This is a genomic window from Psychrobacillus sp. PGGUH221 (assembly GCF_042055255.1).
Taxonomy (GTDB): domain Bacteria; phylum Bacillota; class Bacilli; order Bacillales_A; family Planococcaceae; genus Psychrobacillus.
This window is the reverse complement of record NZ_JAQMHQ010000011.1, coordinates 1-115,343: the sequence shown is the minus strand read 5'-3', so window position 1 is coordinate 115,343 and position 115,343 is coordinate 1. Positions and strand designations below refer to the sequence as shown.

Annotated in this window: 111 protein-coding genes, 1 tRNA gene, 2 pseudogenes and 4 riboswitches (1 of these 118 running past the window's edge); of the genes and pseudogenes, 80 read left to right on the top strand and 34 right to left on the bottom strand. The window is 35.9% G+C overall.

Annotation, left to right across the window (positions count from 1 at the left end):
• Positions 1–398: the 5' end (the start) of an ABC-F family ATP-binding cassette domain-containing protein gene (locus tag PGC35_RS18535; RefSeq protein ID WP_375220181.1), read on the bottom strand. The gene continues 1,537 nt to the left of window position 1, outside the view; only the first 398 of its 1,935 coding nucleotides appear in the window; its start codon is at positions 396–398; its stop codon lies beyond the left edge, outside the window.
• Positions 399–506: 108 nt separating this feature from the next.
• Here PGC35_RS18535 and PGC35_RS18530 point away from each other — a divergent pair, with 108 nt between their 5' ends.
• Positions 507–1,148: a redox-sensing transcriptional repressor Rex gene (locus tag PGC35_RS18530; RefSeq protein WP_375220180.1), complete on the top strand. Its 642-nt coding sequence runs from the start codon at positions 507–509 to the stop codon at positions 1,146–1,148.
• 170 nt (positions 1,149–1,318) lie between these two features.
• On the opposite strand, the gene PGC35_RS18525 is transcribed toward PGC35_RS18530, so the two are convergent.
• Positions 1,319–2,032 (bottom strand): CPBP family intramembrane glutamic endopeptidase, encoded by a 714-nt coding sequence (locus PGC35_RS18525; RefSeq protein ID WP_375220179.1) that lies wholly within the window; start codon positions 2,030–2,032, stop codon positions 1,319–1,321.
• A 186-nt stretch (positions 2,033–2,218) separates the two neighbouring features.
• Here PGC35_RS18525 and groES point away from each other — a divergent pair, with 186 nt between their 5' ends.
• The 5 genes from groES (at position 2,219) to PGC35_RS18500 (ending at position 8,991) form a co-directional block, all read left to right on the top strand.
• Positions 2,219–2,503: a co-chaperone GroES gene (gene groES, locus PGC35_RS18520; protein ID WP_053591782.1), complete on the top strand. Its 285-nt coding sequence runs from the start codon at positions 2,219–2,221 to the stop codon at positions 2,501–2,503.
• Positions 2,504–2,546: 43 nt separating this feature from the next.
• A complete protein-coding gene (gene groL / locus PGC35_RS18515) occupies positions 2,547–4,178 on the top strand; it encodes a chaperonin GroEL (RefSeq protein ID WP_375220178.1) in 1,632 nt (543 codons plus the stop codon).
• Positions 4,179–4,684: 506 nt separating this feature from the next.
• The gene (locus PGC35_RS18510) at positions 4,685–5,254 is read left to right on the top strand and encodes an SF0329 family protein (protein WP_275784011.1); all 570 of its coding nucleotides are present in this window, start codon (positions 4,685–4,687) and stop codon (positions 5,252–5,254) included.
• Between the two features lie 130 nt (positions 5,255–5,384).
• Positions 5,385–6,350 carry an aromatic acid exporter family protein gene (locus tag PGC35_RS18505; protein WP_053591785.1) on the top strand — a complete coding sequence of 322 codons (966 nt, stop codon included), beginning with the start codon at positions 5,385–5,387 and terminating at the stop codon, positions 6,348–6,350.
• Between the two features lie 961 nt (positions 6,351–7,311).
• Complete coding sequence (locus PGC35_RS18500) at positions 7,312–8,991, top strand: hypothetical protein (protein ID WP_375220177.1); 1,680 nt, start codon at positions 7,312–7,314, stop codon at positions 8,989–8,991.
• 338 nt (positions 8,992–9,329) lie between these two features.
• On the opposite strand, the gene PGC35_RS18495 is transcribed toward PGC35_RS18500, so the two are convergent.
• Together PGC35_RS18495 and PGC35_RS18490 are read right to left on the bottom strand one after the other, a co-directional pair.
• The gene (locus tag PGC35_RS18495; RefSeq protein ID WP_056830494.1) at positions 9,330–9,542 is read right to left on the bottom strand and encodes a DUF1540 domain-containing protein; all 213 of its coding nucleotides are present in this window, start codon (positions 9,540–9,542) and stop codon (positions 9,330–9,332) included.
• A gap of 527 nt (positions 9,543–10,069) precedes the next feature.
• A complete protein-coding gene (locus PGC35_RS18490) occupies positions 10,070–10,495 on the bottom strand; it encodes a GNAT family N-acetyltransferase (protein WP_375220176.1) in 426 nt (141 codons plus the stop codon).
• Positions 10,496–10,670: 175 nt separating this feature from the next.
• Between PGC35_RS18490 and PGC35_RS18485 the strand changes: the two genes are divergently transcribed.
• Positions 10,671–11,081, top strand: coding sequence for a DUF2512 family protein (locus PGC35_RS18485; protein WP_375220175.1), 411 nt, complete (start codon positions 10,671–10,673; stop codon positions 11,079–11,081).
• 66 nt (positions 11,082–11,147) lie between these two features.
• Here PGC35_RS18485 and PGC35_RS18480 read toward each other — a convergent pair.
• Both PGC35_RS18480 and PGC35_RS18475 read right to left on the bottom strand, forming a co-directional pair.
• A pseudogene (locus PGC35_RS18480) lies at positions 11,148–11,552 on the bottom strand (IS3 family transposase); the annotation flags it as partial.
• 153 nt (positions 11,553–11,705) lie between these two features.
• On the bottom strand, positions 11,706–12,377 hold the full coding sequence (locus PGC35_RS18475) for a hypothetical protein (protein WP_375220174.1): 672 nt from the start codon (positions 12,375–12,377) through the stop codon (positions 11,706–11,708).
• A gap of 894 nt (positions 12,378–13,271) precedes the next feature.
• Here PGC35_RS18475 and PGC35_RS18470 point away from each other — a divergent pair.
• From PGC35_RS18470 to PGC35_RS18460, 3 genes are all read left to right on the top strand, one after another.
• Positions 13,272–15,179: an endonuclease MutS2 gene (locus PGC35_RS18470; protein ID WP_375220173.1), complete on the top strand. Its 1,908-nt coding sequence runs from the start codon at positions 13,272–13,274 to the stop codon at positions 15,177–15,179.
• Between the two features lie 70 nt (positions 15,180–15,249).
• Positions 15,250–15,429 carry a small acid-soluble spore protein H gene (locus tag PGC35_RS18465; RefSeq protein WP_053591791.1) on the top strand — a complete coding sequence of 60 codons (180 nt, stop codon included), beginning with the start codon at positions 15,250–15,252 and terminating at the stop codon, positions 15,427–15,429.
• 381 nt (positions 15,430–15,810) lie between these two features.
• Positions 15,811–15,895: riboswitch (cyclic di-GMP riboswitch) on the top strand.
• Between the two features lie 84 nt (positions 15,896–15,979).
• The gene (locus PGC35_RS18460; RefSeq protein ID WP_375220172.1) at positions 15,980–17,260 is read left to right on the top strand and encodes a DUF5667 domain-containing protein; all 1,281 of its coding nucleotides are present in this window, start codon (positions 15,980–15,982) and stop codon (positions 17,258–17,260) included.
• Positions 17,261–17,317: 57 nt separating this feature from the next.
• Here PGC35_RS18460 and PGC35_RS18455 read toward each other — a convergent pair whose 3' ends face one another.
• Positions 17,318–19,402 (bottom strand): SA1320 family protein, encoded by a 2,085-nt coding sequence (locus PGC35_RS18455; protein WP_375220171.1) that lies wholly within the window; start codon positions 19,400–19,402, stop codon positions 17,318–17,320.
• 13 nt (positions 19,403–19,415) lie between these two features.
• Entirely contained in the window at positions 19,416–20,291 is an 876-nt protein-coding gene (locus PGC35_RS18450; protein WP_375220170.1) for a DUF1672 family protein, read from the bottom strand.
• Positions 20,292–20,662: 371 nt separating this feature from the next.
• Here PGC35_RS18450 and PGC35_RS18445 point away from each other — a divergent pair, with 371 nt between their 5' ends.
• Positions 20,663–20,965 carry a DUF1292 domain-containing protein gene (locus PGC35_RS18445; RefSeq protein WP_331457270.1) on the top strand — a complete coding sequence of 101 codons (303 nt, stop codon included), beginning with the start codon at positions 20,663–20,665 and terminating at the stop codon, positions 20,963–20,965.
• A 159-nt stretch (positions 20,966–21,124) separates the two neighbouring features.
• Here the strand turns inward: PGC35_RS18445 and PGC35_RS18440 are convergent, their stop codons facing one another.
• Positions 21,125–21,409, bottom strand: a complete 285-nt coding sequence (locus tag PGC35_RS18440; RefSeq protein ID WP_275784043.1) for a hypothetical protein — start codon at positions 21,407–21,409, stop codon at positions 21,125–21,127.
• Positions 21,410–21,524: 115 nt separating this feature from the next.
• Here PGC35_RS18440 and PGC35_RS18435 point away from each other — a divergent pair, with 115 nt between their 5' ends.
• Both PGC35_RS18435 and PGC35_RS18430 read left to right on the top strand, forming a co-directional pair.
• On the top strand, positions 21,525–21,704 hold the full coding sequence (locus PGC35_RS18435) for an H-type small acid-soluble spore protein (protein WP_375220169.1): 180 nt from the start codon (positions 21,525–21,527) through the stop codon (positions 21,702–21,704).
• Positions 21,705–22,120: 416 nt separating this feature from the next.
• Complete coding sequence (locus PGC35_RS18430) at positions 22,121–23,371, top strand: MFS transporter (protein WP_375220168.1); 1,251 nt, start codon at positions 22,121–22,123, stop codon at positions 23,369–23,371.
• A 355-nt stretch (positions 23,372–23,726) separates the two neighbouring features.
• On the opposite strand, the gene PGC35_RS18425 is transcribed toward PGC35_RS18430, so the two are convergent.
• Positions 23,727–23,948 carry a TM2 domain-containing protein gene (locus tag PGC35_RS18425; RefSeq protein WP_053591798.1) on the bottom strand — a complete coding sequence of 74 codons (222 nt, stop codon included), beginning with the start codon at positions 23,946–23,948 and terminating at the stop codon, positions 23,727–23,729.
• Positions 23,949–24,093: 145 nt separating this feature from the next.
• Positions 24,094–24,396: a DUF3915 family protein gene (locus tag PGC35_RS18420; RefSeq protein ID WP_375220167.1), complete on the bottom strand. Its 303-nt coding sequence runs from the start codon at positions 24,394–24,396 to the stop codon at positions 24,094–24,096.
• 262 nt (positions 24,397–24,658) lie between these two features.
• Between PGC35_RS18420 and PGC35_RS18415 the strand changes: the two genes are divergently transcribed.
• The 4 genes from PGC35_RS18415 to PGC35_RS18400 all read left to right on the top strand — a co-directional run bounded on the left by PGC35_RS18415 (position 24,659) and on the right by PGC35_RS18400 (position 27,107).
• Positions 24,659–25,090 (top strand): GNAT family N-acetyltransferase, encoded by a 432-nt coding sequence (locus PGC35_RS18415; protein WP_375220166.1) that lies wholly within the window; start codon positions 24,659–24,661, stop codon positions 25,088–25,090.
• A 62-nt stretch (positions 25,091–25,152) separates the two neighbouring features.
• Positions 25,153–25,434, top strand: coding sequence for a hypothetical protein (locus PGC35_RS18410; RefSeq protein ID WP_375220165.1), 282 nt, complete (start codon positions 25,153–25,155; stop codon positions 25,432–25,434).
• 316 nt (positions 25,435–25,750) lie between these two features.
• Positions 25,751–26,113 (top strand): hypothetical protein, encoded by a 363-nt coding sequence (locus PGC35_RS18405; protein ID WP_375220164.1) that lies wholly within the window; start codon positions 25,751–25,753, stop codon positions 26,111–26,113.
• 178 nt (positions 26,114–26,291) lie between these two features.
• Positions 26,292–27,107 (top strand): undecaprenyl-diphosphate phosphatase, encoded by an 816-nt coding sequence (locus PGC35_RS18400; protein ID WP_275784058.1) that lies wholly within the window; start codon positions 26,292–26,294, stop codon positions 27,105–27,107.
• Between the two features lie 302 nt (positions 27,108–27,409).
• Here the strand turns inward: PGC35_RS18400 and PGC35_RS18395 are convergent, their stop codons facing one another.
• A complete protein-coding gene (locus PGC35_RS18395) occupies positions 27,410–27,550 on the bottom strand; it encodes a hypothetical protein (RefSeq protein WP_172794352.1) in 141 nt (46 codons plus the stop codon).
• A 795-nt stretch (positions 27,551–28,345) separates the two neighbouring features.
• Here PGC35_RS18395 and PGC35_RS18390 point away from each other — a divergent pair.
• The 6 genes from PGC35_RS18390 (at position 28,346) to PGC35_RS18365 (ending at position 35,010) form a co-directional block, all read left to right on the top strand.
• Complete coding sequence (locus tag PGC35_RS18390; RefSeq protein ID WP_375220163.1) at positions 28,346–29,053, top strand: DNA alkylation repair protein; 708 nt, start codon at positions 28,346–28,348, stop codon at positions 29,051–29,053.
• A 184-nt stretch (positions 29,054–29,237) separates the two neighbouring features.
• Entirely contained in the window at positions 29,238–29,681 is a 444-nt protein-coding gene (locus tag PGC35_RS18385) for a cell wall hydrolase (protein ID WP_375220162.1), read from the top strand.
• A gap of 655 nt (positions 29,682–30,336) precedes the next feature.
• Complete coding sequence (locus tag PGC35_RS18380) at positions 30,337–32,358, top strand: right-handed parallel beta-helix repeat-containing protein (RefSeq protein ID WP_375220161.1); 2,022 nt, start codon at positions 30,337–30,339, stop codon at positions 32,356–32,358.
• A 320-nt stretch (positions 32,359–32,678) separates the two neighbouring features.
• A complete protein-coding gene (locus PGC35_RS18375) occupies positions 32,679–33,173 on the top strand; it encodes a DinB family protein (protein WP_375220160.1) in 495 nt (164 codons plus the stop codon).
• 463 nt (positions 33,174–33,636) lie between these two features.
• Positions 33,637–34,416, top strand: coding sequence for a PAS domain S-box protein (locus PGC35_RS18370; protein ID WP_375220159.1), 780 nt, complete (start codon positions 33,637–33,639; stop codon positions 34,414–34,416).
• A gap of 162 nt (positions 34,417–34,578) precedes the next feature.
• Entirely contained in the window at positions 34,579–35,010 is a 432-nt protein-coding gene (locus PGC35_RS18365; RefSeq protein WP_375220158.1) for a hypothetical protein, read from the top strand.
• 324 nt (positions 35,011–35,334) lie between these two features.
• On the opposite strand, the gene PGC35_RS18360 is transcribed toward PGC35_RS18365, so the two are convergent.
• From PGC35_RS18360 to PGC35_RS18350, 3 genes are all read right to left on the bottom strand, one after another.
• Positions 35,335–35,481, bottom strand: a complete 147-nt coding sequence (locus PGC35_RS18360) for a hypothetical protein (RefSeq protein WP_375220157.1) — start codon at positions 35,479–35,481, stop codon at positions 35,335–35,337.
• 117 nt (positions 35,482–35,598) lie between these two features.
• Positions 35,599–36,234, bottom strand: coding sequence for an FMN-dependent NADH-azoreductase (locus PGC35_RS18355; protein ID WP_375220156.1), 636 nt, complete (start codon positions 36,232–36,234; stop codon positions 35,599–35,601).
• Between the two features lie 637 nt (positions 36,235–36,871).
• Entirely contained in the window at positions 36,872–37,762 is an 891-nt protein-coding gene (locus tag PGC35_RS18350; RefSeq protein ID WP_375220155.1) for a LysR family transcriptional regulator, read from the bottom strand.
• Positions 37,763–37,866: 104 nt separating this feature from the next.
• Here PGC35_RS18350 and PGC35_RS18345 point away from each other — a divergent pair, with 104 nt between their 5' ends.
• The 4 genes and pseudogenes from PGC35_RS18345 to PGC35_RS18330 all read left to right on the top strand — a co-directional run bounded on the left by PGC35_RS18345 (position 37,867) and on the right by PGC35_RS18330 (position 42,160).
• Positions 37,867–38,109 carry a hypothetical protein gene (locus PGC35_RS18345; protein ID WP_375220154.1) on the top strand — a complete coding sequence of 81 codons (243 nt, stop codon included), beginning with the start codon at positions 37,867–37,869 and terminating at the stop codon, positions 38,107–38,109.
• On the top strand, positions 38,106–39,629 hold the full coding sequence (locus PGC35_RS18340; RefSeq protein ID WP_375220153.1) for a sodium:solute symporter family protein: 1,524 nt from the start codon (positions 38,106–38,108) through the stop codon (positions 39,627–39,629). The genes PGC35_RS18345 and PGC35_RS18340 overlap by 4 nt, the downstream gene beginning before the upstream one ends.
• A gap of 9 nt (positions 39,630–39,638) precedes the next feature.
• Positions 39,639–40,655 (top strand): carbon-nitrogen hydrolase family protein, encoded by a 1,017-nt coding sequence (locus tag PGC35_RS18335; protein ID WP_375220152.1) that lies wholly within the window; start codon positions 39,639–39,641, stop codon positions 40,653–40,655.
• Between the two features lie 144 nt (positions 40,656–40,799).
• A pseudogene (locus tag PGC35_RS18330) lies at positions 40,800–42,160 on the top strand (IS3 family transposase).
• A gap of 293 nt (positions 42,161–42,453) precedes the next feature.
• Here PGC35_RS18330 and PGC35_RS18325 read toward each other — a convergent pair.
• A tRNA-Val gene (locus PGC35_RS18325) sits at positions 42,454–42,526 on the bottom strand.
• Between the two features lie 464 nt (positions 42,527–42,990).
• Here PGC35_RS18325 and PGC35_RS18320 point away from each other — a divergent pair.
• Entirely contained in the window at positions 42,991–43,713 is a 723-nt protein-coding gene (locus PGC35_RS18320) for an EcsC family protein (RefSeq protein ID WP_375220151.1), read from the top strand.
• A gap of 50 nt (positions 43,714–43,763) precedes the next feature.
• Here PGC35_RS18320 and PGC35_RS18315 read toward each other — a convergent pair whose 3' ends face one another.
• Together PGC35_RS18315 and phaQ are read right to left on the bottom strand one after the other, a co-directional pair.
• A complete protein-coding gene (locus tag PGC35_RS18315) occupies positions 43,764–44,267 on the bottom strand; it encodes a hypothetical protein (RefSeq protein WP_375220150.1) in 504 nt (167 codons plus the stop codon).
• A 72-nt stretch (positions 44,268–44,339) separates the two neighbouring features.
• On the bottom strand, positions 44,340–44,747 hold the full coding sequence (phaQ, locus tag PGC35_RS18310; RefSeq protein ID WP_375220257.1) for a poly-beta-hydroxybutyrate-responsive repressor: 408 nt from the start codon (positions 44,745–44,747) through the stop codon (positions 44,340–44,342).
• A gap of 253 nt (positions 44,748–45,000) precedes the next feature.
• Between phaQ and PGC35_RS18305 the strand changes: the two genes are divergently transcribed.
• The 8 genes from PGC35_RS18305 (at position 45,001) to PGC35_RS18270 (ending at position 49,943) form a co-directional block, all read left to right on the top strand.
• Positions 45,001–45,375, top strand: a complete 375-nt coding sequence (locus PGC35_RS18305; RefSeq protein WP_053591822.1) for a DUF4349 domain-containing protein — start codon at positions 45,001–45,003, stop codon at positions 45,373–45,375.
• A gap of 44 nt (positions 45,376–45,419) precedes the next feature.
• Positions 45,420–46,196 (top strand): 3-oxoacyl-[acyl-carrier-protein] reductase, encoded by a 777-nt coding sequence (fabG, locus tag PGC35_RS18300; protein ID WP_375220256.1) that lies wholly within the window; start codon positions 45,420–45,422, stop codon positions 46,194–46,196.
• Between the two features lie 82 nt (positions 46,197–46,278).
• Positions 46,279–47,352, top strand: coding sequence for a class III poly(R)-hydroxyalkanoic acid synthase subunit PhaC (phaC, locus tag PGC35_RS18295; protein WP_375220255.1), 1,074 nt, complete (start codon positions 46,279–46,281; stop codon positions 47,350–47,352).
• A gap of 150 nt (positions 47,353–47,502) precedes the next feature.
• Positions 47,503–47,670 (top strand): hypothetical protein, encoded by a 168-nt coding sequence (locus PGC35_RS18290; protein WP_375220149.1) that lies wholly within the window; start codon positions 47,503–47,505, stop codon positions 47,668–47,670.
• Between the two features lie 49 nt (positions 47,671–47,719).
• Positions 47,720–47,986: a DUF1292 domain-containing protein gene (locus PGC35_RS18285; protein WP_053591824.1), complete on the top strand. Its 267-nt coding sequence runs from the start codon at positions 47,720–47,722 to the stop codon at positions 47,984–47,986.
• Positions 47,987–48,318: 332 nt separating this feature from the next.
• Positions 48,319–48,594, top strand: a complete 276-nt coding sequence (locus tag PGC35_RS18280; protein ID WP_375220148.1) for a DUF1292 domain-containing protein — start codon at positions 48,319–48,321, stop codon at positions 48,592–48,594.
• A 252-nt stretch (positions 48,595–48,846) separates the two neighbouring features.
• Entirely contained in the window at positions 48,847–49,188 is a 342-nt protein-coding gene (locus PGC35_RS18275; RefSeq protein WP_375220147.1) for an antibiotic biosynthesis monooxygenase family protein, read from the top strand.
• A gap of 233 nt (positions 49,189–49,421) precedes the next feature.
• Positions 49,422–49,943, top strand: a complete 522-nt coding sequence (locus tag PGC35_RS18270; protein WP_375220146.1) for an SRPBCC family protein — start codon at positions 49,422–49,424, stop codon at positions 49,941–49,943.
• Positions 49,944–50,056: 113 nt separating this feature from the next.
• On the opposite strand, the gene PGC35_RS18265 is transcribed toward PGC35_RS18270, so the two are convergent.
• The 3 genes from PGC35_RS18265 to PGC35_RS18255 form a co-directional block, all read right to left on the bottom strand.
• Positions 50,057–51,397: a M28 family peptidase gene (locus PGC35_RS18265; protein ID WP_375220145.1), complete on the bottom strand. Its 1,341-nt coding sequence runs from the start codon at positions 51,395–51,397 to the stop codon at positions 50,057–50,059.
• A 94-nt stretch (positions 51,398–51,491) separates the two neighbouring features.
• On the bottom strand, positions 51,492–52,229 hold the full coding sequence (locus PGC35_RS18260) for a CPBP family intramembrane glutamic endopeptidase (RefSeq protein WP_375220144.1): 738 nt from the start codon (positions 52,227–52,229) through the stop codon (positions 51,492–51,494).
• Positions 52,230–52,540: 311 nt separating this feature from the next.
• Positions 52,541–53,308 carry a protein kinase domain-containing protein gene (locus PGC35_RS18255; RefSeq protein WP_375220143.1) on the bottom strand — a complete coding sequence of 256 codons (768 nt, stop codon included), beginning with the start codon at positions 53,306–53,308 and terminating at the stop codon, positions 52,541–52,543.
• 117 nt (positions 53,309–53,425) lie between these two features.
• Here PGC35_RS18255 and PGC35_RS18250 point away from each other — a divergent pair, with 117 nt between their 5' ends.
• The 3 genes from PGC35_RS18250 (at position 53,426) to PGC35_RS18240 (ending at position 58,065) form a co-directional block, all read left to right on the top strand.
• The gene (locus PGC35_RS18250; protein WP_375220142.1) at positions 53,426–53,929 is read left to right on the top strand and encodes an HXXEE domain-containing protein; all 504 of its coding nucleotides are present in this window, start codon (positions 53,426–53,428) and stop codon (positions 53,927–53,929) included.
• Between the two features lie 142 nt (positions 53,930–54,071).
• Complete coding sequence (locus PGC35_RS18245) at positions 54,072–55,541, top strand: protein adenylyltransferase SelO (RefSeq protein WP_375220141.1); 1,470 nt, start codon at positions 54,072–54,074, stop codon at positions 55,539–55,541.
• A gap of 295 nt (positions 55,542–55,836) precedes the next feature.
• Positions 55,837–58,065 (top strand): S-layer homology domain-containing protein, encoded by a 2,229-nt coding sequence (locus PGC35_RS18240; RefSeq protein ID WP_375220140.1) that lies wholly within the window; start codon positions 55,837–55,839, stop codon positions 58,063–58,065.
• Positions 58,066–58,130: 65 nt separating this feature from the next.
• Here PGC35_RS18240 and PGC35_RS18235 read toward each other — a convergent pair whose 3' ends face one another.
• Both PGC35_RS18235 and PGC35_RS18230 read right to left on the bottom strand, forming a co-directional pair.
• Complete coding sequence (locus PGC35_RS18235; protein WP_056830567.1) at positions 58,131–58,877, bottom strand: hypothetical protein; 747 nt, start codon at positions 58,875–58,877, stop codon at positions 58,131–58,133.
• Positions 58,878–59,062: 185 nt separating this feature from the next.
• A complete protein-coding gene (locus PGC35_RS18230; protein ID WP_375220139.1) occupies positions 59,063–59,251 on the bottom strand; it encodes a sensor histidine kinase in 189 nt (62 codons plus the stop codon).
• Positions 59,252–59,428: 177 nt separating this feature from the next.
• Between PGC35_RS18230 and PGC35_RS18225 the strand changes: the two genes are divergently transcribed.
• The 5 genes from PGC35_RS18225 (at position 59,429) to PGC35_RS18205 (ending at position 63,262) form a co-directional block, all read left to right on the top strand.
• Complete coding sequence (locus PGC35_RS18225) at positions 59,429–59,908, top strand: PTS sugar transporter subunit IIA (RefSeq protein ID WP_375220138.1); 480 nt, start codon at positions 59,429–59,431, stop codon at positions 59,906–59,908.
• Between the two features lie 115 nt (positions 59,909–60,023).
• Positions 60,024–61,466: an N-acetylglucosamine-specific PTS transporter subunit IIBC gene (gene nagE, locus PGC35_RS18220; protein WP_375220137.1), complete on the top strand. Its 1,443-nt coding sequence runs from the start codon at positions 60,024–60,026 to the stop codon at positions 61,464–61,466.
• 110 nt (positions 61,467–61,576) lie between these two features.
• Positions 61,577–62,737, top strand: a complete 1,161-nt coding sequence (gene nagA / locus PGC35_RS18215) for an N-acetylglucosamine-6-phosphate deacetylase (protein WP_375220136.1) — start codon at positions 61,577–61,579, stop codon at positions 62,735–62,737.
• Between the two features lie 3 nt (positions 62,738–62,740).
• Positions 62,741–63,013 (top strand): HPr family phosphocarrier protein, encoded by a 273-nt coding sequence (locus tag PGC35_RS18210; protein ID WP_375220135.1) that lies wholly within the window; start codon positions 62,741–62,743, stop codon positions 63,011–63,013.
• A gap of 108 nt (positions 63,014–63,121) precedes the next feature.
• The gene (locus PGC35_RS18205; protein WP_172794354.1) at positions 63,122–63,262 is read left to right on the top strand and encodes a hypothetical protein; all 141 of its coding nucleotides are present in this window, start codon (positions 63,122–63,124) and stop codon (positions 63,260–63,262) included.
• A gap of 82 nt (positions 63,263–63,344) precedes the next feature.
• Here the strand turns inward: PGC35_RS18205 and PGC35_RS18200 are convergent, their stop codons facing one another.
• Both PGC35_RS18200 and speD read right to left on the bottom strand, forming a co-directional pair.
• Positions 63,345–64,265: an NAD(P)-dependent alcohol dehydrogenase gene (locus PGC35_RS18200; RefSeq protein ID WP_375220134.1), complete on the bottom strand. Its 921-nt coding sequence runs from the start codon at positions 64,263–64,265 to the stop codon at positions 63,345–63,347.
• A gap of 345 nt (positions 64,266–64,610) precedes the next feature.
• Entirely contained in the window at positions 64,611–65,426 is an 816-nt protein-coding gene (speD, locus tag PGC35_RS18195; protein ID WP_053591838.1) for an adenosylmethionine decarboxylase, read from the bottom strand.
• Between the two features lie 283 nt (positions 65,427–65,709).
• On the opposite strand from speD, the gene kynU reads away from it, so the two are divergent.
• The 4 genes from kynU (at position 65,710) to PGC35_RS18175 (ending at position 69,172) form a co-directional block, all read left to right on the top strand.
• A complete protein-coding gene (gene kynU, locus PGC35_RS18190; RefSeq protein ID WP_375220133.1) occupies positions 65,710–66,981 on the top strand; it encodes a kynureninase in 1,272 nt (423 codons plus the stop codon).
• 14 nt (positions 66,982–66,995) lie between these two features.
• A complete protein-coding gene (kynA, locus tag PGC35_RS18185; RefSeq protein ID WP_056830589.1) occupies positions 66,996–67,850 on the top strand; it encodes a tryptophan 2,3-dioxygenase in 855 nt (284 codons plus the stop codon).
• A 12-nt stretch (positions 67,851–67,862) separates the two neighbouring features.
• Complete coding sequence (gene kynB, locus PGC35_RS18180; protein WP_375220132.1) at positions 67,863–68,489, top strand: arylformamidase; 627 nt, start codon at positions 67,863–67,865, stop codon at positions 68,487–68,489.
• A gap of 404 nt (positions 68,490–68,893) precedes the next feature.
• Complete coding sequence (locus PGC35_RS18175; RefSeq protein WP_375220131.1) at positions 68,894–69,172, top strand: DNA-binding protein; 279 nt, start codon at positions 68,894–68,896, stop codon at positions 69,170–69,172.
• Between the two features lie 14 nt (positions 69,173–69,186).
• Here the strand turns inward: PGC35_RS18175 and PGC35_RS18170 are convergent, their stop codons facing one another.
• Positions 69,187–69,924, bottom strand: a complete 738-nt coding sequence (locus tag PGC35_RS18170; protein ID WP_375220130.1) for a class I SAM-dependent methyltransferase — start codon at positions 69,922–69,924, stop codon at positions 69,187–69,189.
• 22 nt (positions 69,925–69,946) lie between these two features.
• Complete coding sequence (gene fabZ, locus PGC35_RS18165) at positions 69,947–70,372, bottom strand: 3-hydroxyacyl-ACP dehydratase FabZ (RefSeq protein WP_375220129.1); 426 nt, start codon at positions 70,370–70,372, stop codon at positions 69,947–69,949.
• 192 nt (positions 70,373–70,564) lie between these two features.
• On the opposite strand from fabZ, the gene PGC35_RS18160 reads away from it, so the two are divergent.
• The 5 genes from PGC35_RS18160 (at position 70,565) to metH (ending at position 78,715) form a co-directional block, all read left to right on the top strand.
• Positions 70,565–71,950 carry a protoporphyrinogen oxidase gene (locus tag PGC35_RS18160; protein WP_375220128.1) on the top strand — a complete coding sequence of 462 codons (1,386 nt, stop codon included), beginning with the start codon at positions 70,565–70,567 and terminating at the stop codon, positions 71,948–71,950.
• 129 nt (positions 71,951–72,079) lie between these two features.
• Positions 72,080–72,634, top strand: a complete 555-nt coding sequence (locus PGC35_RS18155; RefSeq protein ID WP_375220127.1) for a nuclease-related domain-containing protein — start codon at positions 72,080–72,082, stop codon at positions 72,632–72,634.
• 32 nt (positions 72,635–72,666) lie between these two features.
• Positions 72,667–73,038, top strand: coding sequence for a hypothetical protein (locus tag PGC35_RS18150; protein WP_375220126.1), 372 nt, complete (start codon positions 72,667–72,669; stop codon positions 73,036–73,038).
• A 218-nt stretch (positions 73,039–73,256) separates the two neighbouring features.
• A riboswitch (SAM riboswitch) is annotated at positions 73,257–73,361 on the top strand.
• Positions 73,362–73,437: 76 nt separating this feature from the next.
• The gene (locus tag PGC35_RS18145) at positions 73,438–75,297 is read left to right on the top strand and encodes a bifunctional homocysteine S-methyltransferase/methylenetetrahydrofolate reductase (protein WP_375220125.1); all 1,860 of its coding nucleotides are present in this window, start codon (positions 73,438–73,440) and stop codon (positions 75,295–75,297) included.
• Complete coding sequence (gene metH, locus PGC35_RS18140; protein WP_375220124.1) at positions 75,278–78,715, top strand: methionine synthase; 3,438 nt, start codon at positions 75,278–75,280, stop codon at positions 78,713–78,715. The genes PGC35_RS18145 and metH overlap by 20 nt, the downstream gene beginning before the upstream one ends.
• Before the next feature lie 1,105 nt (positions 78,716–79,820).
• Here metH and PGC35_RS18135 read toward each other — a convergent pair.
• On the bottom strand, positions 79,821–80,585 hold the full coding sequence (locus tag PGC35_RS18135; RefSeq protein ID WP_375220123.1) for a DUF817 domain-containing protein: 765 nt from the start codon (positions 80,583–80,585) through the stop codon (positions 79,821–79,823).
• 174 nt (positions 80,586–80,759) lie between these two features.
• Here PGC35_RS18135 and PGC35_RS18130 point away from each other — a divergent pair, with 174 nt between their 5' ends.
• The 10 genes from PGC35_RS18130 to PGC35_RS18085 all read left to right on the top strand — a co-directional run bounded on the left by PGC35_RS18130 (position 80,760) and on the right by PGC35_RS18085 (position 87,148).
• Positions 80,760–80,993, top strand: coding sequence for a hypothetical protein (locus tag PGC35_RS18130; protein ID WP_375220122.1), 234 nt, complete (start codon positions 80,760–80,762; stop codon positions 80,991–80,993).
• Positions 80,994–81,328: 335 nt separating this feature from the next.
• Positions 81,329–82,099: a class I SAM-dependent methyltransferase gene (locus PGC35_RS18125; RefSeq protein WP_375220121.1), complete on the top strand. Its 771-nt coding sequence runs from the start codon at positions 81,329–81,331 to the stop codon at positions 82,097–82,099.
• Between the two features lie 16 nt (positions 82,100–82,115).
• On the top strand, positions 82,116–82,565 hold the full coding sequence (locus PGC35_RS18120; protein ID WP_375220120.1) for an NUDIX hydrolase: 450 nt from the start codon (positions 82,116–82,118) through the stop codon (positions 82,563–82,565).
• Positions 82,566–82,589: 24 nt separating this feature from the next.
• Entirely contained in the window at positions 82,590–83,018 is a 429-nt protein-coding gene (locus PGC35_RS18115; protein WP_375220119.1) for a GNAT family N-acetyltransferase, read from the top strand.
• 45 nt (positions 83,019–83,063) lie between these two features.
• The gene (locus PGC35_RS18110; RefSeq protein WP_375220254.1) at positions 83,064–83,789 is read left to right on the top strand and encodes a class I SAM-dependent methyltransferase; all 726 of its coding nucleotides are present in this window, start codon (positions 83,064–83,066) and stop codon (positions 83,787–83,789) included.
• A gap of 49 nt (positions 83,790–83,838) precedes the next feature.
• The gene (locus PGC35_RS18105; protein ID WP_375220118.1) at positions 83,839–84,036 is read left to right on the top strand and encodes a hypothetical protein; all 198 of its coding nucleotides are present in this window, start codon (positions 83,839–83,841) and stop codon (positions 84,034–84,036) included.
• A gap of 23 nt (positions 84,037–84,059) precedes the next feature.
• Complete coding sequence (locus tag PGC35_RS18100) at positions 84,060–84,449, top strand: nucleoside 2-deoxyribosyltransferase (RefSeq protein WP_375220117.1); 390 nt, start codon at positions 84,060–84,062, stop codon at positions 84,447–84,449.
• 100 nt (positions 84,450–84,549) lie between these two features.
• Positions 84,550–85,788: a M20 family metallo-hydrolase gene (locus PGC35_RS18095; protein ID WP_375220116.1), complete on the top strand. Its 1,239-nt coding sequence runs from the start codon at positions 84,550–84,552 to the stop codon at positions 85,786–85,788.
• Positions 85,789–85,917: 129 nt separating this feature from the next.
• A complete protein-coding gene (locus tag PGC35_RS18090; protein ID WP_375220115.1) occupies positions 85,918–86,514 on the top strand; it encodes a TetR/AcrR family transcriptional regulator in 597 nt (198 codons plus the stop codon).
• Positions 86,515–86,629: 115 nt separating this feature from the next.
• Positions 86,630–87,148 (top strand): GNAT family N-acetyltransferase, encoded by a 519-nt coding sequence (locus tag PGC35_RS18085; protein ID WP_375220114.1) that lies wholly within the window; start codon positions 86,630–86,632, stop codon positions 87,146–87,148.
• Positions 87,149–87,217: 69 nt separating this feature from the next.
• On the opposite strand, the gene PGC35_RS18080 is transcribed toward PGC35_RS18085, so the two are convergent.
• The 4 genes from PGC35_RS18080 to PGC35_RS18065 form a co-directional block, all read right to left on the bottom strand.
• Positions 87,218–87,421 (bottom strand): twin-arginine translocase TatA/TatE family subunit, encoded by a 204-nt coding sequence (locus tag PGC35_RS18080; RefSeq protein ID WP_053591869.1) that lies wholly within the window; start codon positions 87,419–87,421, stop codon positions 87,218–87,220.
• A gap of 162 nt (positions 87,422–87,583) precedes the next feature.
• Positions 87,584–89,308: a GMC family oxidoreductase gene (locus PGC35_RS18075; RefSeq protein ID WP_375220113.1), complete on the bottom strand. Its 1,725-nt coding sequence runs from the start codon at positions 89,306–89,308 to the stop codon at positions 87,584–87,586.
• A 29-nt stretch (positions 89,309–89,337) separates the two neighbouring features.
• Entirely contained in the window at positions 89,338–90,087 is a 750-nt protein-coding gene (locus PGC35_RS18070; RefSeq protein ID WP_275784180.1) for a gluconate 2-dehydrogenase subunit 3 family protein, read from the bottom strand.
• Between the two features lie 31 nt (positions 90,088–90,118).
• On the bottom strand, positions 90,119–90,376 hold the full coding sequence (locus tag PGC35_RS18065; RefSeq protein WP_375220112.1) for a hypothetical protein: 258 nt from the start codon (positions 90,374–90,376) through the stop codon (positions 90,119–90,121).
• A gap of 363 nt (positions 90,377–90,739) precedes the next feature.
• Here PGC35_RS18065 and PGC35_RS18060 point away from each other — a divergent pair, with 363 nt between their 5' ends.
• From PGC35_RS18060 to PGC35_RS17985, 16 genes are all read left to right on the top strand, one after another.
• Positions 90,740–91,330, top strand: a complete 591-nt coding sequence (locus tag PGC35_RS18060) for a hypothetical protein (RefSeq protein ID WP_275784185.1) — start codon at positions 90,740–90,742, stop codon at positions 91,328–91,330.
• An 81-nt stretch (positions 91,331–91,411) separates the two neighbouring features.
• Positions 91,412–93,007, top strand: a complete 1,596-nt coding sequence (locus PGC35_RS18055) for a catalase (RefSeq protein WP_375220111.1) — start codon at positions 91,412–91,414, stop codon at positions 93,005–93,007.
• A gap of 165 nt (positions 93,008–93,172) precedes the next feature.
• The gene (locus tag PGC35_RS18050) at positions 93,173–94,114 is read left to right on the top strand and encodes an ATP-grasp domain-containing protein (RefSeq protein ID WP_375220110.1); all 942 of its coding nucleotides are present in this window, start codon (positions 93,173–93,175) and stop codon (positions 94,112–94,114) included.
• A 534-nt stretch (positions 94,115–94,648) separates the two neighbouring features.
• Entirely contained in the window at positions 94,649–96,010 is a 1,362-nt protein-coding gene (locus PGC35_RS18045) for an FAD-containing oxidoreductase (RefSeq protein ID WP_375220109.1), read from the top strand.
• A gap of 228 nt (positions 96,011–96,238) precedes the next feature.
• The gene (locus tag PGC35_RS18040; RefSeq protein ID WP_375220108.1) at positions 96,239–96,763 is read left to right on the top strand and encodes a Rossmann-fold NAD(P)-binding domain-containing protein; all 525 of its coding nucleotides are present in this window, start codon (positions 96,239–96,241) and stop codon (positions 96,761–96,763) included.
• Between the two features lie 113 nt (positions 96,764–96,876).
• On the top strand, positions 96,877–97,629 hold the full coding sequence (locus PGC35_RS18035) for an exodeoxyribonuclease III (protein ID WP_375220107.1): 753 nt from the start codon (positions 96,877–96,879) through the stop codon (positions 97,627–97,629).
• Positions 97,630–97,729: 100 nt separating this feature from the next.
• On the top strand, positions 97,730–99,010 hold the full coding sequence (locus tag PGC35_RS18030) for an aminotransferase class I/II-fold pyridoxal phosphate-dependent enzyme (RefSeq protein ID WP_375220106.1): 1,281 nt from the start codon (positions 97,730–97,732) through the stop codon (positions 99,008–99,010).
• Positions 99,011–99,149: 139 nt separating this feature from the next.
• Positions 99,150–101,354 (top strand): outer membrane protein assembly factor BamB family protein, encoded by a 2,205-nt coding sequence (locus PGC35_RS18025; RefSeq protein WP_375220105.1) that lies wholly within the window; start codon positions 99,150–99,152, stop codon positions 101,352–101,354.
• A gap of 553 nt (positions 101,355–101,907) precedes the next feature.
• On the top strand, positions 101,908–103,386 hold the full coding sequence (locus PGC35_RS18020) for a nicotinate phosphoribosyltransferase (RefSeq protein WP_053591879.1): 1,479 nt from the start codon (positions 101,908–101,910) through the stop codon (positions 103,384–103,386).
• A 6-nt stretch (positions 103,387–103,392) separates the two neighbouring features.
• On the top strand, positions 103,393–104,220 hold the full coding sequence (gene nadE / locus PGC35_RS18015; protein ID WP_375220104.1) for an ammonia-dependent NAD(+) synthetase: 828 nt from the start codon (positions 103,393–103,395) through the stop codon (positions 104,218–104,220).
• A gap of 487 nt (positions 104,221–104,707) precedes the next feature.
• Positions 104,708–105,658, top strand: a complete 951-nt coding sequence (locus PGC35_RS18010; RefSeq protein ID WP_275784202.1) for an AAA family ATPase — start codon at positions 104,708–104,710, stop codon at positions 105,656–105,658.
• Positions 105,655–106,860 carry a DUF58 domain-containing protein gene (locus tag PGC35_RS18005; protein WP_375220103.1) on the top strand — a complete coding sequence of 402 codons (1,206 nt, stop codon included), beginning with the start codon at positions 105,655–105,657 and terminating at the stop codon, positions 106,858–106,860. Before PGC35_RS18010 ends, PGC35_RS18005 begins: the two co-directional genes overlap by 4 nt.
• Positions 106,857–109,061, top strand: coding sequence for a DUF4129 domain-containing transglutaminase family protein (locus PGC35_RS18000; RefSeq protein WP_375220102.1), 2,205 nt, complete (start codon positions 106,857–106,859; stop codon positions 109,059–109,061). The genes PGC35_RS18005 and PGC35_RS18000 overlap by 4 nt, the downstream gene beginning before the upstream one ends.
• A gap of 34 nt (positions 109,062–109,095) precedes the next feature.
• Positions 109,096–109,197, top strand: a riboswitch (purine riboswitch).
• 155 nt (positions 109,198–109,352) lie between these two features.
• Positions 109,353–110,906: a glutamine-hydrolyzing GMP synthase gene (guaA, locus tag PGC35_RS17995; protein ID WP_375220101.1), complete on the top strand. Its 1,554-nt coding sequence runs from the start codon at positions 109,353–109,355 to the stop codon at positions 110,904–110,906.
• Positions 110,907–111,320: 414 nt separating this feature from the next.
• The gene (locus tag PGC35_RS17990) at positions 111,321–111,455 is read left to right on the top strand and encodes a hypothetical protein (RefSeq protein ID WP_375220266.1); all 135 of its coding nucleotides are present in this window, start codon (positions 111,321–111,323) and stop codon (positions 111,453–111,455) included.
• Positions 111,456–111,751: 296 nt separating this feature from the next.
• Positions 111,752–111,811 (top strand): GMP synthase (glutamine-hydrolyzing), encoded by a 60-nt coding sequence (locus PGC35_RS17985; RefSeq protein WP_375220253.1) that lies wholly within the window; start codon positions 111,752–111,754, stop codon positions 111,809–111,811.
• Between the two features lie 43 nt (positions 111,812–111,854).
• Here the strand turns inward: PGC35_RS17985 and PGC35_RS17980 are convergent, their stop codons facing one another.
• Together PGC35_RS17980 and PGC35_RS17975 are read right to left on the bottom strand one after the other, a co-directional pair.
• Complete coding sequence (locus PGC35_RS17980; RefSeq protein WP_375220100.1) at positions 111,855–112,250, bottom strand: GyrI-like domain-containing protein; 396 nt, start codon at positions 112,248–112,250, stop codon at positions 111,855–111,857.
• Between the two features lie 31 nt (positions 112,251–112,281).
• Positions 112,282–113,205, bottom strand: coding sequence for a helix-turn-helix transcriptional regulator (locus tag PGC35_RS17975; protein WP_375220099.1), 924 nt, complete (start codon positions 113,203–113,205; stop codon positions 112,282–112,284).
• Positions 113,206–113,395: 190 nt separating this feature from the next.
• Positions 113,396–113,497: riboswitch (purine riboswitch) on the top strand.
• 90 nt (positions 113,498–113,587) lie between these two features.
• Between PGC35_RS17975 and PGC35_RS17970 the strand changes: the two genes are divergently transcribed.
• Positions 113,588–114,919 carry an NCS2 family permease gene (locus tag PGC35_RS17970; RefSeq protein ID WP_053591887.1) on the top strand — a complete coding sequence of 444 codons (1,332 nt, stop codon included), beginning with the start codon at positions 113,588–113,590 and terminating at the stop codon, positions 114,917–114,919.
• Positions 114,920–115,343: the final 424 nt, after the last annotated feature.

The window sequence follows — 115,343 nt, the reverse complement described above, 5'->3', positions numbered from 1 at the left end:
GATAGCTGTAGCTCATCATACGCAGCTGTAACTCGTGCATAGTCATCGGAGTCCTCGTATACAGATGGGTCTGCCATTTGCGTTTCTAAGGAACGAAGCTCTTTTTCTGATTCGATGAGATGATTAAAGATGGACTTCATTTCTTCCCATATAGAAAGTTTTGATTCTAGTCCGGCATGTTGCTCTAAGTATCCTAATCGAATGTTCTTAGGCATAATGATATCGCCGGAATCATACGACATTTCTCCAGCTATTATTTTAAGTAAAGTAGATTTTCCTGCACCGTTTCGACCTACAAGGGCTACCCGATCTCGGTCTTGAACCTCTAACTTTACATTAGTTAATATATCTTCTCCGTTAAAGGATTTTGTTACTTGATTGACTTGTAAAACAATCACGATGATTCGCACCTCAATTCTATCTTAAGTGTAATAGATAGGACTTGTCGTTGCAACGCTGTAGCATTATAATGAGGTAATGTTAAGAACGAAATTGGAGGGTTTTTGATGAAACCTGAACTACCGAGAATTCCTCAAGCAACAACAAAGAGGCTTCCATTATATTATAGATTTTTACAAAGTTTTCATAATGCAGGACATAAAAGAGTATCATCACAAGAGTTAAGTGATGCGATGAAAATAGATTCCGCTACTATTCGAAGAGATTTCTCGCACTTTGGAGCACTTGGCAAAAAAGGTTATGGATACGATGTTGCTAACTTACTCCAGTTTTTTAGAAAAACACTCGATCAAGATGAAGCTGCAAATGTGGCACTTATTGGAGTTGGTAGTTTAGGAACAGCTTTTTTAAAATATAACTTTCAAAAAAACCATAATACCAAAATTGTAGTTGCTTTTGATACAAAAGCACCGATAGAGGGAATGTTGGTAAGTGATATTCCTGTCTTTCATCCGAGCGTCATGGAAGAGAAGCTCGAGGAGCATGGTATCGAGTTGGTTATTTGTACTGTTCCAAGTCGCACGGCACAAGAAGTAGCTGATCGATTAGCAAAAACGAATATTAAAGGGATTCTTAACTTTACCCCTGTCCGATTGACGGTACCTGATACGATTCGGGTCCATACAATCGATTTATCGGTTGAAGTACAAACCCTAATTTATTTAATAAGAAATGAACATAACGAATAAATTGAAAGCCTTCTACCCAATACTGATGGGTCGAAGGCTTTTCTTTATGTCCAGCTCCAGCGCCTAGCCCCTCGAGGTCAAATAACCTTCCCCCAACGAAGTCAAAAAACGACTTCTTAGTGGGAAGAACATTTGCTTGTCAGGGCTGACAGAGGCGCTTGCGCTTTTCTTTATGGCATTTGAGAGTAAGTTTCTAAAAACTTTTGTATAGCTTCTCCGTAAAACTGAAAGAGAACGACGAAACCATTTAATAGCATATGGGAGATGATTGATGCCACTATCCGCTTTGTCTTATGGTAAATAAAAGCGAATATAAACCCAGAAACAGCATATAGTAGGATGTGCGTAAAGTCGAAGTGAATGATTGCAAAGACAATAGCACTGACAGATGCGGCTACGAAGAAATTTGTTTTTGGAAATAAAGAGCCGAAAATTATACGGCGGAAAATTAGTTCCTCTAATATAGGAGCGAAAATAACAATTGAAAAGATTGCCCAAGGAACAGCGTGAGCAATTTCTATAAATTGTGCTGTATTTTCGGATCCCGGTTCAACTCCTAATTTAAGTTCAATAGTAGCTGCAACACCTTGGCCTAGGAATACAAGAAAGAAACCGACGACTCCCCAGCCGATAGTTTGCCCAATAGGTGACTGTTTTCCTTTTAAAGGTCGTAAAAAGTTATTATCTTTTCTAATTAAAAGGAGTGTAACCAGTGTAGCAATCCCCATACTTAGGAACACCCACCATCCAGAAGCAACCAATGGAGGATTTTTTACGTCCATAGACTTAAATAGTATAAGTAGAAGTGGTGCAAAGATTGCTCCAGAAAGCTGCATCACGCAGTAAACAATTAATATATACAAGCCTGTTTTTTGTTGTTTCATACAATTTAGTTCCTTTCTAGATAACAATTCTCTTTTTATTGTAAAGGAAAAAAACAATAAAGGAAAAAGTTAACCTTCTCACTTGCAAAATGTTCTGTGATTAATTATTATTATAAGTGTGTTAGCACTCAAAGAGACAGAGTGCTAATAATATTAAATTCTACTATTTTAGGGAGGTAGTTTCACTTGTTAAGACCATTAGGTGATCGTATCGTAATCGAATTAATCGAAGCTGAAGAAAAAACAGCATCTGGCATCGTACTTCCAGACTCTGCTAAAGAGAAGCCACAAGAAGGAAAAGTTGTTGCTGTAGGTACTGGACGAGTACTTGAAAACGGAACTCGCGTTGAGTTAGACGTGAAAGATGGGGACCGTATCATCTTCTCTAAATATGCAGGAACAGAAGTGAAATATGAAAACAACGAATATTTAATATTACGCGAAAGCGATGTACTAGCTGTAATTGGCTAATAAAAACGAGATTATCATTCAATAATTAGGAGGTTATAAAAACATGGCAAAAGAAATTAAGTTCAGTGAAGACGCTCGTAGTGCAATGCTACGTGGAGTAGATAAACTTGCAGATGCTGTAAAAGTAACACTTGGACCAAAAGGACGTAACGTAGTTCTTGAGAAAAAATTCGGTTCACCACTTATTACAAACGATGGTGTAACAATTGCTAAAGATATCGAACTAGAAGATGCATTTGAAAACATGGGTGCTAAATTAGTTGCTGAAGTTGCATCTAAAACAAATGATATTGCTGGTGATGGTACTACAACTGCTACTGTTTTAGCACAATCTATGATTCGTGAAGGATTGAAAAACGTAACAGCTGGAGCTAATCCTGTAGGTATCCGTAAAGGTATCGACCTAGCAGTTGCAGCAGCAATTACTGAATTAAAAGCAATCTCAAAAGAAATCGAAGGCAAAGAGTCTATCGCTCAAGTTGCTGCTATTTCTTCTGGTGATAATGAAGTAGGCGAATTAATCGCTGAAGCTATGGAACGCGTTGGTAACGATGGTGTTATTACAATCGAAGAATCTAAAGGATTCACTACTGAGCTTGACGTGGTAGAAGGTATGCAATTCGATCGCGGATACACTTCTGCGTATATGGCAACAAATACAGATAAAATGGAAGCAGTGCTTGATAATCCATATATCTTAATTACAGATAAAAAAATCTCTAGCATTCAAGAAATTCTTCCAGTACTTGAGCAAGTAGTACAACAAGGTAAACCTCTATTATTAATCTCTGAAGATATTGAGGGAGAAGCTTTGGCTACTCTAGTTGTTAACAAACTTCGTGGAACATTCAATGCTGTAGCTGTAAAAGCTCCAGGGTTTGGTGACCGTCGTAAAGCAATGCTAGAAGATATCGCTATCCTAACTGGTGCTGAAGTTATTACAGAAGACTTAGGATTAGACTTAAAATCAGCTAACATTTCACAACTTGGACGCGCTTCTAAAGTTGTCGTAACAAAAGACAACACAACGATCGTTGAAGGTAACGGGGAATCAGAGCGCATCGCTAGTCGTGTAGCTCAAATCCGTTCACAATTAGAAGAAACAACTTCTGAGTTTGACAAAGAAAAACTACAAGAACGCCTTGCTAAACTTGCTGGTGGTGTAGCGGTTGTTAAAGTTGGAGCAGCAACAGAAACGGAACTAAAAGAACGCAAACTTCGTATTGAAGATGCTCTAAACGCAACTCGTGCAGCTGTAGAAGAAGGTATCGTATCTGGTGGTGGTACTGCACTAGTGAACGTATACAACAAAGTAGCTGAATTAGCAGAAACAAAAGAAGGCGACGTAGCAACTGGACTAAGAATCGTACTACGTGCATTAGAAGAACCAGTTCGTCAAATCGCTAACAACGCTGGTCTGGAAGGATCAATCGTTGTGGATCGTTTAAAACGCGAAGAAATCGGTACTGGTTTCAACGCAGCAACAGGCGAATGGGTAAACATGATGGATGCTGGTATCGTAGATCCAACAAAAGTAACTCGTTCAGCACTTCAAAACGCTGCATCTGTAGCTTCACTATTCTTAACTACAGAAGCAGTAGTAGCAGACATCCCTGAACCGGCAGCTGGTGGAATGGGAATGCCTGATATGGGTGGAATGGGCGGCATGATGTAACTTCCACAGGATGTGGTGGCTTAGGCATTGCAACAGGATGTTGCGGTTTTTGCCTAAGTTCCTTAATCCAGGATGTTGTTCACTCGGACGTTGTGACGCGATGTCGCGCTTTTAGTCCGAGCTACTCTTCCCATCAACCCCTTGATATATAAGGGGTTGTATGTAAGGTGAATGTGAAATGCTAACATTTTGCTAACATATAGGATTATATTAGAGGCTTCTCATTAGTTGTGCAAACTTTTGGGAAGCTTCTTTTTTCATTTCTTTTGTCACGTGGAGATAGACATTCTTTGTGGTAGGGACGATTATTATTGACTGGATATGCTCGATATATTTAAATAATGTTGTTGTCTTAAGCCGAATGACCATATTACTTATAGTTATTGTTTCATCAGTCTGGGAATTTTTCTAGCTCACTATTAAATCGATGTGTTGGTTATTGTATTATAGATATTAGAACGACTGTCTCAATAAATATTTATAAAATAAAAATTAAGGAGAATTACATGGCCTGGAGCAAATTGAAGCAAAATCTGGAGAGCTTTCTCTGTCCTGCATTATATGGAAGAGTTGAATACCTTGCAACCAGCTACCGTTATTTACCTGATAAAGCAGGACTTTGTTATATTGCGGTAGATAAAAAGAATGTACTTAATATGAGTGATAAAACTACCTTAATCAGATGGTATCAGACGGAGCTGGAAATTAAGAATGATTCAGATATCCAAATTCCTATCAACAATGAAGAAATTGAAGCGGTAAGAAAAGAAACCAAGGGGATAGTTCCGGAGGATCGTCTACAAGTAATTGCAAGGAGTAGAAAATTATCAGAATATGCAAAGGCGCTTTTGTCAGCGCAGTCATCATTAAGTAAATCAAATTTTATCGTTGTTGCTAATAAGTTTTTATCCACTTCTATAGAGGAAAGCATAGAGAGCAATGATATCCTATTGAATATTCTAGCTTTGGTGGACAGACGGGTTGGGAAAAAACGAATTTTAAACATGAGTGAGAAGATGAAGTTAAAGCATCCAATTGTGCAGTATTTTTATGAACTACGGCTAAGTACGTTATGATAAATAAAAGTACTAGATGCCAACCGGTTATGGTGTGTATGATTGTACATATATATATGAATTAACACGAATGTTTGTAAACCAGGTAACCTGCAAAGATTTACATAGAAAATAATAGGATGGTGCTTCTATGATTGGTATGGGCTATCGGACGATAAAGACTGCTGTAGGAGCAGGGCTGGCAATTTGGATTGCGAGTTTATTGGATTTGGAATTTGCAACATTTGCAGCAATTATTGTTATTATGTGTATCGAGAAAACGAAGAAAAAGACATTAATTACAATTAAGGATAAATTCTTTGCCTCTCTTTTATCTTTGATTCTTGGTGGTTTGTTCTTTGAAGTATTAGGTTATTATCCCATTGTCTTTTCCTTATTTATTTTATTATTTGTTCCAATCCTCGTAAGAGCTCACATCCAGGGTGGTTTTGTCACAAGTATGGTTGTCGTATTACATGTTTATACGGTAAAGGATGCTAACTGGGCTATGTTTCTGAACGAGCTCTATATTATTTTAATCGGTATGGGAATTGCTCTTCTCGTCAATAGTTTCATGCCAAGTTTCAAGCGGGACATTGAAATCTTTAAGAAGGAGATTGAACAAAAGTTTGAAATTCTTCTCTTTGAACTCTCTGCCCATTTAAGGGATAATATGCGAAGCTGGGATGGGAAAGAAATACTTGAGGTAGAAGATTTGATTAATCAATCCAAAAGCATTGCCATTCAAGATGTAGAAAATCATCTGTTGCGAAAACAAAATATAGATTATTATTATCTGGAAATGCGAGAGGATCAACTGGAACTTCTAAAACATATGATGAAAATCGTTGCTATTTTCTCTTCATCCAGCCTAGACGTCAAACAGAAAGAAATGTTTGCAGAGTTCTTGGAGAATTTAAGTCGGAACGTTCATTCGGGAGATACAACGGACATTTCATTAAATGAGTTAGAGGAATTAAATGCCTTGATCAGCAAGATGGAGTTGCCAAAGACTAGAGAAGAATTTGAAATACGGGCGAATCTATTTTATTTGATTTTTGAAATGAAAAACTACTTAAACATAAAGAAAAAACTTTTTGCCAAAAGAAGTCGATAAGTCGATAGTGGAAGGAGCTTGTGAGAGAGGATATTCAGATGATTCATCACGATTTCATAAAATAAAAATCGGATATCGATTATATAATACTCTGTCGATATCCTTTTGATTTTTAATATATTTTCTGGATTTGGGGTGTGTGAGGAGCAATGGGTTTGAGAAATTCCACTGAACGACATTATTTATATTTAGGAGGATAAAAACTTTCATTTTACATTAATCTAAAGTTGAATTGTGGAATTGATTTTCAGCTAGGTGTTTTGGGCGGGGCAGATTTGCAATCAGTTATCAGAGTATACGGCGAGTTTGATCCTTATACGAAAGTTAACAGCGTTCAAGAGCTTTTAGAATCAATGGCTTCATCATAATGTTGTGAAAGTGTAACTGGCTGTTTCTGAATAAGAGACAATCAGTTTTTTTAGGTTCAACAATAAATGTTTGGGTCTTCAAACAATTATGTGCATTAAAAATGTAGATGAATACACGCACGCAATGTTATTTGTCTACCGTACTAAAGGCACGTTATCAGATGTCTGAATATAAACATTTATCAAACAACTATAATATTGTTTTAATAATATTTACTTTCGGGTTTTATTTGTAAAGTAAAATTGGGCATTTTTATTCAAATTATACGGGGTGGGAAAACACAGAAATATCAGAGAGAACTAATATGAAAGCATAATTATTTTTTTAGAATAGAGTTGTTTGGGCTTTATATAAAATTTCATTTATTGCAAAATTCTATAAACACGTAAGGGAACTGTCATTTTTCTTAAACGGAGTAACACAAAATGGTAACAAAGCTTTGTTATATTCTAGACAGGCAGATGATGGTGCTGCCGGAAAATTTGAGTAATAATCTTACTCGTGCTGATATGAGGTGAAACGATAAATAACGGAATTTATGAAAAATCCATCCTATCAGTAGAAAACAATACGAATTAGGAGAGATCAAGTAATGAATAAAAAACAAATGGATTCTAAGAAAGCAAATAAAAATTTGTCGAAAAAAGTAGCGCCACTAGTAATGTCAACATCAATGATGGCTGCAGCCTTTTTGGCAGCTGGTGCACCTACTTCTGCAGCAGAGCTTGATACAAAGGGTGTTAATCCTGAAGTTATTGAACAAGTGAAAAATCATGGTCAGGAAGTATCTGCATTAGCTAAAAGTCTACCAGGTTCTCCTGAAAAAGGTAAACTAGTTAGCAAACTAGCTCAAGAAAATTCCGGCACAACTAATGATGATCCAGATGATAATATAGATGAAACAAATAATGATAAACCACAAGAAGGCGAAATAAGTGATGATACATCAGCAGCAGAAGAAGAAGGAACAGATGAAGAAACAGAAGCTCCAACAGCTGAAGATGGCCAAGTAGAAGATGGTACAGAAGCAGCTGAAGAAGGTACAGCAGAAGAAACAGAAGCACCAACAACTGAAGATGGCCAAGTAGAAGATGGTACAGAAGCAGTTGAAGAAGACGAAGCAGCTGAAGAAACAGAAGCACCAACAGCTGAAGATGGCCAAGTAGAAGATGGTACAGAAGCAGTTGAAGAAGACGAAGCAGCTGAAGAAACAAAAGCACCAACAACTGAAGATGGCCAAGTAGAAGATGGTACAGAAGCAGCTGAAGAAGACGAAGCAGAAGAAGAAACAGAAGCCCCAGCAGCTGAAGATGGCCAAGTAGAAGATGGTACAGAAGCAGCTGAAGAAGAAGGAACAGAAGAAGAAACAGAAGCACCAACAGCTGAAGATGGCCAAGTAGTAGATGGTACAGAAGCAGTTGAAGAAGACGAAGCAGCTGAAGAAACAGAAGCACCGACAGCTGAAGATGGCCAAGTAGAAGATGGTACAGAAGCAGTTGAAGAAGACGAAGCAGCTGAAGAAACAAAAGCACCAACAACTGAAGATGGCCAAGTAGAAGATGATACAGCAGCAACTGAAGAAGATGGAACAGTTGAAGAAACAGAAGCACCAACAGCTGAAGACGGCCAAGTAGATGGTGATGCAATCGCAGCTGAAGAAGAAGGAAAAGCTGAAGAAACAGGTGCACCAACAGTTGAAGAAGGCCAAGTAGATGGTTCACAAAATCAAGAAGATGACTCTAGTACATGGGTAGATGAAACTTATCAATTTATCGGTGATGGCTATCAAAGTGTTATTGGATACTATCAAACATTTATTGAACAAAAATTAGCTCAAACAAGTGAAGAATCTGAAAACGTTGAAGGAATTGATGTAGCAACCGATATATCTGCTGATGCTGGTGAAACAGATACAACAACTTTAGAGGCAGATACATCCCAAGACGTCTCAGTTGATAACGCTAGTACAGGTCTTACAAATGATACTGACGTTAATCTAGAAAGCCCAGTCGTTGTAGAAAATCAAGATCAACCTTCTGATGTAGAAACACCAGAGCAAGAAACCGTAGAATCAGTGGAAAATACAGTATCAGATCTTGAGGAACCAGTACAACCAGTAAATGAAGAAGTAAGTTTGGCTACTGAAACAGAACAAACGAGTCAAAATGAGGTAGAAAAGGAATCAGACCAAATCTCTTTAAAGGATAAAATGATTGGATACTATCAAGACCTAGCAGCTTCATTCTCTAACCTTATAAACTTCCTAAAATAAGAGGGACTCTCTAGCATAATCGATCGTAGTATAAGAGTATAGTGGCTTTGAACTGAATAAAAAGAGGAAGGGGAATGAATGAAGGAGAATATTCATTTCCCTCTTTTTAAGTATATTGTAAACAAGGCTTCCTCAATTCATGGATTTGAAAAGAGACCCTTTTTATGTGTGAACAACAAAGTGAAATGGCCAACCAGAAATAAGCTGGTTGACCATTCAAAAAAATTAAATTCAATTGGGGAGTCTTTTTATAACAATTTTAGACCTCTTTGCTATCTATTGAGATATCTTATCTTTGACAGATAAATAGATTCCAATAGAATGTGGAAAATAATAAATTATTTGTTTTTTGGTTTAAATGTTTTACAGCAAGTATCTGCAGAATGGATTGCTTCTTCTGTACGGTTGAAAAAGTCGAATTCCTGAGCAAACTCTGAGTCATACTTTGACTGGGAATCAATATCAATTTTGATTTGATCAGCTCCGCAAATATTTCCTTCCGCATGAAATACACAATTTGCTACAGAACAGTTAACTTCTACAATCGGCATCCGTCTACCCCCTAAAGTTGAATTTAAAATTTAGAAGAAATAACCATAAGATTCTTTCTTCAAACTTAGTATGTCCAAATTGGGTAAATAGTATGTATAAAATTATTCGCATTCTAATAAATCATATGGTTTTCGTAGTTTTGTAAAAAAAATACATTGTTTTTAATATTAAAAGGAAAAAAATAATAAATTTTAAGATAATATTTACTAATATTTTATATTTTTTAAGAATTTATTATTTTAGTATGATTCTAATTAATTAATATAATAGATAATATTGCCAGTTAGTATTATGTTTTTTTGGGGTAAAATATAAATATGAGAATCAGTTGATAACTGAAGAAGATCTCCCTTCGTTTTTCTCATGAAATTCCATAGTATTGGAATTGGAGGCCTCACTGTTGAAGAAGTGAGGCTCTTTTTTTGTCAAAAAATTTTTACTCCAAAAACGAAGAGATTATCACTAATTGAATTAGTGATAATCTCTTTTTTCTTTATGAAAAGTAGTATGTAAAGGTTGAATCTGTTTAAATAATTTCTTTTTCCATTACAACATGTGGAATGCCTGCTTCAAAGAAGACGTCCGAAACTGTCTTATACCCTAAATGAATATAAAATTTTTCAGCATGCGTTTGACCATGCAGCATTAATTTATTTATATTTTGTCGTATAGCGTATTCTTCGATTCCTTGCATTATACATTTACCACTACCGCGTTTTCGCTTATCAGATAAAACACAAATTCGTTCCACCTTACCTATACCGTTTACTATACGGAACCGACCAGTTCCTATCGAGTTTTCACCATCGTATAGTAGAAAATGAACTGAATCATTTTCGTACTCATCTATTTCTTCTTCCATCGGTACAAGTTGTTCATGGACAAAAACTTTTATCCGAATATCAAAAACCGTGTCTAGTTCTTCTTTAGTTTGGACAATCTTCACTTTCAAAATTTTTCAACTCTCTTTCTTAAGCACACTTATACTCATCATATAGGAGATTGTAGCTTATGTGAAAATATTCTAGTAAAAAAAAAGTGATTATATTTCTAATGTCTAAATTATTATGATTCATGAAACTAAGTACAGGGTAAAGAATAGGAGAAGATAATAAGGAGGTAGAATAATGGATCATTTAAAAGCACTCGGTATCAAATTTGTTATGATTGCAGCGGTTCTTTTAATTATATTAACCCTGTTATTCGATGTTCCTTTCATGGATACCGTTTGGACTAGTTTAGTTTTAACCATTTTCGCATATGTATTGGGTGATTTTATTCTCTTTAGATTGGCTCCAAAACGATTGCGTAATATTATGGCTACTATTGCTGATTTAATCATAGGCTTCCTTGTCATTTGGTATATGTTAATTGCTCTAACAGATGCTAATGAGAATCTTGCAGTTGGTGCTATCATATCTGCAATTGTTATAGCTTTAGGAGAATGGTTTTTCCATAAATACCTTGATCGCACAGTTTTCGTGGGAAAACAAATATCAAAGTTGGATGAGGTTTCAGGAGTAGCTAAAAAGCATTAGAATGAAAATAAAAGCATCTAAGCGAATATGAAGGCTGATCTGACCCAATAAAGTTAGACAAATAGTTTAAGCAGCTTCTAAGACCTGAGTTCGGTATTCTACTGGACTTAGGTCTTTTAATTTTGCCTTCATTCGTTTATGGTTGTAATACTCGATATATTCATGTAGTTCACGTTCAAAATGTTCCATACTCTCAAACTCTTGTAGATAAAGAAGCTCGGACTTTAATAAGCCAAAGAAGTTCTCAATAACTGCGTTATCTAAACAATTACCCTTACGGGACATACTTTGCTTTATATTGTGTTTCTCTAATGTCTTCTGATACTTCTTCATTTGATAATGCCAGCCTTGATCGGAATGTAGAATGACTTCATTTCCTGGATTTAAATTTCCGATTGCCTCGTCTAACATATCACCTACAAGTTGATAAACTGGACGGTTCATTATCTTGTAAGCAATGATTTCGCCATCCTATTTCCTGATAACTTTCATTGCCTCCTAAATAACGCAATACCATTTTGATTTTTTCTTCGGCTGTAAATCTAGCCATAAAAAACACCCCGCAAATGTTAGTTTAGTGTCTAACATTTACGGGGCAGTTCAGGCTTGGATGCTTTTCTGTTATTAACGAAGGACGATTTCGTGTTCGCCTTCACTATCGATTACAACAAAAACTAGGGAGTTATCTCGCTCGGAAACTGGAAGAGGGACTTGTGAGTATAAGTGGAAGTTTTGCTCTTGTAAGGAGTCGATACTTGCACCTTCCAATTTAGATCCGTCTAATGATTCTGTTGTAGCTAGGAAATCAAATTCATGTTTGTTATCGTAAATTGCCTTAAACTTAACGCTTCCTAATTGATGACCATAACTGAATGAATCTAGTGTGTCATTACTGATAGTCCCTGATAAATGAAGGTAAATTTCTTTATCAGAAATGATACTTCGCTTGTCATCTCCTGTAGAGGATGCAAATTCTTTCGTGAACTCGGCATGATTGATGGTCATGACTATATCTCCGTCCTCATATTCAAATACGATATCCTCTTTTAACAGATTTTCTCCTTGAGGGAGAGCTTTTGTACTAGTACCGTCCGCTTTATCCTCTGATTTATTTTCGGTCTTTTCTGTTTCATCTTTTTGATCACTGTCTTCTGCATTTACTGTTTCAGTTGCTGAAACTTCTGTTGAAACATTTGCATCGGAAACTTCTTTATCTTCCGTTGACTCTTTAGTATCACCGCATGCTGCTAAAATCATGGTTATTGATACCCCTAAAAACAAAAACGCCTTCTTCATTTACCTCATCCCCATATCATTAATTATTTTCATATTATAATTATAGTTACCAAATTTTAAGGCATGCAAGTGAAAATGGGTATAGTTGGTAAAAATAGTACTTTGGAATCTTATTAGATTTGAGTCTAAGATACTAATGTATAAGTATTAAAGACTGTTTATATCGAAAAACACTTCTTTATATCGTTCATAAAGAAGTGTTAATAACAATTAAGATGTTTGCATTGAAAATTGAATGGAGTGGTAAACCTGTTGCCTAATGGATTCTATTGGCTTTCAAAGATGTCTTAAAATTAGATTGGGGATTATAATGTGCCCGATTGACTCTCGTTTTAAATGATGCTATATTGAAAATATTCTTATAAAAGGTGTGGTGAAGTATGTCTGAAGTAGGTATGAACTAATACTGATTTAGTTTAATAAGGCTTTTAAGAACTGGTTATATTCCAGTTTATTTAAGTATGCCTTGTTTCACAGTGTCTATGAGCATTGTGAATACCTACCTTAAAGACTGCTTCCTTTTCCATATATTCGTTTAACATACAAGTATGTTAGATCGAAAAGCATGGCGGGATTTGTCCTGCCATGCTTTTTTTTCTTTCATTGCTTGTTAGTTGATGATTAAATGCCTTGTGCAAATCACTAGGCGAATGCCCGCAGGAGCTTTCTATCCATTTTACGAATTAACGTGAACTTGGAATGGTAGGTGAGATTCTTGCGGGCATTTTTTTATTAATGACAAGCAAGTGTTTTACTCAGAAAATTGTTCAGGCGCTTTCGCCTAAGGTCAAATGCCAATTTGCTCCTGCGCAAAGCTTGTCGCAGAGGAGCGTTTCTGCAGGGGCTAGCAACTAAACGGGAGCTTTCTGTTTTTAAATTTAAGGAGGGTTACACATGAATATGATGACATATGAAAAATTACAATATGACGAATTAAAGGAAATGGTGAAATCACACTGTGTCAGTAGTTTAGGCAAGGAATTACTTGATAAGCTTCAACCAAGCACGAATATTAAGGTGGTACAAAACAGGTTAAATGAAACGACAGAGGCAAGAAAGCTATTGGATGCTGAAAGTCATCTTCCCTTAAAAGGTGTTTCCAATATAAACTTGCAAATGGAAAAGCTTGAAAAGGGAATGATTTTAAGTCCTTCTGAGTTAGTTGCTATATCTGACTTCTTGAGAGGATGTAGAACGATAAAGAAGTTTATGTTGGATAAGGAGTTTTTTGCTCCAGTTCTCCATTCTTATTCTCATTCCATGATGGAATTTAGAGATATCGAAGAAAACATTAATTATTCTATAAAAGGGAATAGAGTAGATTCGGAAGCGAGTAAAGAATTGAAACGAATTCGAAATCAAATAGATAAAGTCGAAGATAAAATTGAAGAAAGGTTAAATAAGTTTTTGAAGAGTAGTACTAATAAAGAGTATATTCAAGAATTTTTTATAAGCAAAAAGGATGATCGTTTTACAATTCCTATAAAAGCTTCCTATAAAAATCAGGTAGCTGGTACAATCGTTGAAATGTCTTCCAAAGGATCTACGGTGTTTATTGAACCTGCTGCAATTTCAAAACTAAATGCAGAATTGGCTGTGCTTAAAGCAGAGGAGTCTATAGAGGAGTACCAAATTTTAGCGACTCTTTCAGGTAGTGTTTTAGAGGAAAATAGACAAATAAACATCAATATTGAACTGATTGGTCAGTATGACATGATTTTTGCGAAGGCGAAGTTTAGTAAAAGAATGGATGGAATCGAGCCGAGGTTAAATAATCATGGATATATTAAACTGACGAATTGTAAGCATCCGCTTTTGTCTGGAAATATTGTGCCGTTAGATTTCGAGATAGGAAAAGGTTATCGTAGCCTAATTATTACAGGACCAAATGCTGGTGGAAAAACTGTCGTTTTGAAAACGATTGGAATATTAACATTAGCTGTCATGTCAGGATTTCATATTTCGGCCGATGAAGGTACAGAAATAGCAGTGTTTGATCATCTTTATGTAGATATTGGTGACAATCAAAGCATTGAAAACTCCCTTAGTACTTTTTCATCTCATATGAAAAATATCTCAGAGATTATGAGTGCGTCCACGAATAACACGCTACTACTTTTTGATGAAATTGGAAGTGGGACCGAACCGAATGAAGGAGCCGCACTAGCCATTGCTATCCTGGAGGAATTTTATCAAATGGGGTGTATTACAGTGGCTACCACTCATTACGGAGAAATAAAACGCTATTCGGAAATTCATAGTGACTTCATAAATGCAGCAATGCAATTTAACAGTGAAGCGTTAGAGCCGATGTATAAGCTTTTAATAGGTAAGTCAGGAGATAGTAACGCGCTTTGGATTTCAAAGAAAATGAATTTACGTGAAAAGGTATTGCAAAAAGCACAGCACTATATTGAAAATAAAAATTATGATTTAGAACGGGTAAGAGACAATAAAGTTAAAAAGCCGGTACAAATCACAACTAGGGAAGAGCACACTTATGAATTTGAAATAGGGGACAGAGTAAAAATAATGGAACAGAACGATTCGGGAATTGTGTATGAGAAAAAGGACAATTTCAATAATGTATTAGTGTTCTATAATAATGAAATTATAAAGGTGAATGCAAAAAGAATAGAGCTTGAAGTAAAAGCTACAGAGCTTTATCCAGAAGGATATGATGTCAGTACTTTATTTATAAGTTACAAAGAACGGAAATTCCAACATGACATGGAAAGAGGATCTAAAAAAGCGTTGAAGAAAGTTTCTAAAGAAATAAAGAAAGGGCAAAGTGAATGCTGATTTGTTAAGTATATATAAGTAAGATCGGGTAAATATAATAACGATTGAATTTTAAAAGGAGGTAGAAGCAATGAATGCACAACGCGCAGAAGAAATTGTTTTTTCGCCTGATATGATTAATGTAACCTATAACGGTGAAAATATTTATATTGAACATGTAGACAAACAAAATGGAAAAGCGACAATCCATTCCCTTGATGAACCAGAAAATAAACAAAGTGTATCTGTCACAAGCTTAATGGAACAGTAACATAGTTGCACTTACGTGTATAAAAAAGCACCCTATGAGGGCAACTGAAAAACTCTTCGAGGTATCTCTTAGCGAGTATGTGAACGAAATCGTTCACATACTCGCTTTTTGTCTGGACACGTTGATTACCTTTCTTCTATCTAACAACATCATTGTTAAAGTAAATGTAGTTAGGTGCTCCCCAACCGAAGAAACCCTCAATTTAAGCCCATATTTGTCATTTACAACGTACCTTTTTTAGTGAACACACAAATAATGGGGGTGCTTTTCTCCTAGCCGAAAGTACGCAGGAAAATTAGTTAAAAATAGATAGATATCTATAATCTAGTAATATATAATTATCCTTGATAGGGACATGCATTATTTAGATGTAGGTACTTATTCCGAAAAAGGCAAATTTGTCGAAAGATGAAGACGCAAAGTTTCAGACCTAACGCCTAACGGCTATGGTGGCTGAACTACCGAAGAATATGGATGAAAACTTGAAATAAAGTTCAATTCACAGTTCTTCCTTGTATTTCTATTTTTAATAGGAGAGAGGAGTTTTTTTATGTCTAATTTTAAAGGGAATTTGCAAAAAACACTGCTTGCATTTATGTTTGTTGCTTTCATTGTGTTTTTTGTAGGTGTTAGTCCTTCATTTGCAGAAACGAATGATTCCACGACAACAGTAGAGAATGACTCAGAAGTGGAATCTGGAGTTACGGATGATACAAATGATACGGAAGAACCTGCATTATTACCCGGTGATTTTTTCTATTTTCTTAAATCATTGCAAGAAAGTGTTCAATTGGCTTTCACATTCGATGACATGAAAGAAGCAGAATTGCTTAGCGCATTAGCGGAAGAGCGAATTCTAGAAGCGACAGCATTATTTGAGCAAGGTGATGAAGAGAAAGCAATTGAAACACTACAACTAGCGATTGACCAACAAGACGAGGCTTTAGCTAAGTATAAAGAAAGTGTAGAACAAGACAATCCGGATGAAGTTGCTAATGAAGATGATCCAGCTGTTGAAGATGATGCAACGGGAGAAGAATCCGAAGTAGATTCGGCTTATGCTGATTTAGAAGCAAAATTCTCTTCAAATCTTCTTGCTTTACAAGCAGCATTAGAAAAAGTAGAAAATACAAAAGCTAAAGAAGCACTTGCTAAAAATGTTGTAAAAGCGGAAGAAAGATTGGCTAAAAAGATAGAGAAAAAACTAGCTAAGCTTGAAAAAGAGAAAGAAGAAACTTCAGAGGAAGAAGCCACTGAATCTGAGGAACCGATAGAAGAAGTAGAATCAGATGATGCTGTTGCGGATGAAAACACAACAGATTCAAAAGAAGAAATACCTCTAGAAGAGGAAAATGAAGTACAAAAAGAATCTACGGAACAACCAGTAACTGCTTCAGCGGTTATGGTACCTAAAGTTACAGATACTAAGACACCAGCTGCACCAAAAGTACAAGATGCATCTTCGAAAGCGGAGGAGAAAAAACAAGAGGCCGCTAAAAAAGTGGAAGAAGCAAAATTAAAAGCTGAAGAATTAGCTAAAAAAGCTGAAGAAGAGAAAGTAAAAGCAGAAGCTAAACAAAAAGAAGCAGTAGCGAAAGTAGAAGCTAAACAAAAAGAAGCAGCAGCAAAAGCAGAAGCTAAACAAAATGAAGCCGCACTTAAAGCTGAAGAAGCGAAAGCAAAAGCTGAGGCTAAACAAAAAGAAGCAGCAGCGAAAGCTGAAGAAGAGGCTACAAAGGCTGCAGCAAAGAAACAAGAAGCCGAGGCTAAACAACAAGGGAATAAAGACAAGGAAAAATCGAATAACGGGAAAAAAGACAAAGAGGAGTAAATCCCCTTTGTCTTTTTCTTTATTAATAATAATATCTAAATTTTCAGTCATTATAATCTATAGTGTTACACGATGTACCTGTTCTTTTAAAATCTGTATATTTCCAAGTACGTTCTGTGAGATTTCTAATGTAGCTTCAATTGCATTAGCTTTTTCGTCAGATAATTGGTAGATAATGTCGTTAAATAGAAGTTCCATCTCATCTAGTATGGCTAAAGCAGAGACATTATATAGTCGTACATTTTCATATTTCCCAGGTTCAAAAATGGCTGTATCGATATATGGTTTAAAATTATTCAGCATTTCAGGAAGATTCGCAATCATTCTACCAAAACCTTTTCGGAGACCTTCCACAGTTACTTCCATCTCCTCAAGAGGTTCTAACGCACTTTGAACAGCTCTTCTAACTCTTTCCTCGTAATTAGTGAACAAACTAATGAGTAAGCTTACAGGGTTTCCATACAAACCGACGTTTAAAGCAGCCTTGACTGCGATAATAATTCCTGACAATGCAGTTTCTATTAAAAATAGCAATGCTTCTAAGCCCAATAGTATTGGAGTTAATATGGATATTCCGATTGCATTCATATGATTATGGGCTAGCTCCACTTGAATCTCTTTTATTTTCATTCCAACTACTACATAGGAAGAAGACTCAATCGTAAAAACTTCTGTATTTTGCACGGAATCTACGCCATCTTCTAAAGTAGAACCTGAATGAATAGAACTTGCCAAATTACGGTCTTTGTTGTGAAAAGAAATTGCTATGTCATGAACCTGAGTCTCGTAAGCATTTAATTGTTTATATACTTTATCCTTATTTTCATTGACGATGTTAGAGTGAGCGTTTAGTTCCCCTACAACCGCATCTACAAAGAGGTCTTTCCCTCCTTCAAATAACTTGGGAATATCATGCTGAACAATGTTCTGTGCGTTTGCCACTAAGTTATCAACATCTACTTTTAACTGATGTAAATATGCTTTTGCAGGAGCGAAGAGGCCTTCAACATCTATATCAATCGAAAAGATAAATTCAATTATTTCTGCTGGCTTTGAGTTTAAAATGCTATTCAGAACTCTACACCTAGCCTCTGCTGAATCTAGAAGTAATATAAGCTCATCTATGCACTCTTTAATAGTCATTCCTGTTTTAGCAATACCATTAAATACCGGATCGCCAGCAAGCTCTTCAAACATATATTGAAAAGTTTCCTGCAGCCTCGTAACTCGTTGATTAAATCGAGCACTTTCATCCGAGACTATGCTTACAGAATTTCCGATATAATCTCTGACATTAGTGATACGGCCTTTTACATGATCCCTGATTCCATCGGAAAGCAACAGCATATTTTCCTTGTTTATTAGAATCTTTTCAGTCTGTCCGCTATACAAAGGAGAACCGGTCCATATACTAGTTACGATATGATCATCAGCTCCTACGTAAATAAATCCATGTCCAGGCTCACCTTTTATGCCTATTTCTATTTTAAAATTTCCTTCTGTATCTGCTTCTACGTAGCCAGTATGATTGGACCCTAGCATTGAGAACATTGGTATTCCATTGTTTATTCCGTATTTATTGCCTGGAATTCGATCTCCCATTCCAATAGACTCTTCTGTACCAGTTAGAAAATCATACTTACTATAGTAATTTGTAATGTTGGTATAATCTTTGGTAGGATCGACCATACCAGATGGAAGTATTGCAGGATTTAACGTCACGGCTTTTACTTGAGGATTTTCGATGGCTACAGCGTTCGTTAAAGCACCAGCAAGTGAATTTCCTGAGACAGAAGAAATGTCCCCATATTTATTGTTCATATGCTGAAAATAAGCTTTTGCATCTTGAATTTGAGCGGGAGGAACGTCGCTTAACAACTTTGTATTAGTCCCAATCCAGTCTTTGTCAAGTTGTTCGCTCCCAACAAATACAACGGATAGCTCTTTCGTTTCAAAATTTTGAATGGTTAATGCATCTAGCCCAGAGGATGTATCGTAAAGTGTATGAATAACATAAAATTCTTTTCCATTAACTTGTAGGATATCATTAACTTCGTATTTTTGGTATGCATGATAGCCTGCTAGCTCCACTAAATCTCTGTCATTCGTATTCGGACGAGTTATATTATTTATAATAGTCATAGGTTATATTCTCCTATTCCTTCATAATTTCATTAATCGTAGTTTCCTCTATACTGTTATCTTTTAAACCATTTCCGTACTTGCTATTAATTAAATTATCGTGTAATAAAAGAGTATAAGCACCCCTTGGCAAACCATTCATACTTTCGATTTCAGATACTATCTGAGAATAGGTAACTTTATCTGGTTCGACATCTTTTTCTTTCATGAATAGATTGATAGTAATTTTTACAGCTTCTGTTTCAAATTTATTTTCATCAAGGAAATTTCTGAGCTCTTCTTTACTTACATTTTGGTTTTCTAAGTACATAGAGTTAAGATGGTCGAAAATGTCAGTAAAAAAACTCATATAGTAATAGGGAGTCGAGTAACCAGAATCCGTTTTTTCTACCGCCTCTTTAGTTTTACCAACAACAGGGTATTCTTTCGTTATTTGGTTCATAAAATTATTTAAGTTGGCTATTTCCTCGTCATAAGCCATTGCAAATAATCCGCCTGATAAGGCATTTTCTATTTGGCCTTCCTGTGACCACACGCTGTCTGTTTTTACTGTTTTATTTTGTACATCTATCGGAACAATAGCAAATGCATGAAAATGTGGTTCTCCCACTGATTCTACGAATACTGAAACACCATCAACCGCACCTACTAAATTATGGACAATTACTTCTGTTTTATATTTTTCACTGAAGAACTTTTTTACTGCTACTTCAATTTCATCGCGATTTGCTTCTGCGATTTTATCTGTTTCCTCGCCATTCCTTAATGCATATTCTTCACCTGAATACTCCTGAACGCTCACTAGGTTTTCTGTCTTTAAAGCAATTCCGTGACCTCCTGTTGCGGCTACTGTTTCTTTTTCAGAGCTTTTTGTATTCTCAGTGTCCATGTTACATCCTCCAATTAAAAAGGTTATGCCTAGTCCGAGTGCTAAGGCTTTTTTGTTACTTCGCATATATACTTACCTCCTAACGTGCAAATCTTTCGTTCCAAATATCCTATTTTTACTAATTGTATAAAAAATTTTAGATAACTGAAAACATAATCCTTATATTTTATTTGAATTTTGAAAAAACAGGTGAAAGGATATGACTTGTAAATAGCTAGTAAGGACTTTTGTTATATAGGTCAGTGGGATAAATATACTTATACTTTTTCTTTCAAAGTGATATTTATAAAATATTAGCCTCTGTTGGGTTAATCAATTATTAACAGGGTACAATAATTGATGAGCTTTAACTATTGTAAGGAGGAATTAGAATGGACGAGAAAATGGGTGGCATTGAAGTTGGAGAAATTCTTACAGTTCTCGATGAAGAAGACCGTGAACAAGAAATTGAAGTGATTGGTATGTTGACTATTGAAGAAAAGGAATATGCGGCAGTTGCATTTGCGGATGATGCCCAAGAAGAAACAGTCGAAGAAGTGGATGTGTTCTTTTTCCAAATTATTGATGGTGAAGAGCTAGCGGAAATAGAGACGGACGCTGAATTTGAGAAAGTATCCGCGGCATTTTTAGAAGCACAAGAAGAAGCAGAAGACTTTGATGAAGAAGATGAATAAACGGTTGTGAAGAGAGGATATACTCCTCTCTTCAGACTCTTGACAAACTCTCGCATGCTTCATTGCTCTTGCGCAAACAAAATTGCTTGCACTTCGTTGTAAGCTCATGAACTTAAGATCTATTCGATTCCGCCTCAGGATTATACGAGAGGATGGTGGCTATAATCCTTCGCGACAACCTGTGTTATCTTGAAACCGATTGTATTTTTTCATCTCATTTATTGTTTCTTCTACTTCCATTAGGTATTGGTCGAATACCGCATTGTTACCTGATTCGCTGAAATTCTGTTTATCAATAGAATTAAGCAACGCAAGGACCCCTTTAAACTTAATGTCATCAAATGAAGGGACCTCAGATTGGCCCTCGATTTCCCCTTTTAGTATGATTTGTCTTTGTTCATTCTCCATGTGAAATATAAACTTCTGTATTTCATTTATTTCCATTAACTATCTCTCCTAAATTTTACTCATTACTTTACATAATATATCCGAAAGTAACGGTATTAACCCCATCAATGGAGGAACACTAGGATTTATAGAAATTAAGGAGGTGACATCCATGAATGCTGAACGAGCTCAAGAAATAGCTTTTTCGAAAAGTATGTCTAATGTAACATTTAATGGAGAAAGGGTTTATATTGAACATGTGGACCGAGATAAGGATTTGGCAACCATTCATTTAACTAATGATCCAAATAAAAAGGAAAGTGTTTCAGTTACGAGCTTAGTTGAACAATAAGAAAATCATTATTGAACTGCACCAAAAAGAAGGTGCAGTTCTTTTCGTGTATATAAAGTAAAACGAAATCGGTACAAATTAGTATTTATTGTATAGTAAGAAAAGCTATGGTAAAATGAAATTCACTTTAAGAAATGGAGGTTTTCCTTTTGACAGCATCTATGAGACTAAGAAACCAAACTTTGAACCGTTAATTGAATATGGTCAAGGGCTCTGCCTAAGTGTGGAGTAAATGGGATTAGTCTGTCTCTTTAGGAAAACTTTATTTTACGTTTAACAAAAAAAGAGAGGGTGAATCTACCCTCTTTTTTTGTTGTCTAAAAATAGTAGTGTATGTAAATATTCGATTTGAGCAAAAAAGACCTTAACCATTTACTTTTCAATGCAGGAAATATATAGAAAAGGTCGTGAATAAGATGAATACGGAATATGAAAATTGGAAAAAGAATATTATTATCTTTTTAAGTAGCCAGACGATATCCCTTTTTGGTTCCTCACTGGTTCAATATGCAATTATGTGGCATATAACACTCACTACACAATCAGGAATGATGATGACACTATTTATATTATGTGGATTCATCCCTACATTTATTTTATCGCCTTTTGCTGGAGTGTGGGCAGATCGATACAATCGGAAGGTACTCATTATCTTATCAGATGGACTGATTGCTATAGCAACTCTAATAATGGCAATTGTCTTCTTAATGGGATATGAGGCTATTTGGCTATTGTTTGCCATGTCAGCTATTAGAGCGGTAGGAACAGGTATTCAAGGTCCAGCAGTAGGGGCTATTTTGCCGCAAATTGTTCCAGAGGATAAGCTGACGAAAGTAAGCGGAACTAACGGAAGTATACAGGCTATTATAATGTTCGTGTCTCCTATGGTGAGTGCGGCATTGCTTACGATGGCTACATTAGAAATCATTTTCTTTATAGATGTGGTAACTGCAGCTATAGCGATTGTAACTTTACTCGTGTTCTTAAAAATTAAGATACATGCAAAGGCATCCGAAGCACAAACGACAAGCTATCTTAGTGATTTTAAAGCAGGTTTAACATATATTAATAAACATGCTTTTTTGAAAAAGTTCTTTTTGTTTTTCGCGTTGTTTTTTGTTTTGATGGCGCCAGCCGCATTTTTAACTCCTTTACAAGTGACTCGAAGCTTTGGTGATGATGTATGGAGATTAACTGCAATCGAAATTGCCTTTTCGGTTGGAATGATGGCAGGCGGAGGTATTATTGCTTCTTGGGGAGGTTTTTCAAACAAGGTGCATACGATGACACTTGCCAGTATTATAATGGGAATTTGTACGATTGCGCTTGGGATTATGCCAATATTTTGGGCATATTTACTCTTCATGGCGATATTCGGGGTCTCAATGCCAGTTTTCAATACACCTACGACTGTACTAATTCAAGAACGAGTTGAGGGTGATTACTTGGGTAGAATATTTGGTGTTTTTGGGATGATTGCTACTTCAATGATGCCAATAGGGATGCTCATATTCGGACCAATGGCAGATATTGTGAGAGTTGAATGGATTCTATTGGGTACGGGAGTGCTAATGTTACTACTTAGCCTATTGTTAGGAAGAGACAAAGTATTATTAAAAGCAGGTGAGCCTGTAGTTGTTCCAGAGTCTTCTGATCTAACTTCATAATTTATAAACACCTTGAGATGGTTAGATCGCCGTTTCAAGGTGTTTTTGCTAGGTTTTTTCCAAAGAGGGAGCTACTCTGAAAAATACTGATATGTATAAGAATAATATTAATGACACGCACCACGGGACTGATAACGCCAAAATTTATCTCTACGTCCCATATTAAGTTTAAACTTCAATTATTGTATACCTTAGAGCGTAATTCTTGACCATTGTATTTTGCTATGTAGGCCGTCGTCTTAGGACATCATTCACTTTAGTAATAAATATTAGTATAATTTCAACTTAGATGTAATGACTATTTAGGTTTAATCTATTATTCTGGAAGTAGAGATATGTATGGCAAATTTCATTATTAGGCTTTAATTAATTTCCCTTTACTATCTGTAAATTTCCCAATAGCAATTATAATAAAATCAATTATTGTCCAAATTCCTAGTCCACCTAGTGTAAGCAACATTAAAATTCCTGTTCCTACTTTACCAGCATAAAACCTATGAACACCTAATGAACCTAAAAAGAAACAAAGTAGTAAAGCTGCTACAAAATTCTTTTCTGAATTCGTGTTTTCTGACATAATATATTCCTCCTTTCACCTGTAATCGAATATTACAGTAACATAGTTTAAAATATATAAATATAAGTAATATTTAACAATTAATTGTACGAGCAAGGCTTAAAGGGACCTCTTTCTTTTCAGATGAGGTCCCTTCCCTTATAACTTAGTTACTTTCTATTCTAATCGCTTGAATGTCTTGGCAGTCTACGATAATTGTTGAATCATTATCAGTAAAGATTGCACAACAAGTATCCCGATCGAAGCTAATAAAATTAACATTATTTAACGTTTGGCCACCTTTTAAGAAAACATCAACCTCTGTGTTAATTCTTAATCGTCTTAATTGGTCACAAACGCAACCTTCGCAGCGATTTCTGTTTCGATCTCTGTTTCGATCTCTGTCACGATCTCTATCACGATCACTTTCATTTTCAGATTCTCTTAATCTTCTACATTCAGAACACATATTCAATCCCTCCCTTCTGGCATTTAAAATCTAGCCTCATTTATAAACTATGATGATCTATAAAAAGAGATTGAACAATTTGTCCTATAATAATAAAATAGTTATCTTTCTGAGTCTTATAAAGATAATATGATGTAGAAGAAAAGCCCTCTACAACCAAAGGGGTAGTTTATTTTTAAAAAAAGATTGTGTTCAAAAAAGGGTTATTTTATATATAATTCCAGTATAAGCATAAAAGAGTATCCAAAAGGAGAAATGAATAATGAGTCTGCATATTACGAAAGAATTTAATAAAAAGGATAAACAATACATTCATGACGAGCTTTATAAGTTTAATTTAAAACATTTTCCAGAAGATTTAGCAGGTAGATACGAAGAAATCAATTTATTTATAAAGGACGAAAACAGCATTGTCCGTGGCGGAATACTTGCTGAATCGTGTTGGAATTGGTTAGAAATTCACACTTTTATGATAGATGAAGATATACGAAAGTCGGGTTTTGGAACTAAATTACTTTTAGAACTTGAGAAGATAGCTTTAGAAAAAGAATGTGACTTTATAAAGGTAGATACTTTGAGTTTTCAAGCATTGGATTTCTACGAAAAGAATGGTTATCAAGTTTACGGGAGCTTAGATAATGTAGGCAGAGACTATAAACATTACTATTTAAAAAAAGACTTAAAGAAATTTTAATGTTATAGACATGATTTATTTTACGTTTTCTTGAATGATTTAAAAGAAGGAAGTGAATATTTATGAAAACATTTAGCATTTGGTCATTTGTTTTTATTGTTATCGGAATATTATGTTACTTAATGAATTGGATGATAGATGGTTACAGTGAACCTTTTATTTTTATAGGATTCATTTTATTGATCATAGGGGCAATAATAGGTTTTACCGCCATAGCTAAAAAGGAAAAAGGTGGTGCTAAATACATTCCACTTGTTACTTTTTTTGTTGTCTTATTTTTAGTCTCTCTGTATGAACCTTTTCAAATTCTTCGTGTGATTACCTGGCTAAAAAATATTACATAACTTATCTAAAGACACTTATTTTGAGGATTAACTTCTTTTTTATTGTTATTCTCTTTAACTAACATAGTTAATTGAAAAGAGGTTTAAAAGTAAATCTTCATCTGCTTAGGAGAGCATTAGTCCAAGAAGGATTACTGCTCTTTTTTGTTGAACTAAAGTGGCAGGAATGTATTTTATCTAGGGAGGGGCTATTGTGAGGAAGTTAGGCTTACAACCGCATTTGATATTAGTTGTATCGATACTTATTATAAGCAGTGCTTTTTTAATGAAGAATATTGAATTGAAAAGGGAGCTAGGTGAGCAATAGCAAAGAGAAATGCTTCAGGCAAGTGGCTATTTAGAGGCTTTATCGAGGATGTCATCTAAAGAGCTACAGGTATTTGGAGAATCTAATCTTTTTCTATATCAGCCTGACTTTTTATCGGATATTTCCTTTACTATTCACCATCAAGAATTAGCTAGTCTATTAAGGGAAAGCAACCATCAATTGTATACGGTAAATTCTCTAAATGAGGAGGAGCTAACAGCATTACATACAGATTTACGGAAGCTAGTCTTTACAGTGAATGACTTAATCGAAGAGGTAGGAGATAAAAGAATGGATTGGTACCAATTTTATCAAAGACCATCTAAAAGTGTGATGGAGCGAATTGATGAACGTCTAGCTTTGGAGTATTAGTAGGAAGGCAAAGAGCTGTTTTGTTATTGGTTTTTACTTTTAATTAAAGACACGGTGACGAAAATGTAACATTAGTACATCAAATTGTTAGATTAATCGATGGTTTATCTGAATTCAGTTTAATATATTTAAAATTAACAGACGTTGTTCTGGAATGAGTGTTTAAAGGGAGGTAAAAATGGGAGAACTAGACATTGTATTAATAACCAAAATGATAATAATTGGCTTAGTTCAAGGCTTTACAGAACCAATACCAGTGTCCTCTAGCGGCCACGTGATGATTGTCAGTGAGATTTTGGGGTTAGGTGAGCAAGGATTTACTTTTGCTATATTAACAAATACGGCGTCACTTTTTTCAATACTTTATATTTATAGACAAGATATCGTCAGGCTTGCAACTAATTCAATTCGTTATTTAATAACGAAAAATCGAAGCTATAAGAGTGACTTTCGGTTTGTTTGCTTTATCGTCATTGGTACTATACCAGCGGGTGTTCTTGGGATTTTTTTAAATGACTATATTGCAGAAAATGTAAGTATGACAACGATCGCGGTGATGCTCTTTATTACAGGGTTTGCCTTGTGGTTAATTCGCAATATTAAAGGTGTAAAAGACGAGCGGGATATTACGATGAAGGATGCGTTCATTGTTGGTTTAGGTCAGGCTGTCGCATTGACTCCAGGAATTAGCCGTTCGGGTGCGACGGTAATTTCAGCAATTGCTATTGGAATGAAACAAGATACAGCACTTCGATTTTCATTTATGTTGTATATTCCTGTAAGCATCGGAGGAGTTATTCTAGGTTTTTCTGATTTTTTGAATGAGCCGAATAAAATAGACTTAGCAATCCCCTATTTAGCTGCATTTATTGCAACTCTATTAATGACCTATTTTGCGATGAAGTGGTTTATGGGAATAATGAAAAATGGTAAGTTGGTTTATTTCACCTATTATTGTTTTATCGTTGGAACATTACTTTTAGTTTTCTTTTAAAGGGCTTTGATAATGTTATAGAGCTAACCAATTCGTTTCTGCATGCCTTTTAGGACATAAGGAATCACTCGGTAAAATGAGAATCGAGCAACATAATACTCAATAAAAATAGTAAGAAAGCGAAAGGCTAACTCAAAAAGGTAGTCATTCCATTTACCTTTGAGTTAGCCTCCTTCATGGTGAACCATTTATTGAGATTGTAAACATTGTACTTAAACTAACGGGTGCTTTAGCAGTAGAACAGCTTTTTTCTTGTTCAACTTTGGGGCAGATTAGTTGAACGAGGTATATTTTTAATGTAATCACTCTTCCTTTTCAACATAGAGAAGGTAAGCTTCTGATAAGAAAATAATGTCACTAATTATTTGTTCTTTTATTTGGAAATTATCACATTTGTAATAATCATCTACCAACCGATAAATTTCATGAACTATCAATTCCATGGGTACCGAACTCCTTCATATAGTTCTAAGATCTTTAATGACACTATAAAATAATAAAGAGGCATACAATATTTGAGTAAAGACGAAAGATTTGCAGTAACAATTATTCTATTAAGATAAAAAAATAGATTTAAGGTAACAGGGGGCAACTGGGAGTAGAGGTTAAATTCTTCTCAGTTTCCCCTTCTATAGTTTATTCAAAATATTAATAGTGTAATAAGCACCTAAAAAAATAAAAAACCAAGATCAGACTTTCCCAACTGATCTTGGTACTGGTTTTACCAGTATAGACAAACTACAAGAAATGATACTATTAAGGGGGTATTCAACCAAAGATTGTCAATGGGAAAGTAACCTAGGGTTGTCTTATATAATATTCAACAAATAGATATGTTGTTAATGTTAACACCCAATATAAGTCTACATTTCGAAATTATTTAAATTAAAAAAGAAGGTGCTTGCTCAACTAATGGGCAGTTTAGTGAGTTTTTATGTCCCATTTGACAACAACTATTAAAGAAATAAGTAATGGGGAAAAAATAAAGGTCATGATGGAATTTCTATTAGAGACAAGCGAGTTATTAAAGATGAATGACGTCAAGTTATTGAAATTGCTTCCAATTTAAAATTAGAGTTTAAAATTACATGTATAAACCACTAGCTCCCCTTGTTCTCTCACAAACATGCTGGACATACCGGCTTTGCTGTGAAAGTTTGTTATAGGATAATTGTGATGGAATGGATAGATAAAATATTTAGGCAGAAAAAACTACAATAAAAAGGAAGTGTTAAACGATGGATTTTCAAATGGTTATGCAGGAACTTGAAGCCCTCGGCAAAGAACGGACCAAAAAAATCTACATATCCAATGGTGCGGAAGAGCCTCTTTTTGGCGTGGCTACAGGTGCTATGAAGCCAATCTCTAAGAAAATAAAAATAAATCAACCTTTAGCTGAACAGCTATACTCTACAGGGAACTACGACGCAATGTACTTTGCAGGCATAATCGCAGACCCAAAAGCAATGACTGAAGCGGATTTTGAGCGCTGGATCGATGGAGCGTATTTTTATATGCTATCCGATTATGTAGTTGCAGTAACATTAGCAGAAGCGGATATTGCACAAGACGTTGCTGATAAATGGATTATAAGTGGGGAAGAATTGAAAATGTCTGCGGGATGGAGTTGCTACTGTTGGCTTTTGGGTAATCGAATGGACGTTGAATTTTCGGAAAGCAAGATAGCCAATATGCTTGAAATTGTGGAAAAAACGATTCATGATTCTCCAGAACGAACTAAATCCGCTATGAATAATTTTATATACACAGTGGGGATTTCATATTTGCCGCTACATGAAAAGGCGGTCGAGACTGCAAAAGCAGTAGGTCCAGTAGAAGTAAAACGGGACAAGAAAAAAAGCAGTTTCCTACTAGCTTCCGAAAATATTCAAAAGGAAGTTGATAAAGGGAGGATAGGTTTCAAACGAAAATATGTAAGATGTTAAACAATCGCCTTATTTCGAGAACAATCTTTTAACATCAGCGGGTTGATTGATAAAGGTATAAAAAGAATGCGATATTTTTTCATCCTACTTAAAAACTGCAAGCATTAAAAACTAAGCATTATATTTTTATTAAGAATGACATCAATAAAGGCATTTTTTCATACTATATATTTGAGGTGAAAAAATGCCAAGAGTAAATTACAAAAGTTCAGACGTGGACTTAATGGCAAGGATGATGAGAGCAGAAGCCGAAGGTGAAGGAAAACAAGGAATGTTATATGTTGGAAATGTAATTGTTAATCGTGCTAAAGCAGATTGTTCAGACTTTAAAGATGTAAGAACAATTGAAGATGTCATATTTCAAATTCAAGGAGGAAATTATTCTTTTGAAGCTGTTCAAAAAGGTAATTTATTTTATCAAAGAGCGAGATCTGCTGAAAAAAGATTAGCAAAACAGGCTTTGGATTATTGGAGAGATCACCCAGGGAAATATGCACTTTGGTATTTTAATCCATATGCTCCATGTCCTCCAACATGGTATGATCAACCTTTAGCTGGGCAATATAAAAATCATTGTTATTATGAACCAGCACCTGGAACATGTGAAAGTGTTTATATTGGTGGTTAGGTTCTAGGAGCTATTATTAATTCTGGAGTGTTATTGCGATTTTTCCTGTTTAGTTGTGCTTTAGTTCGATGTAGATCCAGTAGGTAATGTAATAGTTGTCGGTATAAAAAAATTTCAAAGCACATCCTATTTTTTTAAATATTGTTTCGAATTATTTATATTTCGCAAAAAAAGGGAACTCCTGATGTTAGCAGGTGTTCCCTTTTTTATATATCGAACATTTAGATCATATATAGTTTAAATTTAAAATTAAGAGCAAATGCCATACAAAATTTTGCCCAAATCCACTTCATTGTATTGAGCCTTTCACTTTCAGCTATTGTATTTTAACCAGCGAGTAGTGATGCTCCTTTTCCTCTTGACCCGATTTTCCTTATAGATTTAGCTAACGTAGCATGTAGTTAAAAATTAAGAGGGTCATAAATCCTGTTTTTCGAAAATTGGATAGGGATATACACATGGCATAAGATGGTCTTTTTAACTGTATACAATTTATTCAAAAATTTGTAAAGGAAATGCCCCTCTTCTTATCGAATTAGTTATTATTAATCTGGATGTAGAGGGGGTATTCGTTTTCTAGCATTTATAAAGAGTTAAAAGGTTTTTCGAAAAAGCCTACTGATCTTAGAAAAATTTTGAAGGGGAGATATAAAAAATGACAAATTATACGCCCAAGAAAAAATATTATATTCCAACCAATATCGAGGACAAACTTTCAAAGGATTTCCTGCAGGGGATAACACGTAATTTTGAAATGTTAGATGAAATAGAAGGTGGAACGGCTAAGACTATAAAGGCTGACACAACTGGACAGACTAGAATACAGGATTTTATACAGGCAGCTTTTAATCATGCAAATGATGGTGATACATTAATTTTGCCACCAGGACGTTACTGGCTAGAGAAGAATACAAAGCTAGATGATTTTCCGAACAATGACCAACCTTGTTTGCTCCTGAGAGGGAAGAAGCGAGTTCATTTGATAGGTTATGGAGCTGTTTTGTTCACTCGAACTCATGCTCAGGGAATCTTAGAGCTTCAGCTTTGTGAGGATTGCATTATTGAAGGTATCAAATTTGAAGGGTATGGTGAGTTCCCAGAAATAGATCCCGTAACTGGTTATGGGGAAAAAGGTACCACTGCAGGGGGCTATCCAACATCTGGATTTTGGAATTACCGAAAAAACAATAGCTTCGATACGAGTGCGCGTGCTAGAAATGATGGTAAGCCATTTGGATTATTTGGCGGAGGATTTATAGGAAATGTAGGAAGCGGAGTTTTAGTGCATCGCGCCTGTAAAAATATTATCTTCAGAGCCTGTGAGAGCAGCGGATTTAACTACTCAGGATTTGCAGTAGGGCATTTAGGGGACTATTTACCAACCGATTTACAATACGAAAATAATGCAGACATTACTTTTATAGAATGTAATGCTCATGATAATTACTCTAGCAATTATGTATTTTCGGCAGTAGAAAGACCGAGAGTAATTAATAGCATAAGCGATCGGGCTGGGCATCCACATGCCTCCAAATATCATACTTATGTAGACCCTGGCTACGGGATCAATTCACTGGGAACGTTATTTCCAAAAGCCAATGACCTTTTAATTACCGGGTGCACGCTTAGAGGTAACAAACGTAAAGCTATAGATGGCCACGCAGGGGGTGGTTTAATAGCAACAGATAATTTTATATCTGACTCCATGGTTGGAGGGGTCTTTTATAAATGGACCAATGTAGAGCAATATACAAAAGATTGTATTGTAGCTAACAATAAAATCCTTAATTGTGGATATGCTAAAAATCCGTTGGGAGCAATATACATTGGAGGAGTTCAAAGGCAAACCAAGGTCAATCAAGAGACGAATGCAATAGTGACTAATAATCATGTTAAAAATTGCTTTGGTACAGACGGTGTTATTTTTATCGGTTCATTTGATCGATTGATTGTCGACGGGAATATTATTCACGGCGTTCCAGATGAGCTGGACATTGCTAACACGATTTTTGTGCCATATGTGATCTATGCTGGATATTCCATTCCTACTCAACCGAACTTTAGTGGAAATGTGTCCAATAATATAATAGATGTAGACCATCCAAGAATAGCAGGAGGAATATTAGTCCGTAATTTACAAGATGGAACCGTTCAAGGCAACACGATTAAAACCCCGAACTCTTTAACTTTATACGGTTTGAGATTATGGAATTGTATGGATGTTGGAGCTGTTGGAAATACGATTAAAATGGGAAGCGAAGGAGTACCACTCCATTCAGAAACAACTGGGGCAGTAGCACATAACACATTAGTAGGTGGTAATGCAGTATTCCAGCCTCTTCAGGGTCAACCCATTGTATTCAGCCTAGTAGCAAATAACGGAAATGGAAGCATTCAATTTAAGAGTGGGCAATCCTATGTTTCTTTAATTGAAAGTAATCCAAAAGGGTTAGAGGTCAAGCTTCAAAATGTCTCTCCTGGTATTCATCCAATGGTAAAAGTAACTCAAACAGGGGAAAATGGACTAATAGCAGATGGTCAAACAATAGATTATTTATACAGTCACCAAGTAGCATATGCAAGTGTCATTATAGGTATAAAACTAACAAAAGAATCGGAACATGTTCCCTTTGCGAATATGACTCACGGTGGTTTAGAAATAGAAATTATTATTTAAACACTTGGCAGCTTTAGCATGTTTAAAAACCTTTGAAACAATTGGTCTTTAACAAGCGAATAGCTGCCTATTCTATTTTCTGTTGAGATTACCACAAAGTTGCATTTGCAATGAAATATTTAATTCTAAGAGAATGTGGGTTGTTATTTAGTACTTAGAAAATTAAGCGATTTTTATCTTGTTGATGAAAGTATTTCTGGAGACTTCAAGAGGGAGTTCTTATCAACTAACGGGGCAGTTTAGTTGAACAAAAAGGAGTTTAGATAAGTAAATCGAATTAGTATATTTAAAGGGAGATATTAAATTGGAGGGAATAGAAAATGGATGTAAAGACACTTTTGTTACAACAATGGGCAAGCTGCTTAGATGAAGAAGACTGGTTTCCACCACTTGAAAAAGTGCTAGAGGATATTACTTTTGAACAGGCAATTTGGAAACCAGCTGATGGGACAATGAATTCTATTTGGGAACTAGTTTGTCATTTACTTTTCTATGAAAAGAGATTTCTGATGCGATTTCTTGGTGAAACAGCGAATGAACCACAGGCAGAAAATAATAAATCTACATTTCGATTACCAACTGAGACGTTAGAAAATTGGAATGAAACAAAACTAGAATACTTTTATGTTCATCGTGAACTTGGAAAAATACTAGCAAAATCAGAACATGAAGATTTGTATAGACAGATCCCAGGAGAAGATAATTCATTAGTGCTTGAACTGAAGAGTTTAGCAATGCACGACGCATATCATATTGGGCAAATTGTATTCCTTAGTAAAATGCAAGGAGCTTGGCCAGGGGAACGCAGCTTTTAAAAAAGCTTCCTTAGCTTTATAGTTATTCCATTATAGGGGGCTTTAATGGAATAAGATTGGGAACGTCCAAATCGGACGTTCCCATATTATACCTGAAAAATAACAATACTACTTAACAAAGCCTTTGATTATGAACACGTAATGGGCATCTGAAGAAAATTCATTTCAAATAGATGTTGCTGGAATTACTTGGGCATTTATTATGGTTAGTTTGATAATAGGAATCTTTAAATTTTTATACTCTGGAAATGTAATTTCTTCTTAAATTAATGAAGGCTTTAGTTAAAGAACGTGGGTTACTTAGGTAACACTTTTTTCTTATTGAACTAACGCAGCAGGTTAGTTAAATAAGGATTTTTAAACTAATATGTACAGATAAGGGGCATATACAATAATTATTCACTTATTGTATAATGTTTTTAGTTAAAAACTTATAGCTTTTGGTAAGGAGTAGTGGATTTTCATGGGAAATAATACGGATGAAAAATTGTATCGTCAAATCGTGGAAACGACCACGGAGGCAATTATTATTCAACAAGATGGGAAATTTAAGTATATAAACCCTTCAGGAGTAGACTTTTTACGTGCCGCTTCCAGTGAGGAAGTTATAGGTAAATCTGTATTCGATATCATACCCGAGGAGTATAGAGAGCTGATATTAAGTCACACAAAATCGATCCTTGATGAAAATAAACCAACTGGAACTATCGAAAAACAATTAAGACGGTTTGATGGTTCACTAGTTGATGTAGAAACAAACTGTACTCCTGTTTTGTATGAGGATAAAAAAGCGATTCAATCTGTCGTTAGAGATATAACAAAGCGTAAAGAAATCGAAAGATCACTCGAAAAAGTGTCCAAAGAAATTAACACACTATCAGCTCCAGTCGTCCCTATATTGGAAGGGATCGCTGTGTTACCACTAGTAGGTTCTATCAATTCTGAAAGAGCGAATTATATTTTAGAACATGTTCCTTTAAAAGTACAGGAACAGAGTGTCCATACTTTGATTAGCGATTTTTCAGGCATCTATGAACTTGATGCAATGGTAATCCAATGTCTGTTTGAAACTAGTGCCGTACTTGGTTTGCTTGGTGTTCGTTCTATTGTAACGGGAATAAGACCCGAAATTGCCCAAAGTGTTGTTCAGCTCGGAGCCGATTTATCCCTAATACAAATATTTGGAACTTTACAGCAGGCAGTACGTGATTTGGTGTTAAAGGATAGCTTCGTAAATGTTTGAATAGGATATCAACTATATTCCGTGATATATTGTTATCCATCTTCATTACAGGTTCGTTCTCTGGAGTCAGAGCCGTCATGAGACGGCTTTTTCTTATTGTGCTAATGGGGCAGTTTAGTTGAAGAACGAACTAACTGATTCAATACAAAGGGGGGGTATTCATTGCATCCAACTGAACTAATTGAATTGTTCATAGTCGGTGGGATTTTACTTGTTATTCTATTAGTTTCTCTTATTTTGAAAGGAAAATGGAGAAAAGTTATTCAGGGATTGGCTATTTTATTTTTGGTGTCTTTTGGTATTTTTTATTTTGTACGTCCATATTGGATTGATATGCAAATTGAAAAAAAAGTAGGTTATATACAGATACATTTGGAAGAACAGTACCCTGGGGAAACGTGGGAATATAGGACAGTGCCTCATCGTGAGGACGGCTATAAACACCTGAATCCATATTATATAGGCGTAATATTTGATACTGAACCACTAGTGGAATATAAATATTTCGCTCGTAATAAAAGTGATATTATCCAATCGGGGTGGTATACATCTGATTTACATGACCTAAAACATTTAGAAGGTTTAGGAGAGTAATTACTGTTTATTATGAGGTTTCATCTTCTCTTATTGATTTGATTATTAATCTTCATTATGTTCTTCAACTAACGGGTGCTTTAGTTGAATATCATGAGTTGCTTAGGCAACTCTCTTTTCTTATTGAACTAACTCAGCAGGTTAGTTGAAGAGTGCTGTATAACTTGTTTTCAATGTAGTGTAGTGCTATAATTTTAAATCTCCTAATTGAATACAAATAAAAATCGCTACTTTCATTATAAAAGTAGCGGTTTTTGGCGTTTTAGTAGACTTGGGGATTGGTGAAAAATAGGGGACCTTATTGAAGTAAAGTGCCCTTTATATTTATTCCATTACAAAGGGGTTTCCTCCAATGTTTTTTCTTATTTCATCAGTAATTTCAAACTTTTCATTGGTGATTGCATCTGAGTTAGTATTATTTTCATCACTAATTTGTATACTACCATCATAATGAATAGGCTTATTTTCCATCTTTTCACCTCCACACTTGTATTGACTATTTATTGTTAAATCCTGCTAAATATTTGATTTTACAATATTTTTATTTTTAGTATAAGAAAAATAAAAAATGACTCTATTGAGTATAATTTAGAAAGTATGAGCTAAGTCCTTTGCACGAGCAATTCCATTTTCTTTGATTTCTTGTGCTTTATCAGGTATTGCATTATGTCCTTCAATAAATAAACCTTCAAAAGAAGGAACGCCAAAGAAACTCATGATCACACTTAAGAAGCGATGACCCATTTCTAAACCTGCAGCTGGACCTTCAGAATAAACACCTCCACGTGCTTGAATATGAAGTGCTTTTTTATTGGTTAATAGACCAACTGGACCTTGTTCGGTATACCGAAATGTTTTACCCACAACAGCAATAGAGTCAATATATGCTTTCATTACTGGAGGGAATGAAAAATTCCATAAAGGAGTTACAAATACATATTTATCTCCTGAAATAAACTGTTCACTTAGTTCATTAAGACGTCCCACTTTTGCTTTTTCTTCTGCTGAAAGCTCTTCAAATCCTTTACCAGATCGAAGTTTTCCCCATCCACTGAAAACATCCTTATCAAGATGTGGGATACTCTCTTTATATAAATCAATGCGAACGATTTCATCAGTCGGATTTACTATTTTGTACGTCTCAATAAACGCTTTTCCTGCTGCCATACTGAATGATTGTGTTTCATCATTCGGATGAGCTGTAATATACAATAATTTTGACATGATTTTTCCACCTTTAATTCAAATTTTTCTATCTTTTTTAATGTGTAGCTACTATTCAAAATCTATTCATAAATAAAATTAAAAGGGGAGGCAACAGGTTATGAAATGAAAACAAACAAAGTGAGAAAAGTATTAAATATGAAGGAAAAATAGACTGAGCTTATTAAGCTAACTGATGCTTTAGTTGAATAAGAAATTAAGATAAACGTAGGGGAAAAAGCTCAGTTCACAATGGACTGCGCTATTTAATTGCATACAAAAAGCACCGCTAACTGCGGTGCGATAAGTTATATATTTTTCTTTAATGATGTGGCTTTATAATCGGTTTTACTTAAAATTGAAAGTAAATAATGCCTGTCCATTTAAAAAAGTTCATAAGAAAAACCTAACAACATGAATCTGTGGAAGGGCTATTTTTACGATCTTCAACAATAGGGCGCAATTCTAGAGAGCAATTGCGCCCTTTCTTCATGTATCGGGTCATTTTGTTGAGGAATGTCTATTAAGTGCTGAGCAGCCTACTGCAAATAGATCTTGACTGCGCTTGAATTGTGGAGACGAGGATAATACAAATTAAGGTGGAACCGTTCGAAACATTTTGGGCCGCTAGACAAACTCTAGGTATTCCAGGTTTTTTTTAAGAAAGATAGGTTTTTTTGGCGATATCTATAAAATTTTTCGTTGCAATTGATAAATAACTATTATTGTTATAAATAATCCCAATTTCCCAAGGTATTTTAGGGGATTTAATTTTGATTTCTTTTATATTATTATTCTCAATTTTTGAAGTTAAGATTCTAGGTACTACAGCTATTCCAAAATTAACCTCGATAAGTTCTAAAATCAAATCCCATTGGGAACTATATAAAATTATATTTGGTTCAAAAGCACTTTCTTTACACATAGTTAGAAATTTTTGATGAATCATAAAATCTTTATCAAAGGAAATAAATCGTTCCTTTCTTAAATCTACAAAATCAATTTCGTCATATACAGCTAGTGAGTGATTTTTGTTCACACAAATAACAAATGAATCTCGATAAATAATATGAGATTTAAACGATTGATGTTTGGTTGGAAGTACCACAAACCCTACATCAATTTCTCCTTTCTGTAAATCTTCCTCAACTTTCAATCCTCCTCCTTCATGTATAATATTTTCAATATATGGATAGGTCGCTATGAATGAAGTAATGATTTTAGGAAATAAAAATGACCCAATGATCGGCGGTAGTCCGATATGAATTTCAGAGATATAGTTCATATTTTTTTCTGAAATATGTTGTTCAAGAGAATTCAGTGTTTTTAATAAGTCGAGTAAATACGTATAGAATATTTCTCCTTCGACAGTTAAAGAAAGCCCTCTTTTTCGATTAAAAAGTTGAACATTATATTGCTGTTCAATACGCTTAATCATTTTACTAATCGTTGGCTGATTGATATATAACTCATTTGCTATTTGTGTAATATTTTTAGATTCCATTACTTTTTTTAAAATTTTCAATTCTTCGATTGTAATATTCTTCAAATATTTTCTCCCCTCACCATTCCCTGCAGGAATAGTATTATAAAAAAAATGCTATATACATAATAGTCTAAATTTTCTAAACTGTAAATGAAAGGGGTGCTATTATGAGAAAAACAAATGCAGTTTTATTAGGAACATTTTTTATTCTTTATGCCGCAACATTTTTACCGAACGTTGGTATTATTAATGATTTAGCATTCTGGGGTATCTTTCCTGAACCTTTAGCATTTACACTTATTATCAATGCAATTAATACGGTTATCATATTTGTAATCTATGCTAAAGTGTTTAAACCATTTGCTATTCGAATGGAAAAAATATTAGCAGAGGAAGGAGAAATAAAATGAGTCAAGCGGTTATTACTATATTTGTTTTAGCTATTTTTTTAGTGATCTTACTTATTATTAGTAACTATGCTTCAAAATCGAATGTTGCTACTCCAAATGATTTCTATTTAGCTGGTAGGGGTTTAGGGACCATTGTAATGACTATGACTACTGGGGCGAGTTATTTTAGTACATGGACATTATTAGGATCGATTGGTCAACATTACCGGGAAGGTGTATGGTTTGTTGCTTTTGCAGCATGGGCTGTATTACATGCACTTTTCATATGGATTTTTGGGGCAAGGATTTGGTATTTTGGTCAGAAACATAAGTTTATTACTCCTGGTGACATGATGGAGAAATATTATAAGAGTCCGGGGTTAAAACTTCTGTTTGCCATTGTCGGTATTATTGGGTTAGTACCTTATATGTTAATTCAAATTACGGGTGGTGCCCAATCTTTAAATAGTTTAACAGCAGAAACTATTCCATATTGGGTTGGCGTATTAATAATGGGATTATTTGTAGGAATTATTGTTTTCTTAAGTGGTGGTCGTGGTGCGGCCTGGGGCGATACATTCATGGGTTTCTTCTTTGGATTTGTACTTTTATTTGTTACACTTACGTTTTTATTCAAAGCAGGTGGTTTTAATGCCTTTAAAAATATCGCCGAGATAGCACCTGAGATTATGACTAATAAAGGAAATTTTTGGCCTATATTAGAAACGGCATTAGGATTAGCGTTTGGATTTTGGATTATGCCCCATATGTGGCAAAAGTTTTATTCTGCTAAATCACCACTGATTTTGGCAAAGACGTCAATTATTACACCATTTTGGAACTCGTGGCTAATGGCTTTAGGTGCATTGTTTATTGGAATTTTGGCACATTCTCCAGGAGTGGTTCCAGGTTTAACTGCTGAAAATAGCGATCGTATTATTCCTCTTTTCTTTTCAGGTTATCCTGCAATTTTTGGGGCAATCATTGTAGCAGCCATTATTGCAGCTGGTATTTCTACCATTAATAGTGCTTTATTATCATCAGCTAGTTTACTTGTAAATGACATTTATATTCGTTTTTTTGCAAAAAATCTATCGAATGAAGAAGCAACGAAAGTAGCTAAAATAACGATATTAATTATGACTCTCATTACAATGATTTTTGCATTTTTACCTGTTGCTCAAGGATTCTTAATTCCAATAGCAGGTTTAGGTTATGGGATTGTATTACAGTTAGTACCCGCAGCGTTTGGTGCCCTAATGTGGCGGGGAGGTACAAAAGCAGGCGCGATTGCTTCCATCATTATTGGTGAAGCAACGTTAGTAATTATAAAAGTATTTTCAATTTCTCTTCCAGTTGGGGCAGCTACAGCAGGGTTTATACTAGGGTTCCTCACGTTTATTATAGGAAGCTTGTTGACAAAGGATGCACATCAGGCTGAAAAAGATGCAGTCCATGATGAATTAATTAAAGTGTTATATGGAAAAGAAGTGCAAACTGAACAATTTAAATTATCCGAGTCAGAATTAATAAAAAGGTAGGGATTATACATGGAAAAGAAGCAAAGTTGTAAAGTAGCGGTAGTGCAAGCTAGTTCGAAGTTATTTGATACAGAAGCTACAGTAAATAAAACTATTGAACTTATTGAAGAAACCAGTAAAGAACAGGTAGATTTAATTTTGTTCCCTGAAGCTTTAATTGGAGGGTATCCACGTGGCCTACATTTTGACACATATGTTGGCATAAGAACAGATAGTGGAAGAAGTGATTTTTATCGGTACGCAAGTAGTGCTGTTGAAATTCCAGGGAAAGAAACAGATCTAATCTCTGAGGCTGTAAAGAAAGCGGGAGCTTATGTAGTATTAGGTGTTATAGAAAAGGAACAGCATTTCCATGGTGCAAGCTTATATTGTACTGCCATCATTTTTGGACCAGATGGAAAAATACTAGCCAAGCATAGGAAACTAAAGCCAACAGGATCTGAACGATTAATTTGGGCCGAAGGAGACGGTAGTACACTACCGGTAATTGAAACACCATTTGGTCGTATCGGAGTATTAATTTGTTGGGAAAATTATATGCCTCTTGCTCGTGCTGCCATGTATGGGAAAGGTGTTGATTTATATCTAGCTCCAACTGCGGATGCACGGGATGGTTGGTTTGCCTCCATGCAACATATTGCTCTGGAGGGTCGTTGTTTTGTATTATCATGCAATCAATATGTTACAAAAGATGATTATCCAGAGGATGTTATAAATCGTCAAATCTTTTCAGAATTAGAGGATGAACTATGTAGAGGTGGTAGTTGTATCGTGAGTCCACTCGGTAGTTTTATAGAAAAACCTTTCATTGGAGAAGAGAAAATTATTATTTCAGAACTTGATCTAACACAAATTACAAAGAGCCGCTTTGATTTTGATGTAGTGGGACATTATGCAAGAAATGATGTTTTTAGTTTAACGGTTAATGAAAAGAAGCAACAAGCAGTGGTTTATCTACAAGATGAATCTGAGGAGAAAACTTTAAATATGAATGTAATTAAAGAGGTAGTGAAGAACAACAGCTAATTTATTTTCAGCTTATGGGCGGCATGATGTAATAACAAGTTGAACGTTCATTAATTGCATCATTCATATTAAATAAAAAAGCATCTCTAATTGAACTGCCCCGTAAATGTTAGACACTAAACTAACATTTGCGGGGTGTTTTTTATGGCTAGATTTACAGCAGAAGAAAAAATCAATATAGTATTGCGTTATTTAGGAGGCAATGAAAGTTATCATGAAATAGGAAGGGACTTAAAAGTCAGTAAAGTTGTGATGCGAGGATGGGTAAGACTTTATGAACATCAAGGGGCAGAGGCATTCTGTCAGCCCTATACAACTTATACGCAACAGTTTAAACTAGATGTACTGAGTTATATGAACGAAATGGGTACATCCTCTCTTGAAACGGCCGCAATTTTTAATATTTCGTCACCTGGTCTGATTAGAAAGTGGCGAAGAGCGTTTGAAATTGGTGGACTCGATGCCCTACTACCAAAGAAAAAGGGGCGCCCATCCATGAAAAAGGAAACCAAATCGAATGACAAAAAAACATCTCCAGTTGAAGAATCTATGGAAGCTCTACGAGCTGAAAATGAACGTTTGCGTATGGAGAATGCCTACTTAAAAAAGTTGAACGCTTTAGTTCAGGAAAAGGAAAAATTACAAACAAAATCAAAGCGCAAGTAATTTTTGAACTAAAGGCTGAATTTGATGTCGTGGAATTAGTTAAAGTTGCAGACATTCCACGTAGTACTTATTATTACTGGGAAAAACGGTTACAGCGTGAAGATAAATACGCGAAGGAAAAACAAGCGATCGAAGCCATTTATCATGAACATAAAGGACGTTATGGCTATCGTCGTATCGCCAAAGAATTAAAGAAAAGAAATATTTTTCATGATCCAAAGACGATCAACCGATTAATGAACGAAATGGGTTTAAAATGCGTAGTGAGGATGAAGAAGTATCGTTCTTACCGTGGAAAAGCTGGCAAAATCGCACCGAATTTACTAAACCGTGATTTCCATGCAGGAAAAATGAATCAAAAATAGGTAACGGACGTAACCGAATTCCATTTATTCGGTGAGAAACGATATCTATCCCCTATACTTGATTTATGTAACGGCGAAATCATTGCTTACAAGGTAATGAGCCGCCCAGTTTATCAACTTGTGGGTGATATGTTAGCCGAGGCGATCGGGAGTTTAAATCCAGGAAGTACAGTCATTTTACACTCTGATCAAGGCTGGCATTATCAAATGAAGAAGTATCAGAAGACATTAGAGAAACACAATATAAAGCAAAGTATGTCCCGTAAGGGTAATTGTTTAGATAACGCAGTTATTGAGAACTTCTTTGGCTTATTAAAGTCCGAGCTTCTTTATCTACAAGAGTTTGAGAGTATGGAACATTTTGAACGTGAACTACATGAATATATCGAGTATTACAACCATAAACGAATGAAGGCAAAATTAAAAGACCTAAGTCCAGTAGAATACCGAACTCAGGTCTTAGAAGCTACTTAAACTATTTGTCTAACTTTATTGGGTCAATTCAAATCGAGGTGCTTTTTTTGCCCAAAGTAACTTACACATTCCTGTACATACGCCGCCATTTATATAGTTTTTATTAGCCCCAAATTTAGCCCCAATTAGCCCCAATAAAATTTCATTTTAAACTGTGTTTTTTATTTTCTTAAAATTCCAACCCATCTCCCAACCCATCTTTCATTTAACAGAAAAAGCACCACCTCTAAAGAGATGATGCTTTTTTGGAAGAATCCTCATTTCTTAAGGATTCTCATGGGTTTGGCACCCAATGATCCCGACTGGGTTCGAACCAGCGACCTCCACCCTGTCAAGGTGGCGCTCTCCCAACTGAGCTACAAGATCGTTTTCCTATTTCTTCATTATTATATAAGTTAAATCGGAAGGATACAATTTTTATTTGGAATTGATCCAATAGACATGAAAACTATAATTTTTTCTAGAAACAACACTTTTTTGTTAATTGGATGTCTAATAGATAGTATCCATTATTATAGGAGGAACCATGAGAAAAATATTAGCGTTATTAAAGAGCCAACTATAGATCCAGATTACTAGTGAAATGAATACTGTAAGAGAAGAACAACGTGAGTGTATTTAAAAACGAGATGAAGTTGCAAGGGAGGAATCGGTAGCAGTTAAAGGAATTACAAAAGAAAGATGTTATGAGTTAGGACATAAATATATGAAGCGAATAAATAACCTACGGCTCTAGTCTTATATGCAAACACAACTTACGTCCATTGGAATGAAACTTGAATACTTTATACTAGAATGTAATGAGGAATTGTTTAGAAAGGGAAGGGCATATGGTCGATTATATAACGGAAGTAGAAAGGGAACTTGATTTTTGGAAGCGCAAAATGAACAAACGGTCTAGTCGTATCAGTCGTGTATCGAAGGCTGCTCAGACAAAGATAAACGGTCTTATTCCAGAAAAGTTTCATCAAGTAATGACTGATAGCATCAAAAATATGGTGAAAGCAACACTCGTAGGATCAAATATTACAACGAAAAAAAAATCAACATTGGACATTGGTCTTTTTGAAAAAGATGAACTACTTAGAGAGAAGCTTTCCACTTATCGAAAAACAGCAGTTGTGGAAGGGGCTGGTACTGGAGCAGGAGGTATACTTCTTGGTCTCGCTGACTTTCCATTGCTTTTATCCATTAAAATGAAGTTTTTGTTTGAGGCTGCTTCTATTTACGGATATGACACAAAGGATTATGAAGAACGCCTCTTTATCTTGCATATTTTCCTGTTGGCTTTTTCAAGTGAGGAAAAGCGAAAAGAGACTTTATTTATCATTGAAAACTGGGAACAACAAAAGCATGTGATTGCCGATATGGATTGGCGTGATTTCCAACAGGAGTATCGGGACTATATAGATTTAGTGAAGATGTTTCAATTAGTTCCTGGTATTGGAGCAGTGGTTGGGGCATTTGCCAATTATAATTTACTTGACCAACTGGGAAAGACTGCAATGAATTCCTATAGGTTACGCATATTACAATCGAATGAAAGCAAGTAACACAAGAAGACTACCTTCCTAATGAAAATCGGAGGTAGTCTTTATGTTTTTTAAACTGTTGGTAGTAATACATGATGTGCTTGTTTTATATGCTCAGTAAGCAACTCAACTTTTTGGAAGACTTCTACACTGTTTTTTTGTTGTTGCTCAAGTGCCGCCTTCACATTGGTCTCCAATTGAACATGAGATTGTGCAAATAAGTCTAAAATAGCTTGATTAGGCAATCCAGAAATTTCTTTTATGGAACTGTTTATTTCTTCGATTTGGTTGACCCATGCAGATAATAATCGTTCAATTTGTTCATTATTGATTGACTTGATCGTATTTTGTAATACAGCTTTCCACTCTTCTTCAAATTTATTTTTATCTTCTTCTATTTTACTGAATGTCTCTTGAGTAGAATTTAGGATGTCTCTTTGAATATGAAGATGCTGTAATGATTTTTCTGCAATTTCCGTTTGAAAAGATTGAAATACTTTAAAGCTGTTCAACCATCCATCCAGTATTAAATCTAATCCGTTCGATTTTTGATTCTTCGATTCTACATTACTCATTCCATTTTCCTCCTTTTAATTGTAACCGAATTACGTTATATGAGATGCACCAAAGCGCATTGGTACCATTTTTTACTTTTCTGTATCTGTTTTTTTCGTGTGCTGCTGAAAGGGAAAAAAAGGTTGGTACAAATTAAAAAATTGATTGATCATATTTTGATAGTTTGCAAGTGAACTTGCCCAAACCTCTAAGTATTGTTCACCTGCATCTGTAATCGTATAAATCCGTTTTGCTGGACCCTCTGATTCTGTATCCCACTCAGATGTTACCTTCCCATCCTTTTCCAGTTGTCGTAAAATCCGATAAAGATTTCCCTGATCCACTGCGTTGAAACCGAATTGCGTAATCTTTTGCATTAGCTCATAACCGTGGGAATTAAAATCTCGAAGATGTAAAAGCATGATTGGTACAAGGAAGTTTTTCGGAGTACCTAAATTAGTGTTTTTTTCATTATTATTGGACTCCTTGTTTGTTTCCAGCTGTTTTCACCACCAATCGAAAGAATGTTCATACATGTAATGTACACATAGGAGTAAAAAAATGTTCCAAAGCTAGGGCAATAAGGCGTATCCCATACATGTAATTTACACATAGGGAATAAAAAATATGACTTTGAAAATAAAAAAAAAGATTAATTTTTTCATGCATATGTTTGGGCATATGTTCATAGAGTAATAAAGTCGTTCAGAGAACTTCTTTTATGACTAAATTAATTGTAGGGAGATGAGATTTTTGACAAAAACATTGCCATTTGATCCATTCATCATGTGGAAAAACTTTTATGAACAAACGGAAGCGAACTGGTCAGGTGCAATTCAAGAAATGTTAAAAAAAGAATCTTTCTCCGAAGGGATGGGAGAGACATTAAACCAATACCTTCAAGCTCAAAAGCTGATGAATGAGAAAACGGAAACCTTTTTAAAAAGTGTCAACTTGCCAACCCGTAGTGAAATTGCAGATGTTGCATCACTTGTCATTAACGTAGAAAGCAAACTGGACGCACTTGATGAAATGGATGAGGAGATTAATCAATTAAAAATAGCGGTTTCTAGCTTAGACAAAAAAATCGATAAGCTTCTTATTGCTCTTGAAGTTACTGAAAAATAATGGAATAAAAAATATAAAGAGGATTGGAATGATAGTCTATGACAATGAGTCAGGCTGAATTAACTATAATAAACCCTATTAATAAACCGCTAGCAGGTAAGGTGGCGGTAGTAACAGGTGGCTCTCGTGGTATTGGGGCTGCAATCGCAAAAGAACTAGCAAAAAATGGTGCATATGTTGTCATTAATTATCAATTAAGAATGGACCGTGCAGAGGCGGTTGTGAAGGAAATTGAAGAGCAAGGCGGAGTTTCCTGTGCAATCCAGTCTGACGTATCAAAGCCGAACGACGTAAAGAATCTTATAGAAGAAGTGATTAATCGTTATGGTAAAATCGATATTCTTATTAATAACGCTGGAATTACAAGAGACCGAACGTTCCGTAAACTGTCCAATGAGGAATGGAGCGAGGTAATTGATGTTAACTTAAACAGTGTATTTTATACAACTTCCGAAGTGATCAACCACATGTTGGAACAGAATTATGGTCGAATTATTAATATAAGCTCAATTATCGGACAGGCGGGAGGATTCGGACAAACAAACTATGCAGCTTCTAAAGCTGGCATTATAGGTTTAACAAAATCCCTTGCTTTAGAAACAGCTAAAAACGGAATAACTGTCAATTCTGTGTGCCCAGGTTTCATAGAGACTGAAATGGTGGAAGAAATGCCTGAAAGTGTTAGAGAGAATATCGTTTCCAAAATACCTATGAAGCGTTTAGGACAAACGGATGAAATTGCCGAGGCTGTATTATTCCTTATTCACGCAAATTATATTACAGGTCAATCGATTAACGTAAATGGCGGCTTATATATGTAACCTGTAATTTCATATATAACGGGGGATCTCCAGAAGGAGTTCCCCTAAAAATAATAGGGGGTAAACCATCGTGTATTCCAACATAAATCAATTAGATAGCTGGTTAAATTCATTACCAGACGATGTGAAAAATAGTTATCGAAGATATAAAAGAGTAGTGGATGTTATTACAAAAGAACCAGATCCACAAGTTGGTCAAACTCCCAAAGAGGTCATCTGGACTAAGAACAAAGCTAAATTGTATCGGTATCAACCGCAAAGTAAGAAAACGAACCGTGTACCAATTCTGATGATCTATGCATTGATCAATAAGCCATATATTTTAGATTTGTCTCCTGGTAACAGCTTAATTGAATATCTAACTAATCAAGGCCACGACGTTTATTTACTTGACTGGGGAACACCTGGTTATGAGGATAGGCATATGAAGCTAGATCATTATATTTTAGATTATATTCCGAAAGCCGTTAAAAAAGTTCTCAAAACGTCTAATGCTAGTGAAATCAGTTTGTTAGGTTATTGTATGGGCGGAACGATGACTACAATATTTGCGGCACTACACCCAGAATTACCTATTCGAAACATAGTATTATTGACGAGTCCTATTGATTTTTCTGATGCAGGATTATATACAAATTGGTTGGATGAACGTTATTTTAATGTGGATAAGTTAGTAGACACACTTGGTTTAATTCCTCCTGATATGATTGATTTCGGAAACAAATTATTAAACCCGATTGGCAATTATTACGGACCATATATTAGTCTTGTCGATCGTGGGGAAAATGAAAAGTTCGTTACAAACTGGAAGCTAATGCAAAAGTGGCTGGCGGATGGAATCCCTTTTGCTGGTGAAGCTTATAGACAATGGATTGGTGAATTATATCAACAAAATAAGTTAATAAACGACGATCTTTATATAAGAGGGCAGAATGTAGAATTAGGAAATATTACAGCAAACCTTTTAAATATTGCTGGGAAGAAGGATGTCATTGTTAATCCAAGGCAAGTCGAACCGCTCAATGATAAAGTCTCAAGTAAAAATAAGACACATCACTTAGTGAATACTGGCCATGTTTCTGTAGTGACGGGAAGTAAAGCGATTAATGAAATTCATCCTATGATTGGTAACTGGTTAGCCGAAAACTCAAACTAATTAAAGTGTCAGTGCCAAATCATCAAATTCATTTTTGACATGGCAACTGGCACTTTTTTGAATAGGAGCAATGGCGAGTGTAATTCATTTTGTTTTTGTAAAGGATAAGAGAGTACACAATTGAATTGCTTTTTAGAAGATGCGCAGTAAATGAATAATCGAGCGCTCAGCTATCTCGTTTACAGTATCGACGAAGAACTAGTGAAGCGACTTGTTGGATATGCAGATGCACTGTTAATTGTTCATGATGGAGAAAATTCTTATCATGCAGAATACATTAACAATGAGAGTAAAGCGGTAATCGAAAGGGTAGGATGATTATCGATGTCTTAAATAATGTAAGGAGCTGAAAGAAATAGAAGAGAGAATAGATAATATTGAAGTTGGGGAAATTCTTACAGTGATGGATGAAAATAATCGAGAGCAAGAGATCGAGGTGCTGGATCTAATGACTGTCGATAATACAGAATACGCTGCTGTCCGAATTGCGGAAGATAACCAAGAGGATTCCGAAGAAGACTTAAAAGTATACCTTTTGAGAATTGAAGAGGATGAATTGTGTGTTATCGATAATGACGAGGAATTTGAAAAAGTATCTACTGCCTTTATTGAAGCAAGAGAAGATTTAGAATAAACGGTACTAATGGGTTTGAACTCTGTCCGTCATAAACAGAATGACAGTTTTTAAAAAGGTATTTCAATAGGGATCAATTGAGATTTTTATATTGGTCCCCGACCTAATGAGGACAAGTTCAAGAAGAACATGTAAATCCTGCTATCTTTCGCATCTCTTATTGTCAAGACGTCACTGAAGAGCTAATAGAATATTAAAAACAGGCGCAAGTATAAAATTTATTCATGAGAAAACTAAATAGATTTTCTTTTTGCTAATAATTCGTTTTTAACGGATAATTAGTTGAAAGTCGAAAGATTAATTTGAAAAAATAGTTGAAGGAGGTTTTTAGAATGGAAGAAAATCAAGGGAAAATTGAAGTAGGTAATATCTTTACGGTGCTAGATGAAAATGATCAGGAGCAAGATATGGAAGTGCTAGGTCTGTTGACTGTTGAGGAAGTTGAATACGCTGCAGTCGGCTTTGTAGAAGATATTCAAGCAGAAACGGAAGATGACATTGATGTTTTCTTTTTCCGTATAGAAGACGAGGGAGAATTGTCTTTTATTGAGGTTGACGAGGAATTCGAAAAAGTATCTGCTGCATTTGCTGAAGCTAGCAATAAATAAAAAATCAAAACCAAGAGGAAGAGCAAAATTAGCTCTTCTTTTTTGAATTCTATTTTTTTTTGAAAGCGGCAACCCGTTTCCGAGAAGAACATCCAATCTTTCGAGAAGTAGAAAAAGATTACTGGGCTGCCTGCCACTATAACGTTAGAGGAGAATTTTTTCTCCTCTGTTTTTTAATTTTATGTATCTAAATAGAGATTATTAATGTACCATCATACTTATAGTCCCAAGAAATGATGGGAGTGTCCAAAGATGAGTGGAATAGCAAAGCTTCCCCAACCTCCTTATTATGCAGCGATATTTACATCGCAGCGTACAAATGTTGATAAGGGCTATGGAAGAATGGCAGAAAAAATGGAAGAATTGGCATCACAGCAGAAAGGCTTTTTAGGAATAGAGAGTGCTCGTGATCATGAATTGGGAATAACCATTTCCTACTGGGACTCTTTAGAAGCAATAAAAAGCTGGAAAGACAATTCTGCGCATAAAGTGGCGCAAGAAAAAGGTAAATCTGAATGGTATAAAAACTTCTCAGTAAGGATTTCTAAAGTAGAAAAAGCATACACTTTTGAAGTTAACGAGGATAATAATTAGATTGAAATCAATAATTATAGAAGGGCATTATTTCATAGAAGTAATGCTTTTTATTATGAATAAATAATTCAAAAGATTATTTTGGGGACCAAAAGGATTTTCTATTGCAACTATAGAAATTAGTATAAGACCAAGGCGGTATTCAGCGCTTTAATATGGAAGGGTCGGATGGAATTCATTATTCTAACAACCTTGCCTCTGCAAAAATCTACGAAAAAGATGGAGGGATTAAAATGTCAGAGAATAAATCAACAAACGAGTTAACGACGTTCACGGAAGGAAAAGTTCTTGTCATGGAGAGGATTTTTAACGCACCGCGTTCTCTTGTGTTTGAAGCATTTTCAGATTCAGAACGATTGGAGAGCTGGTGGGGACCAAAGGGATGGAAGACAATAAATCGCCAATTTGAGTTTAAGCCAGAAGGAGTATGGCATTATTGCATGACATGCGAAGATGAAAATCAAGGAGACTTTTATGGACAAGAATCTAGGGGGATGGCTATCTATCATGAGATAGTTGCTCCTGAAAAAATTGTTTACACAGACATGTTTGCAGATGATAAAGGAAATGCGATTGCTGGCATGCCTGAACTTCTAGTTACAATGATTTTTACTGAAGATGGAGATAAGACAAAACTCATTACTCGGTCTGAATTCGCTACCTTAGAAAATCTTCAGCAAGTACTAGACATGGGGGTAGTACAAGGAACCTCTTCGCAATACGAACGACTTGATGACCTTCTAAAAAATATTTAATAAAGAGATCTTTTAGGAAGGTTTTAATAAAATAAAAAGAAGGGTCATACTAGAGGTTAAGTATGACCCTTTCTTGATACTTAAACTAAATTTTTATCTTTCAGAGATATTGATTATTTTGAACTTTGGTTTTCAGAAACAATCTGATTTAGTATAGCCAAACCAACTATTTCAGCCACATCTTGTAACTTACTTTTGCTTATTTTATCTATTGTATCCTGTGGTGTATGATACCACTCCTCTGTTGGATGATGGATGAAGAGTGCTGCAGGAATACCAGCTTCAGCAAATGTCACATGATCACTTCGTTCTCCTTGGTTAAATGGAGTTGGTTCTCCATTTAACTTTTCACTAGCCTCCTGGGAAAGGTCTGTAACAAGATTAGGTTTACCGTCTATCGTTTGAAGAATTAAATTACCTGCATTTTTACTTCCTACCATATCTAGGTTAAAATTTGCAACGATTCGATTTTTTTCATCTTCCGACAAACTTTCTACGTAGTGAGAAGAACCTAGTAAACCTAACTCTTCAGCACCAAACGTGACAAAACGAATCTCTGTATCGGAAGAAATATTTTTTAATACACGAGCGAGTTCCAAAGTCATCGCAGTACCAGAAGCATCATCATTAGCACCAGGAGCACCTGCAACGGAATCGTGATGTGCACCGATCACAATGATATTATTCGTTGAGTTGTTTAATTTCACTGGTTTTTTTATAGCGATGACATTATGAGAAGTATTTTGATTGAAACTTGCTCCTTTTATGTTAAGTTGCCCGATAGACCCAGGATTTTTTTTCAGATGACTTATTAAGTCGTCCCCTTCTTCTTTTGTTAAAAAAACAGCTGGAACGCTTGTCTTAGTTGTGTCCCCTAAACTTCCATTAATCGTATCTGACTCTTGGTTGTAAATGATGACACCTATTGCACCTTTGGCAGTGGCGTTTGATATTTTGTCAGCAAAGGTAATTTCTCCACGTTGGATGAGTGCAATTTTTCCTTTTAAGTCTAGTTTATTTATATCTTCCATTTTTCCAAGTCCAGCTGCCACAATTTCACCTGATATATCACCATTCACTGAATATTCAAATGCAATAGGCTGTAAACGTTGGGAGTAACCCTTTATAGATAAAGTTAGAGTCTGGGGTGGTGTATAGCTATTAAAATGGAAAGATTGAACTTCAGATTCGTAACCATATGATTCAAACTGTTTTTTTATATATGCAACTGCCTTCTTCTCTTGAGCAGTACCAGCAACACGAGGAGTTTTTGATAAAACCTTAATATTGTTGTAAATATTATCAACATCGATACCCCATAAAACTTGTGTCTCAAGTGCATTCATTTTTTCGAATTCAGTGGAAGCAAAGTGTGGACTAAACGCTACAATTGGGATTACTGTAGCAATACCAAGGATAATTGTCAGAATTATTTTATTGATAGATATTCGCATTTTAGGCCTCCTATATCGTTATTGATTTAGGATGAGCAAAAATGAGATATTTACTTGTTTCATTTCATATAAATTTTATAAACGCTGTTAATAACTAAAAAATACTTGAAGCTAAAACAAAGATAGAGAGACCATGAGTAAGTGTTGAAGGAAAAATACCGTATTTCAGGCGAACAAAGCTACAAATAATTCCCTCGAAAAAAGTAAATAAAATGAGTGGTAATCCTAAAGTGGTAACTGTTGTTGCAAGAAAAACATGACCTACTCCAAACATCAGACCTGAAAGAAGTGCTGCACGAATGGAATCAGTGATTGTCTCCAAATATCCCTGTAAATAACCACGGAATAGTACTTCTTCCATCAAATTACCGGATAATGAGAAAAAGAATAATAAGGGTAGAACCTCAGTAGGAAAAAAACCGCCTCTTTTTTCCAGAGGAATCCCTTGATATATAAAGAAGAAAGGAAGTACCACAATGATAGCGCCTAAGATTCCCATAAAAAGAGATAATACTTTTTTATTTCCTATCCAGAAAAGTAAGTGTCGCATGTCTTTTTGTAGATAGATGATTCCAACTGTTATCATTAGTGAAGCTACACCCATTAAAATAAGTAAGCTACTCTTCTCTGTGAATCTCATCCAAGGAAGATTGTTTGTTGTTCCAAAATGCCAAAAATCAAACGTAGTCATATTGTCTCTAATTAAGATAAAACCTAGAATGAGAATAAATATTTTTGTGGAGAATGCATTTTTAGGTAATAGTAAATATGTCACTAAAAGAATTAAAAATCCAGGAGTAATCCAAAGAATATATTCAAGAAACAAATCCAATTCTAATCACCTCTCCCTTACTTTCGGTTTCAAAAGGCAAATTATTTAGATTTCTCATTCCTCTGTGCTAGACTGAAAACAAATAAAAACATGAAAAGAGGGTAATATGTTTAAAAAAATATTAAAGCAAATCAAACAACTTTCTCAAGGTAGTAGCGAGCGTAGACATGGTCATTATCGTCGAGGTAGTAGCAGCGATCGAAGAAAAAGTTATTATAAGCGTGGAAGCAGTAGCAGTAATTATAGAAGAAATCCAATGAGTGGAAGTAACTACTACAAACGCAAGGGCCGAAGCAGTAGTTAATCTTTCACTATTTATTGGCGAGAAGTGCAGCTTGTAGATCCTTCAAGATGTCTTTAGTAGTTGTATAAGGTTCTTTTATTTGTAAAAGTCTTTTAAGTAAATAAATTGTTTCATTTTTTAAAGAAAGTTCTTCTGTCCAAGGAAGAGCTTTTTTATTTCTTGTAGGATAGGTTGTGTAAAGTAAATATAAGAGTATCTCACCTAAATCAAAGTAGTCCTGTTCTTTCATCTCACCACTGGAGGGATTCTGCTTAGACAGTCCAAAGTCGATTAAAAATAAATGGTTGTTATTCATCATAATGTTCGGAATACGCAAGTCTCCGTGATAGACGTTCTTATTATGTAAATCATCAACTAAAACAAGGAGGTCCGCTAGCAAATTTAAAGACTGTTCTTCATTAAAAGTAACCTTTTTATAAAAAATCAAGTCCTCTAAATTGTCTCCTTCCATATAGTTCATAACATAAAATAGTAGCTCGTTATGTGTAAAAGCCTCAAAAAATTTAGGCATGTTGTCATGGTTTAACTTTTGTAAAATGGAGATTTCATTTTCAAATAGTTTTATTTCTTTTTTAGAACGTTGCTTACTTAGTCTTAGCTGTTTCACTACTTTGTAATCGTTCGTTTTTAAGTCTTTACATCGATAAAGAATGCCGTAGCTTCCTGTTCCAATAACATTTAAAACCTCATATTGTTGGTTTAAGACTGTACCTGCTTTCAATGGTATATCTACAAAAAAATGATAGGCTTTTCGAATAGAACGTAAAATGGACATGTTTCTCACCTCACTTGCTTATAGTTATCTCTTAAATATGACCTTATTGATATAATAAATATACAGTCAATTATACAGAAGTATAGCTATTTGTTCGAAAGAATAATGGGGTGTATGATGGAATTATTAAAAATTAGATGGTTAATATGGTTGTTTCCAATTGTATTTTTTATTCATGACCTTGAAGAAATTTTAACTGTTGAATATTTTTCGATGGTTCTCCCTTTTAAAGTTACAACAGTAGAATTTATTTTGGCTTTTAGTATATTATGGTTGATTGTTTTTATTGGTTGTATGTTTGCAGCAACGAATAAAGACTTTATAGGGATAGGACCTATACGATACTTTTCGATCTTAGTAGCTGGTATTTTTTTAGCTAATGGTATTGGGCATATTTTACAAAGTATTTTCTTTCAAAAATATGTACCTGGTGTCATTACTTCTATTTTTATTTTAGTCCCTTTTTGTTTGTTTAGTATTAAAGAGCTTCTCTTAGTAAATTTAATAACATGTAAGCAAATAATAATTTATTTGGCACTAGGTTTTATTTTACAAACTCCATTTGCAATGGGATCAATAATGTTTGCAAAATTCATTGTAAAAATAGTAGGAAACGGATAGTGGAAATACACAAGTCAAAACTTTTATTGGTGTCGGAAGGGTATAATAAAGTAGCAGCAGAGGACACTAAAATAGAAGTATTGTGAGCATATGAAAATTGATAAAACATAGACTTAATGACAGAAGAAGCAAAGGAGATAAGATGACAAACCGAGAAGAACTAATAGGATGGAACTTTGATAACAGTTATGCCCGTCTGCCAAACATATTTTTTACTAGCCTTTCCCTTAATCCTGTGAGCTCACCGAAATTGTCCGTTCTTAATGATTCGTTGGCTAAATCCTTGGGGTTAGATATAGATTCTCTGAAAAGTGAAGTAGGTGTTGCACAACTTGCTGGAAACCGAAATCCAGAAGGTGCTTTCCCTCTTGCTCAGGCTTATGCCGGGCACCAATTCGGACATTTTAACATGTTAGGAGATGGCCGAGCTATTTTGCTTGGGGAACAAATTACATCTCAAGGTGAACGATTTGATGTTCAACTGAAAGGTTCTGGTAGAACTCCTTATTCTCGTGGGGGAGATGGACGTGCGGCACTAGGGCCAATGCTAAGAGAATACATTATTAGCGAATCCATGCATGCACTTGGTATACCTACTACACGGAGTTTAGCGGTGGTAACGACCGGTGAATCTATCATTCGTGAAACTAATCTACCTGGTGCAATTATGACCCGCGTGGCTGCAAGTCATCTGCGTGTGGGTACTTTTCAATTCGCAGCGAAATGGGGAACTTTTGAAGATCTTCGAGACCTGGCTGATTATACAATTGAACGACATTATCCAGGAGGGGAAACTTCCCCTAATCGTTATATTTTCCTTCTTCAGGAAGTGATTAAACGTCAGGCTTCGCTAATTGCAAAATGGCAACTGGTTGGCTTTATTCACGGAGTCATGAATACAGACAATATGGCCATTAGTGGAGAAACTATTGATTATGGTCCTTGTGCGTTTATGGATGCCTATGATCCATCAACTGTTTTTAGCTCTATAGATGTTAATGGCCGCTATGCTTATGGCAATCAACCGAATATTGCTGGATGGAATTTAGCACGATTTGCTGAAAGCCTATTACCGCTACTCCATGAAGATGAAGAGGAAGCAATTAAACTAGCCCAGAATGCGATAGAAGATTTTCCTAAATTGTATTTCTCTAATTGGCTATCAGGGATGAGAGCTAAGTTGGGGATATACAATGAGGAAAAAGAAGATGAGGCACTCGTGGATGAACTTCTCCGTATGATGCAAAAGAATGGTGCAGATTATACCAATACTTTTCGTGCATTAACTTTCGATACGAATGAAGATACGAAATTATTTGGAACACCTGAGTTTGCTCAGTGGAAAAAGAAATGGCAGGAGAGGTTAAGTAGACAGCAGGAATCGAAAGCATCCTCACATGACTTGATGCGAAACAGTAATCCTGCTGTAATCCCAAGAAACCATCGGGTAGAAGAGGCTCTGGATGCAGCTGTAGCACAAGGAGACTATAGTGTGATGGAGCGGCTACTAAACGCTTTATCAAGACCATACGCCCATACTCCTGAACAAGATGAATACACTAAACTGCCTGAACAAGAAAACAGTACTTATCGTACGTTTTGTGGAACATAAGAAATATCATCAACCTAAAAAAGATAGGGATAGCAAATACAATGCTATCCTATCTTTTTTATATTTATATAAGTAAGGACAATATTTAGAAAGAAACTTTTTGCCTGCTTATAAAGTCTTATTAGTAATGTAAAAATAACTAATTTTAATCATGATTTAATATTATAAGACATTTTCCTCCTAAACTAAACATAGACTCTATAGAATTGTTTACAATTTCCAATTGGAATAATATTGTTCACAATTTACAGAATTTAGTGTACACTTTAACTATTACAATTTTAGGAGGATTATTTTGGCTAAATTAAAGAAATTTGGAATTGTACTAACTTCTTCAGCTTTAACGTTAGGAATGTTTTCATCCATTGCAAGTGCTTCAACTACAGCAAATGAGCAACCACAAATTCAAATTCAAGTAGCGGAAACAGAAAAAGTTTTTACAAAAGACGATTTAATCAAGAGATTTAAAGAACTATTTCCTAAGAAGTATGATTTTTTATCCAATAATGATTTTCACATGGGTAGTGGATATTATTATGCTACAGATAAGGAAGTCCGTTATAACTTATCTTTTTCCAAAGAGGTTAATGGAAAATATATGCATGGAAGCGTTGGATTTGTGGGAGAAAAATTAGAATTAGAGAACTTTTACTTCCAACCAACCAATGAAAAAGAGGCACTGTTTCCTGCTAAAGTATCTGAAGAGGAAGCAAGAAAGATTGCAGACGAATATTTGAAAAAGTTTGATGGTGTTGGAGAGTATCAATTAGAAAAAAACCCGTATAACTATTATCCTCAGCAAATATTAACAGAGCCTATTCGCTATAATTTTACTTTTACTCGCACCAAGGATAAAGTAACTATTTCGGATCAAAGGATTGAAGTGACTGTTTTAGGTAATGGAGAAGTGGTGCAATTTTATAAGACAAATACTCAAAAACCGGCTACTTTTGATGATATGAAACAAATATTAGATAAAGAAGAGCTGCTAAAAAAATATAAGGAAAATTTATCGATTAATCTGCAATATCAAATTGATTACGATTATAGAAATGGTGACCGTAATGTGAAGCTAGTATATCAACCATCAACTAAAGTACGAGGAGTTCATGCGTTAACAGGAAAATGGATGACTGCTAACGATTTCTCGGAAGAGTTTCCGGCTAAAACTAAAGTTGAGAAGATTTCATCTACTCCGCTTCCACCTAAACATAATGGGGTCACTCTAGAAGAAGCTAAAAAAATTGCAGAAAAATTTATTAAATCTAAATCAGACGACATAAAAGTAACGATACAATCAATAAATGAAGTTGAAAATTATAATGGTAATGGTCAGTCGGTGATTAGTGTTGACTATATGTACGAATATCGAAATGGCGGTCACGGAGCTGGTTTAGTAATTAATAAAGATACTGGCGAAATCATACAGTACTACAATATTGATCGAGACATCTCAAGACAATTTGGAGAAAAACCTGTTGAGAACAAGCTAACTCAAAAAGATGCTCTCGCTCAAGCAGTTAAATATGCAAAAGATATGATACCTTCTTATCTACACAATTATGCTATGCCAATAGAAGAAGCTTATTATGATGAAATGTCAGAATCATATAATTTCTCATTCCCAAGGGTTGTAAATGGGATTCTTGTCATTGGAGATCAAATTCAAATTAGTATTGCAGGTGATGGTTCTTTAAGCAATTTATATATCAATTATTCAGAAATTGAAAAATGGCCAGCAGTCGATAAAGTCATCTCTGAAAAAGATGCTTTAACTAAATTAAATAACGCTCTAAACTTAAAATTAAATTATCTAAAACAAGGTAACGATAAAGAGAAAAATCACTATGACATCGTATATGTTCCAGTATTTAATGAAGACATGTATAGCTATTTAGATGCTACTACAGGTGAATGGAAAAGCATAGAAAATGGGAAAAGTCCTGTTGTTATTTCCCATCCGTGGGCTGAAGAGGAGTTAAATTACCTCATTAGCGCAAAAGTCCTGGAAGTTAAGGATGCTAAAAGCTTTAACGGGGATGCTTCAATTTCAAAAGGGGAAGCTTTAAAAGTATTATTAAATTCCATCACTTATTTTTATGATGGTATGTACAATCAAAGTACCGAAAATATGAAACAAACTTTTGATAATATTGATCCTAAACATCCATTATATTCAGCAGTAGAACGTGCGGTAAGTATGGGAGTAATTCAACCATCTGGCAAGAACTTTGATGTGGATGCACCTATCAAAAGAGAAGAACTAGCAGCGTGGTATATTAGAGTTCTAGGTTTAGAGCATGCAGCTAAACATAGTAACATCTATAAACTAGACTTTGCAGATGCAAGTAAGGTACAAAAAGAGTATATAGGATATGTAGCTTTAGCAAACTCCATGGGATTATTTAAAGTTGAAAAAAATCAATTTAATCCTGCTCAAGAAGTAACTTACGCAGAGTTGGCTGTTTCAACCATTCTTCTAGCTCACGAAATAGCTGAAAAAGGAAATGGCATCCGTTACTAAACCATTTCAAAACCCTCCCCCGTAAAAAGACGGGAGAGGGTTTTGTTTTGGTGTATTAAATTAGTTTACTCAGCTGGTAGTACTTCATCTGCTATAATCCCTGGAAGAGAAATATTATATCCTGCTTGTGATTCATATGTATATTCTCCATATACTGTTCCATAAATCGTGACAATATCATTATCAACGAAATCAGTATATCCTACATATTCGACAAATACAATGTCATTAAAACTATAACCATATGATTCTTTTGTTACAGACAATCGAATATTCGTCATGCCGTCGCCTTCTAATATTTGTACGATTTCGCCCGTATATTTCACGTATTCATCACTATAACGGTCTGGATTCTTTTTCAATTGAGCGTATTCAATTGTTTGGGCATTTGCTTTCTTTTCTGCAGCTTCTTTTGCAAGTTGTTCTTGTCTTGCTTTTTCTTCCGCTTCCTCTTTTGCTAGCTGTTCCGCTTCTGCTTTAGCTTTTGCCTCTGCTTCTTGTTTAGCTTTTTCTTCTGCAGCAGCTTTTTCTTCTGCTTCTTTTGCTTCACGAGTTGCTTTCTCTTCCGCAGTTTCTTCCTTAACTGGTTCAACCTCTTTTGCACTTTCTGTTTCGGCTGTTGTCGTGGTATCGGTAGTTAATCCAAAAGCAAAAAATGAAATAATCATAACTAATACAGAAATACCACTAAATATAAGCATTTTTTTACCTTTTGTCCCGTTTTTCTTAATAAACGAAACGAATGAAATTATTCCGAAAATAAAAATTGCAAACAGACTAACGATCGATATTACTAAAAATAAACTATCCACTTATATCCTCCTATCTCGATTCACCTAATTGTACGATAGTTATTTCTGCTTTTGTCACGGGAATTAATGGTAATTTAAACATCGAAAGATAGATAAATAACAATTCTATATAGTAAAGATATGTTAATAGATAAAAAACCTACTAACTTTTAAAGAGTTAGTAGGTAGGTTTTAATAGTAAAATATTATTTCGGAGTTACTATTCGAATCACTGTACCCCATCCAGCCTTACTACGAATAACTAGTCCATATTGTTCACCATATGTAACTTTCAGCCTTTTATTTGTATTGGCTAAGCCAATATGATTGGCATGATCCACAGTGACAGGGTTATAAAGTCTTTCTACTACTTCTGTTAATTTCTCATTCGTCAAAGCCTAGAATTATATATACACAATACACATTGTTTGTTCTGGCATGGTGGTAAATTGAAAAGAATTTTTTATTCTTTTCATTTGCCCCATGCTTTTTATGTTCTGCCTTTGAAGTTTGGACAATATATATTAGGAATACAATTTTTTTGAGTCTTCATAACAAAGGAGCCAATGCAAATGCTGTCCAAATTTTTTAAATCAAAACAACTAATTTATGCCCCGCTAAACGGTGAAATAATTCCAATCGAAGAAGTTCCAGACCCTGTCTTTAGTCAAAAGATGATGGGAGAAGGGGTTGCTATTATACCAATTGGAGGTAAGGTTCACTCTCCAATAGAAGGTACAGTTATTCTTCTATCTAATACCAAACATGCAATCGGCCTTCGTTCAAAAAATGGAACGGAGATTTTGATTCATATTGGATTGGAAACGGTATCATTAGGGGGAAGTGGCTTTACGGTTTTGGTTAAACTGGATGAATCGATTTCTGTCGGGCAACCACTAGTAGAAGTGGATTGGGATTTGCTTCGTGCTCAAGATAAAAAAATAGTCACACCAATAGTTATTACAAATAGTGCAGAAAGAGTTATACGATTCGAAGATTCAAAAGAAGGTATTGTGGGTGAAACATTATTGATGACAGTATTTCCAAAATAAAGCAAAAAGGAGGTGTAATTTTAATAGATTAAGAGACTTTATTCTGTAGACTGCAATCATTTTATTTTTTTATATCTTAATTATCTTATAAATAAGAAAAGAGGATGGGCATATCATGATGAAATATATTCAAAAGCTCGGACGCTCTTTAATGCTACCAGTAGCTGTTTTACCGGCAGCTGCAATTTTGATGGGTATTGGTTATTGGATTGACCCTACAGGCTGGGGTTCTGGAAATGTATTAGCCGCATTTCTAATCAAAGCAGGAGCATCTATTCTTGACCATATTCCAATCCTATTTGCGGTAGGCGTTGCATTTGGAATGGCCAAAGAAAGAGATGGCTCTGCTGCAATAAGTGGTTTAGTTGCCTTTCTAGTTGTAACGACTATGTTATCCACTAATTCGGTTGCTTTGTTACAAGGTATAGATGCTGCTAGTGTAAATGCAGCTTTCGCGAAGATTGATAATGCTTTTGTTGGTATCATTTCTGGACTTATTGCAGCTGCAATGTTTAATCGCTTCAGTCATGTAAAGCTACCTGATTTTTTAGCATTCTTTAGTGGAAAACGGCTTGTTCCGATTGTATCTGCGGTAGCGATGTTAGTTGTTTCCGTAGCATTATTCTTTATATGGCCAATCGTATATGGCTGGTTAGTTTCGTTTGGTGAGTCAATTAGCAGCCTAGGTGCAGCAGGTGCAGGTATATATGGATTCTTCAATCGTCTGTTAATACCAACTGGCTTGCATCATGCGTTAAATGCAGTATTTTGGTTCGATACAATTGGTATTAATGATATCGGGAAGTTCTGGGATGGTTCCGGTGTTAAAGGTGTCACAGGGATGTACCAGGCTGGGTTCTTCCCAATAATGATGTTTGGTTTACCAGCAGCTGCACTGGCGATGTATCATACAGCGAAGACGAAAAGAAAAAAACAAGTGGCTTCCCTAATGCTTGCAGCGGGCTTTGCTTCTTTTTTTACAGGGGTTACAGAACCAATTGAGTTTGCATTTATGTTTTTAGCACCAGCATTATATGTAGTGCATGCTGCGTTAACTGGTCTTTCATTGTTCATTGCTGCATCCTTCCAGTGGACAGCAGGATTCGGATTTAGTGCAGGGTTTATAGACTTTTTCTTAAGTCTTCGAATTCCAATTGCAAATTTACCTTTAATGTTAGTTGTTCAAGGTTTAGTTTTTGCTGTTATTTACTACTTCTTATTCCGATTCTTAATCGTGAAATTTGACTTGAAAACACCAGGTAGAGAAGAGGATGAGGAAGAAATCCAGGAAGTTGTTGACAACTCATCTAGTAGTAAATTCTCCATCTTAGCATCTATTATTTACGATGGGTTAGGTGGGGATGCAAACGTCACTTCTGTAGACTATTGCGCAACTCGTTTGCGGATAGAGGTTCTAGATATGGCTATTGTAGATCAAAAGAAAATAAAAGATACTGGTGTTCCTGGTATCAACGTTGTCGGTCCAACGAGTATTCAAGTAATTGTAGGAACTAGTGTGCAATTTGTGGCGGACGAAATCGAAAAAATTAGGAATTAGAAATAGTAGAAAAAGCTGTTTAAGGAGATTGTTCCTTTCATAAACAGCTTTTTTTCTACTAAACATTTATTATAATTGGTATACATATTAATACCAAGGAGAAGTGAATCATGCCAAAAACTATACTAATTTCCAACGTAACAATCGTAAATCATGATAAAGAAGTAGTTGCGGACTTATTTCTTAAAGATGGAAAGATTGAAAAAATAGGAACACAGTTATCAAACGAAGCAGAGATTCATATAAACGGAGCTTCTAAAGATTGGATTGTATTCCCGGGTTTTATAGATATGCATATTCACGGTTCCGCTGGTTTTGATACGATGGACGCAACAGAGGAAGCGCTAAGAGGGATGGCACGTTCTTTAGTAAAAGAAGGGACCACAAGTTTTTTACCTACTACGATGACACAAACAACTAATGCGATAGAGGCTGCACTAAAGAATATCGCAAGTTTTGTTAGTAAGACAGATGAAGCGGAAGTTCTAGGAATACATGTGGAAGGCCCATATATTTCTCCTAAACGAGCTGGGGCACAACCACTTGAATATATAATACAACCAACTCTGGAGCAGTTTGATCGTTGGCAGCGGCTAAGTAATAACCGTATCAAGCAAATTACTATTGCTCCCGAAGTAACAGGAGGTCTTGAATTTGTTGAGACAGCTAGTAGTCAGGGGATCGTTGTTTCCATAGGACATTCCGATGCTTCATCCGAAGAAGTAGAAAAAGCGGTAAAGCTAGGTGTAAAACAAGCAACTCACTTATATAATCAAATGCGCCCATTTCACCACCGTGAACCTGGAGTAGTAGGAAGTGTATTAATTTCGGATGAAATAAAAACGGAGCTTATTGTAGATTTTATTCATTGTCATCCGAATGCAGTTAAGTTGGCATATCGATTAAAGGGAGCCTCCGGAATAATTCTGATCACAGATGCTATGAGAGCAAAAGGGCTACCTAATGGAAGCTATGATTTAGGAGGACAAATGGTAAGTGTAACAGAGAATGGAGCGCATCTTTCGAACGGAGCATTAGCTGGGAGCATGCTGACGATGGATCAAGCAATTCGTCATTTCCGACAGGCAACTAATTGTTCTTTTACGGAGTTAGTCTCCATGTCTTCCACAAATGCTGCGAAACAATTAAAGCTTTCCAATAAGGGATCTATTGCGGAAGGTTTAGATGCAGACTTAGTATTGCTTAACAAGGGTTTACATGTTCAAATAACAATTTGCAGAGGTCAAATCGTATTCGAAAAGGAGACTTGATAAATGGAAAAAATCTTTAAGATTACAACTTCGGAAGGTCTACACGCAAGACCTTCCACGTTATTAGTTTCAGCGGTTACACCTTTTAATTCGGAGGTACAACTTACGTATAATGGAAAATCGGTAAACTTAAAATCCATTATGGGTGTAATGGCTCAATCTATTACTACCGGTTCAGTTGTCACTATTTCAGCAGAGGGAGAAGATGCTGAGGAACTGTTAAGTAAGGTGACAGAGGTTATTATCTCGAAAGGGCTTGGAGAGGAATATGAATAAAAAAGTTTAAAATTGTAAGGCTTTTTCTGCAGTTGTCAAAGGATACATTTTTGTATAATCGAATTCATCCAGGATAAACTATTTTTTAAAGAAAGGATGAATGATGAAATGAACGAGACTAAATTTGCAGAACTAGACCGTGAGCAGTTGCAGGAACTAAATGAGCTAGAAGAAAAACTTGGAGTTACGCTTATTGCGTATGACACCGCAACAACAAGTAGTTCCTCTTCAACTCAACAGTACAATTAAACTATGATTATGAATCTCAACCTCGAGCAGCTCGCAAGCTAGTTAATAATTTGCATAGCTGCTAGGAGGTTGTATGTTCTCTTTACATTGTAATGACTACTTTTCCTTGATTGTGACCTTCTTCAAAATACCTAAAAGCCTCGGGAACCTCATTCAGCTTATAACTTCTATCAATTACAGGTTTAACTTTACCGGCCTCTATTAGTTCTTTGATAAAAATCAAATCTTTTTGATTTGCTCTTTGTAAAAAACTACCCATCTTTTTACCCCCAGTCATGGAAAAGAAAGGTCCTAAAACCATAGCTTGAGTTAATTGGGCTCCGGAACCTCCGACCATAACATAATTTCCTTTCGGACGAAGAGCACGTTTATAAGCCGAAATAGGTTGATACCCGTTCACAGCAAGAATTAGGTCATAACGTTGTGCAGTTTTGGTGAAGTCTTCCTTTGTATAATCAATGACAAAGTCTGCACCAATTGATTGGAGAATGTTTAAATTTCTCGTACTACATACCCCAGTTACCTCCGCCCCGAATGATTTGGCAATCTGGACTGCAAAAGTCCCTACACCCCCAGATGCACCATTAATCAAAACTTTCTGTCCTGATTCAATCTTGCCTTTATTCTTTAAACTCTGAAGGGCAGTGGTAGCTGCCATAGGCACTGCAGCAGCTTCCTCAAATGAAAGATTAGACGGTTTTAATACCAATACATGTTCAGGTACTGCGACATATTCAGCAAAAGTTCCCCAACCACAACCGGATAAGTCTCCAAACACTTCATCACCTGGCTTAAAATGGTTAACATTTTTGCCGACTGATTCTATCCTCCCTGCAAAGTCACCTCCAGGTATGGAGTATTTTGGTTTCAATATACCAAACGCAAAGCGGGCAAGGTACGGTTCCCCTTTCAAAAGTACTAAGTTTCCGTAATTTAAAGATGCTGCATGAATTTTTACCAGAACTTGATTGTCATCCGGAATCGGTGTTTCTACCTCATTCACTTCTAGAATGTCAGGTGAACCATATTTGTTAGAAATTATAGCCTTCGTAACTATTCCTCCTTTCTTAATATTATGAGAACACTCGATCTTTTAGGATTTTATTTCCTTTAAATAAAAGTCATATGGCTAGTGACAATCCTCCAATAACCCCTGATATAGAAACAATCAGTATAAATAGATATATTTATACTAATTCACTTTTATATAATAAAGAGGTAATAGAGGGACTATAATCCATCCTATTTCACTTGAAAGCTATTACTTATATTTTAAGGTCCATTCTTAATCAATGGTAAATAGTAGGGGCATAAATAAAAAAAGGACCAAAAATTTGGTCCTCACAATTTATTCTGTTCTTGCCATGTTTTTAGCGTAAAAAATCTCATCCATTTCTGTTTTTAACTTCTTCGTAATGGATATCTTTTCTTCATCGGTTAACTCGTCTTCTGTGTAACCGAATAGGTAGTTATTTAAATCAAATTTTTTAAGTTTACATTTTGTATGAAAAATATTTTCTTGGTATACATTTACATCGATCATTTGATAATACTCTTGTAAGCCGACTGGAATATAGTTTTGAATGGAATTAATGTCATGATCGATAAATAATTTATGTCCCGTTACGTCTCTAGTAAAGCCTCGTACACGATAGTCCATCACCATAACATCTGTCTCAAATGAATGAATCAAATAATTCAGCGCTTTCAAAGGAGAAATTTCTCCACAGGTGGAAATATCAATATCCGCCCGGAATGTACTAATTCCTTCATCCGGGTGATACTCAGGATAAGTATGAACGGTTATATGACTTTTATCCAGATGGCCGACTACTGATTCAGGTAGTGGACCTGGTGATTCTTTAAATGAATCCGCTGGAGAATCGTCAACAGGTCCTTCAGAAACCAAAATGGTTACACTTGCTCCCTGTGGTTCATAATCTTGCTGTGCAATATTTAAAATATTTGCCTCAATAATATCCGACACTTTCGTTAAAATTTTTGTCAAACGTTCCGCATTATATTGTTCGTCGATATAGTCAATATAAGCCTCTCGTTCTTCTCTCGTTCTTGTGTAGCAAATATCATACATATTAAAACTTAAGGTCTTTGTAAGGTTATTAAACCCATGTAACTCAATTCTTTGCTTAGGAGTTAAACTCATTTTTTGAACTCCTCTCTTTCACATAAATTTAAGGCTCTGTTGAAACGATATAATAAGTATGCGTTAAAACTAGTTTTAGATTCACCTTAGCTTTATTTTTCCACAAAAAACTTTTCTGAAACATACAATTTACACCATTGCTCTTTTAGATTTAGAAGTAGCAAGAATTCATTATGTAAAATGGACGTGATAGTTTACCTTGTCTTATTGACACTACTTATCTTAATGCCTATGATTTATTTTAATAGAAAGAAAATTTAGATAAGGGACGGTGTCTCAACGAATGGATATTACATTGGAATATGCGAGGAAATTAGATAAACAGGATATATTAAAACACTATCGAGATGAATTTTATTTGCTGCCAGCTATCATGTACATGGATGGGAATTCCTTGGGTTTATTGTCTAAGAGAGCGGAGCAGTCGCTGTTATCTATACTTGATTCATGGAAGAAATACGGAATAGATGGGTGGACACAAGGTGAGCATCCTTGGTTTTATTTTTCGGAAACGTTGAGTGAAATGTGTGCACCGCTTGTTGGAGCATTGAAAGAAGAAGTGATGATTACAGGTTCAACTACTACGAATTTACATCAGTTAGTTGCTAGTTTCTATCATCCCCATGGAAAACGGACTAAAATATTGGTGGATGAATTGAACTTCCCTTCTGATTTGTATGCCATTAGTAGTCAGTTATCGTTGCATGGATATAACCCAGAAGAACATATGAAGTTCGTGAAAAGCCGTGATGGGAATACTCTACTAGAAGAAGACATAATAGAATCGATGACAGACGATATAGCTCTAATCGTGTTACCAAGTGTGCTGTATCGGAGTGGACAAATATTAAATTTGAAAGCGCTTACTAAAGCTGCGCACGAACGAAATATTATCATTGGATTTGATCTATGTCACTCTATTGGATCTCTCCCTCACAATTTGGATGATTGGGATGTAGACTTTGCGTTTTGGTGTAATTATAAGCATTTAAATGGAGGACCAGGTGCAGTTGGGGGATTGTTCGTGAATCAGAAGCATTTTGGAAAGAGACCTGGACTCGCAGGTTGGTTCGGCTCCCATAAAGAGAAGCAGTTTGACCTGGCAATAGAAATGTCACCGGCATCAAATGCAGGTGCATATCAAATTGGGACACCGAATATATTAAGTGCTGCCCCATTATATGGTTCGTTACAAATGTTTGCGGAGGTCGGTATAGATGCTATTCGTAGCAAGTCATTAACTCTAACTGATTATATGATGTTTTTAATAAAGGAAGAGTTAAAGGATTTTCAATTTAACATTGCCAATCCAGTCGACCATGAGCGTAGAGGGGGACATATTTATCTTGTTCATGAAGAGGCAGCTCGCATTTGTAAGGCATTAAAAGATCATCGGGTTATTCCTGATTTTCGCTCGCCAAATGGCATCCGTCTAGCACCTGTTGCATTGTATAGCTCATTTGAAGATGTGTGGAACACTGTACAGATTTTGAAGAAGATCATGACAGAAGAAACGTATAAAAAGTACGAAAACAAGCGAGATGTTGTTGCATAAAAAGGAGGACTTATATGCCGAAGGATATTTCGAAGCTGCATGAAAAGCTGGATGGTGAAAAAGGTATTCATACGGACTTTCGGGATGATATGACCTATGGAGATTATTTGCAGCTCGATACGATTTTATCCAGTCAAAAACGATTGTCCGGTCATCATGATGAAATGTTATTTATTATTATTCATCAAGTAAGTGAGCTTTGGATGAAGTTGATCTTACATGAATTGACTAGTGCCATTCAAGCGATACAAGAAGATAAGATGCAAGCCGCCTTTAAAATGCTGGCTCGTGTAACAAAGATTCAAACACAGATTATTCAAGCTTGGGATGTGCTCTCGACATTAACACCAGCTGAGTATTTAGAGTTTCGCGATAAACTCGGTAAAGCATCAGGTTTTCAATCCTTTCAGTATCGACAAATTGAATTTGCACTCGGTTATAAAACAAAGTTTATTCTAAAAATTTATGAGAAGGATTCAAAGTTATACAATGAGCTCGAAAAAGCATATCATTCACCTAGCATTTATGATGTGGCAATTCAAGCATTAGAAAAAGCTGGGTTCAATTTGAACCCAGCTGCTGTAAATCGAGATTATTCCGTTACATATGGAGGAGACGAGACAGTAGCAGAGGCATGGAAAGAAGTATATCAAAACGTGGACCAGTATTGGGATTTGTACCAATTAGCAGAAAAACTAGTGGATATAGAGGATTGGTTACAGCAATGGCGCTTCCGACATATGAAAACGGTAGAACGTATTATTGGTTTTAAAACTGGAACTGGTGGATCCTCAGGAGTAAATTATTTACGTAAAGTGTTAGATCATCGTTTTTTCCCAGAGCTCTGGGATTTAAGAACAAGTTTATAAGGGGTGATGGCAATGGAGAAACGCTGGATAGACATCTCACAGTCGTTTTCAAATAATATTGGTACTTGGCCAGGAGATACACCTTTTCAGTTTGAACTAGCTTTCTCGAAGGAACAGACAGGTTCAGTTAATATTGGTCGTTTCACAACAAGTGTGCATACTGGGACACATGCGGATGCACCCTATCACTTTGACAATGACGCACCTACGATTGAGCAGTTAGACATCCATATTTATATTGGTCGTGCCAAAGTAGTTGACGTCACAGGATTGGAATCAATTGGTCGAGATGAATTGCAGTCATTTGAGTTAGAAGGGGTAGAACGCTTACTATTAAAAACTACCAAACATGTTAATGTGGAGCAATTTCCAACTAGTATTATGGTATTAAAAGAGGATATTGGTGCACTCTTGCAGGAGAAAGGAATTATTTTAATTGGCGTCGATTGTCCTTCTGTTGATGCATTAGACGATAAAGAATTACGAGTGCACCATGCACTTTATCGTCATGGTGTTCATATTCTAGAAAATTTGTTTTTACAAGATGTCACTCCGGGAGATTATGAATTGATTGCCTTGCCTCTAAAGATTCAAGGAGCCGATGGCAGTCCCGTTCGAGCCGTGCTGAGACAGATATAATGGAAAGAAGGATAGAGATACTCTATCCTTTTTTTTTATAAAATTGCGAATATCGAAAGAAAGACGCATATAATTGCTAAAATAAATAGAATAGAAGAATTGAACTTACTTCTTCTCAATTTAAAACCGTATGCACAAAAAAAGATAGCAGCAGCTAATTTGGATAAGCTTTCGTAATAATAATTAGATGAAAAAAATGAACTGCTAAAAATAATCGTACTTAGCAATGTTATAGAGATTAATAGCTTAAACCACATAGGCTCGTTTAGGAATTGCTTAAAATAAAATTTAACCATTGTATACCCGTATGACTCCTCTCCAATATCTATTGTTCTAGTATACTAATGAAACTTTTTTCTTATCCCTTCGTATATGAAATATAGATTTTAGAGGAGGCAATAAAAATGGCTTTAAGTTTTTTCTGGATAGGTGTAGGGCTTGCAGCACTAGGCTACTTTATAGGGGATGGATTAAAGAACTTTAAAAACCCGAAAGGATCCGGATACCCTACTCTCATAAATGAAAAGGATTTGCCGATATATTTTGGGTTGAGTAAAGAAGAAATACTGGAATTGCTCAGAAAATATCCAAATGCACCAAAAATAGAGTTAAACGGAACTACGTATTTTCCCTATCATCAATTTTTAGAATGGCTATCTTCAAACGATATTTATAAGAACTAGAGTGTGTTGTTATTTCAAACACACTCATATACATCAAACGTGCTACCAATTCCATAACCGTCTTTTACTTCGTGTAGAATAATTTGATTAAATCCGTTTGACTTAAGAATATTTTCAAATTCTCCTAGTTCGTAAAGTCGGATAGGGAAATCCATTAGTTCTGTTTTTTCTATCTGTTCATCTTTTACAAATTGGTACTTCAACTTAATTTTTAATAGCTTACTTTCTGAATCATAATGCTCCTGCTTGTATTCCACAATGTCACCGCTGTCATACTGCTTCCGATTCGTTTCCCTCCATTCGGGGAGATCATTAAATTTCCCTCTGTTTGTCATAATCGTTAAAAGTAACTTACCGTCTTCTGTTAACATAGATTTCATATTTGCAAGACTATCGGCTACTAAATAATCAGGCAAAAGGGAAAACGAACCAAAAGGAATAATGATTAAATCATATTTGTTAGGACTTTGAAATTCCTCTATTTTTCCAAGAGTTACTGATGGTTTCAGATTTAACTTTTTACCTTTTTCCTTACAAACTTTTAGCATTTCTTCTGAGATATCAAATCCTTCAATATCGATTCCTCTTTGCAGAAAAGGAAGTAGCATTCTTCCATTACCACACATTGGTTCTAATACTTTCATGTTCTTATCCTTCACAAAAGATAGATAAAACTCGAGTTCTTTCCCGTCTGCAAATGACTTATCACTTTCGTAAATTTGTGTGCACAGCTCTCCGTAATAATCGTTCATTTAATTTCCCCTTTATTTATAGCTAATTTCCGAATGCAAAAATTAACTCTGATTCACATACCAATTCACCATCGACCGTAGCAATTCCTTTTCCTTTGCCAATAGGTCCCTTTAGGCGAGTAATTTCGACTTCCAATCGTAGCTGATCTCCTGGTTTGACCTGCTTTTTAAAACGGCAATTATCAATGCCTGCTAAAAGCCCTAATCTTCCTTCATTCCCTTCTTTCGTTAGCATTACTACTGCACTTACTTGAGCTAAAGCTTCTACAATTAATACTCCTGGCATGACAGGGTAACCTGGAAAGTGTCCATTGAAAAATTCTTCATTTGCTGTCACGTTTTTAATGCCAACTGCTCGTTTTCCTTCATCCAATTCCAATATCTTATCCACTAATAGAAAGGGATAGCGGTGTCTTATTACATCCATGATTTTTTGTGTGTCTAACATAAAAAAACCTCCAATCTAATTAAATTTTATCACTTGGTGTTAGTAGTTGATACTATAATTTTCTTCTGCAATTTTGACGAAACGGTAAACTTTTATTGGAATAGGGGAAGAATAGTGAGGTAAGTCATACCAAGTATTTTTAAAAGCGATTATACTAGGAGTACGAGTAATTTCGAACTAGGAGTGAGTATCTTGAAAAAAGTAGTTGTGGTTGGTGGAGGAATTACAGGACTTTCTACGATGCATTATTTACAAAGACTTAAGATAGAAAAAGCATTAGATGTAGATTTGGTTTTAGTGGAAGCACATGATTATTTGGGTGGTAAAATTCATTCGGTAAGTGCAGATAGCTTTATAATGGAAACTGGTGCGGATTCAATCGTTGCACGTAACGAAGGGGTCTTACCTCTAGTAGAAGAGCTAAAACTGCAAGAAGAGCTCGTTTATAATGAAACAGGTATTTCCTATATATATACGAACAATGAATTACATGCAATCCCTGCAGATACGGTATTTGGAATTCCAACAAGTGAAGAATCTTTAGAAAGTAGTACGTTGGTTTCAGATGAAGGTAAGGAAGAAGCATTGAAAGATCTTGATTCCCCTAACGAAAACTTTACGAAAGAGAGTTCTGTCGGCTCATTTTTAGAGCATTTCTTAGGGAAAGAATTAGTGGAGAAACAAATTGCTCCCGTGTTGTCCGGAGTGTATTCAGGGAGATTAGATGATCTCACTATTTCTTCCACATTACCTTATTTGATTGACTATAAAAACGAATACGGCAGCATCATTAAAGGATTAGAAGCGCATAAAGAACAGTTCGCAGCAGCTGCAAATAAAAAATTCATCTCGTTTAAAGGTGGACTTTCTACTTTAATCGATCGCTTGGAGGAAGAATTGAGCGAATGTACGATTTTAAAGGGAGTACATACGGAGAAAGTAACTAAATCAGAAGCGGGCTACGAGGTTTTATTAGAAAATGGAGAAACAATAGAAGCGGATTTTGTTGTTTTGACTACTCCGCATGATGTGACTCAGCGAATTTTGCAAGAACAAGATTTAGATGTGGATTTTAATAAATTGAAGAATTCCTCATTAATTAGTATTTATCTTGGTTTTGATATTCCAGATGAACAGCTACCAGCTGATGGAACTGGGTTTATCGTTTCGGAAAACAGTGACGTGAAATGTAATGCTTGTACTTGGACTAGCCGAAAATGGAAGCATACATCTGCAAACGGTAATTTACTTGTACGAATGTTTTACAAAAGCTCCAATCCAGTTTTTGAAAGCATGAAGCATATGAGTGAAGAAGAGCTAGTGGAAGTAGCTTTACAAGATATTGACAAGAGCCTGAAACTAAACGGCAAGCCTCAAGTTGTGGAAGTAACTAAATGGAACGATTTAATGCCAAACTATCATCTGGAGCATGGGGAAGCGATAAAATCATTGAATCAGAAATTATCATCTATGCTTCCAAATGTAGTGCTTGCTGGATGCTCGTATTATGGAGTTGGTATCGGCGCTTGCATTAAAAATGGAAAAGAAACAGCGCAATTAATTTCGGAGAGAATTTAATTTTTAAGAAGGATGGTAGGACCAAAATATAATTTTGGTCCTTTTTTTATTGTAGGAATGAAATTGATGGTGTTTTAGATAAATTTACAAATATTGTATATGTGATACGATGCGATTGGGGGTGTTTAAATGATTGTAAAAACTCGAGCGTATGAATATAGCTATATAGCTTTGGAGTCATTATATAGACGTTTACCGAAAATACACGACATGAAAGAGTTGATTCACTCTAAAATGCAAATGGCGAAGGCTGGAATATACGGGGAAGAAAGAATGGATGGGGTTTTTCAAAAGTATTCTTTTCCGTTCCAATACTTGGTGTTGCATGATGTGAGCTTGGAATCGTATGGCAAGTTTCAAATAGATTCGGTATTTTTGACACAATACTTTGCGGTGGTATTAGAGATCAAAAATATAAGTGGAAGTTTGCGGTTTAAGCAAAATCCTTCCCAGCTTGAGCGAGAGAATGAAGAGGGTAAAGTCGATGTATTTGAGAGTCCAGAAGTACAGATAGAAAGGAATATATATTTACTGGAAGATTGGTTAAGATTGCAAGGTGTGAGTATTCCTGTTCGTGGTGTAATCGTGTTGACGAATTCAAGGGTGAAGGTAGTAGAGCCATCCATCAAATATCCAACGATACGATACTTTATTCGACGATTCCAGTATTTTTGCGCAATATGACTCGTGAGAAAGTATGCCTGGAAGTGCCAGCAATGCATGAATTGGCAGAGAAAATGGTTGTGTGTCATCAAGTGTACTTTCCATTTCCACTGTGCAGTCGATGGAGCATAAATCCAAATGATTTGCTGACAGGGGTCTATTGTGAAAAGTGTGAGACGCATGGGATGACGAAAAAGAAAAACGGCTGGAACTGTTTAAGGTGTGGTCATGTAGATCGCTTGGCGCATGAGAAGGCGATGCGTGATTGGTTTATGCTAATCGGGGATAGTATTAATAATCGGCAATGTAGATATTTTCTTAAATTGGATTCTTATCAGGCCGCATCTCGCATATTAAATTCTATGGGGCTGTCGAGAGAGGGTTCGTCTAAACGTAACACAATTTATAAGTGGAATTGGTCTTAAATTGACGAATCGGATGATAAAGAGTGAAAATCGGATAATAAGTCGAGATAATCGGATAATAACAAATGAAAATCGGATAATAAATCGAGATAATCGGATAATAACCGCCAAATATCGGATAATAAAAACACTCTTAAGATGCAAGAAAATTCAATCTACGTCTTGACGCTTTAGTTGAATAAAGGTACGATAAGTCTAACAAAAAATTGAATATTGAATTCTTATCAAGAGAAGCTGAGGGACTGGCCCTGTGAAGCTTCAGCAACCAGCCGTTTGGTCAGGTGCTAATTCCAGCAGATGCTTATGTGTCTGATAGATGAGAAGGGACGAATTTTACATACTCGTAAAGCCTTCTTTTCATGGAAGGCTTTTTTTTTATTTTAGAGAGGATGAATGTGAATGGGTTTATTAGAGAAGCTGCAAACGAATGTTTTGACTGCTGACGGAGCGATGGGGACACTGCTTTATTCATATGGAATTGATTATTGTAACGAAGAATTAAACATCCAGAAGCCAGAGATTATTGAGAAAATTCACCAGGACTATATAGTTGCAGGCGCGGATATCATTCAGACGAATACGTATGGTGCAAATGCAATTAAACTGGCGCGGTACGGACTAGAAAATCAAATGAAAGAAATCAATGAAGCGGCGATCCAAATCGCAAAAAGAGCAGCTGCCCCTGGTGGTCAATTTGTGCTTGGTACGATTGGTGGTATACGCGGTATTCGGAAGAGTGATGCGACTATTGATGAAATTATCGCAACGGTTAATCAACAAGCTACCCAACTACTATCAGGAAATCCAGATGGATTATTACTAGAAACGTACTATGATTTTGAAGAGCTTTCCGCAACGGTTACGCATCTAAGAAAGCTGACAGATACACCGATCATTGCACAAGTATCGATGCATGAGCCAGGTATCTTGCAAAACGGTTTATCGCTAAATGATGCATTACATCAACTAGAGGCATTAGGAGCAAGTATTGTGGGAGTCAATTGTCGACTTGGTCCTCATCATACAATTCAAGCGTTCGAAGGGGTGACGCTACCAGAAAAAGCATTTCTGTCTGCTTATCCAAATGCAAGTTTACTTGATGTAGAGGATGGCCGTATTGTTTACGAATCTGAGGCAGATTATTTTGGAAAAGCAGCGTTATACTTTCGCGAAGCAGGAGTTCGTTTAATAGGCGGTTGCTGTGGGACAACACCAAAACATATTGAAGCCGTGAAAAAAAGAATTGGAACTCTACCTCCAATTACAAATAAAATCGTAACGCCTAGAAAGCCAATAATCATTCAGGAAGCAGAACCAACCGTCAATCAACCACTACATGAAAAAGCAAAAACCGAAAGAACAATCATCGTGGAACTAGATACGCCACGCCATTTAGACACAACTACTTTTATGGAAGGTGCAGAGAAGCTGAATGCAGCTGGAATTGATGCAGTAACGATGGCAGATAACTCACTTGCATCTCCTCGTATTAGCAATATGGCTATGGGCTCGATGTTAAAATTGCAAAATAATATTCGTCCTCTAGCTCATATTACATGTCGTGACCGCAATTTGATTGGCTTACAATCACATTTAATGGGTCTGGATGCACTTGGAATTCATGATATATTGGCTGTTACAGGTGATCCAACCAAAATAGGAGATTTTCCCGGAGCAACCAGTGTTTATGATGTATCAAGTTTAGAGTTACTCCAATTAATTAAACAGCTAAATGAAGGTGTTTCCTTCTCAGGAAAATCGCTTCGAAAAAAAGCCAACTTCTCTGTGGCAGCTGCCTTTAATCCCAACGTTCGCGTACTGGATCGTGCTGTTAAAAGACTAGAGAAGAAAATAGAGTGTGGAGCTGATTATTTCATTACCCAGCCCGTTTATTCGAAAGAAAAAATGGAGGAAATCTATGAAGCGACGAAACACTTGTCCACTCCTATTTTCCTTGGGATTATGCCACTTACAAATAGTCGTAATTCTGAGTTCCTGCACAATGAAGTGCCAGGTATTAAATTATCAGATGAAGTGTTAGAACGCATGCGTGCTTGTGGAGAAGATAAAGAGCGTTCTACTGCGGAAGGTATACAAATTGCAAAAGAGCTTATTGACACTGCAGCGGAGTTATTTAATGGCATTTACATCATTACGCCATTTTTCCGTGTGGATATGTCACTTGAATTGATTCGCCATATTAAAGAGATTGACGGAAAGAAAGCGAGAGAAAACAGTTATGTCCAAACATCTAATTGAACAGGAACTTCAAAAAAGAATTCTTATTATTGATGGCGCAATGGGAACGATGATCCAAAACGTGAATCTAACTCCAAAGGATTTCGGTGGAGAAGAATACGAGGGATGTAATGAGTATTTAAACGTTATCAATCCAACTGTCATTGAACAAATTCATCGGGAATATCTAGAGGCAGGTGCAGATATAATTTGTACCAATACGTTTGGGGGAACACCAGTCGTGTTAAATGAATATGATCTAGGTGACCAAGCGCATGAAATCAACCTTCGTGCAGTGCAGCTTGCGAAGAAGGTTGCAATTGAATTATCTACTCCCGACTGGCCGAGATTTGTGGCTGGTGCAATTGGACCGACAACAAAAACATTGTCTGTAACTGGTGGAATAACCTTCGATGAGTTAACAAATGACTTTTACATACAAGCAAAGGCATTAGTCGAAGGTGGCTCCGATGTTATCCTATTGGAAACAAGTCAGGATATGCTAAACGTGAAGGCCGCAACCATTGGTATACAACAAGCATTTACAGAAACGGGGAAAGAGCTTCCTATCATGATATCTGGAACAATCGAGCCAATGGGAACGACACTTGCGGGTCAAAGTATTGAAGCATTCTACATTTCAATTGAACATATTAAACCACTCTCTGTGGGACTCAACTGTGCAACAGGACCAGAATTTATGACGGATCATATTCGCTCCCTTTCTGAGTTATCAGATGGATATGTAAGCTGTTATCCAAATGCAGGATTACCGGATGAAGAAGGACATTACCATGAATCACCTGAATCGCTTTCGAAGAAGTTAAAAGGCTTTGCAGAAAAAGGATGGTTAAATGTTGTAGGTGGATGTTGCGGAACTACTCCAGCCCATATTCAAGCAGTTCGCGAAGCAGTGAAAGATATTGCACCTCGTAAGCCAGCTGAAACAGGCCATGGTCATGTAGTTTCAGGTATTGAACCGTTATTATATGACGAAACAATGCGTCCACTCTTAATAGGGGAAAGAACAAATGTGATTGGTTCGAGAAAATTTAAACGACTTATAGTAGAAGAAAAGTTTGAAGAAGCTTCCGAAATTGCTCGTGCACAAGTAAAAGGTGGTGCTCACGTCATCGATATTTGTCTTGCTAACCCTGACAGAGATGAATTATCTGACATGACTAATTTCATGAAGGAAGTTGTGAAAAAAGTGAAAGTGCCACTTGTCATTGATTCCACTGATGAAAATGTAATTGAAGAGGCATTGAAATATTCACAAGGTAAAACAATTATTAACTCGATCAATCTAGAGGATGGCGAAGAGCGTTTTGACGCTGTAATGCCACTTGTAAAAAAATATGGAGCAGCTGTAGTAGTTGGAACAATTGATGAAGTGGGAATGGCGATTACACGTGAACGTAAGTTGGAGATTGCAGAACGTTCCTATGATTTGCTCGTAAATAAATGGGGACTTGCACCAGAAGATATCATTTTTGATCCACTAGTTTTCCCAGTAGGTACAGGAGATCAACAATATATTGGATCAGCTGTGGAAACAATAGAAGGAATTCGTTTAATAAAAGATAAGATGCCTCGCTCACTAACTATTTTAGGAGTAAGTAATGTTTCATTCGGTCTACCACCAGTTGGGCGAGAAGTGCTCAATGCTGTTTATTTGTATCATTGCACACAAGCAGGGCTTGATTATGCAATTGTAAACACAGAAAAACTAGAGCGATATGCATCTATTCCTGAACAGGAAATTGCGATGGCAAATGAACTGTTATTTACAACAACAGATAAAACTTTAGCTGATTTTACTGACTTTTATCGAGACAAAAAGAAAGAAAAGACAGAAGCAGATATCCCGAAAACAGTACCCGAACGTCTTGCTTATTATATTGTGGAAGGTACGAAGGAAGGGCTTATTCCAGATTTGGAAGAGGCGCTTAAAATGTATGAGACCCCTCTAGATGTTATAAATGGGCCATTGATGGAAGGTATGTCCGAAGTAGGACGTCTTTTTAATGACAATCAATTGATAGTGGCAGAAGTGCTACAAAGTGCTGGTGTGATGAAGGCTTCGGTTGCTTATTTGGAACAGTTTATGGAAAAGAAAGAAGATGACTCTGGTAAAGGGAAAATCGTTCTTGCGACTGTAAAAGGTGATGTACACGACATTGGAAAAAACTTGGTCGATATCATATTAAGCAATAACGGATATAAAGTAATCGACGTTGGAATAAAAGTAACTCCTGCCACTTTAATAGAAGTTATTCGAAAAGAAAAGCCAGATATCGTAGGATTATCAGGGCTTCTCGTAAAGTCTGCTCAACAAATGGTTATTACCGCACAAGACTTTAAAGAAGCAGGTATTGAAGTACCTATGCTTGTAGGAGGAGCTGCGCTATCTCGTCGTTTTACAGAAACGAAAATTTCGGCTGAGTACGACGGACCTGTCCTATATGCAAAAGATGCGATGCAAGGATTAGAGCTAGCAAATCGTCTACAAAATGATGAAGATAAATCCGTTTTACTGGAGGAATTAATAACGCAACAAGAAAAACGGAAAGTAGCAGAAGCTGCACGGGCTTCCAAACAAGCTGTAGCTGTTTTAACGAAACCAGTCAAAACGGTGCGTGAAGATGTCCAAGTATTTAATCCTAAAGACTTACGTCGACACGTTTTAAAAGATTATTCAGTGTCACACTTATATCCATACGTTAATATGCGAACGCTGATTGGGCATCACTTAGGCTTAAAGGGGTATAGTGATAAATTATTAGAACAAGGCGACGAGCGTGCGGTGGAGTTACATGAACTAGTAACCGAGTTTCTAGGAGCTGGCATTTTAAAACCATCTGGTATGTATCAATTTTTCCCTGCACAATCAGATGGCGATGATGTAGTAATCTATGATCCAACGGATGCCAAAACAGAAATAGAACGATATACGTTTCCTCGTCAATCTGTAGAACCATACCTTTGCTTAGCGGACTACTTGAAATCCGTCGAAAGTGGTGAAATGGATTATGTCGCATTCATGCTCGTTACAGCAGGACATGGTGTTCGGGAAGCGGCTAATAAACTAAAAGAACAAGGGAAGTTTTTAGAAAGTCATGCATTGCAGGCAACTGCACTGGAACTGGCAGAAGGATTTGCGGAACGTATTCACCAGGAAATCCGAGATCAATGGGGCTTCCCAGATGCAACTGATTTTACAATGCGTGACCGGTTCGCAGCAAAATACCAAGGACAACGCTTCTCTTTTGGCTACCCTGCTTGTCCAAATTTAGAAGATCAAGCAAAATTGTTTGGACTTCTTAAACCAGAGGACATCGGTGTGCAATTAACCGAAGAGTTTATGATGGAGCCAGAAGCATCGGTCTCTGCCATCGTATTCGCACATCCAGATGCGAGATATTTTGTAGTCGACTAAAATAAAACACCGCCAAATGATGGCGGTGTCAGACTGCAGAAAAGGAATTTGGCTAATTGTTCTCGTTTCATTAACTTGAGATTCTGTCTAAATTTCCTATTAACTCAGGATTCCTAAGTATATAGAAAATAATCAGGTAGCATTTTATTGGTTTGGAGAAGCGTCCGATCGAGATCGACTCCTGCGGGAAAAGCGAGACAGACAAGAACCTGCAGGAGCGTAGCGAGTGCGCTGAAAAAGTCTATAGAATTTGAATTTACTTAATAATATCGTCCGATAAATAAGAAAATCGTAGAAACGGCTCCCTTTCCGCGGGCGTTGCCTTAGCCTCCTCGCTGCGCTGCGGGGTCTTCGGCTAACGCTATCCCCGCAGGAGTGTCGCCTTTTTCAACGATTTTCTATAAATACTAATTGAAAAATTTAAGTGATATAAATTTACTCTATTAATAGCATGATGGTTTTCTAATTGAAAAGCGGATAATAGTTGATTGGAGTGGAAGGTGGCGACTCCAGCCGGAATAGCAAATGTTTTCTGCACCGATAGCGAAGCGTCAGGTGCATGAGATGAAGACCCTGGACTGAGCGTAGCGAAATTAATTTTTGCGACGAGCTTGCGCAGGAGCAAGGGAAGCGGCTGAAACCATGCCGGCGGAAAGCGTCCGCCTGGAACGGAAAACAACGGGACCCTGACAAAAAGCGAACATGGGAACGAATGCAGTTCCCATACATGCTAAGAGATACCTTGAAAAGTTTTTCAGTGGACTCAGCCTAAGGAAGTAAGGCTATTGGCTCATGTCAAATGGATAGCAATCTAAGTTCGCGACGTCCTACGGCTACGATTGCATGACCCACATCCCGTGGATCCAAGTGGCGCGGCGCTCGTCCGCGGAAAGCTTTCGGAAAACCATCTATCCTTTATAAAGATAAATTCGAGTTTGTCTAAAGTATCACACCGCCAACAGGTTTGGCGGTGTTTTTTTGAGGGAAAATGTGAATCGCTCAATCTTTGCGCAAGATAGCTCAATCTTTCTAGCGAATCGCTCAATCTTTGAACAAAAACACTCATTGATTGTTGTGAATCGATCAATCTCCTAATTACTTGCTTTTATTGAACAAGCTCCTTGTCACTTTTGACTCTCTTCAATTGTGCCACGATAATGACGCTTATAATGACAAGTAAAAACCAGGAGCTGATTTTACCGATGTGGACAAGGGACCATGCAGCTTCCTGGTTTGGATATTGCCATGCACCAAAGAATGTGGTGATATTTTCAGCAATCCAAATAAAGAAACCAATTAAAATGAAGGAGAGAATCATCGGCATTTTATAGATTTTATCGTTGATCTGGAAGGTGACGATTGTTCGGAAGAAAATAATAAAGAGTAATCCCTTCAACCACCAACGAATGTCATAGGTGAAGTGATGAGTAAAGAAATTAAGATAAATAAGAATGCTAATACTGACTGCCCAAAAGGACTTTGGCCAATGATAAATATGTAAATCTAAATGACGCCAACTTTGACAAATGTAACTCGCGACGCTCGCATACATGAAACCACTATACAGTGGGACACCAAAAACCTTACTATATGCATCCTCTGGATAACTCCAAGAACCCATATGGACTTTATATAATTCCAGGGCTAGACCAATTACATGAAATAAACATATGACTTTGAACTCATCGATTGTTTCTAATTTAGAGACAAGCATGAATACTTGAGCAGCAATACAAATTATTAAAATTAAATCATATCTTGGTAAAAATGGAGTATCTACATATTTCGAAAAGGCCAGAGCTGCAAATATGATTACCGGAAAAATACAAGAAATTGCTTGTAAATAAACAAATCGTAAAAAGTTTTTCATAAGCCAACCTCGGCTTTCTTCAAAAGTTTGTATTGCTTACCATATGGACGAAAAGCATATGCTCAGGTTTCTTGTTCAACCGTATATAGACAAATCGCTTATTCTTACCTAGACACTTTATCCCGACTTGCATAATTTATAGAGATTTTATTAAATCATTAGGAGTGAAGTGGAATGTTTTTGCCATTTGGAGATGGATATCGAGACGGAGGTCGGGACCGAGACCGAGACAGAGATTACCCAAGATACCCAAGATACCCAAGATACCCAAGATATCCGCAGTATCCTTATCCAAGATATCCTAGATATCCGTATTATCCATACTATCCTTATTATCCGTACTATCCATATTATCCTTATTATCCGGGATATGGCTATCCAGGATATCAAGGAAGATACGGTTATTGAGAAATTTTTTCGTGAATCTGATTTCCAGTTAAGAGAGGGGAAATTCCCCTTTCTTTTTAATAACTTAATAAAAATGGACAACCTAGAAAATATTATAAAAGCAGGTATTTTAGGAAGGACGTCGAAGGTTTATAGGAATTAGTTATTAGGAGGAATTTTTATTTTATTTTTAATGATACCAATAATTATCGTAATGATTGGTTTGTATTGTGTCACATTGGCTCTATGGGAGTTAAGAGTAGGTGCTGATCGAAAAAAGTATATAACTTATATGTTCACAGGTTTAGTATTAATTTTTATAGTTCCTAAATTGTTAGTGGGGGAAATTTAACATAATGACATTAGACAATTTTGAAGAATATGATAATCCTATTTTGTATGATCTTGAAAATAACGCCTATTCAGATGATGTGAAATTCTTAACGAAATGGGCTGCTAAAACAGAAGGCATAATTATAGATTTGGCTTGTGGAACGGGGAGAGCTACTATTCCATTGGCCAAGGAAGGATATAAACTAATTGGAGTAGACCTACATAGCGGTATGTTAAATGAAGCAAAAAAGAAAGCATCTGCTCTTCATTTACAAGTTGATTGGATCGAACAAGATTGTTCCGAATTAGAATTGAATGTAAAAAGTAATTTGATATTCTCTGTTGGAAATTCTTTTCAACATTTCCTTACAAATGACGATCAAGATGGATTGTTGACCTCTGTAAATAAGCATCTAGAAACCAAAGGAATCTTCATTTTTGGAACAAGATTTCCAACTGTAGAGGAATTGTTACAACCAAACACAGAAGAATATTGGAAAACTTATAAAGATAAGGAAACTCACCATAAAGTAGATGTATACACGATTAGTAGATATGAGTCCTTAAACCAAGTGCAACATTACACAACGATAAGAAGATATAAAGATCAAATTGGAGAAATAGTGAAAGAGGTAAAAACAAATATTAGTTTAAGGTATGTGTTTCCAAAGGAAATGGAGCGACTATTATTTTCAAATGGATTTGAAATTCTTCATGTGTACAAGGATTGGAATGAAACACCTTTGACAGATGATAGCGAACAAATGATTTATGTTTGCCAAAAAATAAAATAGTACAATGGAGGTTAATATGGGTTATATCGAGGAATTACGTAAGACAGTTGGAAATCAACCCCTCATATTAGTTGGAGTTGCAGTTGCAGTGATTAATGAACAAGGGGAAATCTTATTGCAAAAAAGACAAGATGGATTATGGGGTGTTCCAGGAGGTTTTATCGAACTAGGAGAATCAACTGAGGAAGCTGGAAGAAGAGAAGTTTTGGAAGAAACGGGATTAGAAGTAGGTAAACTTGATTTAGTAGGTGTTTTCTCTGGAAAACAGTATTTTGTTCAATTACCAAATGGGGATGAATTCTATCCAGTGACAATTGCTTATATGACAAACGAATTAAAGGGTGGGAGTTTAAAGGCAGACGGTGAAGAAACTGTGGAAGTTCAGTTTTTTAAAGTAACGGAACTACCGGAAGGACTCAATCCGCTCATTAAAAATCTTATAAAGCAACATTCTTTATCTCTTTAAAATACAGAAAGGAATGGAGATTTAATGTCAGAAAATATACAAGAACTTACTTACAAAGAACAATGGTTAGAAGCCTTTCCAGTTATGAAACAGTTAAGAACAGAGTTGACAGAGGATACCTATCTAGAGTTACTTCAAGAAATGAAAAAAGACGGTTATACATTGTATGCTCTATATGAGAATAATAAGATTGTATCCTTAACTGGTTTTAGTTGGAGAACAAACTTTTATAATAAACGCCACATTTTCATTTATGATCTCGTAACAGATTATGAGCATCGGTCATTCGGTTACGGAGAGAAATTATTAAATTATATACATAACTGGGCTAAGGAAAACGGAGCAGAATATGTTGCATTAGAATCAGGCATTCAACGAAATAATGCACATCGTTTTTATGAGGAAAAATTAGACTATGAAAAATGGTGTTATTCATTTAGAAAATCTTTGTAACGAAAGGAAGTAGTAACGATCGAAGCAAAAACTAAAATTTTGGACATGAATAAGGATAGTTGGGAGAAATCTGCGGAACGATTTTTCGGAAGAACAGCTCTTCCCGAATATGGGCCTTTTTCGATAAACGAGGAACAGCACGGACTATTTGGAGACATTTCAAATCAAAAGGTATTGGATATTGGGTGTGGTAGTGGTCATTCATTACAGTATATGGGTAACCGAGGAGCTAAGGAACTATGGGGATTAGACCTTTCCACAAGGCAAATAGAAACAGCAAATAAATTATTAAGTAATCAACCGGTTAAAGTAACATTATTCGAGTCTCCTATGGAGAAAAATCCAGGATTACCTAGTGATTACTTCGATATTGCATACTCTATTTATGCATTAGGTTGGACAGTTGATTTACAGCAGACATTGAAAAATATCCATTACTACTTAAAGCCGGGTGGATTATTTATCTTTAGTTGGGAGCACCCTTTACATGATCGTTTGTCCTATGAAAAGTCGTCGTTTAATTTCAATAAATCTTACATTGTAGAAGGTCCAGAATACAATGAAGCATGGCATAACGAGGTAATTATACATCATCGAAAACTAAGTACATATATAAATACACTCATTGAATGTGGTTTCACCATCGATAAGGTAATAGATGATGTTATATTCCCTGATAACAATATTTCTGATGATCCCTCCAAATGGTACTCAACGCAAAAAGCACAATTAGTGCCTGCAACGTTTATAATAAAAGCATACAAAAAGTAATTAAAGGTCTTGAGTTTATTGAAGATTGGGACTGAGGAAGGTGAAAGTGATGAAGAAATTTTGGTCTAGGTATAAACATTGGTTATTTTATAGCTTTATAGTAATCGGTTTGATAATTAGTTTTTCTAAATTTACTTATTCAGTACAAGCTATTATAGCAACTGTTTTTGGCATAATTGGATTTTTAGGAGTTACATATCTTACCTTTCAAATTGAAGCTCAAAAACGAAAAGAAAATAAAAAATAGTAATTGTTAAAGGTTGAGTGAGAATGAAGTTTTATATTGCATCCAGTTTTCAAAATATTGATTCTGTTAAATATGTAAGTGAAGTTCTAAAAAACAAAGGGTATATTCATACATATGATTGGACTAAAAATGAAAGAGTTTCAACTATAGAAAAACTTCAAGCAATAGGACAAGAGGAGAAAAATGGTGTCCTGACTGCCGACATTCTTGTGGTATTATTACCCGCAGGAAAAGGGAGTCACATAGAATTTGGATTAGCGCTGGGACAGGGTAAAAAGGTTTTTCTATACTCACCAAACGATGATGTTAGAGACTTAGAAACAACGAGCACATTTTATCATTTGCCGGAAGTAGAAATAGTGATTGGAACTATAGACGAATTAATTGATGTTATCTTTTCGAGTAACGTCTAGTTAGTCTACTAGATATAGTCATATTCTTTAGTGGTGTGACATCTTTTATCTAAGAACTATTATCAGTAACTGTTGGTTAATAACGAAAGGGGATTGTTGTATGGATAGTAAAATGAGATACGAGCTACTATTTAAAAATATTAACCAATACAACACCGGGGATACGGGTATCACAAGAATTGCTTATACGAATGAAGAGCAAACTTGTACACACGCATTTATGCGTATGTGTATGGCGGAGCAGTTAGATATTAGAATGGATCCATGTGGAAATGTTATTGCAAGAAGGCAAGGTAAAATAGACGGACTTCCACCTGTCGTCATGGGTTCTCATTTGGATACTGTGTATCAAGGTGGAAAATATGATGGGGTAGTTGGAGTCACAGCTGCACTTGAAGTAATTAGACGGTTAAATGAAAAAGAAATTATTACTGATCATCCAATTGAGATTATTTCTTTTGCTTGTGAAGAATCTGCTCGTTTTGGTGTTTCGACAGTAGGAAGCAAAGCAATCGCTGGCCAATTTGATAAAGATAGATATCGAAATATAAAGGACAAAGATGGCATTACGATGGAAAAGGCATTTGCACTATGTGCGTTAGATTTTAATGCCGTTGATCAAGCAAGCAGGAAAAACGAACAGTTTAAAGCATTTTTTGAGTTGCATATTGAGCAAGGACCAGTGCTAATAAATACTGGTAAGAAAATTGGTATTGTTACAGGAATAGCAGCACCTGTGCGACTTCATGTGAAAATAAAGGGAACTGCTTCGCATTCAGGAACTACACCTATGAGTATGAGAAAAGATGCCCTTCTTGGGGCATCTGAAATTTCGTTAGCCCTTGAAAAAGCCGCAAAAAGCGAAGAGGCATATGGTACTGTTGCAACGATCGGAGTAATGAATGTTCATAACGGCGCTATGAATGTAGTACCCGGGGATGTGGAAATTAAAATTGACATACGGTCTACTTCCGTAGATTCAAGACGGAGAGTGCTTACTCATTTAGATGAGACGATTAAAACAGTAAAACAAAATAGGCAATTGGATATTGAAAGCATTGAGATTAGTTCAGAAGACCCTGTGCTTCTATCAGAGGAAATAAATGATGTCCTGCGTAATATTTGTGAAGAGAAGAATTTCTCCAACCAAATAATGCAAAGTGGTGCTGGGCATGATGCAATGAACATGGCGAAGTTATGTCCGACAGGCCTAATCTTTATCCCATCTTTAGATGGACTTAGTCATCATCCAAATGAGTTCACACCCATAGATGATATTATGATTGGCATTGATTTGTTGGAAGAAGTGATTCTTCATTATTCTAAAAGTGAAAAATAAATGCCAAAGGAAATTAGATTTTCCTTGGCATTTTTTTATTCCATTAGTCGCATCTTACTCCAGTTTGATTGAATTATTATGATAGATAATTTATCCTATAGTATGAATTGGTTCGATAGGGGGGGTTCTATGAGTTCGGAAAACCATAAAACCGGGGATAGAAGAATTAGAAGAACGAAAAGTATCTTTAAGACGCATTTTATCCGTTTAGTGAGAGAAAAAGGTTATAAAAATGTAACAGTAACAGATATAGTGGAACGTGCAGATTATAATAGAAGTACTTTTTACTTGTATTTTAAAGATAAAGAGGATTTGGCTGAAGAATTAGTAACAGAAATATTAGATGAATTAAATAAAGCATTTCGTCGTCCCTTTGAAGATACAATGATTGTGGATTATAAACTTATTTTGCCTACATCGAATGCTTTTTTTCAACATATATATGAGCAAAAATATTTCTATGGTCTTTTAAAAATGGAGGATACAATCCCAGGGCTTCAAGAGAAATTTTTAAACAAATTTAAAGAAATATTTCATGCAATTACCTATATAAACAATGAAAACAAAGAAATAAAATTGGATCATTTTAATACGTATAAGATGTACGGATCTTATGGCGTTATATTAGAATGGATTGAGGGTGGTTGCGTAAAATCACCAGAAGAAATAGCGGATAATCTTTTAGAAATATTTAAGACAAAAGAAGTTTTGTTTAAGTTTAAATAAATATATAAAAAGTACAAGGTGCATGTATCCAAGGAGGGATTATGCATTTTTTTATTGAACTAATAAAGATGTGTTTTCTGATGAAGCTTTTAATACGTGCTGAGGAGGGGGATAAATGGATAATTTCATACTGAGTACTGAAAGATTAGTATTGAGGAAAATGAATAGAGATGATATGGAGAGTCTATTGAAAATATTCGCAGACCATGAAGCAATGAAATATTATCCATCCACGAAAAACGAAAAGCAGACGATTGATTGGATTGAATGGACAATAAATAATTATGCAAAGCACGGAGTAGGACTCTGGGTAGTAGAGGATAGAGTATCTGGGGAGTTTCTTGGACAATGTGGAATTGTTCCTCAAGAAATAGATGGAATAGTTGAAATGGAGATTGGTTATCTGTTTGTTAGACGTTTCTGGGGAACTGGATATGCCACCGAAGCTGCATTAGCTTGCAAAAATTATGGATTCGAACAAATGGGATTACGGAAGATGGTTTCATTAATTGATGTAAATAATCTTCCATCAATTAAAGTTGCTGAACGAATCGGTATGAAAGTAGAAAAGACTGTTCATAAATGGGATAAAGATGTATTTGTTTACTCTGTATCCTATCATCAAGAAGATTAAGCTCGTTCCCTTTGTTATTTTCTAAAATACAAAACCAGCTATTCATAAAAATAGCTGGTTTTAGTATTATCATTTTTTCTCTATTTGAGTTTCTTTCGCTTCTAACTTGTTATCATCTTTTTCTTCATCATTTATAATATCTCGAGTAGAAGTTTTAAATTCTTTTAATGTTTGTCCAACAGCTCTACCTAATTGAGGTAACTTCGACGGACCAAAGATGACAAGAGCTATAATCAAAACGAGTATTAAACCCGGTATCCCTATATTTGGCATGGAATTTCCTCCTTCTATAAATGGAATCCCTTTTAATATAACACACTTAGTAAGAAAAATGAGAAAGAGAGTCTCTTCAACCATTATGGTAAAGGATGTAACTTCTATCTGCAACAAAATCTATTCAGAAAAACGTTGACTAATTCTGATAGAGAATTGTATTTATTTTGCAGTATTTAATTGACCTCCACCGTTTTTCAAGAACTGAATAATTCCTTCAGAAGCACGATAAGTAAGCGCTGCTACTGTTGGTGTTGGGTTTGTAGGTCCAAAGTGAGGAAAAGCGGAAGCTCCACAAACGAACAAGTTATCTACATCCCACATTTGTAAGTAGTTATTGACTGCAGAGTTTTCAGGACTGTCACCCATAATGACACCTCCAGCATCATGTTGGAAAGTAAATCGTCCTCCGAAGTGCTCGGCCATTGGAATTGTATCGATAATGTCAGCACCCATTTCTTTCACTACTTCAGCGCATTTTTCCACTAAAAATTCATTTCTTTTATGATCGTGCTCTGTGTAATCGAAAGTTACACGAATTAATGGATCCCCATTGTCATCTTTGTAGGTTGGATCCAAATCGAGATAATGATTTTTATGAGGCAAGATTGCTCTTTGAGAAACGACCATTAAATTTCGGTAATAATAGTGTAAGGAATTCTTTTTGAACTCTTTCCCCCACATTGGCGTACCCATTGGAACTGGATTATTTGCAATAGGTTCGTTGCCCATTAAGTGCATTTCAATTTGTCCGCCATGGATGAAGTCTACATTGTTATGGTCAAAATTGTCTGCATTGAAGTCGTTGTATGCAGATCCAAGTGAACCAGTACCGATGTAACTATTGAATTTCTTCTCTTCAAAATAACCAATTGCCCCAGTAATTGTATGGTGATCGGTATAGTTTTTACCGATTATACCCTCACCTGTTTTTGGGTTATAAGGTTTTCCGATGCCAGACAACAATAATAATCGTACATTATTAAAAATATAGCTTGTTAAAACAACAACATCTGCTGGTTGTTCAAATTCTTCACCAGTTCGAGTGTCTTTGTATAAAACCCCAATTGCTTTTTTTCCGTCATATAAAACACGTGTTACTAAAGCATTTGTTCTAAGCTCAAAGTTACCAGTTTTTTTCGCAGTTGGAATCACTGTTACGATTGGGTCAGCCTTTGCTCCATATTCACAGCCGTAGTTACCGCAGAATGCACAGTATTGACATGCATTTAATGTTTCCCCATCTGGATTTGTATATGCTTCTGAAACGTTAGCTGTTGGTACTACAAATGGATGGTAGCCAAGCTTTTCTGCTGCTTCATGGAACATTTTCATTTGAGTTAATTTTTTTAATGGTGGTGTAGGGTAATCGATTGAACGTGGTCCTGCAAGTGGATCTACTTCGCCAGAAATACCAGCCATCTGTTCGAACTTTGAATAATATGGTTCAATTTCGTCATATGTAAGTCCCCAGTCTTGGATTGTTACCCCATCAGGAATTTTGTTTTCTCCATATTTCTCTATAGTTTTACTACGTATTTCAAAGTCGTACGGGAAATAACGATACGTTTGTCCACCCCAGTGTGCACCACCACCGCCAGTACCAGTACCAACTACAAATGCATTTTCGTCACGAACTGGCTTAGCAACTTCATCTAATTTATTTCGAAAAGTAATCGTATCTTTCGTTAATTTTTGCATTAATTCTTTGTGAATATTATATTTTAGTTCATCGTGTCCATGTAAATAATCTTCGATTGTTCTTTCTACACCACGTTCTAAACCGACTACTTTGTAGCCAGCTTTTGTTAGTTCAGCAGCAATGATACCACCTGTCCAACCCATACCTGTTGTAACTACGTCAACTTTAGGTAATTTTGTAACCATCACAATAGCCTCCTAGTAATAACTAATTATTAATGTTGCTTGTGTCCACCTAAACTAATAGGATCTATTAAAACAAATTCATCTTTATCCAAATAAGCTGTATAAGACATTTGTGCACCCGGAAATTCTTTCATTTTCCAACCAGCCATGTTTTTATTACCTCCATATAGAGGATCTGCAAAACAACCTTGTAACGTAAGAGTTCTAAGTAAACCGAAGAACGCAGCTGAGTTGACTAGCTCCATTTCTACTTTTCCTGCTTCAAAGGATGTTAAAATAGCAATTTGTTGTTCTTCTGTTAAATCTTTAAAAACTGTACCGTCATGCTCTTTTTCTGCAACTTCATTTAGTTTTCGTACGCCTTGTAACATAATCTCACTCTTATCTAGAGCGATTTCCCCTTTTTGAAAAGGACCTTTTCTATAATCGTCTGCATTACTTCCCCAAGGACTAGCTAATTGTTTATCGATAAAGAAAGGTGCACCTAGTGAAATGGCACCTGGACCATGTTCATCTTCGGGGTAAATAATTTCGGTAGCAGCACTAAGTGCCTCAAAATCCTTTTGACGTACGAAAAACTGACGAGTTTCACTATAGTCGACAGTTGCATGACTAGCTCCATCAACTGCTTTCGTTATATTCTCGGGTTTTCCTGCAACGAGGCTTCCAATAGCCCCCCCTAGTACAAGTCCACCGACTGTTAATCCAGAATTCTTAATGAATTTTCGTCTGGAAGAACGCTTATCTAAAATAGAACTTTTCTTTTCTTGTTCTGACATAATTTAATCCTCCTAATATAAATTGAGCTTATTAGTGTATAATTGCGTGCCAATTATAAACTAATGAAAATAAACCAGTACACACTAGTAAAGATGCAAGAAAGTATGTATATTTTTTCCCTGTCCAACAAAGGACAATGATGAATAGCCCAATCCCGAATCCTATTAATACAAACCAAGGAAACTCGGTATGATAGAAATAAAGAAAAAGGGCAAAATCAGCTACTAAGAATAAAGCGAAGAACACTTGATTTAGTAGGGATAATTCTTCTCTGTTATATTGAGTCACATTACTTCTCCTTTACATATAAATCGAAACAATGAAAGCTTAACAATATTGTGACAAAGCAACAATCATTAAAACGATACATAATGACTACTCACTCGACATTATCATTAGGACTGTTGTATAGAAAGTGAATTTAAAATATTCAAATAGATAATAGGAATTACATATAAAGTAAATATTTTTTCTAGTCGTTAGACCTATAGAAGAGTGATGCTATATTTCGTGTTAGGACATGTTAAAAGATATACGTCTCGAGACGTATTTTCTTTCCTTCTCAAGCCCGTTTGGAAAAAATTGCGAATGATGGATGATTAGAATAGAAGATTCGGGGGCAAAATGTTTCCTGTGAACGGGGTGAGGGAAATGAAGAAGAACATTTACATTATGTTAAGTAATACGGGTACTTTGTTTTCAAAGGCTATAGGTGTATATACAAGAAAAGAAATGAATCATACATCTATTGCTTTTGATGAAGAGCTATATGAAATGTATAGTTTTGGTAGGAAAAATAAAAACAATCCTTTTAACGGAGGATTTGTTAAAGAGGAAGCTACAAATGGACTATTTAAGCATGCGACATGTGCGATTTATAAATGCCAGGTGACCACCCAAGAATTTAATCGAATGCAAAATAAAATCCGTCAAATGGAACGACAAAAAGAGCTATATAAATATAATTTAATTGGATTATTTGGTGTGGCGATGCAACTAAAATTGGAACGAGAGCATGCCTTTTTCTGCTCACAATTTGTTGCAACTATTTTGAGTGAGTGTGAATCTACAAAGTTACATGTTCCTCCTTGCTTAGTTCAACCTCATCATTTTGAACAACTTTCCAGCTTAGAACTTATATATAAAGGAAAACTACAAACGTATGTATCTAGCAAAAGAGGGATGGAAGAGTCACTACAAGTTAATGCATGGGATAAGTATGCGTTTTTCATGCAACATTAATCTTTAATGGGAATATTTACTTCAAAATCGGGAAAGTATATAGAAGTATGAAAATCTATATAACTTTAAGGAGGATGAAGTGTGGAAAAAGATCAATCTAACTTGGAAACGAATATTGAGGAAGAGGATACGCTTACGAATAGACAAGGGCATCCAATTACCAACAACCAAAACATTAGAACAGTAGGTAATAGAGGCCCAGCAACCCTTGAAAATTATGATTTCATTGAAAAGATTAGTCATTTTGATAGAGAGCGTATTCCAGAGCGTGTCGTACATGCTCGCGGAGCTGGAGCCCATGGCTACTTTGAGGCTTACGGTAAAGTTGGTGAGGAAGAAATTTCAACATATACTCGTGCTAAGTTATTTCAAGAAAAAGGGAAACAAACGCCCGTTTTCGTTCGATTTTCATCCGTAATTCATGGCGGGCATTCTCCAGAAACATTACGAGATCCTCGTGGATTTGCTGTAAAATTCTACACAGAAGATGGTAACTGGGATTTGGTTGGAAACAATTTAAAGATTTTCTTTATTCGCGATGCGATGAAGTTTCCAGATATGATTCACGCCTTTAAGCCAGATCCAATTACAAATATCCAAGATTCAGAGCGCTTCTTTGATTTTTGTGCCAGCTCACCGGAATCATTTCATATGGTAACGTTTGTTTATTCTCCATGGGGAATTCCTGCAAATTATCGTATGATGCAAGGCTCGGGGGTAAATACTTACAAATGGGTGAATAAGGAAGGTAAAGCTGTCCTTATTAAATACCATTGGGAGCCAAAGCAAGGAATTCGGAATTTGACCCAAAAAGAAGCAGAAGAGATTCAGGCAAAAAACTTTAATCACGCGACACAGGATTTATATGATGCGATTGAAAAAGGGGATTTTCCTGAGTGGGAGCTTCTCGTGCAAATAATGAGTGATGATGACCATCCTGAATTGGACTTTGATCCGCTGGATGATACAAAGCTTTGGCCAGAGGATCAGTTCCCTTGGAAGGCTGTAGGGAAAATGGTCTTGAATAGAAATCCAGAAGACTATTTTAATGAAGTCGAGCAAGCGGCTTTTGGAACAGGTGTATTAGTAGATGGACTCGATTTTTCTGATGATAAAATGCTTCAAGGAAGAACTTTTTCTTATTCCGATACACAAAGACATCGTGTAGGAGCGAATTATTTACAATTACCAATCAATTCACCAAAAAAACGTGTGGCAACCAATCAAAGTGGAGGTCAAATGTCTTACAAACGGGACATGGGTACATTCCAAAATCCACATATCAATTATGAGCCATCTATTTTAGATGGATTGCAAGAAGCAGAGCAAATTGGTGAAGAACATACACCGATGATTAATGGAAATTTAGTACGTCAATCGATAAATCGTCAAAGCAACACGAAGCAAGCAGGAGAAACTTACCGTAGATTCGAGGAATGGGAAAGAGCAGAACTTATTTCCAATCTCGTGAATGATCTTGCTAGCTGTGATAAAAGAATACAAGAAAGAATGATTGCTCTTGCAGAAGAAGCCGATAAAGATTATGGTCATCATCTAAGAGAAGGTCTAAAGAAAGCACCAAAAGGTGGGTCAACCAACAAACCACTGGGCAATATTGATGGAGATGAAGCACCAGAACAGGCAATTCAGAAGAGTAACGAAGCAGAGCCATATTAATTAAGACAGCCTCCCTTTCTAAGAATTAGAAAGCGAGGCTTTTTTTAAGAATTTACAAATTGACTTTATAGGAATGAAATAGTATAAATACTATAAGTTTAATAGGTATTATTCTAATGAGAATTTTTTCAGAGAAACTATACTAAATAAGGAGGAGCTAATACTATGTCAAAAATATATATTATCCATGAAAATGATGAGTGGACTGTTCATTTAACGAAACGATTAGAAGAATTGAATCTTCCTTATGAATCTTGGCATCTTGATAAAGGAATTGTAGATTTAACTTCGGAACCTCCACAAGGTGTATTTTACAATAGAATGAGTGCTTCTTCTCATACAAGAGGACATCGGTATGCACCTGAGTTGGCAGGGGGAGTACTTGCTTGGCTGGAGTTCCATGGACGACCTGTATTTAATGGAACAAAGGCATTAAACTTAGAGTTGAGTAAAATCAATCAGTACACTGCTCTTGAAGCAAGTGGTATTAAAACACCTAAAACGATTGCTGCAGTAGGAGCAGAACAAATTATTTTAGCTGCACAAAAACTTGGGAAAATGCCATTTATCACAAAGCATAATCGTGCTGGTAAAGGACTAGGTGTTCAACTATTTCAAACGATTGAAGCTTTAGAAGCGTATGTGAATGGTCCGTTGTTTGAAGAACCAGTGGATGGAATTACGTTAATTCAAGAGTATATCCAATCACCAGAGTCCTATATTACAAGAGCAGAGTTTGTTGGCGGAAAATATGTATATGCTGTGAGAGTAGATACCTCGGAAGGATTTGAACTATGTCCCGCAGATTCTTGCCAAATTGGAGATGCTTTCTGTCCTGTTGGAGAAGAACCAGCAATGAAGTTTGAGATCAAAGAGGATATAGATGCTTCATGGATTGAGCGGTATGAATCATTTCTCCAAGTAAATAAAATTGATGTGGCAGGAATAGAGTTTATACGAGATGCAAATGGCGAGGTTTATACGTACGATGTGAACACCAATACTAATTACAATGCAGATGCAGAAGCGAAAAAACAGAAATATGGGATGTTGGAACTTGCTAAATTTTTAGGGAAAGCGTTAGAAAATACAAAAGTTAATGCTTAATGTTATATACGCACTACTTTCGTAAATTGGAAGTAGTCTTTTTTAATTGATCTTATATAACACGAAGTATCTCAGGAAATCTCGGAGTATCTCAGAAAATCGCGGAGCATCTCAGAAAATCTCAGGAGTATCTCAGAAAATCTCGGAGTATGTCAGAAAATCGTGGAGTATCTCAGAAAATCTCGGAGTGTCTCAGAAAATCTCGGAGTATCTCAGAAAATCTCGGAGTATCTCAGAAAATCTCGGAGTATCTCAGAAAATCTGGAGTGTCTCAGAAAATCTCGGAGTATCTCAGAAAATCTCAGAGTATCTCAGAGAATCTGGAGTGTCTCAGAAAATCTCGAGAGAATCTCAGAAAATCTCGGGAGTATCTCAGAAAATCTCAGAGTATCTCAAAAAATCCCGGGAGTATCTCAGAAAATCTCAAGAGTATCTCAGGAAACCCGAGAGTATCGCAAGAATCGCTTACTTGTAATGAGCTTTTTCGTTTAAAGGACTTCTAAAGAGGAAACAGATAGGGTAGGAGGTTTTAACATGAAAAATTATGATGCGGTTATAATTGGATTTGGTAAAGGTGGAAAAACACTTGCTTCTGAGCTTGCAAAGCATGGGAAGAAGGTTGCGGTTATTGAAAAGTCTTCTAAAATGTATGGAGGCACCTGCATTAACATTGCTTGTATCCCAACTAAATCACTCGTTCATTCAGCGGACAAAAGAAAATATTCTGAAACACCGAAAGAACAATTTTACAAAAATGCTATTGCTAAAAAAGATGAGTTAACTTCTTTATTACGAAATAAAAACTTTCAACTGTTAGATGATCAAGAAAATATTACAGTGATAACAGGTGAAGCGATTTTCTTAAACGATGAAAAAATTCAAGTGAAGACTTCGGAGGAACAACTTGAAATAACAGCGGAGCAGTTCTTTATTAATACTGGTGCCACACCAATTATCCCAAAAATCGATGGACTAGAAGATGCAAATTTTATATATGATTCCACAACCCTTCAAGAGCGTGAGGAGCTTCCTGAAAAACTAATTATTATTGGCGGGGGCTATATTGGATTAGAATTAGCTGTCATGTATGCAAACTTCGGTTCTGAGGTAACGGTTATCGACGGGAATAAGAATTTTCTTCCAAAGGAAGACCAGGACATCGCACAGGAAGCATTGAAAGTAATGGAGCAAAAAAAAATTAAAATTATCTCCAATAGTAAAGTAGAATCTGTAGAAAATCAGGATGATGGAGTAATTGTTACTTACAAAGAAAGTAACAAAAGTAATTCAGTATTTGGAAATGCAATTTTACTTGCGACAGGAAGAAAGCCGAATACAGAAACATTAGGGCTTGAGAATACTACAATTAAAGTGAACGATCGTGGAGCAATCGTCGTGGATGATTCGCTTAAAACTACCGCAAATAATAGTTGGGCTTTAGGCGATGTAAATGGAGGACCACAATTTACATATATTTCGTTAGACGATTTTCGAATTGTAAAAAACGAGTTATTTGGTGACGGGTCCTACACGAAAAAAGAACGAAATAACATCCCTTATTCTGTTTTCATTGAACCTGTATTATCTCATGTAGGTCTTAATGAAAACATGGCAAAGGAAAAGGGGATAGACTATAAAGTTGTGAGTATGCCCGCAGCAGGAATACCAAGGGCTCGTATTGTTGAACAGACAAATGGATTGTTAAAGGCGCTTATCGATCCCGAAACAAACGAGATTTTAGGATGTACATTATTTTGTGAAGAGTCCAGTGAAATGATTAATATTGTAAAAGTAGCAATGGATGCAAAGCTTCCTTACACTTTTTTACGAGAAACGGTTTTTACACACCCAACTATGAGTGAATCGCTTAATGATTTGTTTTCGAAAGTGGAATAACGAGTATGCATTGACTCCCTATCTAACTTCTATAAAATAGAAATATAAAGGGAGTGTTTTGAGATGAGTTTACTTGCTTTCGGTGCTATTTCATTAGTTATCTTATTCGGATTGTTTGTACTAGCGATTGCAATTTTTGTTTTATTAAGAATGTCAAAAAAGTAAAAAAGGGTGAACCACTATGCGATGGTTCATCCTTTAATAATAAATTGACAAGGAGAAAACCAAATGAAGCATATTTGTATAATCGGTGGTACAGGAATGCTAGGGGATGTTACAAAGTGGTATGCGGAAAAGGACTGTATTGTTTCAGTGGTTGCGAGAAATAAAGAAAAACTAAATCGAATGAAATTTTCTTGTTCAAAGCCAGATAATATTAAAGAAATTATAGTAGATTACTGTGATTCCAATACATTGCAAAAATTATTGAAAAATAACATCCACAAATACGGCCGATATACAGAGTTAGTAATTTGGCTGCACGAAGATGGATTAGCTTCACTTGAAACTATATATAGATTGTTAGATGACCAAAGTAGCATTTGGCACATAATAGGAAGTCAACGCGATGCACAACAATTTCGAACGCAATATCAACCATCCACAAAGATTGGTTATCATCTTATTCAATTAGGATTTCAAAGAGAAAATAATAGGAAAAGATGGTTAACGAATAATGAAATAGCGAATGGAGTTATCCATTCGATTCAAACAGGACGTTCTTATAATTTAATTGGGGAGCTGTCGACTTAATAGGGTCGACAATTTTACATACTTACTAAGGTAACAGTATAATTGAAAAGGCTTTAATATAGACAAAGTGACCTGGTCAATGGATCGGGTTTTTATTTTTGGAGGAAATAGGAATGAAATTAGTTTCTTGGAATGTGAATGGAATAAGAGCCTGTGTGCAAAAAGGATTTTTAGATTATTTTTATGAAGTGAATGCGGATATTTTTTGTATACAGGAGACGAAGCTGCAGTTAGGACAAATTGATTTGCAGTTAGATGGATACGAACAGTATTGGAATTATGCAATGAAAAAAGGTTACTCGGGAACAGCGGTATTTACCAAAATTAAACCACTTTCCGTAAGATATGGAGTGGGGGATTTTGAGTCGGAGGATGAAGGTAGAATTATTACACTAGAGTTTGAGGACTTCTTCTTAGTAAATGTCTATACTCCAAATGCGAAGCGCGATTTAACGAGACTGGCTTATCGTTTAGAGTGGGAAGACGAAATGCGAGCCTATTTGATACAACTGGATTCGTTAAAACCTGTCATCATGTGCGGGGATTTAAATGTAGCGCATGAGGATATAGATTTAAAAAATGCTAAATCTAATAGAGGAAATTCAGGTTTCACTTTAGAAGAACGTGGTAAAATGACGGATTTACTTGCCGAGGGCTTCTTAGATACTTTCCGTTATTTTTATCCGAATCAAGAAGGTGCTTATTCGTGGTGGTCATACATGAATAAAGTAAGAGAGCGTAATATTGGCTGGAGGATTGATTATTTTATTGCTTCTAAAAGATTGGAGCTAAGATTAAAGAGTGCATCCATCGATGCACACATACTTGGCAGTGATCACTGTCCTGTTCTTTTAGAAATTGACTAGCTTAGATGAGAAATATTCAATATATTACGAGAAAGGGTATAATACTTTAGCTAAATAGAGTACAATATTTTTAAATAAAATATTCTGGAGGTTCCTATAGATGAATGCTTTAGCCGTACAATTAAACGAGAAAATGCAAAAAGAAAATCCTGCAATTTATGAAATGTTATCTGACTTAGGGAAGAACTTATATTACCCAAAAGGTATTTTAAGTCAAAGTGCGGAAGCTGGAAAAAAAGCGCATCGCTTTAATGCAACAATCGGGATAGCTACGGAAAATGGAGAACCAATGCATTTTCGTCATATACAAGGGAAGCTAGATTATAACCCTAAAGATATATATCCTTATGCACCACCACAAGGTAAAGAGGCACTTCGTTCACTTTGGAAAGAAAAGCTACTAGTAGACAATCCATCTATGAAAGACAAATCTATTGGTACACCGATTGTGACGAGTGCTCTTACTCATGGTCTAAGTATTGCAGCTGATTTGTTTATGGATGCTGGTGACGTACTTGTTACACCAGAACAGTATTGGGGAAACTATAATACCGTTTTTCAAATTAGAAGAGGTGGCAGCGTAGAAACATTTCCATTGTTCAATGAGAATGGTGGGTTCCATGTGGAAGCTTTCCGTGAGACGGTTGCTAAACAAAAGGAAAAAGCAATTGTGCTATTGAACTTTCCAAATAATCCAACTGGCTATACACCTTCCATTGAGGATGCAAAAGCAATTGTTCAAGTATTAAAAGATGTTGCTGAAACAGGGACAAAATTAGTCGTTCTATTAGATGATGCATATTATGGATTGTTCTATGAAGATTCGATTAAAGAATCACTATTTGGTTTATTAGCTGGAATTCATTCGAATATTTTACCAGTAAAAATTGATGGTGCAACAAAAGAAAATTATGTTTGGGGATTCCGTGTAGGATTTATTACGTATGCTGCTACTCCAGATGTATTGGATGCGCTAGAACAAAAAACAAAAGGAATCATTCGAGGAACGGTTTCAAGTGGTTCTCATATTTCTCAAACGATTCTTTTGGAATCACTTCAATCAGAAGAATTTTTAAAAGAAAAAGAAGAGAAGTTCCAAATCATGCAAGGAAGAGCGGTTAAAACAAAACAAGTACTTGCGAACGAAAAGTTTGCACCTTATTGGACGTACTATCCATTTAACTCTGGTTACTTCATGTGCTTGAAATTAAACAATCTTGATGCTGAAACGTTAAGACTTCATTTGTTAGAACAGTATGGAGTTGGTGTCATTGCAAGTAATAAAACCGATATTCGTGTTGCATTTTCATGTGTAGAGGAATCAGATATCGAAGAATTATTTGATTTAATCTATGCAGGTTGCGAAGACCTAACTAAATAAGAAACGACTTATATATAACTGCTCATGAGTTCAATCTCGTGGGCAGTTTTTTTATTTATAGTATGAAAGCGTTAACATTTATCTTGAACTTGAAACATAAACTATTGAATAGGATTTTAATAGATTAAGGGGGTAAGAGATGCGAAGCAGAGGATTATCGGTATGGGCACAAATCTTTATAGGTTCATTAATTGTTTTTGTAGTTTTATTAATGATATATCTAGTAGCAGCTTATGAAAACTTGGATAAAGAGAACGAAAAAGCTCCGTATGTCGGCATAACAGTAAAAGAAGAACCAGAGAAAGAAGAACCAGAGAAAGAAACCAAAGTAGCACCAAGTCCATCTAATCCAGATATAAAAGTGGATTATGCTTCAACAGAATGGACGACGCATGGTGGGGATTACTTTAATAGACGATATTCCACATTGAATCAGATTACTACAGAAAATATTGGCGATTTAAAACCTACTTGGGTAAGTAGTTTAGGTGGATCTGGTGCAGAGGGAAAATATTCAGGTGAAGCAACTCCGTTAGTAGTGGATGGAGTGATGTATATAGCGACTGGGGCTAATGACGTTTTCGCTATAGACGCAAAAACAGGAGAACAAGTCTGGGTATATAAACCAGATATCCCACAAGAGATGGATACAGTATGTTGCGGATGGACAACACGAGGTGTTGCGGTTGGTGACGGCAAAGTATACGTGGGATTGTTAGATGCTCGTTTAATCGCTCTCGATCAAAAAACAGGTGAACTTCTATGGGAAACAGTAGTAGCAGAGTGGGAAGAGGGGTATACAATTACAAGTGCACCACTTTATTATAATGGTAAAGTCTACACAGGCGTTTCTGGTGGAGAGTATGGAATTCGAGGACGTGTGATGGCATATGATGCTGATTTAGGATTTGAAGTTTGGCGATTTTATACAATTCCAGGTCCAGGGGATATTGATGGGGATACTTGGCCTTCTGATAATGATGCATGGTTAACTGGTGGAGGACCAGTATGGAATACACCATCAGTAGATCCGGAGCTTGGTTATATTTATTTTGCGACTGGAAATACAGGACCTGACTTAGATGGTAGTAGTCGTGAAGGGGATAATCTATACGCAAATTCTATCGTAGCAGTGAACGCAGAAAATGGAGATTATATATGGCATTTCCAAGAAGTGCATCATGATATTTGGGATATGGATCCTACCAACCCAGTTATTTTATTTGATGTAGAAATGAACGGGCAGATGCGTAAAGGTCTTGGGCAGGCGGGTAAAACTGGTTGGGTATATTTATTAGACCGAACGGATGGTACCCCGTTAGTAGGAATTGAAGAAAAACCAGTTCCACAAGATGAACGTCAAAAAACAGCTGCCACTCAACCGTTTCCAGTCGGGGATGCATTTGTCCCACAAGGTGTAACGGAAGAAGATGTAAAAAACGATTTAGACCCAGCATTTACAGGTCAAATTGGAAGTATCTTCACTCCGTTTTGGGATGTGCCAATTACACTTAAACCTGGACCATTTGGAGGAGCGAACTGGCCACCATCCGCCTACAATCCTGATACCGAGTATTTTTATGTATTAGGTAATGATCACTACATGTCATTCGAAAGAAGTGAATTAAGTGAGTTTAAGGAAGGTGACGCGTATTTTGGTAGCGTTTTTGGACCTGTTCAAAATGCACCGACAAGAGGGACAGTTACTGCAATCGACGTAAAAACAAATAAAATAGCATGGCAACAAAAATGGGATGCTCTAGCCTATAGCGGTGTGTTAACAACTGCTGGAAATCTTATATTTGTAGGTCATAATGATGGTCGTTTAATCGCTTTTGACGCTAAAACTGGCGAACAAGTGTGGGAATATATGATGGATGCAGGTGCAAATGCGCCGTCTATTACGTATGAAATTGATGGGGAGCAATATATCACCATTTATGCCGCAGGAAACGCCCTTGCAGGTTCAAAACATGGGGATAAAATCTATACATTTAAATTAGGTGGAACTTTACCTGAAGGGCAAGTAATTGATGCATCCGTTAAAATTTCTGATTCGGCAAAAGTTGATACAACGGAAGGTGAAACAGTGAGTGCAAATCCTGATAAAGGAATATCTGTTTATGATGCCAACTGTTTAGCGTGTCATGGTAACCAAGGGGCAAATGGCCACAATGGTCCTAATCTACAAAATAGTAAAGTTGCCGAAAGTAAAGAGCAAGTCATAGAACGACTAACGAATGGTGGAGTATCCATGCCATCATTCAAGGATACATTGACTGCGGAAGAGATGGAAGCAGTTGCAGATTATGTGGTATCAGTAATATCTCCGCAGGGCAACTGATGTAAAAAATAAAATTGTTCAGGAGTTTTCTCTCCTGAACTTTTTTATTTACTTTAACTTCTCTTCGACTTACTTAAAATCAGTCATAAAATGTGACTCAGATTGAAGATAAAACGCAGTTAGCTAAGTGGTTCTCGTTCATTATGTTGATTTTGTTTCATCATTTTCTATTACCTCAAGATTATTCTTCCTCAGTATATAGATAATAAGGTAGCATTTTATTGGTTTGGAGGAGCGTCCGCTCGACTCCTGCGGGAAAAGCGAGACAGACGAGACCCGCATGAAGCGCTAGGGAGGAAGGGAAGGCTAAGGCCGCCTCTTCCTGAGGCAACGCCTTCATGACCAACATCGTGTTGGCCTGAGGAGGCTCGTCGCTCGCCCGCGGAAAGAGAGCGGTAAGCTTCGGAAAACCTGATCTATTCTATATAAATAAACTCGAGTTTGTCTACAGCCTGAGTCATCAAATGATGACTGGTTTTATAATGCTTAAATATCCAAGAATAAGGGTAAATAGTGTATACTGAGTTCATATGTTATGGAGAAGGGGATATTCATGAATAAAAATTATCCAGACGACGGTTTAGCATTACATACTGATTTATATCAAATTAATATGGCCGAATCTTATTGGGCAGATAATATGCATGAAAGGAAAGCGGTGTTTGAACTATTCTTTCGGAAGCTACCATTTGGTAATGGGTATGCAATTTTTGCTGGATTAGAGAGATGTCTTGATTATTTGCGTGATTTTCATTTTACAGAAAGTGATTTAGCTTATTTAAAAGATGAACTTGGATATAGAGATGATTTTATCGAATATTTACGTACGCTTCGATTTACGGGAGATGTATATTCAATGGTAGAAGGAGAACTTGTTTTTCCGAATGAGCCAATTATGCGCATAGAATCTTCTTTAGCAGAGGCACAGCTAGTGGAAACTGCCCTGTTGAATATTGTTAATTACCAAACGTTAATTGCAACAAAAGGATCACGAATCAAACAAGTGGTAAAAGATGAACTCGCAATGGAATTTGGTTCTAGAAGAGCACAAGAAATGGATGCTGCAATTTGGGGAACTCGTGCAGCTTATATAGGCGGAATTGAGTCGACCAGTAATGTTCGTGCGGGAAAAATGTTCGGTATTCCGGTCTCTGGCACACACGCTCATTCTCTCGTGCAAGCTTATAAAAGTGAATATGAAGCTTTCCATTCATATGCAAAACGCCATAAAGATTGTGTTTTCTTAGTGGACACTTATAATACACTGAAAACCGGTGTTCCTACTGCTATAAAAGTAGCAAAAGAGCTTGGAGATAAAATTAATTTTATCGGGATTCGTCTAGATTCTGGGGATATCTCCTTCCTTTCAAAAGAAGCTAGGAAAATGCTCGATCAAGCTGGATTTACAGATACTAAAATTATTGTATCTAATGATTTAGATGAATATACAATTTTAAATTTAAAAGCACAAGGCGCAAAAGTGGATAGCTGGGGTATTGGGACGAAACTAATCACAGCATATGATCAACCTGCGTTAGGAGCTGTTTATAAAATCGTATCTATTGAAGATGAAGATGGAGTCATGCAAGATACGATAAAAATTTCCTCTACTACAGAAAAAGTAACAACTCCAGGTCAAAAGAAGCTATATCGAATTATTGATAAAGAAAATGGTAAAGCAGAAGGCGATTATATTGCAATGCATGATGAGGACCCTACACATGAGAAACGATTAAAAATGTTCCACCCGGTTCATACATTTGTATCAAAGTTTGTAACAAACTTTGAAGCAAAGGATTTACATGTAAAAGTAATTGAAAATGGCCAAGTAATTTATGACATTCCTGAGTTGAATGATGTTCGCAAATATGCTCATGAGAATTTGGATTTGCTATGGGATGAGTATAAACGTTCTCTAAACCCTGAGGAATACCCAGTCGATTTAAGTCAGAAGTGCTGGGATAATAAAATGCGTAATATTCAAGAAGTTAAAGAAATGGAACATAATTTTATTTTGCAAAATGGAGGTTGATTTAAAATGACTAAAATGCAACATGAGATTATTGAAGCTTTAAAGGTTAAGCCGAGCATTAATGTAGAAGAGGAAATTCGAACAAGTATTGACTTTATGAAAGATTATTTAAAGAAGCATCCGTTTTTAAAAAGTATGGTATTAGGTATTTCAGGAGGACAAGATTCTACACTAGTCGGAAAGCTTGCACAGCTTGCGGTCAATGAGTTGAACGAAGAAGTGGGAGAAGATAAATATTCTTTTATCGCTGTTAGTTTGCCATTTGGTGTGCAGTTTGATGAAGCAGAGCGTCAAGATGCACTAAACTTTATTCAACCATCTAAGCGCATCACAATAAATATTAAAGACGCCGTAGAAGCAAGTGCACGTGCGCTTGCAGAAGCGGGAGTAACCCTTTCAGATTTCGCGAAGGGGAATGAAAAAGCAAGAGAACGAATGAAAGCACAATATTCAATTGCTGCAATGTACAGTGGTATTGTGTTAGGTACAGACCATGCAGCAGAGGCGGTCACTGGTTTTTATACAAAATATGGTGACGGTGGGGTAGATTTAACACCTATTTTCCGTTTGAATAAAAGACAAGGAAGACAACTGCTGAAGCATTTAGGCTGTCCTGAACATTTATATTTAAAAGTGCCGACAGCTGACTTAGAAGAAAATAGACCCGCTATTCCTGATGAAGTCGCTTTAGGAGTTTCTTATGAAGAAATTGATGATTATTTAGAGGGTAAAGAAGTATCAAAAGAAGCATCAGATGTTATTGAAGGTTATTATAAGCGTTCTATGCATAAACGATATATGCCAATTACTGTTTTTGATGATTTTTGGAAATAATAAATGAAGGGGCTGTCCAATAAGTCCCAAAATAAAGCAGATGGAGAAAAAAACTCGTTTTTCTCCATCTGCTTTTGTGTTTCCATCTAATAATATTGATTGAGTGAAGTAGTTGATTGGAGTGAAAGGCGGCGACTCCTGCGGGAAAGCGAGACAGTCCGAGACCCCGCACGCAGCTTTAGAGAGGAAGGAAGGCTAAGGCCGCCTCTTCCTGAGGCAACGCCTTCATGACCAACATCGTGTTGGCCTGAGGAGGCTCGGCGCTCGCCCGCGGAAAGCGTCCGCCTGGAACGGAAATGTAGCGAACTTTTTAATAGAAGCTACGAAGAACGTGGCGGCCCTTAAAAGTCACTTTTTATGACATTCAGGACAGCCCCTTTCCATTTTTCAATTCTATTTGTATTATTTTGTAATTTTAGGTATGCTAATTATATATTTTATTAATTTTCGAACTAATCTATCAATAGAAGACTCTGGGGGAAATCAGATGAATGATCAATTGCAGATTCAAGATATTATTATAAATATAGAAAAGGTTATGATTGGGAAAAAGAATATTGCAGAATTAGCTGTAGTTGCTTTACTGGCAGATGGACATATCTTACTGGAAGATGTGCCTGGGGTAGGGAAAACGATGATGGTGCGAGCACTTGCAAAATCAATTGGTGCTGATTTTAAACGAATCCAATTTACACCGGATCTCTTGCCCTCAGATGTTGTTGGAGTGTCTATATATAATCCAAAGGAAATGGAATTCGAATTTAGACCAGGTCCAATATTAGGCAATATCGTGTTGGCAGATGAAATAAATAGAACTTCCCCAAAAACTCAGTCTGCACTTCTTGAAGGAATGGAGGAAGCTTCTGTTACGATTGATGGAATTACAATGCCAATACCGAAACCATTTTTCGTAATGGCAACGCAAAATCCAATTGAGCATGAAGGTACTTATCCACTTCCAGAAGCACAGTTAGATCGCTTTCTTATGAAGTTGAAGATGGGCTATCCACATCCAAGTGAAGAAATAGAAGTATTAAATAGATTAGAGAAAAGAATGCCCATTGATGAGCTAAATTCTGTTGTTTCTTTGGATGAATTGATTGGTCTTCAAAAGAAGGTGAAAAACGTCAAGGTGGATGACACGATGAAGGGGTACATTGTTGATTTGGCTAGCCGAACGAGAGAGGATACATATATTTATCTTGGTGTCAGCCCAAGGGGTTCTATTGCTTTAATGAGAGCATCTCAAGCTTTTGCGATGCTTAAAGGGAGAGATTATGTTATTCCAGATGATATACAATATTTAGCTCCATTTGTATTTTGTCACCGTATCATATTAAGACCTGAAGCTCGCTATGATGGTATTTCTACAGAAGAGGTACTTTCTCGTATTATTAAAAAAACTCCAGTACCTATTAAGAGGAAAGTAAGTCAATGATGAGAGGCTTAAGGCAACTAAAGAAGCTAAAAGGTGTTATTAGTATATTCATCCTTCTAGTTGCTAGTTTTGTTTACGCTATGTTCCAAGGAGGATTTGTTAGTTGGTTCCTTTTTTATCTAGTCATACCTCTATCTATCTACTCTTTGCTTTTATTTATTTATCCAATTTCTAAAATAAAAGTAGAAAGAAAGATTGAAACAAGAGAGATATATAGTGGTGGGAAGTTCTCTGCCACGATTATGGTTAAAAGAAGCAATCGTTTTCCACTAATGTACACATCGTTTGAGGAAAAGGTTAGTGACAGTTTGCAACAGTCAACATCTTGGAAGCAAATCACATTTTGGGGAATGAAAAAAGAATATAAGTGGACGTATGAAATTGAACAAATACCGAGAGGCGAGCATGAACTTGAAGGAGTAATCATTCGGGTAAGTGATTTATTTGGTTGGGAAAAAAAAGAGGTTTTTATTCCTAATAAGAAAACAATTTTAGTTTTTCCTAACTTAACGGATATGGTGTATATTCCTATAGAATCGAGATATGATCAAGGAGCGGCAGCATCGAGAATTCAAACAATGAAAGATACTTCTATGGCTACTGGGGTGCGGTCGTATCAGCCTGGAGATCGTGTTTCATGGATTCATTGGAAATCGTTTGCTCGAACACAAACTCTAAAGACGAAAGAATTTGAGGATCGGCAATCGCAGGATTTGTTTGTACTAATGGATCGAAGCCCCTCTGTATTATTTGAAGATATTGTAGATTTGACAGCATCTATCATGCAAGCGATTGTTCGAAGTCAGGCATCTAGTGCGTTCCTTTCTATTGGGGACACTCGATTTTATGTTCCTACCGTTCAAGGTGAGGAGCAGCTTCATAGGGTGCTGTATCATCTGACGAAGGTTCAAGCTGACTTGAAGAAGCCAATAGAGCAAATGATCTTAAATGATTTATCAATTGGACAAGCAACTTCTCTTTTATATATAACGAGCAATCTGACATATGAATGGATAGATAGTATTCAAAAAACAGCAAGTAATTTACGCGTTTGTACTTGCTTTCTAGTAAAAGATAAAGAGCTTAAGTTAAAACGAGAAGAGAGTTCGTTGCATCAATACGCTGCTAGCAGGGGAATTGCCGTTCAAGTTATTACAAAGGATCGATTTGCACAAGCGTTTTTGGAGGTGAATCGTTCATGAATGAAAGACCACAAACTTCATTTTTATCCTTTGTTATTTACTTTTTTGTATTCATACTACTAGTTGAATGGCTGAAACCAGTAATAGAGTTAACTGATACGGATCATTTGAAATTGTTTAGTGTATTTTTAGCTATATCTTTTTTATTTTACTTCGTGAAATTAAATTGGAAATTTACCATTCCCATTAAAATACTATTTATTAGTTGGGTGCTTGTTGCTATTCATACGGACCTATCCTTTTTCTCTAGCGATTCGATGTCTTACTTAGTTAATACTTTACAGGAAAATGTGAAGTTCTTAATCTTTCAGCAATGGCAGGAAGTGACGGACTCTTTCCGTACGTTATTATTTTTTATCCTTTTGTGGATGACAACCTATTTATTGAATTATTGGATTCGTGTAAGGAAAAATATACTGTTATTTTTTGTATTAACGGTATTATTTATTACTATTCTTGATACGTTTACACCATATAACGCTGAAAAAGGTATTATTGTTGTATTAATAAGTGGATTCATTATTAGTGGCTTGTTATATGCTCAAAAAGTGATGACTGAAAATAAAGTACAAGCCTCAAGTAAATTTCTCTTTTCCATAATCGTTTCTCTTTTTGGATTAATGGCAATTAGTGGAGTCATCGCATATGTTTTGCCAAAAGCTGGACCAAGTTGGCCTGACCCAGTACCATTTTTAACTTCATCTAATCCTATGGCAGAAGGAGAGGGGAGTGGAAAAGGGGGGAGTGTTACCAGAAAAGTAGGTTATGGTGAAAACGATGAAAAGTTAGGCGGAGCTTTTCTAAGTGATGATACTCCAGTGTTTAGTGCAACTGTTCCAAGAAAACAGTATTGGAAAATTGAAACGAAGGATACGTATACTTCTAAAGGTTGGATTCAATCAGAGGGCGAACCTCAGATTACTAGTTATGAGGTAGGGACACCAATCATTTTGGATATTCCACCTGGTGGTGAGGAAAACAACTCATCCGCTAGACTTGAAATGAACCCAACATTTAATTTTGAATTTATCATGCAACCCTATGGATTAACGAATGTAAACGCAGAAGAACCCGTCACGCTTTCTCTCGATGGAGCCAACCAAAAAATAACAAGCTATAGCGACGGAAATTTAGCTCCACTTGTTCGTTATGACCTTTCATATAGTGAACCTGTTTATAGCTTGAAGGCTCTTCGAGGACAGACGGAGGAAAGCTTAAATGGCTTAACAAGTGATTTTGATCGATATTTGCAATTACCTGATACGCTTCCTTCTAGAGTTAGAGATTTGGCTGTTTCTATAACAGAAAACAATAACAGCTTATACGACAAAGCTAAATCCATTGAACGATATTTTAGTAGAAATGATTTTCGATACGATCAGATGCTAGCAGCAATTCCTACGGGAGATACAGATTATGTAGATCAGTTTTTATTTGAAACAAAGATAGGGTATTGCGATAATTTTTCTACATCGATGGTCGTAATGTTAAGGTCACTTGGTATACCTGCAAGATGGGTTAAAGGTTTTACTGCTGGTGAAATTATTGGTAATAATAATGGTGTACCAGTGTATGAAATAACAAATAACAATGCACATTCCTGGGTTGAAGCGTATTTTCCAGAGGTAGGTTGGATGCTTTTTGAACCGACTATCGGCTTTTCGAATAGTCCTGATATAGATTATGATTTGGATATTAGTACTAGTGAAGAAGACACACCAGTTCCTCCTTCAGAACAAAAGCCAGAACAGGACGAGAATGAAAAGGAAAAGAAAGAAGTTTCCAAAGGCTTTACGGAATTGATGCAAGATGGACTGAAATGGATTTCTGAAAGAAAGGCGATTATTTTCTGGTCATTGCTAGGGGTTTTAATTTTGAGTTTACTAGCATATCAGTACAGAAGAAAATGGATTTCCAAAGTGCTCATACCTGTTTATCGTATACGAAAGAATGATTGGGATACATTCGAAAAAATGTACCATCAATTACTGAAACAACTCAGTTCTTATGGACTTGATAAAGACCAAGGGCAAACGCTGACCGATTATGCTAAGAAGATTGACACATACTTCGGAGGAAATCACATGAAGAGGCTAACCCAAACGTATGAAAGAGGTTTTTATGGGGATAATCGTGATGAAATCGATTATGCTTTAATGAGAGAAAGTTGGGAAAATTTAATCAATCAGTTAAGCGGTTGATTTTAGGTTCTACAACCTGTAAACTGAAGTCAAATTAAATTGACCAAGTTGCCCTCGTATATGTCCGATAATATGGTTCGGATGTCTCTACCAAGTTACCGATAATAACTTGACTATGAAGGTGAATGCAGTCATGTCTTTTTGAGACATGTGCATTCACCTTTTTGATGTAGAGAACATAAACGCGTAGAAAGAGGAAGTGCTTTCTTACGCGTTTTTTTATCTTATCCAATACAGTGTAGAATAAACGCAGAGCAATTTTGGAATACTTAAAAGAAGAGGTGGATGCCAATGTCTTCAACTCCATTGTTGAAAGAACAAGAAAAAATTGTCGTGCTAGATTTCGGTAGTCAATATAATCAATTAATCACGCGTCGTATTCGTGAATTTGGAGTGTATAGTGAGTTACACCCACACACAGTTACTGCAGAAGATTTAAAGAAAATGAACGCAACAGGAATCATTTTCTCTGGTGGTCCCAATTCTGTTTATGATGATAATGCATTTCGTATTGACCCAGCGATTTATGAAATTGGGGTTCCGATTTTAGGTATTTGTTACGGAATGCAATTAATGTCTCAACATTTCGGTGGGAAAGTAGAAAAAGCTTCTCATCGTGAATACGGTAGAGCAGAGATTAATGTGAAAAATGCTACTGCATTATTTGGACAACTTCCTGCAAACCAAGTTGTTTGGATGAGCCATGGTGACCACGTAACTGTTGCACCGGAAGGCTTTGAAGTAATAGCAACTAGTCCAGCGTGTGAAGTAGCTGCAATGGCGAATGAAGAGAAAAAATTATACGCTGTTCAGTTCCACCCTGAAGTAAGACATTCTATTTATGGTATTGAATTACTTCGTCAATTCGTATTTGATGTTTGTCACGCAACGGGTGATTGGTCGATGGAAAGCTTTATCGAAATGGAAATCGAAAAAATTCGTCAAGAAGTAGGCGACAAAAAAGTTCTATGTGCCCTTAGTGGTGGAGTAGATTCTTCTGTAGTTGCTGTTTTGATCCATAAAGCTATTGGTGATCAATTGACTTGTATGTTCGTGGATCATAACCTTCTTCGTAAAGATGAAGCAGAGGGTGTTATGAAAACCTTCTCTGAAGGCTTCCATATGAATGTTATTAAAATTGATGCTCGCGAACGTTTCATGAGCAAGCTTGCTGGCGTTTCGGATCCTGAGAAGAAACGTAAAATTATCGGTAATGAATTTATCTATGTATTTGATGATGAAGCTTCTAAGTTAAAAGGAATGGATTTCCTTGCGCAAGGAACGTTATATACAGATATTATCGAAAGTGGAACAGCTACTGCACAAACTATCAAGTCTCACCACAATGTAGGTGGGCTTCCTGAAGATATGCAGTTCAAACTGATCGAGCCTTTAAAAACATTATTTAAAGATGAAGTACGTGCACTTGGTACAGAGCTTGGTTTACCAGATGAAATCGTTTGGCGTCAACCATTCCCAGGTCCAGGTTTAGCAATACGTGTACTTGGAGAAGTAACAGAAGAGAAATTAGAAATCGTTCGTGAATCAGATGCAATTCTTCGTGAGGAAATTGCAAAAGCTGGTTTAGAACGTGATATCTGGCAATACTTTACCGTGCTACCTGATATCCGCAGTGTTGGGGTAATGGGTGATGCACGTACGTACGACTACGCAATCGGTATCCGTGCAGTAACTTCTATTGACGGAATGACTTCTGACTGGGCACGTATCCCATGGGACGTATTAGAAAAAATAAGTGTACGTTTGGTTAATGAAGTACCACATATCAACCGCGTACTTTATGATGTTACGAGCAAGCCACCAGCAACGATTGAGTGGGAATAGGACTGTTCAGTAATATAAATTAAACAGGTTATAAACGCAGTCATATCAATGTCTAACGTAGTTTGTTAAGAACTAAATCAATGATTAACGTACAACTATTTATATTTCAAAAATTAAAATCTCTTTTAGTTATTTATAATGAATAACTGGAAGAGGTTTTTTGTTTTAGTTAAAATTAGCGACTTGATTGATGACTTTAAAATGAATCAGCAAATTTAAGGTCGTAAAGATAAGTATAATGAATACCATTTGGCTATGAATTATTTTACTAAGTTTTTACTGATATATGCAAGGTTAGGCAGTACACTAATAAAGTAAAAAGGTATACTTCAGTAAAATAAGGTATATTATATTTGTTAAATAGATTCTCTTTAAAGACAAGAAAAGTAGGTGAACAAAGTGGGGAAATATCAATTGGATACCAAAGGTCAGGTGGCTGTGGCAAAGTATCATGAAAAACACAAGCCTGCCAAATATGATAAAAAGCAACAACTTGAAAAAATACGTGCGGAGTATTTGAAAAAAAAGCAAAAACAAACAGATAAATAATATGAATGAAACATAGGAAGACTAAAATATCCCTATGTTTTTCTTATTCGAAGTTCTTTTTTTCAATTGATGATAGAGTTTATTATTCTCCTAAATTTCAGATTCGGTGACAAAAAACTCGTCATCAGATATCCATTCCTCACTAATTGATTTTGACATTGAAACGACATAGCTATTATTCAAAATAATAACGTTGTAAACAAGGGGTTCACCAGCTACAATTGAGGACAAGAATTACATCATTTGAACAAATTTTTCTGTTTTGATAAAAGCATAAAATCCTTATATATCAGTGGTTGGCGAGCGTACTGTATGATATTACTTCTAAGCCACCAGCAACGATTGAGTGGGAATAGTAAAGAAAAGCCTAAAATCCAATAAGTGGATTTTAGGCTTTTTTTAGTCTTGAGAAGAAACCGATAAATAGATGCTAATTGTTCCGTCTGTCTTATACCATTCAAAATCAGTCTGGTATGTTCTTGGGACATCACTATGCCAAATTTCTTTCCATGCCATGCCAACGCTATGTGGATCGTTTTTTTCTACTTTCCAAACAAAATATTTTCCTTGTGGAATAGTGACACTTGATTTTCCGGTTGAATTTTCAGTTCCAATAATAAAATCAAAATTCCCATTGTAATCACTGTCGTAATTAGTATAAACTGCAAAAATGTCCTCTTCCACTGTATGTTGTTTCAAAAATTCTCCCCATTGATTAGCAAAAACATCACTATTATTATTGTTCGTTCTCACTTTGTTACCTTGAATCACTATAGAAGAAATATTTTCTCTCATTTTACATCTCCACCTTTCATTTGAAAATGTATCATGGAATGTATGACAACTGATTGTCATCATTTATCTTTTTATAAATTTTATTTAGTTCGCGGTAATAGGAAATTTTTAAAGCCTCTGGTTTTACAACATCAACAGAGGAGCTGAACATCAATAGAAAAGGTAATAGATTTTGATTATTATCATATGTAAAAGTGACAGAAATATCATTGTGGTTTATTTTTATTTCATCTTCTAAGAAAAAATCGTAGAGCTTGCCTAATTGGTTTTTGGAAAAAATCAGTTCAACTTCCTCGTAAGATTTTGTTGAGACAGTTTCACTTTCTATTGTTTTAATACATTCTTCTTCTAATTCTTTGTACTCTCTAATTCGAGTAAGCTTAAATAATCTTTTATCCTGTCTCTTATCACAATAAGCCTCCATAAACCAACTTCCGTCTTTTAGTTGTAAATTAGACGGGGAAACGATTCTATTAGTATTCTCTCCGCTCATAGACGTATATTTTATTTTCAATTTTTTCTTATGCGTGATTGCTTTACGAATGGCTTTTATTTTATCTTTTATTTCTTCTTCTATTTCTTTTCTGTGAAGAGTAGGTGAGTAGTAAGAAAAGTTTTCAAACTTATCAGCAATGCCCTGTAAATTTTCCAACTTTTCTATGAGAATTTGGTTATCTTCTTGCAACATATTTGAATGAATATTTAATGCATCAATTAGTTTTTGTTTTTCAACATCAGTGAATAAGTGTTTGTCCATTTTATAGGAAGGCATCAAACCAACCCCTCCGTTTCTACCATGAATGGAGGTAATGGGTAGACCAGACATTGATAATGACTCCAAATCTCGATAAATTGTTCGCTTACTGACTTCAAATTTTTTGGCAAGTTCTTCCGCAGAAATTTTATCTATATTTAATAAAAGTACTAAAATCGAAAATAATCTTTCTGTCTTCATGATGATTTCCCCCATATACTATTTCACTTCTAATCAGGATTTTATCTAACTTAATATTACTATGAGATTCGGGGAAGTTGATAACTTATTGTATTAAGTAAAAATTTCAGAATAACGAACTATAAGTGAAGATATTTAAAAAACGTTCGGATTTGGTATTGATTTTTACATTTAATAGTGTTATATTACTATCATAATTTGAATATGTCGTCGTATAACGTTGGGAATAAGGCCCAAAAGTCTCTACCGAATCACCGTAAATGATTCGACTACGATTAGTTTGAAAGTGTAAAACTTTCACTGATTAAGGACTTTAAAGCATACGACCGTTAATAGGTCATATGCTTTTTTTCGTTATCAAGACAAAAAAATGGAGGATCTCATGAAAAAGTATTTTCGATTTGAAGAACTAGGGACAAACTATCGCAACGAGATTATTGGTGGTTTAACAACATTTCTAGCAATGGCGTATATCCTAGTAGTAAACCCGATGACTCTATCACTTGAGACTGTAGAAGGTTTACCAGATTTTATGTATATGGATAAAGGTTCGGTATTTACAGCAACAGCTATTGCGGCTGCAATCGGATCAATCCTGATGGGTGTATTAGCAAAATATCCAATTGCCCTAGCACCAGGAATGGGACTAAATGCATTCTTCGCATATACAGTTGTATTAGAATTCGGAATTCCATGGCAAGTAGCGTTAACCGGAGTTTTTGTAGCAGGTGTTATTTTTATTCTTTTATCATTATCCGGTATTCGTGAAACAATTATTAATGCAATCCCAGCTGAATTGAAATTTGCAGTAGGCGCGGGAATTGGTTTATTTATTACATTTGTTGGTTTACAAAACTCAAAAATTATCGTAAGTAATCCAAACGTAATTGTTGGTTTAGGAGATTTAACAGATCCAAACGTCCTTCTAACAATATTCGGTTTAATCATTACAGTTATCATGATGGTTAAAGGTATTAAAGGCGGAATTTTCTATGGTATGTTGATCACTGCTATAGTAGGGATGATCTTTAGCTTAGTACCGATTCCAAAAGCAATTATAGGACATGTACCAAGTATGGCTCCAACTTTTGGAGCAGCGCTTGATCCAATATTCAATGATCCATCGTCTCTATTAACAGCTCAATTTTTAATCGTAGTTCTAACATTTTTATTTGTTAACTTTTTTGATACAGCAGGAACATTAATTTCTGTGGCAAACCAAGCAGGTTTAATGAAAGAAGGAAAGCTACCACGTGCAGGTAAAGCACTTCTTGCAGATGCAATTGCAACAACAGCAGGTGCAGTAGCTGGTACTTCAACAACTACATCCTATGTAGAATCTACTGCAGGTGTTGCGGCAGGTGCACGCTCAGGTTTTGCAGCAGTAGTAACGGGAGTTCTTCTATTATTATCTTTATTCTTCTTTCCATTATTAAGTGTTGTTACTTCTTATGTAACTGCACCAGCGTTAATAGTAGTAGGGGTATTAATGGTATCTTCCTTAGGAAATATCGAATGGACTAAATTTGAAGTTGCAGTTCCGGCATTCTTCGTTATTATTGCAATGCCGTTAACATACTCTATTGCAACTGGTATAGCAATTGGATTCTTGTTTTATCCAATCACAATGATCATTGCGGGACGAATAAAAGAAGTGCACCCAATTATGTATGGACTATGGGTAGTATTCCTCGGTTATTTTATATTCTTATAATCAATCATCGAAATGAGAGAGACCTTGCGTCTCTCTTTTTTGTTTTTTATTAAGTATTTTCTTGTAAAAAAGTATAAAAGAAATAGAAGGAAATGAATAAATATGTTGAATCTAATGCTCTCGACCTTTGTGAATAAAGGGATTTTCAAGATATGACACTTTTTTATAAATATAGTTGAATATTTCTGAATAAAATGTTATTATGTTTTTACATCTTTTTATGTTTTTTACTGTTGACGAAGCATATAAAAGGGTGTTAAGATACAAAGGTCGCCAAAACAAAACGGCAACATAAATAACATGAACATTGAAAACTGAACATGCAAAACGTTAAGACATATAGCTTGATAGACTAGCTTCGGTTAGTCGGATAGCAAACAATTTTGACATCATTTAATGATGATGCCAGCAAAACAAAATGAGC

Coding starts and splice junctions, on each gene's coding strand:
- PGC35_RS17980 (WP_375220100.1), bottom strand. CDS start 112,250: ATGAGAGAAAATATTTCTTCTATAGTGATTCAAGGTAACAAAGTGAGA.
- kynA (WP_056830589.1), top strand. CDS start 66,996: ATGCCGAAGGATATTTCGAAGCTGCATGAAAAGCTGGATGGTGAAAAA.
- PGC35_RS18370 (WP_375220159.1), top strand. CDS start 33,637: ATGGGAAATAATACGGATGAAAAATTGTATCGTCAAATCGTGGAAACG.
- PGC35_RS18425 (WP_053591798.1), bottom strand. CDS start 23,948: ATGTCAGAAAACACGAATTCAGAAAAGAATTTTGTAGCAGCTTTACTA.
- PGC35_RS18210 (WP_375220135.1), top strand. CDS start 62,741: ATGGAAAAAATCTTTAAGATTACAACTTCGGAAGGTCTACACGCAAGA.
- PGC35_RS18225 (WP_375220138.1), top strand. CDS start 59,429: ATGCTGTCCAAATTTTTTAAATCAAAACAACTAATTTATGCCCCGCTA.
- PGC35_RS18410 (WP_375220165.1), top strand. CDS start 25,153: ATGAAAACATTTAGCATTTGGTCATTTGTTTTTATTGTTATCGGAATA.
- PGC35_RS18145 (WP_375220125.1), top strand. CDS start 73,438: ATGGGTTTATTAGAGAAGCTGCAAACGAATGTTTTGACTGCTGACGGA.
- fabG (WP_375220256.1), top strand. CDS start 45,420: ATGAGTCAGGCTGAATTAACTATAATAAACCCTATTAATAAACCGCTA.
- PGC35_RS18115 (WP_375220119.1), top strand. CDS start 82,590: ATGTCAGAAAATATACAAGAACTTACTTACAAAGAACAATGGTTAGAA.
- PGC35_RS18275 (WP_375220147.1), top strand. CDS start 48,847: ATGAGTGGAATAGCAAAGCTTCCCCAACCTCCTTATTATGCAGCGATA.
- PGC35_RS18405 (WP_375220164.1), top strand. CDS start 25,751: ATGCTTCAGGCAAGTGGCTATTTAGAGGCTTTATCGAGGATGTCATCT.
- PGC35_RS18500 (WP_375220177.1), top strand. CDS start 7,312: ATGAATAAAAAACAAATGGATTCTAAGAAAGCAAATAAAAATTTGTCG.
- PGC35_RS18465 (WP_053591791.1), top strand. CDS start 15,250: ATGAATGCACAACGCGCAGAAGAAATTGTTTTTTCGCCTGATATGATT.
- kynB (WP_375220132.1), top strand. CDS start 67,863: ATGGAGAAACGCTGGATAGACATCTCACAGTCGTTTTCAAATAATATT.
- PGC35_RS18375 (WP_375220160.1), top strand. CDS start 32,679: ATGGATGTAAAGACACTTTTGTTACAACAATGGGCAAGCTGCTTAGAT.
- PGC35_RS18040 (WP_375220108.1), top strand. CDS start 96,239: ATGAAGCATATTTGTATAATCGGTGGTACAGGAATGCTAGGGGATGTT.
- PGC35_RS18340 (WP_375220153.1), top strand. CDS start 38,106: ATGAGTCAAGCGGTTATTACTATATTTGTTTTAGCTATTTTTTTAGTG.
- PGC35_RS18440 (WP_275784043.1), bottom strand. CDS start 21,409: ATGGAAATAAATGAAATACAGAAGTTTATATTTCACATGGAGAATGAA.
- PGC35_RS18030 (WP_375220106.1), top strand. CDS start 97,730: ATGAATGCTTTAGCCGTACAATTAAACGAGAAAATGCAAAAAGAAAAT.
- PGC35_RS18445 (WP_331457270.1), top strand. CDS start 20,663: ATGGACGAGAAAATGGGTGGCATTGAAGTTGGAGAAATTCTTACAGTT.
- PGC35_RS18175 (WP_375220131.1), top strand. CDS start 68,894: ATGGCTTTAAGTTTTTTCTGGATAGGTGTAGGGCTTGCAGCACTAGGC.
- PGC35_RS17970 (WP_053591887.1), top strand. CDS start 113,588: ATGAAAAAGTATTTTCGATTTGAAGAACTAGGGACAAACTATCGCAAC.
- PGC35_RS18170 (WP_375220130.1), bottom strand. CDS start 69,924: ATGAACGATTATTACGGAGAGCTGTGCACACAAATTTACGAAAGTGAT.
- PGC35_RS18400 (WP_275784058.1), top strand. CDS start 26,292: ATGGGAGAACTAGACATTGTATTAATAACCAAAATGATAATAATTGGC.
- kynU (WP_375220133.1), top strand. CDS start 65,710: ATGGATATTACATTGGAATATGCGAGGAAATTAGATAAACAGGATATA.
- speD (WP_053591838.1), bottom strand. CDS start 65,426: ATGAGTTTAACTCCTAAGCAAAGAATTGAGTTACATGGGTTTAATAAC.
- PGC35_RS18060 (WP_275784185.1), top strand. CDS start 90,740: ATGAAGAAGAACATTTACATTATGTTAAGTAATACGGGTACTTTGTTT.
- PGC35_RS18430 (WP_375220168.1), top strand. CDS start 22,121: ATGAATACGGAATATGAAAATTGGAAAAAGAATATTATTATCTTTTTA.
- PGC35_RS18345 (WP_375220154.1), top strand. CDS start 37,867: ATGAGAAAAACAAATGCAGTTTTATTAGGAACATTTTTTATTCTTTAT.
- PGC35_RS18510 (WP_275784011.1), top strand. CDS start 4,685: ATGGCCTGGAGCAAATTGAAGCAAAATCTGGAGAGCTTTCTCTGTCCT.
- PGC35_RS18355 (WP_375220156.1), bottom strand. CDS start 36,234: ATGTCAAAATTATTGTATATTACAGCTCATCCGAATGATGAAACACAA.
- PGC35_RS18385 (WP_375220162.1), top strand. CDS start 29,238: ATGCCAAGAGTAAATTACAAAAGTTCAGACGTGGACTTAATGGCAAGG.
- PGC35_RS18450 (WP_375220170.1), bottom strand. CDS start 20,291: ATGGACACTGAGAATACAAAAAGCTCTGAAAAAGAAACAGTAGCCGCA.
- PGC35_RS18010 (WP_275784202.1), top strand. CDS start 104,708: ATGAATGATCAATTGCAGATTCAAGATATTATTATAAATATAGAAAAG.
- metH (WP_375220124.1), top strand. CDS start 75,278: ATGTCCAAACATCTAATTGAACAGGAACTTCAAAAAAGAATTCTTATT.
- PGC35_RS18315 (WP_375220150.1), bottom strand. CDS start 44,267: ATGAGTAATGTAGAATCGAAGAATCAAAAATCGAACGGATTAGATTTA.
- PGC35_RS18395 (WP_172794352.1), bottom strand. CDS start 27,550: ATGGAATTGATAGTTCATGAAATTTATCGGTTGGTAGATGATTATTAC.
- PGC35_RS18100 (WP_375220117.1), top strand. CDS start 84,060: ATGAAGTTTTATATTGCATCCAGTTTTCAAAATATTGATTCTGTTAAA.
- PGC35_RS18080 (WP_053591869.1), bottom strand. CDS start 87,421: ATGCCAAATATAGGGATACCGGGTTTAATACTCGTTTTGATTATAGCT.
- PGC35_RS18155 (WP_375220127.1), top strand. CDS start 72,080: ATGATTGTAAAAACTCGAGCGTATGAATATAGCTATATAGCTTTGGAG.
- nadE (WP_375220104.1), top strand. CDS start 103,393: ATGACTAAAATGCAACATGAGATTATTGAAGCTTTAAAGGTTAAGCCG.
- PGC35_RS18125 (WP_375220121.1), top strand. CDS start 81,329: ATGACATTAGACAATTTTGAAGAATATGATAATCCTATTTTGTATGAT.
- PGC35_RS18415 (WP_375220166.1), top strand. CDS start 24,659: ATGAGTCTGCATATTACGAAAGAATTTAATAAAAAGGATAAACAATAC.
- PGC35_RS18095 (WP_375220116.1), top strand. CDS start 84,550: ATGGATAGTAAAATGAGATACGAGCTACTATTTAAAAATATTAACCAA.
- PGC35_RS18525 (WP_375220179.1), bottom strand. CDS start 2,032: ATGAAACAACAAAAAACAGGCTTGTATATATTAATTGTTTACTGCGTG.
- PGC35_RS18255 (WP_375220143.1), bottom strand. CDS start 53,308: ATGTCCATTTTACGTTCTATTCGAAAAGCCTATCATTTTTTTGTAGAT.
- PGC35_RS18025 (WP_375220105.1), top strand. CDS start 99,150: ATGCGAAGCAGAGGATTATCGGTATGGGCACAAATCTTTATAGGTTCA.
- PGC35_RS18335 (WP_375220152.1), top strand. CDS start 39,639: ATGGAAAAGAAGCAAAGTTGTAAAGTAGCGGTAGTGCAAGCTAGTTCG.
- PGC35_RS18420 (WP_375220167.1), bottom strand. CDS start 24,396: ATGTGTTCTGAATGTAGAAGATTAAGAGAATCTGAAAATGAAAGTGAT.
- groL (WP_375220178.1), top strand. CDS start 2,547: ATGGCAAAAGAAATTAAGTTCAGTGAAGACGCTCGTAGTGCAATGCTA.
- PGC35_RS18280 (WP_375220148.1), top strand. CDS start 48,319: ATGGAAGAAAATCAAGGGAAAATTGAAGTAGGTAATATCTTTACGGTG.
- PGC35_RS18265 (WP_375220145.1), bottom strand. CDS start 51,397: ATGCGAATATCTATCAATAAAATAATTCTGACAATTATCCTTGGTATT.
- PGC35_RS18360 (WP_375220157.1), bottom strand. CDS start 35,481: ATGGAAAATAAGCCTATTCATTATGATGGTAGTATACAAATTAGTGAT.
- PGC35_RS18435 (WP_375220169.1), top strand. CDS start 21,525: ATGAATGCTGAACGAGCTCAAGAAATAGCTTTTTCGAAAAGTATGTCT.
- PGC35_RS18075 (WP_375220113.1), bottom strand. CDS start 89,308: ATGGTTACAAAATTACCTAAAGTTGACGTAGTTACAACAGGTATGGGT.
- PGC35_RS18505 (WP_053591785.1), top strand. CDS start 5,385: ATGATTGGTATGGGCTATCGGACGATAAAGACTGCTGTAGGAGCAGGG.
- PGC35_RS18085 (WP_375220114.1), top strand. CDS start 86,630: ATGGATAATTTCATACTGAGTACTGAAAGATTAGTATTGAGGAAAATG.
- PGC35_RS18050 (WP_375220110.1), top strand. CDS start 93,173: ATGTCAAAAATATATATTATCCATGAAAATGATGAGTGGACTGTTCAT.
- PGC35_RS18250 (WP_375220142.1), top strand. CDS start 53,426: ATGGAATTATTAAAAATTAGATGGTTAATATGGTTGTTTCCAATTGTA.
- PGC35_RS18320 (WP_375220151.1), top strand. CDS start 42,991: ATGGTCGATTATATAACGGAAGTAGAAAGGGAACTTGATTTTTGGAAG.
- nagE (WP_375220137.1), top strand. CDS start 60,024: ATGATGAAATATATTCAAAAGCTCGGACGCTCTTTAATGCTACCAGTA.
- PGC35_RS18485 (WP_375220175.1), top strand. CDS start 10,671: ATGGATCATTTAAAAGCACTCGGTATCAAATTTGTTATGATTGCAGCG.
- nagA (WP_375220136.1), top strand. CDS start 61,577: ATGCCAAAAACTATACTAATTTCCAACGTAACAATCGTAAATCATGAT.
- PGC35_RS17975 (WP_375220099.1), bottom strand. CDS start 113,205: ATGAAGACAGAAAGATTATTTTCGATTTTAGTACTTTTATTAAATATA.
- PGC35_RS18380 (WP_375220161.1), top strand. CDS start 30,337: ATGACAAATTATACGCCCAAGAAAAAATATTATATTCCAACCAATATC.
- PGC35_RS18110 (WP_375220254.1), top strand. CDS start 83,064: ATGAATAAGGATAGTTGGGAGAAATCTGCGGAACGATTTTTCGGAAGA.
- PGC35_RS18270 (WP_375220146.1), top strand. CDS start 49,422: ATGTCAGAGAATAAATCAACAAACGAGTTAACGACGTTCACGGAAGGA.
- PGC35_RS18530 (WP_375220180.1), top strand. CDS start 507: ATGAAACCTGAACTACCGAGAATTCCTCAAGCAACAACAAAGAGGCTT.
- PGC35_RS18470 (WP_375220173.1), top strand. CDS start 13,272: ATGAATATGATGACATATGAAAAATTACAATATGACGAATTAAAGGAA.
- PGC35_RS18495 (WP_056830494.1), bottom strand. CDS start 9,542: ATGCCGATTGTAGAAGTTAACTGTTCTGTAGCAAATTGTGTATTTCAT.
- PGC35_RS18205 (WP_172794354.1), top strand. CDS start 63,122: ATGAACGAGACTAAATTTGCAGAACTAGACCGTGAGCAGTTGCAGGAA.
- PGC35_RS18130 (WP_375220122.1), top strand. CDS start 80,760: ATGTTTTTGCCATTTGGAGATGGATATCGAGACGGAGGTCGGGACCGA.
- PGC35_RS18150 (WP_375220126.1), top strand. CDS start 72,667: ATGCATGAATTGGCAGAGAAAATGGTTGTGTGTCATCAAGTGTACTTT.
- PGC35_RS18135 (WP_375220123.1), bottom strand. CDS start 80,585: ATGAAAAACTTTTTACGATTTGTTTATTTACAAGCAATTTCTTGTATT.
- PGC35_RS18105 (WP_375220118.1), top strand. CDS start 83,839: ATGAAGAAATTTTGGTCTAGGTATAAACATTGGTTATTTTATAGCTTT.
- PGC35_RS18390 (WP_375220163.1), top strand. CDS start 28,346: ATGGATTTTCAAATGGTTATGCAGGAACTTGAAGCCCTCGGCAAAGAA.
- PGC35_RS18070 (WP_275784180.1), bottom strand. CDS start 90,087: ATGTCAGAACAAGAAAAGAAAAGTTCTATTTTAGATAAGCGTTCTTCC.
- PGC35_RS18090 (WP_375220115.1), top strand. CDS start 85,918: ATGAGTTCGGAAAACCATAAAACCGGGGATAGAAGAATTAGAAGAACG.
- PGC35_RS18045 (WP_375220109.1), top strand. CDS start 94,649: ATGAAAAATTATGATGCGGTTATAATTGGATTTGGTAAAGGTGGAAAA.
- PGC35_RS18245 (WP_375220141.1), top strand. CDS start 54,072: ATGACAAACCGAGAAGAACTAATAGGATGGAACTTTGATAACAGTTAT.
- fabZ (WP_375220129.1), bottom strand. CDS start 70,372: ATGTTAGACACACAAAAAATCATGGATGTAATAAGACACCGCTATCCC.
- PGC35_RS18005 (WP_375220103.1), top strand. CDS start 105,655: ATGATGAGAGGCTTAAGGCAACTAAAGAAGCTAAAAGGTGTTATTAGT.
- PGC35_RS18455 (WP_375220171.1), bottom strand. CDS start 19,402: ATGACTATTATAAATAATATAACTCGTCCGAATACGAATGACAGAGAT.
- PGC35_RS18020 (WP_053591879.1), top strand. CDS start 101,908: ATGAATAAAAATTATCCAGACGACGGTTTAGCATTACATACTGATTTA.
- PGC35_RS18290 (WP_375220149.1), top strand. CDS start 47,503: ATGAATAATCGAGCGCTCAGCTATCTCGTTTACAGTATCGACGAAGAA.
- PGC35_RS18035 (WP_375220107.1), top strand. CDS start 96,877: ATGAAATTAGTTTCTTGGAATGTGAATGGAATAAGAGCCTGTGTGCAA.
- PGC35_RS18475 (WP_375220174.1), bottom strand. CDS start 12,377: ATGAAGAAGGCGTTTTTGTTTTTAGGGGTATCAATAACCATGATTTTA.
- PGC35_RS18120 (WP_375220120.1), top strand. CDS start 82,116: ATGGGTTATATCGAGGAATTACGTAAGACAGTTGGAAATCAACCCCTC.
- PGC35_RS18460 (WP_375220172.1), top strand. CDS start 15,980: ATGTCTAATTTTAAAGGGAATTTGCAAAAAACACTGCTTGCATTTATG.
- guaA (WP_375220101.1), top strand. CDS start 109,353: ATGTCTTCAACTCCATTGTTGAAAGAACAAGAAAAAATTGTCGTGCTA.
- PGC35_RS18000 (WP_375220102.1), top strand. CDS start 106,857: ATGAATGAAAGACCACAAACTTCATTTTTATCCTTTGTTATTTACTTT.